Source organism: Sphingopyxis sp. BSN-002, from assembly GCF_022024275.1.
In the GTDB taxonomy this organism is placed as follows: Bacteria; Pseudomonadota; Alphaproteobacteria; order Sphingomonadales; family Sphingomonadaceae; genus Sphingopyxis.
Genome location: NZ_CP091804.1, coordinates 1 through 112,068, shown reverse-complemented (window position 1 = coordinate 112,068; position 112,068 = coordinate 1). Strand labels below are relative to the sequence as shown.

Here is a 112,068-nt window from a genome sequence, read left to right as displayed (position 1 = left end):
CGCGCAAGTGTTGCACCGCACCAAAGAAAAACGGGCCGCGCGGCGGATGCTGCACGGCCCAGTTCGGCATGAAAGCCGTTAGGGAGAAGGACACACATCAGTGCGTCGTGCCACCCGTATAGCGAAGAATGGTTAACAACCGGTTAGGAGCCGGATGTCAGGAACAGGCCCCTGCCCGTCGCGCCTCGATCGCCTGCGAGAAGGGCCGCCCCTCGGCGATCCCCTGCGTGTCGATCTGGACGAGCCGGTTGGTTTCGCTGCGGATCGTCGTGCGGCCATGGCCCGCGCCGGGGCAGGTGTAATGCACCGTCACCGAGCTCGGCGTGTCTTCGATCACGTAGCGCGAGCAACTCGCACGCGGATGCTCGATCTGGATCAGCCGCCGCGCATCGCCAAGGCAGACGGTCTGCAACACGGCATCCTTGCCGCGTTCGCGCAGCTGCCAGCTGCCCTTTTCCAGCCGGTCGAGCATTGCAAGCGACGGCGCCTGCGCCGGCACGGCGGTGGCGCCGGCAAGGCCGAGCGCGAACAATCCGGTCCGGATGATGGTAGAGAAGATCGCCATTTTACCTTCCACTTGGCCGCTCGCACGCGAGCAAAATGCGACCCCTGTGCAAGGGAGGTAGCAAGCCGGGTCCGGATATTCAACCGCTTGGCGCTATTTCGCCTCGCTTCGTCGGCAGGACGCTCAACCGTGCGCGGCGATCTCTTCGAGAGGGATCGGGAAGACGCGCGAACAAAAGGCGCAATCGACCTGCACCAGCCCCGCCTCGTCGGCCATTTCGCGCTGCTCGCTTTCGGGAAATTTCGAAAGGACGCCGGCGAAATAATCGACGCTGCACCGGCAACCGCGCGAGATGCCGGCGCCCTGTTCGACGCGAACCTCGTCCTCGTGGAAAAGCCGCCAGGCAAGCGTCTCGAGCGACGTTGCGGGATCGGTCAGCTCTTCGTCCTTCAGCGTCGCCGCGATCGTCTTCGCATGCTCCCATTCGGGATGATCGTGGCGGACGTGCAGACGGTCGCGCCCGACCTCGCCCTCCGGCAGATGCTGGAGCAACAGGCCGCCCGCGACGCAGCCCGCTTCGTGATCGTGGCGCGCGGCCAGTTTGATCAGGCTCGGGATCTGCTCGGATTGCTCGAAATAATGCTCGGCCGCATCGCCGATCGACGAACCTTCGAGCGGAACGATCCCCTGATAACGCTCGCCGGTCGCCGCCTGGTCGAAGGTAATTGCAAGGAAGCCCTCGCCGAACAGGGCGAAGAGCGTCGGATCGGGCCCGACCTCGACCAGCCGTTCGGCGTCGAATTTCAGATAGCCGCGAAGCTCGCCGCCGCGATAGTCGCAGACGAGCAGTTCGACAGGACCACCGCCGGTTTGCGCCTGCAGCGTCAGCTGGCTCCCCTCGTCCTTCAGCGTCGAGCCGAGCAGCACGGTCAGCGCCAGCGCCTCGGCCAGCAGCTTTTCGGCTACTGGCGGATAGCTGTGCGCTGCCATGATCGTGTTCAGCACGGGCCCGAGGCGCACAAGGCGGCCGCGGACGTGGCGGTCGCTGATCGTGAACAGCAGGGGCTGGTCGAACCAGGTTTCGATAATCTCGCTCATAATTTCCCGAGCGCCCAAAGCAGCACCGATTTCTGCGCGTGGACGCGGTTTTCCGCCTCATCCCAGACGCGCGATTGCGATCCGTCGATCACCGCGTCGACCACTTCCTCGCCGCGGTGGGCGGGCAGGCAATGGAGGAACAGCGCGTCGTTCTTCGCTTCGCCCATCAGCCGCTCATCGACCTGATAGGGCGCCATCGCGGCGAGCTTGTTGTGCGCATGATCCTGCCCCATCGACACCCAGGTGTCGGTGACGACCAGATCGGCGCCGGATACGGCTTCGCGCGCGTCGCGCACGATCTCGATCTTCGCTCCCTTTGCGCGCGCCGCCTCGACGAAGCGAGCTTCGGGTTCATAGCCTTGCGGCACGCCCGCACGGACGTTGAAACCGAACAGCCCCGCCGCCTCGATCAGCGATGCCAGCACATTGTTGCCGTCGCCGAGCCAGGCCAGTTCGAGCCCCGGCAGCGCCTTGCCGCTCTCGACGATGGTCAACAGGTCGGCGACGATCTGGCACGGGTGCGACAGGTCGGTCAGCCCGTTGATGACGGGGACGCTGGCAAAATGCGCCAGCTCCTCGATCTTGGCATGATCGTCGGTGCGGATCATGATTGCGTCGGCATATCGCGACAGCACGCGCGCCGTGTCGGCGATCGTCTCTCCGCGGCCGAGCTGGCTGGTCCCCGCATCGAGGATCATCGGCACGCCACCGAGCTGGCGGATCGCGATATCGAACGAGCAGCGCGTGCGCGTCGAGTTCTTCTCGAACACCATCGCGAGCACATGATCGGCGAGCGGCGCGTCGGCATCGGGCTTCGCCTTCGGCCAATTCGTACGCGCCGCCTTGCGATCGATCGCGTCGGCAAGCATCGCCGCGATCGCATCCCCGCCCGCGTCGGACAGGTTCAGGAAATTCGGCATCATGCCCTCCGTTCTAAAGGAACGGAAAACATCAGGACTCGGGCGGCGTATAGCTCGCCGCGCCCGCCGACAATTTCTCGATGCACTCGTCGATATGCGCCTGCTCGATGTTGAGCGGCGGCAGGATGCGCACGACATTGTCGCCCGCCGCCACCGTCAGCAGCCCGTGATTGTCGCGCAGATGCGCGACGAAGGCGCGGCTGTCGCTCTTGAGCTTGATGCCGAGCATCAGCCCCATGCCGCGGGTGCTTTCGAACAGGGTGTCGTGGTTCGGGATCAGCTGCTCGAGCGCGCCGCGCAGGCGTTCGCCGGTCGTCTTCACCTGATCGAGGAAGCCGTCTTCGAGGATCACGTCGAAAACAGCCTGCCCCGCCGCCATCGCCAGCGGGTTGCCGCCATAGGTCGAACCGTGGGTGCCGATCACCATGCCGCGCGCGGCCTTTTCGGTGGCGAGGCACGCGCCCATCGGGAAGCCGCCGCCGATGCCCTTCGCACTCGCGAGGATGTCGGGTTCGACCCCGAACTGCACATAGGCATAGAGGCTGCCGGTGCGCGCAACGCCGCACTGCACTTCGTCGAACACCAGCATCAGGTCGCGCTCGTTGCAGATGTCGCGCAGGCCCTGCAGGAAGGGCTGCGACGCGGGGCGGATACCGCCCTCGCCCTGCACCGGCTCGACAAGGAAGCCCGCAGTGTTGTCGTCGACCAGATCGAGCGCCGCGTTCAGATCGTCGAACGGCGCGTAGGCAAAGCCGGGCAGCAGCGGATCGAAGCCCTTGCGCAGCTTTTCCTGATTGGTCGCCGAGATCGTGCCCAGCGTGCGGCCGTGGAAGGCGTTATTGAAGGTGATCAGCGTGTGCTTCTGCGCATTGCCCGCGCTCGAGTGATAGGCGCGGGCAGTCTTGATCGCGCACTCGACCGCCTCGGCGCCCGAGTTGGTGAAGAAGACGGTGTCGGCGAACGTATTGTCGACCAGACGCTGCGCAAAGGCTTCACCCTGCGGGCTGCCATAGAGGTTCGACACATGGATCAGCGTCGCGGCCTGTTCGGCGATCGCCTTGGTCAGATGCGGGTGACCGTGGCCGAGCAGGTTGACCGCAATGCCGCTCGCAAAGTCCAGATAACGCTCGCCGCGCTCGCCGATCAGATAGGCGCCTTCGCCTCGCACCGGACGCACACCGCACCGGGGGTAAACGGGCATCAGCGGCGTGATCGACATGTCAGGCACCTTTCAACAAAGACAAAAGTAAAAAGGCGACCCCGACGGGCCGCCCTTGGTGGGACCGCCCCTATACCGCCGCGCCCCGAGCCGCGTCAACACGGGCGTCAGAGCGACTTTGCCGCCTCCATCGCGAGTGCGACCGAATGCTTGCGCGCGCCGTGATCGTACATCGAGGACGCAACGATGATCTCGTCGGCCCCGGTGCGCGCCTGGAATGCCTTCAGCCCCGCCGCCACATCGTCGACCGTACCCACTACCGAGCACTGCAGCACATGATCGAGGATCGCGCGCGCATTCGGCGGCAGGCTGTCCTTATAGCCTTCGAGCGGCGGTTTCATCTTGCCGGGATTGCCGGTGCGCAGCGCGACAAAGGCCTGCTGCTGCGACGAGGCAAGCAGCTCGGCCTCTTCGCGCGTGTCGGCGGCGAAGACGTTGAAGGCGGCGGCGGCATAGGGCTCCGCCAGTTGCTCCGACGGCTTGAACTGTCGGCGATAGATCTCGAGCGCCTCGTCGAGCGCGTCGGGCGCAAAGTGGCTGGCAAAGGCATAGGGCAGCCCCAGCATTGCCGCGAGTTGCGCGCCGAACAGGCTCGATCCCAATATCCACAGCGGGACATGCGTGCCCTCGCCCGGCACTGCCCGGATACCCAGCCGGTCGTCGCCGGCAAGAAAGGCCTGCAGCTCGACGACGTCCTGCGGAAACTGCCGCTCGTCGCTCGCGAGGTTGCGGCGCAGCGCCCGCGCCACGACACTGTCCGAACCCGGAGCACGCCCGAGCCCCAGATCGACCCGGCCGGGAAACAGCGCTTCGAGCGTACCGAACTGTTCGGCAATCACCATCGGGGCGTGGTTCGGGAGCATGATCCCGCCAGCGCCGATCCGGATGCTCGACGTCGCCTGCCCGATATGCGCGAGCACGACCGACGTCGCGGCGCTCGCGATCCCCGCCATGCCGTGATGCTCGGCAACCCAGTAGCGTCCGTAGCCGAGGGCTTCGGCGTGGCGCGCAAGGTCGGCGGCGTTGGCAAGCGACTGCGCGATCGTACCGGTATCGGTCACGGGTACGAGGTCGAGGAAAGATAGTTTCACCATGCAACCGATATGCGGTCGCGATCGCGTTGCGACAACCCCTCCCCGTCAGAACGGGAAGCAGATCATGATCATTGCGCCTTGATCCAGCTTTTCGCGGCCGAGTTATAGACCCAGGTCCCGAACGCGATTTCGTCCAGCAGCATCCGGTTTTGCAGGAAGCGATCCTGCTGCGGATAGGTCGGGCCGAACAACTCGACCGCATGCCGGTCGATCAGTTCGAACTGCCGTTCCTGCCACGCCACCATATCGGCGATAAAGCCGATGTTGCGATTCATCTGCTCGAACGCGGGCGCGATCTCCTCGGGCGCCAGGCTGTCGGGATAAACGAACCGCACGGAATCGCCATGCATCTCCAGCACGACCGCCAGCGGCGGCGCCCGCCGCTCTTCACCGTTCGGCGATGTCCAGCTGGTCGTCTTGCCCTTCTTGCTCCGGAACAGCCCGGACAGCACATCCTTCAGCTTCTGGTAGCCGTCCTTGCCCATTTCCCCGAAAAGGCCGTCGGCGGCCGCTTTGACGGGTGCCGACACGACGATCGCCAGAAAGACCGGCAACGCCCACTCGAGGGCATTTTGTGGCCCGGCGTCCGGCGCCTCCGATATCGAGATATCCGCGTCGAATGTACCGAGCACATCGCCGAGTTCGGCAATCTCGTCCGGCGAAAGCGATGCCTGATGCACCAGCCTGATCGTCATGTCTCTGCCCCTCGATATCCCGTATACCGGATATTGCGGAAACGGCGCCGTGGCCAGCGTCGATGCCCGATCACCACCGATATGGAAGAGGTTTCGGGGCGGCTAGCATTACGCTCGCTCGTCTTTCGGCGAGTCCATCAGCACATAGGTGGTGATCGAGTGCACCTGCGGCAGCACGCCGAGCACTTCGGTGTGGAAATGCTTGTACGAGGCCAGATCCTCGGTCTCGACGCGCAGCAGATATTCGATCGTGCCGGTGATGTTGTGGCACTCGCGCACCTCGGGAGCGAGCGCCATCGCCGCCTCGAAATCGGCCTGCGACTTCTTGGTGTGCGACGACAGCCCCACGGTCACATAGGCGAGGAAGGTCAGCCCCAGCTTCGCGGGATCGATCACCGCGCGATAGCCCTTGATCACGCCGCTCCGCTCAAGTTCCTGCACGCGGCGCAGGCACGCCGAGGGAGACAGCCCGACACGCTCGGCGAGCTCGAGATTGGAGATTCGCCCGTCGCGCGACAGTTCTTGCAATATCTTGCGGCCAATGGCGTCGATTCTGATCATAGATTGCATAATCTAGCCGATGACTACGTATCTTTGCAATCCATCGCAGATCGAAGCGCATTATGTTGCGCACCATGGAACAAACCACTCTCGCCGCCCTCTCCGCCTTTGCGCTCGTCTCGTCGATCACGCCGGGGCCGAACAATATGATGCTGATGGCATCTGGCGCGAATTTCGGCCTGCGCCGGACCGTACCGCATGCCCTTGGCGTCGGGATCGGCTTCACGTTGATGATCGTCCTCGTCGGCGTCGGGCTGATGGGATTGTTCGACATGTTTCCGGTGCTGAACGTCGTCCTCAAGGTGGTGAGCGTCGTCTATCTGCTATGGCTCGCGTGGAAGATCGCCAATGCCGGTGCGCCCGATACCGAAGGCGGCGCTCGCGCCAAGCCGATGAGTTTCCTCCAGGCGGTGATGTTCCAGTGGGTCAATCCGAAAGCCTGGTCGATGGCGCTGTCGGCAATCGCACTCTACGCTCCCGATCGCAATTTCGCCGCGGTGCTGCTCGTCGCGGTGATCTTCGGGATCATCAACCTGCCCTCGACCAGCCTCTGGGCGGTGATGGGCGTCTCGCTCCGCGGCTGGCTGTCGAGCCCGGCGCGCCTGCGCGCCTTCAACTGGACGATGGCGGCCTTGCTCGTCGGATCGCTCGCGCTCCTCATCTGACCCGATTGCAAGGTTGCTGCTTGCAACCTAAGGACGGCGCTCCCTTCCCCTGACCGGAGAACAGAGCATGCAAAGCCGCCGCCTCGGAAAAAGCGCCATCCACGTCTCCGATATCTGCATGGGAACGATGACGTTCGGCAGCCAGACCGACGAGGCCGAGGCATTTCGCGTCCTCGACCGCTGTTTCGACGAGGGGATCAACTTCTACGACACCGCCGAAGGCTATCCGGTGCCGCCCGACATCAAATGGGTCGGCCGCACCGAAGAGATCGTCGGCCGCTGGCTCAAAACCAAGAACCGCGACGCGATCATCCTCGCTACCAAGGTGTCGGGCCCGAGCCACGTCTGGTTCAAGTCGCCGTGCCGCGGCGGCATGACCGCGCTCGACCGCAAGAATATCATGCAGGCGATCGACGACAGCCTGACGCGGCTCCAGACCGACTATGTCGACCTCTACCAGACGCACTGGCCCGATCACGACGCGCCCTATGACGAGATGATGGACGCGCTCGACGAACTCGTCCGCGCCGGCAAGGTGCGCATTCTAGGCTGCTCGAACGAAACGAGCTGGGGCCTGATGAAGTCGATCGCCGCGTCCGAACGTCTCGGCATTGCGCGCTATCATACGATCCAGAATAATTTCAGCCTCAACAACCGCCGCTTCGAGGACGAACTCGCGCAGGTGTGCCGGCAGGAAGGCGTCAGCCTGATCCCCTATTCGCCGCTCGCGGGCGGCGTACTGTCGGGCAAATATCAGGGTGGCGCGCGGCCCGAAGGCGCGCGCTTCTCCCGCTATCTCGGCATAGAAGGCCGGCAGGCCGCGATGGGCCGCCGCTTCGTCAACGACAAGAGTCTCGCCGCGACCGAACGCTATCTGCAGATCGCCGAAGAGAATGGGCTGCACCCGGTGACGATGGCGACCGCCTGGTCGAAGCAGCACGACTTCGTCGCCTCGACGATCGTCGGGGTCAGCGCCTACGATCAGGTCGACCCGATCCTCGCGGCGAAGGAACTGGTACTGAGCGACGAGCTGATGAAGACGCTGAACGCGGTCGGCAAGGACATCCTCTACCCGATGGGCTGATGCCCTTGCACATGGCTTGCGCGCGGCTATCCTGATCGCCGCCGGTATTTCCAGAGGAGCCCATGATGACCCCCGTCCGCCGAGCCCTGATCGCTTCCGCCGCGCTGTTCGCCGCTGTCGGCGCCGCGCACGCCGCCGACCCGACGATGTTTCGCGACGCGGGCTGCGGCTGCTGCCTCAAATGGCTGGCGCAGGTGAAGAGCACGCTCGGCGGGACCGCAAAGGTGATCAACGCCGCGAACATGGAGGCCGTAAAGAATCAGCAGGGCGTCCCGCCCGCGCTGCGCAGTTGCCACACCGTCATCGTCAATGGCTATGTCATCGAGGGCCATGTTCCGGCGCGCGAGATCGCGCGGCTGCTCAAGGAGAAGCCCAAGGGCGTGAAGGGCCTTGCCGTCGCGGGGATGCCGACCGGATCTCCGGGCATGGAATATGGCACCGTCCGCGACGCCTATAAGGTCATGACCTTCGGCCCCGGCGGGCAGCGCGTCTATGCGAGCTACGCCGCGAGCCGCTGATCAGCCGAACCGTTCGCGCAGCTCGAACTTCAGCACCTTGCCCGTCGCGTTGCGCGGTAGCGCATCGACAATTTCGAGCCGCGCGGGGTGCTTGTAGCGCGCGAGCCGCTCGCCGCAGTGCGCCTTGATCTCCTCGATCGTCACGCTCGCGCCGGGGCGCGGCACGACGACCGCGCAGCCGCACTCGCCCCATTTGGGGTCGGCGAGCCCGATCACCGCGACCTCGTGGATCGCCGGCATCTCGTAGAGCGCATTCTCGACCTCGGCGGGATACACATTCTCGCCGCCGGTGATGTACATGTCCTTCACCCGGTCCTCGATGTAGAAATAGCCCTCTTCGTCCTGCCGCCCGACGTCGCCCGAGCGAAACCAGCCGTCGACGAAGCTCGACGCATTGGCGTCGGGCCGGTTCCAGTAACCCGGCGTGATGTTCAGCCCGCGCATCCAGATTTCGCCCAGCTCGCCGACCGGCGCCTCGGTGCCGTCGCCGCGCATGATCTTCGCCTCGCAGTGGCGCACCGTCTTGCCCGCCGCGCCGATCTTGCCCGGAATGTCGCGCGCCTCCTGCATCAGCGCCGCGGCGCAGGTCTCGGTCATGCCATAGCCCTCGCGGATCGGCACGCCGCGCGCGAACCAGGTGCGGAGCAAAGTCTCGGGCACGCTCTCGGCGCCGCAGCTCATCGTCTGGGTGCGCGAGAAGTCGGTCGTCGCGAAATCGGGGTGCGCCTGCATCGCGTTATACATCGCGGGCACGCCCAGGAAGTGCGTCACACCCATGTCGGGATCGCCGAACAGGCGCAGCATAGCCCCGGGTTCGAACGCGCGCACGACTATGACGGTACCGCCGAAACCGAAGCTGATCGTCGTGTAGGCGACGAGCCCGCCGATATGGAACAGCGGCAGCGCGACGAGGCCGACCATGCGGTTCGATGCGTTCGAGATGCCGCCCGATCCCGCGTTGATGAAGAGGAACTGGGCGTGGTTGAACATCACCCCCTTCGGCGTGCCCGTCGTCCCCGACGAATACATGATCATGCAAAGGTCGCTGCCGAGCTGCGGAAGCTGGCCGTATACCGGCGTTGCCGCAGCAATCGCCGCCTCCAGATCGCCGCCCTTCCCCGCCGGGTCCATCGTGATCCAGTGCGCGACATCGGTCTTTTCCCTGAGCGCCGGAATGACGGCCTCGAGGTCGGTGTCATAGAACACCGCGCTCGCGCCGCTGTCGCTCACCATGAACGCCAGTTCGTGCGCGGTCAGCCGGAAGTTCAGCATCGTCAGCACCGCGCCGATCCGCCAGCAGGCGAACATGATGTCGAGCATGTCGCTGCTGTTCATCGAGAGCAGCCCGACGCGGTCGCCCTTCACGATGCCGATCGCGTTCAGATGCCCCGCGATCCGCGCGACGCGTTCGTGCATCGCCGCATAGCTGTGGTTTCGACCGCTGTGGATATCGACCGTCGCGATCTTGTCCGGAAAACGGCGCGCGTTCTCGGCGATCCAGTCATAGACCAGCATATCGTTCATCATGTCTCTCCCGGGTCAAATCTACGGTTTCCGGGGAGGAAAGCGAATCGAATCTAGAGGCTCGCCTTGAACAGTTCGAGCATGCGGCCCCACGCCTTTTCGGCGGCCGCTTCGTTGTAGGCGCGGCCATCGGGCGGACACCAGCCGTGCATCGCGCCGGCATAGACCTCGACCTCGTGCCATTGCTTGCGCGGGGTCAGGACGGCGTTCAGCCGGTTCTTCTCTTCGGGGTCCTGCTTGTCGTCGTTGTCGGCGATCGCGAACAGATAGCCCGCCTTCGTCTCGGGGATCAGCAGGTGCGGGCTGTCGGGCTTGTCGGTGCCGACCCCGCCGCCGTGGAAGCTCGCCGCAGCGCCGACGCGCTCGGGCCGCAGCGCCGCAGTATAGACCGTCATCGCACCGCCCATGCAATAGCCGGTCGTGCCAAGCTTGCGCCGGGTATCGACCTCCTTCTGCGCGTCGAGAAACGCCAGATGCGCGGTCGCGTCGGTCGTCACCAGCGGCTTCGTCAGTTGCTTCAGATAGCCGAACAATTTGTCGCGGATCGCGGGGTCGTTGAAGTCGTTCGTGGCATCGACGACGGGTGACTTCTGCCAGCGGTAGAAGGGGTTCACGGTCAGCACCGCATAGCCCTCTCCCGCCAGCCGGTCGGCCATCTGGCGAAACGCCGGACGCAGGCCGCGAATGTCGGGCCACACGAGCACGCCCGGATGCCTGCCTTCGGATGGCGCGACGAAATAGGCGTCGGCAACGCCTTCGGCGGTCCGTATCTCGACATCGCGGCCTTTCACCGGTCCGGCGGCGCCGGCGGAGACCGGCAGCATCGAAGCAAGCGCTCCTGCACCGACGAGCGTACCAAAGCTCCGCCGGTTTACGGGGACGCCTGCGCGATCGAGATCGGCTTCGGTGATTTCATTGCACATCGCTCTCTCCTCTTCCCCCGCCCCGCTGTCAAAGATCGCCGCGGCAGCGATTCGCGCAAAGCCGCAGGAAATTGCGCAACTTCACTCGCAAATCGCATTGCATCGACCGATGGTTACAGAGGCAGCTAAGCACGGCCGTATATAATAGGAAAGCCCGGCTCAGCGGCGCCCTTCGAGATTCTTGATATCGTCGACATGCTCCGCATCGCGCGACGCCTTGGCCAGCACAGGATCATAAGCCTGCGCCCGGCCATAGTTCAGACCGTCGCCCGAGGTGGTGGTCTCTTCCCATGCGGCTTCACCCCGCGCCGGCTCGTCGTCGAGCGCTTCGCGCGCGGCCTGCTGGACCGACTTCATCCGCCGCCACAGCCACATCGGCAAAACTACGACCGAGAAAATCAGCATCAGCGGCCAGAGGATATTCCAGACCATTTCTTCTCCCCCGAAAAATGGATCAGGCGGCGATGCTAATCTCGTCGAAGGCAAAGGCAAGACGATGCACGCCGGTGCTGCGCAGCATTTCGCCATGCGCGGCGCGGTCGACGATATGGCTTGCTCCGCAGAAGCCGACGACGGTCATTCCTGCCGCGAGGGCTGCCTGCGCACCGGTCGGAGAGTCTTCGATGGCGAGGCAGGCCGCGGGATCCAGCCCCAGCCCCTTCGCTGCGGCGAGATAGATGTCGGGGTACGGCTTCCCGCGGTCCCAGCCGTCTGCGCTGTAGATATGCTCGCCGAAATGATGACGCAGGCCGAACAGCCCGAGCGCCCAGTCGATATACTCTGCGCGGCTCGAAGAAGCGATCGCGCGCGGCAGCGATCCCAGCGTATCGAGGAAAGCCGGCGCGCCGGGAACCGCATCGAACCCCTCCATGAAACGGGCCCGCGCCCGGACGCGATGCGTCTCGCGGAAATCCGCGGGCAGCGCGCGCCCGAAGCGCGCCTCGATCCGCCGCTGCGTCTCCTGCCAGTTGTGGCCGTAATAGTCGCGCAGGCATTCGTCATAGGTCGTCGGCATGCCGACCGCGGTCAGGCTTTCGGCGAGCGACATATTCGCGCGGACCTCGCTGTCGGCGATCACGCCGTCGAAGTCGAAAATGATGGCGGCGGGCGTCATGCGAACCTCAATATCTTCATACTTCACACCTAGGGTCATCGGAGTCAGGAGACATAGCCATGAAGTTCATCACCCTGAAATCGCGCGGCGGCGATTATCTCGTCGTCGCCGAAAATGTCGCCTGGCTTCGCGACTATGAGAACGGCCAGACCCAGGTGGGCATGGTCGGCGGCGCCCCGCTGCTGGTTGCTGGCAAAATCGAGGACATTGCGGCGTCGATTCTGGCGCAGGCCAACGCGGCGGAGTGAGTCGCTCGCGTCAGGGCATGACCCCGGCGTCACGCGCATAGCCCCAAGGCCCTTCGCCCGACCAGTGACGCCCGTCGGGAAAGCTATGTCTGATCCCGCTGAGCTGCTCCGGCGCGAACAGGCGCATGTTGACGCCCATCAGGTCGACCTCGCCCCCCATCCGCTCGACCAGTCCTTCGGTCGCCGACCAGTGGGTCGAGCAGCCGCAGGTGGCACAGAAATGCAGGTCCGAATTGGGATTCGGCCGATCGGCGCGGTTATAGGTTTGGGTTGCGCCCTCGATCACGACATCGCGCGGCGAATAATAGGCCCAGAGGATGCCGTGCGAGAAGCAGAGCGAGCAATTGCACTCGGCGATTTCCTCGGGCGCCTTGGCGAGCCGCACCGAGACGGCGCCGCAGTGGCAGGTGGTGTCCCAGCTCATGAACCCCTCTGGCGATAGTGAGCGATAGCGGTCATCGCGTCCTCGAAACTGCCATCGGTACCGGTCAGGCTGACGGGAATGTCGCCTCCGGTAAGAGCGCGATTAGCGCCAGCCACTTTGCCGAGCAATTTGGTCGACGGAAACCGGTCGGGAGTGCGAAGGTGGAGAATAATCGATTTTTGGCGCTGAAATTCCCAGACACTTACGTCGACAATCTCTGACCACGGGATCGTCTGTTCCGACCATGATTTGAAATATATGCCGCTTGCGGAAATGCGAACGACGTCGCCTCCATCGAATATGCGCCGCACTGCCACGATGCCACCAAGACCGAAAAAGGCGACACATAGCCAGCCGATCCATTCACTACCCGGACGGATCGACGGGCCGAACATCCCTGCGATGAGCAGCCCTCCGAAGACGAACGCCGCAGCGCCCAGCGCGAGCAGCGCAAGGCGCCAGGGCGAGGATCGCGCGGCGAAAGTCCGTCCGGTCACTCCACTGTCACCGACTTCGCCAGATTGCGCGGCTGGTCGACATCGGTCCCCTTCGCCACCGCCACATGATAGGCTAGGAGCTGCACCGGCACCGCATAAACGAGCGGCGCGATCAGCGGGTGGACCTTGGGCATTTCGATCGTCGCCATGCAGCCATCGCCGGCTTCGGCGAGGCCCTCGGCGTCGCTGATCAGCACGACCTTGCCGCCGCGCGCCATGACTTCCTGCATGTTGCTGACGGTCTTTTCGAACAGCGGGCCCGACGGCGCGAGGACGATCACGGGGACCGCCTCGTCGATCAGCGCGATCGGGCCGTGCTTCATCTCGCCCGACGCGTAGCCCTCGGCGTGGATGTAGGAAATTTCCTTGAGCTTGAGCGCGCCTTCGAGGGCGAGCGGATAATCGGGGCCGCGGCCGAGATAGAGAACGTCGCGTGCCGGGGCGACGAGGTGCGCCATCTTCGAGATCTCTTCGTCGTGCGCGAGCGCGGCGTTGAGCGCGGCGGGGGCTTCGATCAGATGCTTGACGATCTCATGCTCGTCGGCCGCGCTGAGCTTGCCCTTCTTGAGCGCGAGATGTGCCGAGAGTGCCGCGAGCACCGCGAGCTGGCAGGTAAAGGCCTTGGTCGAAGCGACGCCGATTTCGGGACCGGCGTGCGTCGGGAGCAGCAGGTCGGCCTCGCGCGCCATGCTGCTGGTCGGGACGTTGACGACGACCGCGATCGTCTGCCCATTGGCCTTGCAATGGCGGAGCGCCGCGAGCGTGTCGGCGGTTTCACCCGACTGCGAGATGAAGAGGGCGAGCCCGCCGGGCTGAAGCACCGGATCGCGGTAGCGGAACTCCGACGCGACATCGATGTCGACCGGAACGCGCGCGAAGGTCTCGAACCAGTATTTGGCGACCATGCCGGCGTAGAAGCTGGTGCCGCACGCGACGATCGTGATGCGCTCGATCTTCGACAGGTCGAAATCCATCTGTGGCAGTGCGACGGTCTGTTCGAGCGGGCGGATGTAGGAGGAGAGCGTCTGCGCGACGACGGTCGGCTGCTCGAAAATCTCTTTCTGCATGAAGTGGCGGTAATTGCCCTTCTCGACCGCCGCGGCGGTGACGCCCGAGGTCGTGATCTCGCGCGTCACGGGATTATTCGCGGCGTCGTAGATCTGCGCGCCGTCGCGGGTGATCACGACCCAGTCGCCTTCGTCGAGATAGGCGATCTTCTGCGTCAGCGGCGCCAGCGCGAGCGCGTCGGAGCCGAGATAGGTCTCGCCCTCGCCATAGCCGACGACGAGCGGCGAGCCGAGGCGCGCGCCGATCAGCAGGTCGGGATGCTGGCGAAAGGCGATCGCGAGCGCAAAGGCACCCCGAAGCTGCGGCAGCACGGCCTTGACCGCATCCTGCGGCGACAGACCTGCCTCGACCTGCTCGCTGACCAGATGCGCGACGACTTCGGTATCGGTCTCGCTCTCGAAAGTGCGGCCGCGCGCCTGCAGTGCTTCACGCAGCGGCTTGAAATTCTCGATAATCCCGTTGTGCACGAGCGCGATCTCGCCCGTCGCATGCGGGTGCGCGTTGCTCGTCGTCGGCGCGCCGTGTGTCGCCCAGCGCGTGTGTGCGATGCCGACGGTGCCGGGCGCGGGGTTGCCCGCGAGCTCCTTGACGAGATTGTTCAGCTTGCCTTCGGCGCGGCGGCGGATCAGTTGGCCGCCCTCGACCGTGCAGACGCCCGCGGAATCATAGCCGCGATATTCCATACGCCGCAGCCCTTCGACGAGGCGGTCCGCGACCTGGGCCGTGCCGATGATTCCGATAATTCCGCACATGGGGGCTATGCTTTCTTCTAGAGCGTGTAGGGAATGCGAATACCCGGCATCGATGCCGGAAACACCTTGATATTGCGTGTCACGAGGATGCGGCCGCTGATCTGTGCGGTCGCCAGTACGAAAGCGTCGGCGAGGGTCAAGCCCTTGCGTTCGGCGCGCAAAGCGGCGGCGCGCCGCGCGACGGCATCGCCGATCTCCTCGACCTGAAAGCAGCCCAGAAAGGCTTCGACGGCTTTCAGGCTCTGAGCGTCGGCCGCCGACATGACTTCGGTCCAGCTCACCCGGCTGATGCTCTTGCGCCCCGCACGACGAATCTCCCCGCGCGCCGCCTCGACGCCGTTGAGCGCGTCGATCAGGATATCGCTATCGAACTGCGCGTCGATCATTCGCGCTTACCCCGCAGGCGCCGCTGATATTTCAGCCCGTCGCCGATGTCGTCGCGGCCCTTCCAGATGCCGAACGCATTGTCGACCGCATCGCCGGACACGTCGGCGCGATAGGCCGCGACGGCACGCCGCACGAGCTCGGCGCGCGACACGCCCTGCTCATTGGCAAGCGTGTCGAGCCATTCGACGTCGGAATCGGGAATGTCGGCGAGGAAACGCATGCGCCATTGATATCATATCATGATATCATGTCAATCGAGCAGCTTTCGATAGACGAGGAAGCCGGACTTCTCGGCGATCCGGTCATAGAGCTGCATCGCGGTGTCGTTCGTTTCGTGCGTCTGCCAGTAAACGCGCGCCAGCCCCAGCCCCCGCGCCGCGTCGTACACCGCCTCGATCAGCGCGCGCCCGACGCCTTTGCCCCGCGCATCTGCCGTCGTGAACAGATCCTGCAGATAGAGCGAGGGCAATAGCGAGGTCGTGCTGCGGTGGAGCAGATAGTGGGTCAGGCCGAGCAGCACGCCATCCTGTTCGGCGACGAGCGCGAACATCGGCTCATAGGGATCGAAGAAGCGTTCCCATGTCGCGGCTGTGATCTCCGGCGCCAGCGCCGTATCTCCGCTGCGGCCATAGAAAGCGTTGTAGCCGTCCCACAGGGGAAGCCAGCGGTCATGGTCGGAACGCTCTACGAGTCGAACGATCATGTCAGGCACGGCCGAAATTGCGGTCGACGAAGGTCATCGCGAATTGCACGGGATCGGCGGGACGCCCGTTACCTTGTTCAAAGCGGGCTTTGCCGTCTTCCCAGATCTTGCGAATCTGCCCGGCAAGGTCGGGCGCGAACTTCATCTGCTGCGCAACCATCTGCTTCCAGTTGCCGTTCAGGCGAAGGCTCTGGCGGATCGTCGGTTCCATCGCGACGCAATAGGCGCGCGTCGGCTCGTCGAGATGGCCGATCGCGTCGAGCACCCAGGCATCGACGTAACGCAGGAAGGGCTTGTCGGTATAGCGATCACTCATCTCGTCTTCTCCATCGCCCACTCGTCGCGGAGCAGGCCGTAAATCAGCGAATCGCGCACGCCGATATGCGTTTCCCACTCGCCGCGCAGCCGGCCCTCGCGCTGGAAGCCCAGCCGTTCGAGCAGGCCGATCGAGCCCGGGTTTTCGGGGTCGGTATCGGCAAAGATACGGCGCAGTTTCAGCTCGCCAAACCCGTAGTCGATCACCCGCGCCACCGCCTCGCGCACAATGCCTTTGCCCCATTGGTCGCGGTGGAGGATATAGCCGACCTCCTTCACGTCGGGCTTGCCATCGATCAGGATCACCCACCCGAGCGCGACGTCATCGCCCGCCGTGATCGCCCAGCACAGATAGCCCTGCCCTTCGCTGGCATTGCCTTTGACATAATCGGCCGTCTCGGCCGGCGATGTGTGCGGTCCGCTCGACCACCAGATCATCACCTCGGGATCGGACAGCACCGGAAACAGCGCGGCGGCATCATCCTCACGCAGCTGGCGCAGCACGAGGCGCGCGGTCGTCAGCGTCGGCGCGGGCATGCGCTTATTTTCCGGCCTTCTTCTTGCGCATCGCGTCGTGGAAGCGATCGGCCCAGCCAGGTTTGACCAGCTGTTCGCCGCGCACGAGCCGCAGTTCGCCGTCGGCAACGTCGCGCGTCACCGCGCTGCCCGCCGCGACGATCGCATCGCGGCCGATCTTCACCGGCGCGACGAGCGCGCTGTTCGATCCGATGAAGGCATTCTCGCCGATCTCGGTCTTATACTTAAAATAGCCGTCGTAATTGCATGTGATCGTCCCCGCGCCGATGTTCGCGCCGGCGCCGATCGTTGCATCGCCCAGATAGGTCAGATGGTTCGCCTTCGCGCCCTTACCGAGGGTCGCCTTCTTCACTTCGACGAAATTGCCGATCTTGGCCTTCTCGCCGAGGATCGTGCCGGGGCGGAGGCGCGCGAACGGACCGACCTCGCAGCCGGCGCCGATGATCGCGCCCTCGATATGGCTGTTCGCCCGGATCTTCACGCCGTCGGACACTTTGACCCCGGGGCCGAAAAAGACGTTGGGTTCGACCGTCACGTCGCGGCCGAGTTCGGTATCCCATGCGAACCAGACGGTGTCGGGCGCGATCAGGCTGGCGCCCTCGGCCATCGCCGATACGCGCCGCCGCGCCTGCCATTCGCCCTCCATCGCGGCGAGCTCGCCGCGGCTGTTGATGCCCGCGACATCATAGGGATCGGTCTTGACGACCGCGCAATGCCGCCTGTCGGCATTGGCGATATTGACGATATCGACGAGGTAATATTCCTTCGCCGCATTGTCGTCGGTCACGCGCGACAGCAGCGCGAACAGGTCGCGCGCCTTCGCCGCCATCAGCCCCGAATTGCAGAGCCTCACCGCGCGTTCGGCGTCGGTCGCATCCTTGTGCTCGACCATCTTGGTCACGCGGTCGCCTTCGGTGATCACGCGGCCATATTGCTGCGCATCGGCGGGCTCGAAGGCGAGCACGACCACCGCGGGCGCATCGGGCGCGTTCAGCCGGTCGATCATCGCCTGCATCGTCGCGGTCGGCACGAACGGCACGTCGCCATAGAGGATCAGAACGTCGCCATCGAAACCCGCGAGCGCCTGCTCCGCCTGCTGCACCGCATGGCCGGTGCCGAGCTGCGGATCCTGCACCGCCAGATCGGCGCTGCCCGCCAGCGCGGCTTCGAGTTGGTCGGCCTTGTCGCCAACGATCACGACCTTCTTCGTGGGGTTCAGCGCATCGACGCTCGCCATCAGGTGTAGCAGCATCGGGCGCCCGGCAATCGGGTGGAGCACCTTGTGGAGGTCGGACTTCATGCGGGTGCCCTTGCCCGCAGCGAGAATGACGGCAGCGATCGGATTGGTCATGCGCGCCCCATGCCAGCAAATCGTTGCAGATTCCAGCACATCGCGCCATGCGGACGGCCATGAGCGACTTTCCCTTCCGCATTATCGGCTTCGATCTCGACGGCACCTTGATCGACACCGCGGGCGACCTGACAGCCGCGGTGAACCATGCGCTGTCGCTGCTCGATCGCGCACCGCTGACCGTCGCCGAGGTGCAGCCGATGATCGGGCTCGGCGCGAAGCATATGCTCGAACAGGGGCTCGCTGCGACTGGCGGTGTCCCCGAAGGCGCGGTCGAGCGGCTCTATCCCGAACTGCTCCGCTATTATGGCGCGCATATCGCGGTGCACAGCCGCCCCTTCCCCGGGCTGATCAACGCTCTCGACCGGCTCGACGCGCTTGGCGTCCGGAGCGCCGTCGCGACCAACAAGGCCGAGGGTCTCGCGCGCCGGTTGCTGGCCGAACTCGATCTTGCCGACCGCTTCGCGGCGATCGTCGGCGGCGACACGGTGGGCGTCCGCAAGCCTTCGCCCGAGCCGATCCTCGCTATGATCGAACAAAGCGGCGGCGGACGGACGGCTTTCGTCGGCGACAGCATCTACGACATCATGGCAGCCCGGAATGCCGGCGTACCAAGCATCCTCGTCGGCTTCGGTTTCCTCGACCGTCCCGCGGCGGAGTTCGGCGCCGATCATGTGATCGGCCATTATGACGAACTGATCCCGCTGCTCGAACGCCTCTAACGCTTGCGCCACTTCGTCCAGAGATGCCTCGCGAGCATTTGTGGCGGCATGCGCAGCCAGTGCGAACGGATGTAGAAGGCCTGTTGCAGCGCAAAGTTCGTGGGCCGCCCCCAGTCGTCGCGCGCGAACAGGCGGCGGCGATACCAGATGTCGCCGGATTCTTGCCGGTCCCAGCCCGACGGCAGCTCTGCCGCATAGAGATCACGCGCCAGCCGCGCGGCCCGATGAACTGGCGCACGGAGGCCGTGCAGATCGGCGCGCGCGTCGAGCTTGCCCCAGAAGCCGGCGTCCGCCGCGGCGAAGTCGCGCGTCAGGCAATGAAAATCCCACAGATTGCGAAGCCCGCCCTGCAGATCGCCGTCGGCGAGCATATGCGCGGCGCAATGGCACGCCATATCTTCCGGGTTGAGAATGGCAAAGCCGCCTGCCGTCGTCACCGCATCGCTGACCAGCGAGAGCGCGTCGGGCGTGATGCGGTGCGTCCGGGGCAGGATCGTGTGGTGGACATCGATCATCCGGTCGCGCGCCTTGTGGATCAGCGGCGGCAGCTCGTGCATATGCTCGCGGTAATAATGGTCGTCATAGGGGTCCGACTTGACCCACTCCCACCCCGCCTCGAGCAGTTCGTTCTCGGCGCGGCGGATGTCGGACGCGAGGACAAGGATATCGAGATCGCCGATCTGGCGCCCCGCACTGCATGACAGCCCTGCCGCAGCATAGGCGGTGCCCTTCAGCAGCACAAACTCGATCCCCTCGGGCGCGAGCGCGCGGCGCGCCATTTCGGCTTCCCAAAGCGCCTGATCCTGCGCGACCTGCGCCGCCGCGCGTTGATCGGCGAAAAGCAGGGCAACGGTCGGGGGCAGGTCGGCAGCTTCGAGGCGGTGCGACAGGGTCGCCAACATCGCCTCGGTGCGCGCGACACCGATCACGCCCTCCCATTCTCCTGTTGCAAGCGTAGCGGCATCCCGCCGCCCCGCGAACAGGTCGACCAGCGTCTGCACCGCGCTCATCGCACTGCCTCCGCCCACAATTGCTCGACCAGCGCCATGCCGGTCGCGCTGTCGGGATAGGCGATGCCGAACGCGGGCGTCTCGCGAACGAGCCGCGTCAGTGCGGCGAAGCCAGGCTCACCCAGCGCGATATAATTGGTCGAGGCCTCGGTCAGCCGGACGAAAGCTTCACCCTCCCCCATCGGTTCGATCGCCGCTTCGCCGCCGAAGCGCGGGAAGAGAATCAGCGCCGGGCGCGCCGGTTCATGCATCGCCGCAATCGCGTCGGGCCGCGGGATCAGGTGCCGGATATCGCCCTTCGGCGTTCCCGCGAGCAACGGTCCCAGCCGTGCCGCATCGACGCGCGTAGCCATTTCGGCAATCGCCTCGTTCTTCAGGCTCACCGCGCGAGGAAAAGCCAGCGCGTCGCCGCTCGCCGGATCGAGCAGTGTGAACTCGTCGCCCATCAAGCGCCAGTCGCCCTCGCCAAGCAAAGCAGCAAGGGTCGATTTGCCCGACCCGGACTCACCCGACATGATGACCGCGCGGCCGCCCCGCGCGACCGCGCTCGCGTGCAGCAGCATATGCCGCCGCCAGCCGAGCGCGACCTGCAAATTCATCCCCATTTCGGCGGCGAGCAGCCCCATCGACAGCGGCAGCGGCAGCGCGTCGGGAACCACGAAATCGCCGCCGATATGCACCGACGGCCGCAGCCAGCGCCGCCACGGCCGCGCCGCGAAGAGCCTCACGGTCGCGTCGGCGGGCCGGGTGTCGTCTTGCGGATAGCCCGCGTAGAGCTTTTCCAACGCCGCGACCGGTTCACGCCAGTCGCTGCCGACGCGGAACTGGACCGGTCCTACGGCAATGCGCGTACTGTATCTCACGCCCCGGCCACCAGCCCCATCGCCGCCAGCTCGGCAAGCCGCTCGGCGATGACGAGCCCCGCATCGCCTTCGGCGTCGAGGTCGAAATCCGCCGCCAGCCGCCCTGCAATCGTCGCTGCGGTGTGGATGCCGTCGTCCATCGACGCCAGAATCTCCGGCATCGGCGATATGACGAGGTGCGTCTGCATCGACCGGCGATCGAAAATGGCGGTCAGCTCGCCGAGTGCCTCGATGCGCAGCGCGTCGGCGGGCGCGGCGCGATAGCCATGGTCAGCCATAGTCTTCGGCGGCGGCGGTCAGCTTGGCGAGGATCGCGAGCAGGGTTTCGCGCTCGGCGGCGGTGATGTTCGATTCGAGCCGCGCCTCGCTGGCCAGCGCCGCCGGCGCGATCGCCTCGTAAAGCGAGCGCCCGGTTTCGGTCAGCTCCAGATGGTGCGAACGGCCGTCGGCCTCGTGCGCCTGCCGCGCGATGAGCTGGCGGTCGGCCAGCGCCTTCGCCGCGCGGTTGACCGTCACCTTGTCCATGCGCGTCGCCGCGACCAGCTCACGCTGGGTCAGCGGCTTGCCCTCGCCGAGCACCGCCATCAGCCGCCATTCGGGAATCTTCAGCCCGAAGCGGTTCTGATATTCGGTCGCGATGCGCTCCGACAGCGCGTTCGAGGCGATCGACAGGCGATAGGGCAGGAAATTGTCGAGATTCAGTTTCTTCGCGGCCATGTTTTTCCCACTCTCAAGCGCCTTCCCGGGCGCCCTCACCCTATCGCCGAATCCGCCGCTGTGAAGGTCAGAATGTGACGCGCGCGCCCAGCCAGAGCGTGCGCGGGGTCGCGCGCTCGACGATCCCCGCCGAAGAGATGGCCGCGGGGACCAGCTCGTTGGTCAGATTTTCGCCCCGCGCCTCGACGGTGATGCCCTCGGAGAAGCGCCACGATAGTCCGGCATCGAGCGTCAGCGCATCGTCGAGTTCGAGGAGGCCGAGGTCGTCCTCATTCTGTTTGCCCATATAGCGCAGCGTCGCAAAGCCGCCCAGCGGTCCGCTGCTGTTGCTGCGCAGCGAGATGCTGCCGGCATGTTTGGCGATCTGCGCAGGGCGGCGGTCGTCGAGCGCCAGCGCCGCGCCCGAGGCATCGACCTTGGCATCGGTATAGGCATAAGTCGCGCGCAGCGTTGCAAAGCTCCATCGATGCTCGGCGCTCAGTTCGATCCCTTTGCTGTCGATCGCGTCGAGATTCTGCCGCTGGTTGAGGTTCGGCGCGAGCGTCACATTGGCGATCGCATTCGACAGATGGTTCGCGAACAGCGTCACCGACAGCTTGGTATCATCGGGTGCCCAGTCCGCTCCGATCTCTCCGCCCCATAGCCGCTCCGGTTCCAGCGCCTCGTTCGCGGTCGTGACCTCGGCACCGACACGGAAAGGGCGGTAAAGTTCGTTGAGCGTTGGCAGGCGCCAGCCGCGATAGGCGGCGGCGCGGAGCGAGAAGGCGTCCGATCTCCACCGTACACCCGCGCGGCCGCTTCCCTCCCAGCCGTCGCGCGAGGCGAAGCCAAGATTGGTGATCACCGACCCGCCGATATTGCGTTCGAGCCGATAGCCCTGCCCAAGCGACCAATGGTCAAGGCGGCCGCTCAGTGTCCAGAGGAAGTCATAATCCGCATCGCCCGACGTCCATTCGGCAAAGGCGCCGACGGTATCACTGCTACCGCCCGCGATACGGTGGCGGCCCGGGACAACGCCGGTGAACAGGAAATCCTCCTCGGTGCGGCCGACCGTTCGCCGCCAGTCGAGGCCAACGCGCAGCGGGTTTTCGCCATCGACTCTGGGGCGCACTTCGACGCGGGCTCCCAGCCCCGTCGCGGGGACACGCTGGAACAGGGCAGGCACGACGCTGTTCCGCCCCGCCGCGACGCTGGCGAAGCCGCTGTCGAAATCGCGAAGCTGGATATAGGCAAGCGCAAGCCACTGCGTCGCGCCATAGGGATCGTGGACAAAGCGGACGCTTGCGTCGGCGCCGTCGACCTTGCTCGTCGTGAAATCGGTGCCGCGGTCGCGCCGGTCCGAAAAGCCGCGCACGCTCGCTTCAACGCGGCTGTTGTCGCCGGCATCGAAGCGCAGGCGCAGCCCGAGCCCGCCCTGCTCATAAGGTGCCGGGCGATCGACGCTGCCACGCTGCCCTTCGGCAACCGGAACAAACCCGTCACCCCGGCTGTAGCGGCCGTCAACGGCGATCTGGCCGTCTCCAAGCATGCCGCCCGCCGACCCGGAAATGTCCCAGCTATCGCGGCTGCCATAGGCGGCGCTTGTTTCGACGCCATAAGTCATCGTCGAATAAAGCCCGATGGTTCCCGCCAGCGCGCCGGGGCCGTCGATGCCGCTCCCACCGCCGCGCGTCACGATGATGCCGCCGAGATTGATCGCGTCGTAAGCCGACCAGGCGACCCAGCCGCCGAACGGGTCGGCCTGCGGCACGCCGTCGAGCGTCACCAGCGCGCGGCTCGACGCATTGCCGCCAAGACCGCGGAGCGTGACGCCCTGGCTGGTCGGGTGAGCGCTGCGACCGTCGGAACGGCGGAACTGGACCAGCCCGGCTTCGTCGCGCAGGCGGTTTTCGACACGCGCACCAAGGCCGGGTTGCAAATCCGTCAGGATTGCGCTGCCCTGGACCAGGTCACCGTCATTGTGCTGAAGCAGGCCGCCGCGAACCACGATGTCATAGGGACTACGCAGGATGCCCGGATCGGCCGTCGTCCAGTCGATATCGCCCTCGTAATCGACCTGCGCCATCGCCGTTGCCGGCAATGCCAGCGCCGAAACCCCGACCAGCAGCCGGATCACGCGGGCTTCACCGCATCGGGATGCGCCTTTTTAAAGGCTTCCAGTTCCATGCACGCCGCATCGATTGCGACCAGACGCGGATAGCTGTCGAGCGGCACCTCGAAACGCCGCGCATTGTACATCTGCGGTACGAGGCAGCAGTCGGCGATCCCCGGCGCGTCGCCGCCGAGATATTGACCCTCGCCCGCCATCGCCTCGAGCGCGTCGAAGCCCTGCCATATCCATTCGTGGATCCAGCGATCCTTGGTGATCTCGTTGAGACCCAGATTGTTGGTGAGATATTTGAGCACGCGCAGATTGTTGAGCGGGTGGATATCGCTCGCGATCACCTGCGCCTGCGCCAGCGCGACCGCGCGCGGCATCGGCTCATCGGGAATCAGCCGCCGTTCGGGATAGGCGCGGTCGAGCCAGTCGATGATCGCCATACTCTGGATGATCGTCTCGCCGTCGGCGACGAGCATTGGCACGAAGCCTTGCGCGTTTTGCGCGAGATAGGCGTCGCTCTTCTGCTCGCCCGCGATCAGGCTGATCTCGACGCGCTCGTAATCGAGCCCTTTCAGATTGAGCGCGATGCGGACGCGGAAGCTGGCCGACGAGCGGAAATAATCGTGGAGAACGAGCGCGGTCATGAAGCAGGCTTCTGCCTGTCCTTCGGCATCTCCGCAATCCATTGCCGCAGCAGCGCGGCGCCTTCCTTGTGCACCGTCGAACGCCCGAGTTCGGGCATCGCGATACCCGGGTCGAGACTTTCGAGACGATAGATCAGGAAGCTGTGGTCGGGGTCGCCGGGCGCAATGGCGAAATCCATACCGCCGCTGCCCCTGCCCGCCGCGGTCGGCCGCTTTTCGATACCGTAATTGACCGTCACGGTATCGGTCCAGCGCAGGAACAGCCCGCTGTTCGATGCGCTGCCTTCGGGATTGTGGCAATGCGAACAATTGACCGCGAGATAGGCGCGCGCGCGATCCTGCAGCGATCCGCTCTTCGGATCGTCCCACTTCGGCATCGGCGCGATGCGCATGGCCGGGAAAGAGAAGAAGCGCGAGGAATCGGCGCCGAACTCCAGATTGTTCGCCTTGGGTCCGATCGGCACGATCTCGCCCTTCAGGCTGTGGCATTCCTTGCACTGGTTCTTGTTCGGCACCGCATAGTTGATGCTGTGCGACACGCCGTCGGGGCTCTTGAACGTCACCGGAATGCGCCGTCCCGCGATCGCCAGCGAAGCGTCCTTGCCGTCGGCGTCCCATATGTACGGTAGCGCGACCCAGCCGCTTGCACGGCGGATCAGCAGCCGCGTCTCGACGGGCTTTCCGCCGTTCCAGTCGGGCCAGCCGAAGCTTTTGACGATCACCGTTCCGACCGGAAAGCCCGGGACGCCGTCGCGGCCGATCGGGGCATTGGTTCCCGGCGGCATCCAGACTGCACGATGCTTTTCGGCATAGTCGCTGAATAGCGGCGTATGCAGGCTATAGGGCAGCAATGCCGAGAGCGGCTCGCTCGTCCCCGCGCGAAACAGCCCGAACGCCGACAGCTTCGCCGGCATCGTGGTGCCGTCGATCACCGACTGGTCGGGCATCGGCTCCGACACCGCCGAAGCGCCGCTGGCGCAGAGCAGCGCGGCGAGAAGCGCCGCGGCAAGCCGTCTCACTTGACCTTCGCCTCCATGCTCGCCGGAAGCCGGATTTCGGGCAGCGCCGCCGGCAGCGTCGCCTTCGACAGGTCCGCGGGCTGCGGCTTCGCTTCGCTGCGCGGCGTCTTCACGTCGGGCAGGCCGAGCGATAGCACGCCTACCTTGTCGAGCACCACCGCATCGCCCGCGCCGTCCCACAGCACCGGCGGCAGCGATCCGCCCAGCGCGGCGGCGATCTGGTCGCCCCCCTCGAACGCCGGGGCATAGCCCGCCTTGCCATGTTCGTTGTCGCGCACGACGATCGCCCTCGGCAGCGGCTGATATTTCGCATCCTCATAGGGATAGCGGTAGCCGACGATCATCACGTTGGCGGTGCCGTTGCTCTCCATCACATTGTCGAACACCTCGACATTGCGGTTCGCCATCACCAGCACGCCGGTGCCGGTCGGCACGCTCGCGACGATATTGCCCTTCGGCGCGAAATTCGGGGTGCTGTTGTCCCTGATCTCGTTGCTGAACACGCGGACATTGTGACCGCCCTGTTGCGGCAGGCTGGGCAGGTCGAAGACCAGGATGCCGCCGGTGTTGCGCGTCGCGATATTGTCGTGGACGTCGGCGTCGAAGCTGTTCTCGATCTCGATTCCGGCGACATTTTCCTGCGCAATCGAATCGCGCACGACGATGTTCTTCGACTGGCCGACGTAAATGCCGGCATCCGACGCCCCGCGCACGAAGACGCTGTCGATCAGCACGTCGGTGCTTTCGACCGGATAGACGCCGTAGGCACCGTTCGTCGCCTTCGGCCCCGCGGTCCATTCGACGCGCAGCTTGTGATAGACGATGCGGTCGGCGCCCTTCGACTTGATCCCGTCGCCCTTCGTGTTGATTACCGCGAAACCCGTCAGCAGCACATCGTCCGAGGTGACGAGCAGCCCCTCGCCTGCCCCTTGCTGGCCCGAGAAGTCGAGGATCGAGCCTTTCTCGTCGGTGCCTGCGCCGCGGACCGTGACGTTCGCCACATCGAGCGACAGCCCGTCGGTCAGCTTCCACGTCCCCGCGCCCAGTTCGACCGTGTCGCCGGGTTCGGCAAGGATCAGCGCTTCCTGCAGCTTTTCATTGGCGTCGGGCGTTCCTGCACTGACGCTGATCGTCTTCGCCGCCGCCGGATGGGCAGCACAGGCTGCGAGGATGCAAAGCGTTGCCGCGTGGCGAAGGCTGTGGAATCGCATAAGTCTCTCCCTTGTTTTCACGCCAGCATGCGGCAAGACTTGACGGATGCCAAGCGTGTTGCTGACATGCGTGTAGCTAATAAACCGGGGAGTGGTCGCAGTGTATATGAGAATGGGACTGGCGCTTGTCGCCATGATGGCCGTGTCGGCATCCGCCGCCGCGCCCGCGTCGATTACGGGTCGCTGGAAGACCGACGACGGCAAGGGAATCGTCGTCATGGCGCCGTGCGGAACGAAGATGTGCGGCAAGATCGAGCGATTGCTGATCAAGCAGCCGGCGGGCGGCCAGCGCGACGAGCGCAACCCCGACAAGGCGAAGCGCACCCGACAGGTTGCCGGGCTGCAGATCTACTGGGACCTCGCGCCGAACGGCGACGGCTGGAAGGGCGAAGGCTACAGCCCGGAGGACGGCCGCTATTACACGGCGCACCTCCGCGTGAAGGGCAACAAGCTGACGATGAAAGGCTGCGTCGCGGTCTTCTGCCGCACCGTCACCTGGACCCGGATGGCCTAGCGCCCATCAGGGCGCGTCGCCCAATATCCAGTCGACCCCCGCCGCGACATGAATGCGCGTCGTGTCATAGATCGGCAGGATGTTGGCGTCGGGGTCGACGATCATCACCAGTTCGGTGCAGGCGAGGACCAGCGCCTGCACGTCCTGCTTCGCGATGTCGGTGATGAAGGTGCGCATCGTGCGGCGCGAATTCTCGCTCGCCTTGCCCTGCATCAACTCGTCATAGATGATGTTGTCGATCGCCTCGGCGCGGCCGGCATCATAGGGCGCGAGCGTCAGGCCGTGGCGGACGAGGCGCTGACGGAACCAGGGTTCGGTCATCACATTGCGCGTGCCGATCACCGCCGCCGACTTGATCCCGTCGGCCTTCATCTTCTCGCCCGTTTCGTCGACGATGTGGAGCAGCGGGATCGAAATCGCCGCCGCGACATCCTCGGCAACCTTGTGCATCGAGTTCGCGGCGATCATCAGCGCGGTCGCGCCGGCATCCTCGAGCCGCCTGGCCGAAGCGATCAGCACCTCTTTCGCATGCGCCCATTGTTCGGGGGTCGAAATGCGCGACAGCTCGCAATAGTTCAGGCTCTCGAGCAGGATCGGCGCCGAACAGGACGTCCCGATCCGCTTCTGCACCCCCTTGTTGAGGTGCCGGTAATAAAGCTCGGTCGAGGCCCAGCTCATGCCTCCGATCAGGCCGATTTTACGCATATGATCACTTCCCCGGTTCAGGATTTTCATCGGCCTTACCGGCAAGAGGGAGCGCGGTCGAGGCACTGCTTGACCATAAGCGCCGAATATCGTTCATCTGTGTCCGGGAGCGGGCGACGTGCCCGCGGGAACAGGGAGAGTGGCCGATGGATCCGATACGCAGGTGGGGCTGGATCTATTTCGGCATACTCGTGCTGGTCGTGGTCGTCGGATATATTCCCGCATTCGAGGATGCCGACGGCAATCTCTTCGGCCTGTTCAAGCTCGACCTCTATGACGATGCGCTCCACCTCGCCTCCGGCCTGTGGGGCGGGATCGCGGCCTGGCATTCGCGCCGCGCCGCCGAGCAATATTTCCGGGTCTTCGGCCCGCTCTATTTCCTCGACGGCGTCCTCGGGCTCTTCACCGGCATGGGTTACCTTGATGGCGGCATCTTCCTTTACGGCCCGATCGACCTGCCGCTGACGACGCGCTTCTTTGCCAACCTGCCGCACCTGATCCTCGGCGGCTGGGCGGCCTATGTCGGCTATGCGATGGCGCGGAAGCCCGCGTGACCGACAAGAAGAAGCGGCGGTTCAAAAAGCGCTATGCGCTGACGCTGCTGACGTTCGCGCTGATCCTCTGCCCGATCCTGTATATCGAACTCGGCTGCAGCCCTTCGGCGCCGACGGCAGCAGGCTACAAGCCGCTGCTCGCCAGCAAGGCCGACCGGCGGCCGGAGGCGCGCACCTTGCTCACCTATCCCGAATGGCACATCGTCTATTCGGCCGAGAGCCTTGGCCGCCATCTTCGGGACAAGCCACCGAGCGGCTATCGCTATTTCCGCGACATCGGCAGCTTCTGGTCGAGCTATTGCGCGCTCAATCAGGCGGCGGATCCGGGCGACGCGGGTGATGCGAAGATCATGCTCTATACGATCGGGATCAGCTTCAGCGCCGAAATGGGCGTGAAGGCCGCATGGGAAAATACCATCGGCCGCCTGTTCGAGGCGATCGGCGGCTACAGGAGCCCCGAGGATCGCTACGCCGCCGGCGTGCAGCAGCGCTATGGCGCCTTCATGCACGAAACCCCCTGGTATCGCTTCCCCTTCGGACAGGCGTTCACCGGCCTCTGGAGCAGCGACTTCGGCGGCGTGCGCGGCATAGAGCGACGCGTTGCACTCAGCCTCGAATATGGCGTCAAGACGGGCTATGCGAAGCTCATCGGCTGGGCGAGCGGTACGACGCTGGGCGCCGACGAGGTGCGCATGCGCCTTGTTCTTGCGGCCACCCCGGCGCAGGTCGCCGCCATCGACCCGCGCCTGAAAATCCTGTCGAGCGGCGCGAACGGCACCGTCGTCGATGCGCCGCGCTATGCGCAATTCACCGACCTTGCACAGAAGATCGCCGCAGCAGGTATCGCGTTCCGCGAGATCGCCGGCAACGACGATATCTTCATCACTATCCTTGCCCCGGCTTCGACCCCGGCGGGCAAGCCGCTCCTGTCGATGAAGCTCGGCGATCGGCCGGGATGGGAGCGGCGCGGCTATATGGTGAAGGTTCCCGCCCTGTCCGCCACGCTCGCCGCGCTCCCCGCCGAGGGGGCGACGCTCGAACATATCTACGACTATTGATGAAGCGGACGCTGTCCGGCGCGATCATCGCCCTGCTCGCATGGACAGCGATCATGCTCGCCATGCCGTTCGTCGGACCGGCGGGGCGGCAGGTCGCCGTCGTCGGCAACACCGGCCGCGCGCTGACGACGATCGCCGACGCGGGCGGGCGCGTCGTCGCAGTGCGCAAAAATGCCGTGATCGCGGTCGCAGGCAATGGCCATGGCTTCGTCTGGCGACTCTACCGCAAGGGCGCTCCGCTCGTGATCGAGGGGCGGATCGCCGCCGCCTGCTTCCCGCTCGCCAGGGTCAGGACCCATTAATTCCACGTTCGAGGCGTCGAAATGGCGAAGATATCGGGCCTGGGCGGGTGCAGCGGGTAGCCTCGCTACCCGCAAGACCGCGCGGGCCCGAGATCGAAGCCATTTCGGCGTCCCTTCGGGATTTGCCCGATTTTGCCCATGGCTTCGTCGGAAAGGTTTGAAATATATTCATATTCCTTCACCTCTCCTCCTCGCCCTGAGCAAAATCGCCCCAAACCTCGAACGCGGAATTAATGGGTCCTGACCCTAGGCCTTAGGCGCGTAGCGGTCGTACCAGCTGTTGCGGAACAGTCCCTCGGGATCCCATTTCCTTTTTTCGGCAACGAAAGCGCCGAACTCGGGATAGGAACGGCGAAGCTGCGCGCCGCTATAATGAAGCTGGTACGGCAGGAAAAATCGCCCGCCGTGCTTCGCGGTCAGGTCGATCAGTTCGCGCGTCAGGCTTTCCATTTCGGCATTGCCCGCCGCATCGGTCGGCTGGTTGATGTAGAGCACGACCGAAAACGCCCGCTCGGGCGCATAGCTCAGCGCATTATCCTCCTTCTCGACCGCCCGGATCGACGCGTTGAGAAGGTTCGTCTTGTGCCGTTTGAACACCCCCCGCATGTCCTCGACGAACGGCAGCAACGCGGCGCGCGGCACGAAATATTCGTGCAATATGTCGGTTTCGTCGCGGAGGTTGTTGTACAGATAGGGTACCGAGTCATGCATCGGATCGTTGCGCGATACCAGGCACGCCTCACCGTCCTGCATCGCCTGCGCTCGCGTCACGGTGCAGCTTTCGATGCGATGCTCGATATTCTTCTCGCTCCACCATTTCAGCGATTTGAGCCAGTTCGCGCGCTTCGACATGTTGACCGTCAGACGGCGGAGCTTCACCGATCCGACCTCCGCCAGCGGCGCGCGCTCCATCCCGCTTTCGTCGGGTACCTTTGAATAGCTGTAGACGAGTGCCTCATCGAGCAGATTGCCCGGTGCGGTCGACAGGTGCGTATAGGTCAGCCCGACATCAGGATCGGCCTCCAGCGCGGCGAAGGTCTTCGGGAAATCCTTCGTCGCAATCACCGCCCGCGCCGAACGGTAGATGTCGTTCGGAACGACGTCGAGCGTCGCTTCGGTGACGATCCCGAACAGCCCGTATCCGCCCACGACATGGCGGAACAGCTCCGGATTCTCTTCGCGCGACGCGGTGACGACGCGGCCGTCGGCCAGCATGACGCGCAGCGAGCGGATCGACCCCATCAGCGCACCCGCACGGTGATCCATGCCATGCGCATTGACCGCGATCGAGCCGCCGACGGTGAAGACGTCGGTCGACTGCATCGCCTTGACGGCGAATTCGGGATGAATCCTGTTCTGGATATCGTGCCAGCGCGCGCCCGCGCCGACGGTGATCGTCCGCGCCGCGCGGTCGAGCCGGATCGCATTCATCCGCCGCATGTCGATGACGACACCGCCCCTGGCGAACGCCTGCCCGCCCATGCTGTGTTTCGCGCCCGCAGGCGTTACCGGCAGCCTGTTCGCGCGTGCATAGTCCAGTGCGTCGGCCAGCCCGGCCTCGTCCGTCGGCGCGACGATCCCGCGGATCGCGGTGCGGTTGAGGCAGCTTTCGTCGTTGATCGTGCCGCCCGCCTGCGTCCATTCGGGCGCCTTCGTGGTCGGCACGGCGTCCGCGCCGCCGCGGTAGATCGTGGCCGATACCGGCCCGCAGTCCTTGTCGCCCTCCGGATCGGCGGCAAGCGGCGCGGCCCAGATCACGCCGCCGGTCACCGAAGCGGCTGCGACGCCGCCGACCACCCAACGCTTTTTGACCACGGGCCGCGCGTTCCTGCCGGGACCGTTAGTGCCCGCTGCCGCTCAGCGCCTTGACGATGTCGTCGGCCATCTTCTTCGCATCGCCGAGCAGCATCATCGTATTGTCCATATAGAAGACGTCGTTGTCGACGCCGGCATAGCCGACCCCGCCCATCGAACGCTTCACGAACAGCACGGTCTTGGCGTTGGCGACGTCGAGAATCGGCATGCCATAAATCGGCGAACTCTTGTCGGTCTTCGCCGCAGGGTTGGTCACGTCGTTCGCGCCGATGACGAACGCGACGTCGGCCTGCGAAAATTCGCCGTTGATGTCTTCCAGCTCGAACACCTCGTCATAGGGAACGTTCGCCTCGGCGAGCAGCACGTTCATATGACCAGGCATACGGCCCGCGACCGGATGGATCGCATATTTGACGTTCACGCCTTCCTTCTTCAGCTGGTCGGCCATTTCGCGCAGCGCGTGCTGCGCCTGTGCGACCGCCATGCCATAGCCGGGGACGATGATGACATTCTCGGCCTGGCTCATCAGGAACGCCGCGTCGTCGGCGCTGCCGGGTTTCCACGGCCGCTGTTCCTTGGCGCCGCCGCCGGCACCCGCTTCGGCATCGGCGCCGAACCCGCCCGCGATCACGCTGATGAAGCTGCGGTTCATGGCGCGGCACATGATGTACGACAGGATCGCACCCGACGAGCCGACGAGCGCGCCGGTGATGATCATCGCGGTGTTGTGCAGCGTGAAGCCCATCGCCGCCGCCGCCCAGCCCGAATAGCTGTTCAGCATCGACACGACAACCGGCATGTCGGCACCGCCGATCGGGATGATCAGCAGGAAGCCGATCGCGAAGCTGAGGCCCGTGATCGTCCAGAACACCCACGGCGACTGGTCCTGGGTAAAATAGGCGGTCAGGCCGATGATCGCCGCGAGCGTGCCGAGATTGATGATGTGCCGCCCGGGCAGCATGATCGGCGAGCCCGACATGTTGCCGTTGAGCTTCAGGAAAGCGATGACTGAGCCCGAGAAGGTGATCGCACCGATCGCGATCCCCAGACCCATTTCGACGCGGCTGACCACGTGAATCTGCCCCGCAGCGTCGGCAATCCCGAAAGCGCCGGGGTTGAGATAGGCAGCCGCCGCCACGGCAACCGCGGCGAGGCCGACGAGGCTGTGAAAGGCCGCGACAAGCTGCGGCATCGCGGTCATGGCGATCCTGCGCGCCATCACGATGCCGATCACGGCACCGATCCCGATCGCGACGAGAATCTCGACAAGACTGACCGTGTCGAGCACGCCGTCGGCGCCCATGGGCGCATGGGTCAGCAGCGTGGTGACGACCGCGATCGTCATGCCGATCATGCCGAAGCGGTTGCCGCTTTGCGCCGTCGCCGGGCTCGACAGGCCGCGCAGGGCAAGGATGAAGAGGATGCCGGACACCAGATAGGCGACCGCAGCGAAGGGATTTACCGCGCCTTCGCCGCCGGTGGCGGCGGAGAGAATGGCCTGGATATCCATCTCAGCGCTCCTTCTTCTTGTACATCGCGAGCATGCGCGACGTCACGGCAAAGCCGCCGAAGATATTGATGCTGGCCATGACGACGGCCGCGAGCCCGAGCCATTTCGAGGTGGCCGAACCCGCCGCGGCGCTGGCGATCAGCGCGCCGACGATGATGACCGACGAAATCGCGTTGGTGACGCTCATCAGCGGCGTGTGCAGCGCCGGGGTCACCGACCAGACGACGAAATAGCCGACGAAACAGGCCAGAAGGAAAATCGAGAAAATCGAGATAAAGTCCACGGTCGGCTCCCCTGCTGATTCCGCTTGGCGCACCTCTTGCCGTGCGCAAGGGGGCGTGTCGACTCCAAAGCTGCAAGGGAAAAGGGCGCGGACATCCGAAACGCCGGAAATCCACGCCCTTCGCGAAACTATATTGCGTACGCCCTCACATTTTGGGGAGCAGCACCGCATCGACGACATGGATCACGCCGTTCGACTGGTTGACGTCGGCCTGCGTCACGACCGCCTTGTTGCCGCTCGCGCTGGTCAGCAGGATATCGCCGCCGCTCTTCGTGACGGTCAAATCCTGCCCGTCGGCCGTCTTGAGCACAGCGGCGCCCTTGCCCTCGGCGATCTTCGCCTCGAGGTCGGCTGCGGTGAGCTTGCCCGGAACGACATGATATTTGAGGACGCCGGCCAGCACCTCTTTCTGCGCCGGACGCATCCAGCCGTCGCGTGTGACCGCCGGAACCTGTGCGAAGGCCTCGTCGGTGGGGGCAAAGACGGTGAAGGGACCGGTACCCGACAGCGTCGCGACCAGATCGGCCTGCCGGATTGCGGCGACGAGCTGCTTGTGAATCGGCGAGGCAGAGGCGTTTTCGACGATGGTCTTTGTCGGCAGCATGTCGGCGCCACCAACCTGCGGATTGCTGCTCGCGGTGATGACATCCCCCGTCGATGTCGCGCCGGTTTCGGTCTTCGGCGGCTCGGGAGCCTTGTTGCAGCCGGCGAGCGCGAGGCCCGCGACAAGCGCGGTGGTGAGCAGCATTTTCTTCATGATCGATTCTCCGTGGGCGAATGGCATTGCCGCGGACTCATCGAACCCGCGGGGCACCCGCTTCGGAACGCGCCCTGCGACGCGAAAGTTTCAGAAGAAAGACAGCGGCGGCCGGGCTCAGCCCAGCAGCCGCTCGTTCACGACCTTGCCGCCCTGAGTCAGGCGCACGGCATTGCCGATTTCCTCGTCGAGCACCGGCTTGCCCGCTTCCTTGTCCCAGAAGGCGGACAGGAAGTTGAACAGGTTACGGCTGAACAGCGCGCTCGTGTCGGCGGGCATCAGCGCGGCGATATTCTTCGCGCCGATCACAGTGACGCCGTGAATCCGCTTCGCTTCGCCCGAAACCGAACCCTCGACATTGCCGCCGCTTTCGGCCGCCATGTCGACGATCACGCTGCCGCTGCGCATCGTCGCGAGCTGTGCGTCCGAAATGAGCCGCGGCGCGGGGCGTCCCGGGATCAGCGCGGTGGTGATGACGATATCCTGCTTGGCGATATGCCCCGATACCAGCTCGGCCTGCGCCTTCTGATATTCCTCGGACATTTCGGTGGCATAGCCGCCCGCGCCTTCGCCCTCGATCCCAGCGACACTCTCGACGAAGATCGGCTTGGCGCCGAGCGACATGATCTGTTCCTTGGTCGCGGCACGCACGTCGGTCGCGCTGACCTGCGCGCCGAGACGGCGGGCCGTCGCGATCGCCTGCAGCCCCGCGACGCCGACGCCCATCACGAACGCCTTGGCGGCGCTGACGGTGCCCGCGGCGGTCATCATCATCGGGAAAGCGCGGCCATAGGCGTTCGCCGCCATCAGCACCGCCTTGTAGCCCGCGAGATTCGCCTGGCTCGACAGGATGTCCATCGACTGCGCGCGCGTGATGCGCGGCATGAATTCCATTGCCAGCGCCTCGAGTCCCAGCTTCGCATAGTCGTCGACACGCGCGCGTTCGCCGAACGGGTTGAGCCCGGCGGCCAGCCAGGCGCCGTCGGCAAAGCCCTTCAGGCTCTTGGGATCGGGGCCCTGGATGCCGAGGATGATGTTCGCACCCTTCAGCACATCGGCGCGGCTGGCGACACTCGCCCCCGCAGCGGCATAGTCGGCGTCGGCGATCGAAGCCGATTCCCCTGCCCCCGATTCAATGGCAACTTCGGCGCCCAGCCCGATGAATTTCTTCACGGTTTCCGGGGTCGCGGCGACGCGGGTCTCGCCAGCGGCGAGCTCCTTCAGGACGGCGATGCGCATGCCGGAGGGCCGGTCAGGAGATCAGAAGGACGACGATGGCCGCTACGATCACGGTGATGATCGTACCGACCTTGAAGAGGCTGATGAAACCTGCATAGGTTTCGTTCGCTGCCTTCATTTCCTGTTCCGCCATGACCTGTCCCCTTTGCCTGTGCCCCGAAGCGCGCGCCCGCGCGCCCAGAATCGGGCTTCGGGGAGGTCTTAGACACGCCTTGCGCCATGCTCAAGTGCCGCTTTGGTCAAAAGCGGCGCGGGGAGCCGCAAAAGTGGAATGGCCTTAATCGCCCCTTTACCCCTTATCGGTACATCCATCCGATACCGCGGAACACGGCGACCAGAGCGCCGCCAGAGGGGCAGAATCGGGAAGATGGCGAACGCGCGCGACACGCGAACAGTGATGATCGTCGACAGCGAGCCGGCACAGCAGCGCTTTTTGTCGGCGCTGGTGTCGCGTGGCGGCTGGCGCAGCGTCGTCGCAGCCGATACCGATACCGCGCTTGCCAAGCTTGGCACGCAGGAAGGCATGGCGCTCGACGCGGTGCTCGTCGATCAGGGTACGCCCGGGATGGACATCGCCGAGTTCGTCGCCGAACTGCGCCGCTGGCGCCCCGCACTGCCGCTGATCGTCATCACGATGCGCAACGGGGTCGAGGTCGCGGTCGCCGCGATGCGCGCCGGCGCGAGCGATTTCGTCCAGAAACCGATCGCCCCGGACCGCCTGCTCGAAGCCCTCGACCGCATCGTCTCGCAGGGCGGCCCGCAGGGCGAGCTCCGCCCGCTCACCGAGAAGCTCCGTGCGCCGCTGGCGTTCGAGGAAATCATCGGGTCGAGCCCCAATTTCCGCAGCGCGCTCGCCATCGCCGCGAAGGCCGCGCGCGCGCGCGTGCCGGTGATGATCAACGGCAAGCCCGGCACCGGCAAGGAAGTCTTCGCCCGCGCGATCCACAGCGCCAGCCCGCGTGCCCGCGGCCAGCTCGTCATGGTCGACTGCTCGGCGGTATCGCCGGGGCTGATCGGCTCGGGCCTCTTCGGTCACGAACGCGGCGCCTTTCCCGGCGCCTTCGACCGTCAGGTCGGTCGTCTTGTCCAGGCCGACGGCGGCAGCATCATCATCGACCATGTCGAATGCATCCCGCTCGAGACGCAGGCCAAGCTCGTCGAATTCCTGAATTCGGGCGAAGTCCAGATGATCGGCGGTTCGATCCGCCAGAGCGTCGACGTCCGCATCATCGCGACCAGCGCCAGCCCGCTCGACAAGCTGATCGAGGCCGGCCATTTCCGCGAGGATCTCTATTACGCGCTCTCGACCGCGCAATTCACCCTGCCCTCGCTGTCCGAACGCCGCGGCGACGTCGGCCCGCTCGCGCGCCATTTGCTCGCGCGCATCGGCGGCCTGCCGGGCATGGGCCCGATCGGCGTCACCGACGATGCGCTGCGCCTGCTTGCGGCTTACGCGTGGCCGGGCAATGTCCGCCAGCTGCAGGACGTGCTGTTCCGCGCTGCGACCGCGAGCAAGACCGACGTGCTCACCAGCGCCGACTTCAAAGCGATCGAGGCCGCGCTCGGCGGCGGCACGCCCGGCGGCAGCGACGATGTCGCGATCAATGGCGAGGCGATCGGCGTCACGCTCTATCTGCCCGACGGCAATCTGCGTCCGCTCGAGGAAATCGAGGCCGACGTCATCCGCCTCGCGATCGGCCACTACCGCGGCCGCATGAGCGAAGTCGCCCGCCGCCTCGGCATCGGCCGTTCGACGCTCTACCGCAAATTGAGCGATCTCGGGATCGATACGGCCGCTTAAGCCGTCAGCGCGGCGTCCCGAAGGCCGCGCCACACCCGCAGCGCCTGCCGGTTCTCCGCAATGTCATGCACGCGCAGCAATTGCGCGCCTTGCGTCGCCGCCTGATAATGCAGCGCGACGCTGCCGCCCAGTCGCTGGTCGGCGGGCGCTTCATTGTCGAGTGCGCCGATCATCCGCTTGCGGCTCGCGCCGAACAGGATCGGGCAGCCGAGCGTGTGGAACAGCGCGAGGCCATTGATCAGCGCCAGATTGTCGGCAACGCCCTTGCCGAAACCGAGGCCCGGATCGACGATGATCTTCGCAGGATCGATTCCCGCCGCCGTGCATGCCGCGATCCGCTCTGCGAGCATGTCATAAACGTCGAACAGCGGATGCACATAGCCGCCGCCCTCGTGCGGATCGCTCTTCGCCGACGGCGCATGCATCAGGACGACCGGGCAGCCCGCGCGGACCACGACCTCCATCGCGCGCTCGTCATAACGAAGCGCCGAGATGTCGTTGACGATCGTCGCGCCCGCTGCGAGCGCGGCCTCCATGACGCCCGCCTTGCGCGTGTCGATCGACACCGCGACGCCGCCGCGTGCGAGCGAAGACACGACGCTTTCGATCCGGTCGATCTCGTCGCCTTCCCAGACGAGCGGTGCGCCGGGACGCGTCGATTCCCCGCCGACATCGACGATCGCCGCGCCCGCCGACGCGAGCGCGAAACCGGCCTCGCTGGCGGCTGCCCTGTCGACATGCTTGCCGCCGTCCGAAAAACTGTCGGGCGTGACGTTGAGGATGCCCATCAGCTGCGGCTCGTTCAGCCGCACGATACGCTCGCCGAGCTGCAAGCTGCCGCGCGGCCGCGCCACAGCCGCCCGCTGCGCCTTCGCCGCCTCGGCAAGCCCGTCGGGCATCGCCGCAATCCAGCTGTCCAGTTCGGGAACCGGTACGATCGCCGATTTGATGCTGTCGTTATCGCGCAGGCTGACGTGCCAGGCCGCGAACCAGACCATCGTGTCGGCGATGCGCAGGCAGTCGTCGTCGAGTTCATGCGGCCGGTCGACGAAGCACGCCGGGCGGCAATAGACGCGGGCGTCCTCCCACGTCTTGCCGAGATCAGACCTGGTCAGCGGCTGGAACATCAGGCCTCGTTCGCCAGCAGCCAGTCCTGTCGCACCGCGTCGATCACGCGCAATTCCTTGCCGGTGTCGACGTGCCAGAAGGTCCAGCCGTTGCAGCTCGGCGCGCCCTGTACGCCCGCGCCGACCTTGTGGATCGAGCCCGCGGGCTGGCCCTCGCATTCGAGGCTGCCGTCGACGCGCACCTTCGCCTTCCAGCGGCGCTTGCTGTCGGTCAGCACCGTTCCCGGCGCGATCAGTCCGCCCTCGACCAGCGTACCGAAGGCGACGCGCGTCGCGGCCTGCGGCGCCATCATCGTCTTTACCGCGCTTTCGTCGAGCGGCAGCGCCATCTCGATGCGCTCCAGCGCGGCTTCGATATAGTCGTCCTCGCGTTCGATGCCGATGAAATGGCGGCCGAGCCGTTTCGCGACCGCGCCCGTCGTCCCGGTCCCGAAGAAGGGATCGAGCACGACGTCGCCGGGGTTCGAGCAGGCGAGCAGGATGCGATAGAGCAGGGCCTCGGGCTTCTGCGTCGGGTGAACCTTGGTCCCGCCCTTCTTAAGCCGCTCCTGACCGCCGCAGATCGGGATCAGCCAGTCACTGCGCATCTGAAGCTCGTCGTTCAGTGTCTTCATCGCGCGATAGTTGAACGTGTATTTCGCCTTCTCGCCCATCGACGCCCAGATCAGCGTCTCGTGCGCGTTGGTGAAGCGCGTGCCCTTGAAATTGGGCATCGGGTTCGCCTTGCGCCACACGATGTCGTTGAGGATCCAGTAGCCATTGTCCTGCAGCGCGGTGCCGACGCGGAAGATATTGTGATAGCTGCCGATCACCCAGATGCTGCCGCCCGGCTTCAGGATGCGCTTCGCTTCCTTGAGCCATGCATGGGTGAAGCGGTCATAGGTCGCGAGGCTGTCGAACTTGTCCCATTCGTCGTTGACCGCGTCGACCTGGCTGCCATCGGGGCGATGCAGGTCGCCGCCGAGCTGGAGGTTGTACGGCGGATCGGCGAAGATCATGTCGACCGACGCGGCGGGCAGCGAGCGCATCATTTCGACGCAATCGCCCTGCAGGATGCTGTCGAGCGGCAGGTCCGCCGGCGCCGCCTTGGGCGCACGCTGCTTCGCCGCGGGCGCCTTGACCCGTTCCATCACACCCATGTTTCGCCCCTGTCCAAATCCGAAAGAAGCCCCTGATGAGTCCGGCGGAGTCCGCCGTCAAGCCACGGATTCTAGGGATTCCCGGTGTCATAATGGTTAACGCGACGAGAACGAAACGAGTCTGCCACGACATATGGAGTCTGTGGCGAATCGGGGACTCAACCACTGGTGGTGTGGCCCGCAGGACTCACTTGCGAATTTTTTTCCTCTCCCGCCTGCGGGAGAGGGATGCGGAGACTTGCGAGCTTGCTCGCTAGTCGCAGCTGGGTGAGGGTGACAATCTTTCAGGCGAGCGGCGACGCCCCACCCTCATCCAACTTCACCTAGCGCCTTCGGCGCAAGGCTTCGTATCCTTCTCCCGCCAGCGGGAGAAGGATTACAGCCCCGGATCGACCCCGGTCAGGTCGATCGAACGCTTCCACAGCTCGCGCGCCGCCTTCGGATCGCGTGCCGCCATCGTCGAGCGCGCCGGACCCGACTTCCCCGATATCTCGCCCAGCCCCTGCGGCCCCAGATAGTCGCCGCCCTGCACGTTCGCGCCGGTCGCCGCCTGCAGGGTCGGCCAGGCGCCCTGCGCCGCGCTGTTGAAGAAAGGCGCCGCCAGCGGGGTCATCGTCCGGAACGGCAGCGGCAGGTGCCGCGTCAGTTCGGTGAGCGCGACGCCCGGATGACAGCCGATCGCCTGCGTCGCGCGGCCCGCCGCGCTCAACTGCCGGTCGAGTTCGTACATGAAGAGCAGGTTCGCCAGCTTGCTCGTCTGGTAGCGCGCCCAGTTGTGATAGCTGCGGCTGGCATCCAGATCGCTGTAGTCCATCGTCCCGCTCTTGTGCGCGATGCTGGCGGTGACGACGATGCGGTCGTCGACATGCGGATGGATCAGGCCGGTAAAGGCGAAGGTCCCCAGATGATTGACCCCGAACTGCAGCTCATATCCTTGCTTGGTCAGCGTCTTCGGCGGAATCATGACACCGGCATTGTTGATCAGCACATCGATCCGCGGCCCCTCGATCACCGCCTTCGCGGCCTCGCGCACCTGATCGATATCGGCAAGGTCGAGCGACTGGAACGACAGCTCGGCATTCGGCACGTCGACGCGGATGCGGTTTGCCGCCGCTTCGGCGCGGCTTTCGTCGCGGCAGGCCAGCACGACATGCGCCCCGCGTGCCGCCAGCACCTTCGCCGTTTCGAAGCCCAGCCCCGCGTTGGCGCCGGTGACGAGGAAGCGTCGTCCGGTCTGCTGCGCAACGTCATCGGCCGTGAATCCGCTGCGCATCGCCTTCTCCTGTCGTCAGATCAGTGCCAGCTGCGCGACGGGTGCGAAGCTGGTGCGGTGATGCGGCGTCGGTCCATGCTTGCGCAGCGCCGCGAGATGTCGGGCCGTCCCATAGCCCATATTCGTCTCCCAGCCAAAGCCGGGATAATCGCGCGCCGCGCCGACCATGAATCGGTCGCGATGCTCCTTCGCAAGAATGCTCGCCGCCGAGATGCACGGATGCAGCGCATCGCCGCCGACGATCGCGCGCGCCGTGTAGCGCCATTTGGGCAGGCGGTTGCCATCGACCAGCACCTCGTGCGGATCGAAACCCAGCGCCTCGACCGCGCGTGTCATCGCGAGGAAGGTCGCCTGCAGGATGTTGATGCTGTCGATCTCGGCGACACTCGCCTCGCCGACGCCCCAGCGGCAGCGTGCCTTGATCTCGATCTCCAGCTCGCCGCGACGCTTCGCCGTCAATTTCTTGCTGTCATCGAGCCCGGCGATGCCGCCCTCGCACAGCAGCACGGCTGCGGCGACCACCGGCCCCGCGAGCGGTCCGCGACCGGCTTCGTCGACCCCGACGGTCAGATACGCCACGGCGGATACCTTCGATACTCGCCAGCCTGATAGAGACACAGGCGATTGCCCGCGGGATCGGCAAGCCGCGCCTCGCGCCAGCCCCACCCCTCGTCCTTCGGCATTTGTTCGAACTGCACCCCGCGCCGCGCAAGATAGGCGACCCACGCGTCGAGCGCGCCGCTCTCCAGATAGGTCGTCGCGCCGCCCGCCGTCCCGTCGCCAACATGGATCGACAGCGTCACGCCGTTCGCTGCCTCGAAGCGCGCATAGCCGTTGTCGGGGCTGTCGACGATCTGCGTCAGGCCGAGCTGCTTGTAGAAGGCCACCGACACCGCATAATCGTTCGCGGGCAGCGTGATCTGGTTGAGCGCCGGGCCGGTGAACAGCCCGTCGTTGCGCACCATCTGCTGCCCCATCGGGCCGTGCCCGCTGCCCAGTCCCGGTGCATCGAGCAGCGCCAGCCGCACGAAATCGCGCGCGCGCGCCGCCGCGGGTTCGAGCGGCATGCCCTGCGCCAGCCCCGTCGCGATCGCGCTCGCGAGCGTGCAGCCGGTGCCGTGGGTGCTCGTCGTGTCGATCCGGGGTGCTTCCCAGCGCGCGACTTCGCCCTCGCCCGTTTCGTACAGGCGGTCGATCACCGTCTCGCCCTCGGCATGACCGCCCTTTACGAGCAACGAACAGCCGTGCGCGAGCACCGCCTCTTCGCCGCCCAGCGCCTCGAGTTCGGGCAGGTTCGGGGTCGCGACCATCGCGCGATCGAGCAGCGCCTTGAACGCCGCGATCGTCGCGTCATCGGCAAGGACCGACCCGCTCGTCGCGACCATTACCGGGTCGAACACCACCGCCGCCTGCGCAAGGTCGGGCTGCGTCAGCCGCTCGGCGACCGCCGCAGCGGTTTCCGCGCTGCCGATCATCCCGATCTTCACCGCATCGACGCCGATATCGGCAACGACGCTGTCGATCTGGGCGATCACCATGTCGGTCGGGATCGGGTGAACGCCCTGCACCCCCGTCGTGTTCTGCGCCGTGATCGCCGTAATTGCGGTCATCGCATGGCCGCCGAGCATCGTCACCGCCTTGATGTCGGCCTGGATACCCGCACCGCCCCCGCTGTCGGAGCCGGCGATAATCAGGACGCGTGCAATCAACGCTTGAACTTTCGCTCCGTCGACGCGGGGAATTTATGCAGCGCCGCGCCTTCGCGCAGCGGCCGGTCGAGCAGGTCGCCGCCGCAATTCGGGCAGCGCTCGTCGAGCTTGTCGGCGCAATCGGCGCAGAAGGTGCACTCGAACGAGCAGATGAAGGCGCCGTGGATGTCCGCGGGCAGATCGCGGCCGCATTTTTCGCAATCGGGACGCATCTCAAGCATATCTATTCTCCTGCCGCGACGCGCACTGCGTCGCAGATCATGTCGACAATCTGGTTTACCTGTCCGGCATCATCGCCCTCGGCCATGACGCGGATCACGGGTTCGGTGCCCGACGCGCGGATGACCAGGCGCCCGCGCCCGGCGAGCGCGGCTTCGCCCTCGGCGATCGCGGCCTGGACATTTGCGTTTTCGAGCGGCTTGCCGCCCGCGAAACGGACATTCTTCAAAAGCTGCGGCACCGGATCGAACTGGTGCAGCAATTCGCTCGCCGGCTTCCCCGCGGTCACCAGCTCGGCAAGCACCTGCAGCGCCGCGAGCGTGCCGTCGCCGGTCGTCGCATGGTCCGACAGGATCATGTGCCCCGACTGTTCGCCGCCGACATTGAAGCCGCCGCTCTTCATCCGTTCGAGAACATAACGGTCGCCGACCTTGGTGCGTTCGAGTCGCAACCCCTCGCCTTCGAGGAAGCGTTCGAGCCCCAGGTTCGACATCACCGTCGCGACGACGCCGCCGCCTTTCAGCAGGCCCTGCCGCGCCCAGCTCGCACCAATCAGCCCCATGATCTGGTCGCCGTCGACGATCGCGCCCTTTTCATCGACTACGATCAGCCGGTCGGCGTCGCCGTCGAGCGCAATGCCGATGTCGGCGCCGCTCGCGACGACGGTTTCCTGCAACAGCGCGGGCGCGGTCGATCCGCATTTGTCGTTGATATTGGTGCCGTTCGGGGTGACCCCGACCGCGACGACGTCGGCGCCCAGCTCCCAGAACACCGTCGGCGCGCTGTTGTACGCAGCACCATTGGCGCAATCGAGCACGATCTTGAGGCCGTCGAGGCGAACGGACTCGGGCAGGCTCTGCTTCACCGCGTGGATATAGCGGCCGCGCGCATCCTCGATACGCTTGGCGCGGCCGATCAGCGCGGGCTCGGCAAGCCGCGGCGCCTGGTCGAGCAGGCTTTCGATCTGCAGCTCGTCCTCGTCGGACAGCTTGTACCCGTCGGGACCGAACAGCTTGATGCCATTGTCGAGAAACGGATTGTGGCTCGCCGAGATCATGACGCCGAGGTCGGCGCGCATCGAGCGCGTCAGCATCGCGACCGCGGGGGTCGGCATCGGCCCGACCTGCACGACGTCCATCCCGACGCTGGTGAATCCGGCGACGAGTGCGTTTTCAAGCATATAGCCTGACAATCGCGTGTCCTTGCCGATGACGACACGGTGCTTGTGATCGCCGCGCAGGAAATGCGCCCCCGCCGCCATGCCGACCCGCATCGCCGTCTCCGCGGTCATCGGAGCCTTGTTGGTCAGCCCGCGAATCCCGTCGGTTCCGAAAAACTTGCGCATATGCCCTCTGCTACCTAATCCGGGGGGCAGGACAAGAGCCCACCCCGCACATCGGACGGCCCTAGGTCACCCATTTTTGCTTGGCAAGCTGGGCCATATTCCTTCGAGGGGATTTGAACTTGAAATCGGCATGGATCATCCTTTCGGCGCTCGTCGTCGGCATGCTGCTCGGGATCGGGGTCGAGATGGTCTCGGTCGACTGGGGAACGGCCTCGCTCCCCTATATCGAGACCGTCGGCATCCTCTGGCTCAACGCGCTCAAGATGACGATCATTCCGCTGATCGTTGCGTTGCTGATCACGGGCATCACCGCGACCGCCGACGCGGCGCGCGCCGGCAAGCTCGCCGGGCGCGCCGTCGCGATCTTCATCGGCGCGAACATTCTCGCCGGGCTGATGACGTTGCTCGTGCTCCCCATGCTGCTCAGTGCCTTTCCGATGTCCGCCGCCGCGGCCGAGGGACTGCGCCACGGGCTTGGCGGCCCGACCGAGACCGTTCCGTCGCCAAGCTTCGCCGATTTCATCCTCGGCCTGATCCCGACCAACCCGATTTCGGCCGCGGCCAACACCTCGATCCTGCCGCTGATCGTCTTCACCACCATTTTCGCGTTCGCGATCGGCCGGATCGGCACAGCCGAGCGCGCGACGCTATCGGGCTTCTTCAAGGCGCTGGGCGACGCGATGCTCGTCGTGATCGGCTGGGTGCTCGCGCTCGCGCCGATCGGGGTCTTCGCCCTCGGCTATGCGCTTGCGGTCAAGGCGGGCGTCGCGGCGTTCGGCGGCCTTCTCCACTATGTGCTGATGCTCTCGGCGATCGGGGTCTGCACGATCATCCTCGGGCTGCTCCTTGCGACCTTCGTCGTCGGCGTCCCGCTGCCGCGCTTCGTCCGCGCGATGGTGCCGACCTTCGCGGTTGCGCTTAGCACGCAAAGCTCGCTCGCCAGCCTGCCCGCGATGCTCCGCGCCTCGGCCGATCTCGGCGTCGACCCGAAAAAGGCCGATATCGTCCTGCCGCTCGCGGTCGCGCTCTTCCGCTTCACCAGCCCAGCGATGAACCTTGCGGTCGTCGTCTATGTCGCCTGGCTGTTCAACATCGAACTCACGCCGTGGGAGATGGCGATCGGCCTTGCCGTCGCGCTCGCCGCCGCGCTCTCGTCGGTCAGCCTGCCCGGTTCGATCAGCTTCGTGACCTCGATCGCCCCGATCGCGGTGTCGATGGGCGTGCCGGTCGCACCGCTCGGCCTGCTCGTCGCGGTCGAGACCTTCCCCGATATCTTCCGCACCCTCGGCAATGTCGTCGGCGATGTCGCCGCGACGAAATACGCCGCCGATGGTATAGAGGACAACGCACCCCCTGCAGGAGAGACGCCATGAAATATCGCAAGCTCGGCCACGGCCTCGAAGTGTCCGCGATCGGCATCGGCTGCATGCCGATGATCAAGGGCGGCAACATCCTCTATGGCGAAGCCGCCGATCTCGATGAGTCCACCCGGACGATCCACCGCGCGATCGACCTTGGCGTCACCTTTTTCGACACCGCGCAAATCTATGGCCCGTTCACCAACGAGGAACTCGTCGGCGAGGCGATCAGGGGCAAACGCGACGGCCTCGTCATCGCGACCAAATTCGGCTTCAAGTTCGACGGCAACCAGATCGTCGGCGTCGATGGTTCGCCCGAAAATGCCCGCCGTTCGTGCGAAGGCTCGCTCCAGCGGCTCGGCATCGACACGATCGACCTTTTCTATCAGCACCGCGTCGACCCGTCGGTGCCGATCGAGGAAACCGTCGGCGGAATGATGGAGCTGGTGAAGGAGGGCAAGGTCCGCCACATCGCACTCTCCGAAGCCGGCCCCGAAACGATCCGCCGCGCCGCGAAAGCCGCGCCGATCACCGCGCTGCAGAGCGAATATTCGATCTGGGAACGCGATGTGGAGGAAGAAATCCTGACCGCGTGCCGCGAGAACGGCATCGGGTTTATCCCCTATTCGCCGCTGGGGCGCGGCTTCCTCGCCGGCACGATCCGCAGCCGCGACGAGCTGCCCGAGAATGACTGGCGCCGCAACGACCCGCGCTATTCGGAGGAGAACCTCCCCGCCAACCTCGCGATCGTCGATGCCATCGCCGGGGTCGCGGCAAAGCACGGCGTCTCGAACGCACAAGTCGCGCTCGCATGGCTGCTCGCGCAAGGCGACGATATCGTCCCGATCCCCGGCACCAAACGTCGCGTGACGATGGAGGACAGCGTCGGAGCGGCCGACGTGACGCTGACCACCGACGACCTTGCGGTTATCGACGCCGCCGCCCCGATGGGCGGCACCAGCGGACCGCGCTATGGAGAAATGGGCATGCGGATGGTGCGGTTGTAAGTCAGCTTCCCGGCCGGAGGCTGCCCTACCCTTTATCGTCACCCCGGACTTGATCCGGGGCCTGCCTTCTTGAAGGAATAGGCGGATCCCGGGTCAAGCCCGGGATGACGGAAGTGGGTACCGAACGGCAGCTTCCCACCCCGAAGCCGACCTCTCGCCTACTCCTTGCGGTCCAACCGCTCACACAGCTCGTCGACCTTCTCGCGCAGTTCGTGAAAGCGCAGCTGGTCCAGCTTCTCGTGCAGCCGCATGATCTCCAGTTCCGCCCGCAGGTTAATTTCGTAATCCAGCTTCTCGGTCAGCCGGTCCTTCGCCGCCTGCCGGTTCTGGCTCATCATGATCACCGGCGCCTGGATCGCCGCGAGCATCGACAGCATCAGGTTGAGGAAGATGAAGGGATAGGGGTCGAAGGTCAGCCCGAAATGGTCGAAGGTCTTCGAGTTGACGACCATCCACACGAACAGCACGACCGCAAAACCGATGATGAAGCCCCACGATCCGCCGACTGCGGCAACCCGGTCGGCCAGCCGGTCGCCGAAGCTCCCCTGCCCGATATCGTCGTCGTCATCGTCGTCGGGCGCGCGGCTCGTCGGCTGGCGTTCGGCGATCGCGCGGACGACGCGCTGTTCGGCTTCATCGAGCTGGTCATAGGCGCGGCCGAGCAGCCGCAGCGACAGGTCGGAGATTTTTTCTTCGTGGTTCATCCGCGCTCTATCCCACCCAGCGCCATATCCCCGCAACCATAAAGCCGAGCGCGCCATGTGCCCAGGTCGCGGCTAGCCAGAGGACGATCCCGCCGAACAGCGCATGCCCGCGCGGGATCGTGTCGCCCCATGGCGTGACACCCGCGACCTGTCGTCCGAAGGGCACGAAACTCGTCCGCGCGGCCCAGTGCCGCCAGCTATCGCCCATCAGCCGCGCCTTTTTCGCGTCCTGCCCCGCCGACCCGACGAGCGCGAGAAAGGCGATCGTCGCCGACAGGACGATCTGCCCCGGCGTCGGCATCACCAGTGCGTGCGCCAACGCCCACAGGGTAAAGCCCCACATCATCGGATGCCGTGTGATCGCGAAAACCCCGCGCGGCGCCGCCTGCGCGGCCGCGGCGGCGTTCGGCGCCGGCATTGCAGGATTGCCGATCAGCGACCCCATGAAGAGGATGCTTGCGAACAGCACGAGCAGCGTAGCGAGCATCCACAGCGGATCGTCGACGACCCACAGCGGCGGCTCGGGGGGCATCCCGCGCCACGCCTGCACGATCATGACGAAGGTCGCGATCGCGACGATCGAATAGACGATCATGAACCCGCGCTCACCGAGCCGCCCCGCAAGCCCGGGGCGCAGCGGATGCGACAAGGCAAGATGCGAGCCGACGAACAGCGCGCAAGTCGTGATCAAAAGCGACATGGGTTGCATTGGAGCCCTCTCCCTCTCCTTCCCCGTCGGCCGCTTTCGATCTCAGGCGCGGCCCTTACCTGTCATATGCCTTGGGCAGCGCCCCTTCGGTCGGCGTCAGATAGCGGTCGCGCAAGCGATCCTGCCGTGTGACGAGCGACTGGCGCTTGCCGTCGATCCAGACGGCCGTGGGGCGGCTGCCCAGCTCGAGCGGATCATTGTCCCAGATCACGACGTCACCGACGCGGCCCGCCTTCAGCGAACCGATCGCGGCGTCCATGCCGATCGCGCGCGCCGGAACGCTGGTGATCGCGGCGAACGCCTGATCCCACGTCAGCCCGCTGGCGCCCGGCAGCTTCGACAGGCCGACCAGATTGCCCGCATATTGCGTGGTATAGCCCATCTTGTGCGCATCGTCGTCGTCGAACACGCCGACCGAGATGTCGACCCCGGCGGCCTTCAGGCGCCCGGCGTTCGACTGGGTCGCGCCCAGCCGTTCGAAACTGTCGGGCAGGTCGCTCAGCGGCGAGACGAGCACCGGTACCTTTGCCGCGGCAATCTCGCGCGCGACCAGCCAACCCTCGGTCGCACCGACCAGCACGAGCTTCAGCCCCGGGAACTCGCCCTTCAGCTTCAGCACGTTCAGGATGTCGGCGGCCCGGTCGACGCGAACGAACAGCGGCGTCGTTCCGTCGATCACGCGCACCAGCGCTTCCGCATCGGCGCGCTGGATCATCGCATCATTGCCCCATTCGGCAAGCGACGCGGGGTTGCGGGCATAGCTGCGCGCCGCCAGCAATTGTTCGCGGAACAGCAGGAAGGTCGCGGCGCGGCTGCCGCCCGCCTTTGCCGAGCCATCCTCGCCGAACGCGACATATTGCAGCGCGCGCGGCTTGGTCACCATGTCCATGTCGTCGCCTAGGTCGACGACCGCGCCCTGCCCTGCGAACAGGTTGCTGCTGCTCCCCGGCGCGACGATCGCGCGCGTTACGCCCGCGGCGCGGTTGACCGCGATCGGCGAGCCCATCGGATTGAGCGCGGGCGCGATGTCGAGACCCGCCGAGAAGCGCGACCGGTTGGCCGAACGGTCGTTGGTGCCGTCGACGGCGTCGACCTCGACCAGCCCGACGCGGCTGAACGCGGCGACGATACCCGGCGTCACATATTTGCCCTGCGCATCGACGCGCTCGATTCCGGCGGGCACGGCGACCCCGGCGCCCGCAGCCACCACCTTGCCGCCGCGCACGACGACGGTGCCGCCTTCGATCGGCGCGCTGCCATCGCCGATGACGAGCTTCGCGTTGGTGATTGCGACGTCCTGCGCCGCGACGGGAAGCGCGACCAGTGCGGCCGCCGACAGAAGGAGCGCGCGCATCATTTCACGTCTCCTTCGCCCGGCTGGCCCAGCTCGAAGTCGGTCACCGGCCGCCGTTTCGGATCATTGGCGTCGAACATCAGCGCGCCGTCGATCCAGACCTTGTCGGGCCGCGTATAGACGCTGAACGGGTTGCCGTTCCACAGCACGACGTCGGCCATCTTGCCGGGCTTGAGGCTGCCGATCTTGTCCTGCAGGCCGATCGCCTTCGCCGGGTTGATCCCCAGCCAGGTCCATGCCTGTTCGTCGCTGATCTGCATCCCCATGCGGCGGCCGGCAGCAAGCGCCTTGGCGGCTTCCTGATTGAGGCGCTGGATCTGGTTCGCGTCATCCGAATGGACGATCGTGCACGCGCCTTCCTTGTACATCAGCGCGATATTCTCGGGCACGCTGTCATAGGCTTCCATCTTGAAGCCCCACCAGTCGGCCCACATCGCGGCGCAAATGCCTTCCTTCTTCAAGAGGTCGGCGATCTTGTACGCCTCGACCGCGTGGTGGAAGGCCGAAACCTTGTACCCGAACTCGTGGCTCATATCGATGACCTGCGCCATTTCGTCGGCGCGGTAGCAATGGTTCTGGATCAGGATTTCGCCCGACAACACGCCCGCGAGCGTCTCCATCGCCAGGTCGCGGTCGACGGGTTTGCCCTCGTCGAGTTTCTTCTTGTACGCCGCGGCCTTCGCCCAGGTCTGGCGGTCGACCGCCATATTGCCCATGCGGGTCGAGGGCATCCGCCCCTTGCTGCCGTAAACGCGCTTTGGATTCTCGCCGCACGCCATCTTCAGCCCATAGGGCGCGCCGGGGAACTTCATCCCCTGCACCGTGCGCGCGGGCACATTCTTGAGCACGACCGAACGGCCGCCCATCAGGTTCGCGCTGCCCGGCAGGATCTCGAGCGTCGTGACGCCGCCATTGGCCAGCGCGCGCGTGAAGCCGGGGTCCTGCGGCCAGACGCTATGTTCGGCCCATACCTCGGCGGTCACCGGGCCCGTCGCCTCGTTGCCGTCCGAATTGGCCTCGACGCTCGGGCTCGCATAGTCGCCGAGGTGGCTGTGGATGTCGATCACACCCGGCGTCAGATATTTGCCGGTGCCGTCATAGACGTCGGCGTCGGTCGGCAATTCCATGTCGGGGCCGCCGATACGATCGACCTTGCCGCTCGACAACACGATCGAGCCATTGTCGATGCGCCCGCCCTCGCCGTCGAATATGGTGACATTCTTCACCACCGTCAGCCGCGTCGGATATCCCTTGTACGTCGACGGATAGGGATCCTTGTCGAACTTCACCGGCTTGTCGGCCGAGGCGGTTGCCGCGGGCTTGTCGCCCGCCGACTTCGGTGCCTCCCCGGTGGAAGCGCAGGCGGCGAGCGCGAGCAGCGGCAATGCCGCAATCGAAAGACGCATGTCGGGACCCCTTATTTTACGCCGTGCATCAGATATTTGAGCGGCCACGCCAGCAGCAGCAGGACGCCGCCGATCAGGATCGAGATCAGCCCGATCGTCTGGAAGACCCCGATATAGGTGTCGAGGCTGACCTTCAGGTTCGTCACCTGCCCACCGACCGTCTCGACGCTCGCGAACTGCGCGACGATCCCCGCGACATATTGCGCGGTCGCGATCGAGAGGAACCACACGCCCATCATCAGGCCGACGATGCGCGCGATCGACAATTTGGTGATCATCGACAGCCCGACCGGCGAAATGCAAAGCTCGGCGATCGAGTGGATCAGATACAGGCCCGCGAGCCAGACCAGACCGACCTGCGCGCGGCTGTCGGCGAACTGCGATCCCCAGACGAGGAAAAGGAAGCCTGCGCCGACGCCCATCAGCGCGATGCCGAACTTGACCGGGATGTTGGGTTCGAGCCCGCGCGCCGCGAGCGCGTTCCACAGCATGCTGAACAGCGGCGCGAGCAGAACGATGAACAGCGCGTTGAAGATCTGCGTCTGCCCCGCGGGCATGACATAGACGCGCTCGCTGCCGAAGCCGTTCATACGCGCGATGTGCATGCCGATCATCGCGGCGACCACAACCACGATCCACGCGATCCCCATCGTGCGCTTCACGGCCGCGTCTTCTCCATTCGAGAAGAACCACCAGGCGAGCCACGCGACCCCGCCGAACACCGCGGCAAAGAAGAGATAATAGGTATAGGGCATCGCGCGGAACATCGCGAAGAGCGGCTGGGTCCAGCCGATCTCGAGCATCGTGTTGCGCTCGGCGAACAGCGTGAGCGACGATCCCGCCTGTTCGAACAGCGTCCAGAAAACGACGTTGAAGACGATAAGGACCATCGCCGCGAGCATCATCTGGAATTCGGTGCGGCTGCCCTTGAAATACGCCCAGGCCAGAATGCCGGGGATCGCGAGGATGAAGGTACCGAACATGACTTTGCCCATAATCGGCAGCGTCGAAAGATAGCCGATCAGGCCGGTGCCGGCCTCGGGCTTCACATAGCCCATCAGGTTCGAGAAGAGGAAATAGACCAGCGGGATCGCAAGCAGTGCGCCGCCATAGATATACCAGTCCTTGCTGGCATCGGCGCCCTCGGGACGCTCGCCATAGCCCTTGAGCCGCCCGCCATCGAACTGGAAGAGCAGCCACGAGCAGGTCATGCCGATCGCGGCGAGGCCGAAGCCCGCCCACCAGCCGACCGCCTCGGCGAGGATCGGGCAGAAGAATTGCGAGATCAGCGAACCGAGGTTGATCCCCATGTAGAAGATGGTGAAGCCCGCGTCGCGGCGGCGGTCGCCGTCCTCGTAGAGCGTGCCGACAATCGTCGAGATATTGGGCTTGAAAAAGCCGTTGCCGATCGTGACGAGCGCCAGACCGACGAGCAGGATCGCGACGAACATCGGCGAGCGCTCGGCATCCGACTTGAAGTTCGCGGCCTCGACCTTGCGCGCTTCGCTGCCGTCGGGCGCGAGCAGCGAAACCGACTTGTCTTCGTTGCCGCGGATTTCGAGCTTCTGCCCGTCGACCGTGACGAAGCGGGCCTCGCCGCCGCCATCGGCTTTCGCCTCGATCGTGACGTCATAACGCTGCGCGTCGATCGTCGCGAAGGGCTTCGCCGTATCGCCGCCGAAACAGAGGGTGAAGTAACCGAGCGCCATCAGGATCGCGCCGAATTTCACCGATCGCTTCGACCCCAGATAGCGGTCGGCGATCAGCCCGCCGATCAGCGGGGTCAGGTAAACGAGCGCGGTGAAACCGCCATAGACGCCGGCCGTCGTGGTATCACTGAACAGGAAGTGGTTCGCGAGATACAGCGTCAGGATCGCGCGCATCCCGTAATAGCCGAAGCGTTCCCACATCTCGGTGGTGAACAGGCGCTTCAGCTGGCGCGGGTGGCCGAACCAGCCATTATGGTCGCCCGGATGGATCATGGTGACGTCGGCAGGCGGCGCCCCCGGCTCCAGCGACGCATTCTGGTCCACTTCATTCGTCATTCGTCGGGCTCCCCGGTATATTTTGATTGCGGGGGCGCCGTTCCGCCAAGCGGACTCCCCACCCCCTTTTTGAATTGATCGCGCAACCTAGCGCGAAAATTGCGCAAGGGAAGAATCTAATTGCGCGTGAAACCATGTCGCCCCGCTAGGAAAATTTATTGCGAATCGTTCGCAACACTTGCGCAAACGGGTCAAGGCGCCCAAATGGCCGTCATGTTCAACGACACCAGCTCGCTCCGCTCGCATCTCGCCACCCGCCGCTCGGGCAAGGCGCGCGACATGATCGCCCCCGGCCCCGATGCCGCCCAGCTCAAGGACATCATCGGCCTCGCGCTGCGCACCCCCGATCATGGCAAGCTCGCGCCGTGGCGGATCGTCACGATCGCCGACGACCAGCGCGATGCCTTCGCGAAGCTGCTCAAGGACGCGTGGGTGGCCGAAAATCCGGGCGCTGCGGGCATGGACCTGTCGGCGCTCGACCAGTTCGCGCATCAGGCCCCTTCGCTTGTCGTGCTGATTTCGACCCCGGTAGCGGGCGTAAAGATCCCTGTGTGGGAACAGCAGATGTCGGCCGGCGCGGTCGGCATGAACCTGCTCCACGCCGCGCATGCGCACGGATTCGTCGGCAGCTGGCTGACCGGCTGGGCCGCCTATAGCCCTGATGTTGCAAAGGCTTTCGGAGTCGGCGACGGCGACGCCATCGTCGGCTACTTCTTCTTCGGCACCCCGGCCGCCGACCTCTCGGAACGCCCGCGGCCCGAATATGACGACACCGTCAACGCGTGGGACATTTAATTACATCAACCGCTCAAATTTTCTAATTTTCGCGATTTGACTGTGCTGCTGTCTTATGGCATTAAGGCGGCATGCTCGATCAGTCCAAACCCGTGTACCAGCGTCTGCGCGACGTCATCGCCAACGCCATCCTCGACGGCAGCTTCCGCGACGGCGACATGCTCCCGTCGGTGCGCTCGCTCGCAGCCGAGGAAGGCGCAAACCCGCTGACCGTCGCCAAGGCTTACCAGACCTTTCAGGACGAAGGTCTCGTGACGGTGAAGCGCGGCGTCGGCATGTTCGTCGCCGAAGGCGCGACCGACCGGCTGCGCGAGCTGATGCGGCAGGACTTCCTTGCCAACGTCTGGCCGCCGGTGGCGCAGCAGATGCGCCGCATCGGGCTCGATGCACGGACGCTGCTCGACCTCACCGACGCCTGATCAACGCCCGATCTGCGCGGCCTTGTCGCGTAAATCTTCGGCCGCCTGCCTGTCGCCCTGCTTTTCGAGCAGGTCGGCATAGAAGAGCATGATCTCCGAATTCAGCGGTTGCAGCCGATAGGCGAGCGCGATCAGCGGCCGCGCCCGTTTGTCGTCGCCCTTCGCCGCCCAGGCCCGCGCGAGTTCGCGCAGCACCACGACGTCGCGGTTGCCGATCCGTTGCCGTACACGCTCGAAATGCTCGATCGCCTGATCCCAATGTTCGATATCCATCGCAAGGTGCCCGGCGAGCCGGTCGGCCGCGATGCTCGATGGCTGGCTGTCGCGCAGCGCGAGGATCGCAGCGCCCGATCCCGCCGAATCGCCCGAGGCGAACAGCGCATTGGCCAGCCGCAGGGTCGTGCGCTCGCCGGCGTCGAGGTCGCGCGCGGCACGGAACGACTGGATCGCCAGATCGTAGCGCCCGCCCGCCATCGCCGCATCGCCGAGCAGGATATGCGCGTCGGCAACCCCGCGGTTCGCGTCGCGCAGCCGGGTCGCGCGCGCGATCGCGCTCGCATAATTGCCCGCCGCGATGTCCGCCGACATCGCCGGAATCGCCTTGGCCGGATTGAGCGGTTCGGCATCGGCGCCCATCGCGAGCAGGCCATAACTGTTGCTCGCGGCGAAAGGCGCAGCATCGCCGCGGTTCAGTGACGCCGCGCGGGCGAGGAACCCCGCCGAGGCATCGCGGTCCCCCGTCTCGGCGGCGACCCGCGCTGCAAGCAGCAACGACCAGCTGTCCGCGTCGGCGCGGTCCACGATCGGCGCCAGTACCTCGGCCGCGCCATCGGCGTCGCCGTCGGCCCAGTCGGAAACCGCCAGGATACGGCGCGCGGTGAAATTGTCCGGCTGTTCGGCAAGCAGCCGGTCCGCCCACGTCGCCGCCACGGCCTGCCCGCCAAGTTCGAGTTCGACGACGGCGCTCAGCAGCATGAACCCGGGATCGTCGTCCAGTTCGCCGCGCGTCCGCTGGAGCAGGCTCCGGGCGAGCGCATAATTGCCGGCGCGCGCGGCGAGCACGGCCTGCAGATAATAGATACGCGGATTGCTCGGGACCAGCGCGGCGGCGTGGCGCAGCGAAACCAGCATATCGGTATAGCGGCCAAGGTCGCCGAAGGTCGCGGCCTGCTCGATCAGTGCTCCGGCGTTGTCCGGATCTGCGGCGAGTGCCTTCTCGTACCATTCCAGCGAGGCGGTCAGCCCCTGCTGCGTGCGGACGATATTCGCCTTGTACGCCAGCGCGGCGCTGTTGTTCCTGTCGAGCTCGATCGCGAAATCGACCGCGTCGCGTGCGCCGAGCGTGTCGGCATTGGCGTCGCGAAAGCGCGCGACGTCGACCCACAGCATCGATTCGCGCGGTAGCTCCTGGACCGCCCGGTCATAGGCATCGCGCGCCGCGTCGAGATCGCCGTTATCGAGATGGACGTCGCCGGCAACCCACGCCGCCTCGCCTATCATGTCGGGCGCGATGGGCCCGCTGTCGAGCGCCTCGAACGCGCGGCCGCCGTCGCCCTGCAGCGCGTAGGCGCGCGCGAGCAGCGGGCGCAGATAATCGCCCTTGCCTCCGGCGGCGAGCGCCGCCCGTACCGTTGCCTCGGCGCCGACACCGTCGCCAAGCCTGATCTGCACCCGGGCCAGCTTGACGCGCGCCGCGATTTCGTCCGGGTTGTTCGCGATCGCCGCCTGCAGTTCGGCCATCTGCTGCCGCCACCCGTCACGCGGGTTTGCAGGGCGCGGCCCGTCACAACCGGCCAGCGCCGCTGCCGCGATCAGCGCGGCAAGCAGAGGCCGTGCTTTGCCCATTCAGGCGTGCATCCGATACTGCTTGAGCAGGTCGTAGAGCGTCGGGCGGCTGATCCCCAGCAGCTTCGCCGCGAGCGAGATATTGCCCTCGCTCTGTGTCATTGCGCGGCGGATCGCAACGCGGTCGGCCGCCTCGCGTGCGCTGCGCAGATTCAGATAATCCTCGCCCGCCTCGCTCTCGTTTGCCGCCAGATCGAGGTCGCCCGACATGACGAGCTTGCCGTCGGCCATGATCACGGCCCGCTTGATCCGGTTCTCCAGCTCGCGGACATTGCCGGGCCAGCGTCCCTCGTCGATCGCCTGCAACGCGTCGGGCGCGAAGCCGCGAACCGCAGGGTTCATCGTCGGCGCATATTGATGGAGGAAATGCCGCGCGAGCAGCACGGCATCGCCCGGCCGTTCGGCGAGCGCCGGGATCCTCACGACCATCTCGGCCAGCCGGTAATACAGGTCGTCGCGAAAGCTCTGCTCCACGATCATCGCGTCGAGGTCGCGATGCGTCGCGCAGACGATGCGCGTGTCGACGGCGATCGGCTTGCGGCCGCCGATCCGCTCGATCGTACGCTCCTGCAGAAAGCGCAACAGCTTGACCTGCAGCGGCAGCGGGATGTCGCCGACCTCGTCTAGGAACAGCGTGCCGCCATGCGCCAGCTCGATCTTGCCCTCGGTCGTCTTCACCGCACCTGTGAAAGCGCCCTTCTCGTGCCCGAACAACTCGCTTTCGAGCAGATTCTCGGGGATCGCGGCGCAGTTGATCGCGACGAACGCGCCGTCGCGCCGCCCGCTCGCCTCGTGCAGCCCGCGCGCGAGCAGCTCCTTGCCCGTCCCGCTGGCGCCAAGCAGCATGACCGAAACGTCGAGGTTCGCGACACGCTCGATCGTGCGCGCAACCTTCAGCATTTCGGGCGCGCCGGTGATCATCCCGCCGAGGACACGGTTGTCGCTGCTGCCCTGTTCGGCGAGCCGGCTGTTCTCGACCTCCAGCTCGCGGACGTGAAACGCGCGGCGGACGATCAGCCCCAACTCGTCGATGTCGATGGGCTTCTGATAGAAGTCCCATGCGCCGCTGGCGATCGCCGCCAGCGCACTGGCGCGTTCGCCATGGCCCGAAACGACGATGACCTTGGTGTCGGGTTTCGCCTCGAGGATCGACTTCAGCACGCGAAAACCCTCGCGCGTCCCGTCGGGATCGGGCGGCAGGCCCAGGTCGAGCGTCACCACCGCAGGCTCCTCGGCGCGCAGCATCTCGATCGCACTGTCGTGGTCGCCCGCGATCAGCACCTCATAGCCGTCATACGCCCATTTCAGTTGCGCCTGCAGGCCGGGATCGTCCTCGACGACCAGCAGCTTGCGCATTTCGGCCCCGCCGCTCATCTGTTCGCCACCTTCATGATCCGGTTGTCGGCCGCGCCGTCCGCATGCGCATCGGCAAGCGGCAGCCACAGCGTGAAATTGCTGCCCTTGCCGGGTTCGCTCGCCACCTCGATCGACCCGCCCATCGCCTGCGCGAGTTGCAGCGCCTCGAAGGCGCCCAGTCCGAAGCCGCCGTCCTTCGTCGAAACGAACGGTTTGAACAGCTCGTCCCGGATGAAGGCGCGCGTCATGCCGCTTCCCTGATCGATTACGTCGATCCGCGCGCGTCCATGCTCGGCAACGGCGATCACCTGCACCGCGGTGTCGCCGGGCGAAGCGTCGATGGCGTTGGCGACCAGATGCTGGACGATCTGCCGGATCGATCCGGCATCGCCCCACGCCGCCAGCCCCGCCTGACACCCGACAAACAGCGCGCGGCGCGCTTTCGCCTCGGCCGCGATCGCATTCAGCACGGGCTCGACCAGCGTCCGTTCGGCCTCGGCCGCCCTGCCCCGCTCGCGCGGCGACAGGCGGACGAGCAGGTCCGACAGGCGACCCGACGAAATTTTCAGCGTCTCGACCATGTCGGCGCGGAACGCCGGCTTGTCGGCATGGCGTTCGGCGTTGCTGGCAAGCAGGCTGAGCTGGCTCGCCAGATTCTTGATGTCGTGCATGATGAAGGCGAAGCGGCGATTGAACTCGTCGAAGCGCTTGGCTTCGGACAGCGCCGCCTGGCTCTGCGATTCGGCCAGATAGCTCGCCGCCTGCTGCCCCGCGATGCGCAGCACGTCGAGGTCTTCCCAGTCCAGCGCACGCGATACCGGCGGACGATGCAGGACGACCACCGCGATCATCCGGTGAAAGTGCAGGACGGGCACGACAACCCATGCGCGCGCATCAGCGAGCAGCCAGTCGGGGATCGCCAGATCCTGCTCGTCGGCCGGTCGCCCGCGCCGTTCGGCATCCAGATCGACGATGTGGCGCGTCTCCTGAAGCATGAAGGACGACCGCAGCGACAGCGTCGCCTCCTCGTCGCCGATCCCCGCCGGCCAGTGCCATTGCTCCGCGACGCGGAACGCGCCGAGGGCGTCGGGCAGCATCAGCAGCGCGCCCGGACTGCCGGTCAGTTCGGCGAGCGCCTTGGCGACGCGGCGGTGAAGGTTGCGGTCGTCTTCGCCGTCTCCCTGCGCAAGCGTCGCGGTGAAACGCATCCACTCGGCGCGGTAATCGTACCGGTGCTCGAAGAAATGCTTCGAGATCATCACCGACAGCCAGGCGCGCGCGCGCGCCGACAGCAGCAGCAACCCGCCGCACCCGAGCGCGAAGATCAGGAACGTGCCCTGCGCCAGTTCGCCATAATCGCCGCCGATCAGCCGCGCGACCGCGCCGACGAGCCCGATCAGCACCAGATAGGTGGCGGCGCCGATCAGGATCAGCGTCCGCATCGCGGCGGTGCGCGACAGACGGATCCGCTCGCGCCCGACATCCATCGCGGCAACGACGAAGGTCGGGAGGATCAGCAGCGCGACGCCGGGGAGCAGATGGATCAGGGTCGAGGCCGGCTTGTCGGTCAGCGCGCCGATCAGCTGTACATTGAGCTCATAGGCCCAGAGCATCGCAAAGCCGCCCGCGACCGCCATCACCGGCATCCGCAAACCCGCGCTCGCGCGCCGGACGGCTCCATCGACGAGCAGCAGCCCGCCGGTCGCGACGATCATCGCCGAAATGGTGAGCGCCGATCCCAGCCATTCGGCCGCGCCGGCGCCGCGCTCCCAGTGCGCCGCGCCGCCGATCAGAAGCATCGCCGCGCTGATCGTGACTAGCAGCCGCAGGATCAGCCGCAGCGGACGCGACATCGGCGCCGCCGGCGACCAGAAGGTCGCGCGCAGCCAGCCCAGCATCGCCAGATCGCGCAGCGCCTGCACCGCCAGCGCCTGCGACGATCCGGGTGCCCAGACATAGAGCGCCGCGCACCAGATCGCCGTGCCGGCGGCGGCCGCCGCCAGCCATCGCGGCGCCGGCATCAGCGCAACCATCCGCGCCCGCGGCCGCGCGAGCAGCCACAGGCCGACCCCCGCAAACGCGACGAGCGCGAGCGCCGAGAGAATTTCGGACAGGCCGGCGAGCGCCACGGTCAGCGCGCTCCCTCCGGCCACAGCACCACCCGCACCGTCTGGAGCAGGATCAGCAGGTCCAGGAAGGGCGAATAATTCTTGGCATAGTAGAGATCATATTCGAGCTTCGCGCGCGCATCCTCGACCGACGCGCCATAGGGATAGTTGATCTGCGCCCAGCCGGTCAGCCCGGGCTTCACCATATGCCGCTCGGCATAATAGGGCAGCTGCTGCTCCAGTTCCTCGACGAAGCTCGGCCGTTCGGGACGCGGGCCGACGAAGCTCATATGGCCTTTCAGCACGCACCAGAGCTGCGGCAGTTCGTCGACGCGCAGCTTGCGGATGATGTTGCCGACCCGGGTGATGCGGGGGTCGTTCTCGCTCGCCCAGATCGCCTTGCCCGCCGCCTCCGCATCGGTCCGCATCGAACGGATCTTCACGATCTCGTACGGCTCGCCGTAAAGGCCGACGCGCGATTGGCGGTAAAAGACGGGGCCCTTGCTGTCGAGCTTCACCGCGATCGCGGCGATGATCACCAGCGGCAACCCGATGACGAGCACCGCGACGCTGGCGAGGATATCGAACACGCGCTTCGCGACGCGCGATATCCGCTGCCCGGCGGAAAAGCCGTCGGAAAAGATCAGCGCGCTGGGGTTCGTCGTCGCCAAGTCGACGCGCCCGGTCTCGCGCTCGATGAAGCTCGCGATATCGTTGACATGGACCCCGGTCGTCTTGACGCGCAGCAGGTCGTTCAGCGGCAGCGAGTTGCGCCGCTCCTCCATCGCCAGCACCACCTCGCCCGCGCCCAGCGCGACAACATGGTCGGACAGGTTTGGGATCTGCTCGCGCGGGACCGCATCTTTCATGGTCTTTTCGCTGCCCGACATCGCGACGAAGCCGGCGACCGCGATCCCGCTTCCGGGCGTATCGGCCAGCGCCTGCAGCCGCGCCGCGCGCGATCCGGCGCCCAGCACCAGAATGCGCCGCTTGAACGCTTCGGCGCCCGCGGTCTGGGTCAGGATCAGGCGGATGACGAACAGCGCCGCGATCGCAAGCACCATCGCATAGAGGCTGTTGACGCGCCACAGCGTCGCGGTCGGCAACAGGAAGCCGATGATCGACAGGAAGATGACGCCCAGCGAGATCGCAGCGAGCAGGCGCGCGGTCGCGAACTTCATCGACCGCAGCGCCTCGTTCCCGTACATTCCCGTCGCCATCATCGCGAGCGAATTGGATACGGCAAAGGTCGTCAGCGGCAGCCAGCGCGCGCCGAGGGTACCGGCGTCGAATCCGGCAAAGCTGGCGTAGATGTGCCACGCCGCCTCCGCCGAACCGAGCAGCGCGAGAAACTCGATCAGCGCCAGCCAAACCACTGCGTGGGGGACATAATGTTTGAACAGTCGGAACATCTGAACGTCTGGCCCTTTCGGGGGTTGATCCTAGCGGGGAGGCGTCAACTGTCGGTTAATTTTACACTCACTTATTGCCCCTATTGGGGGGATGACCGGCATCCAGCAAGGCGATAGACCAGACCCATGAGCGCGACGATCCAACCCGTCATCCTGTGCGGAGGCGCCGGAACCCGGCTGTGGCCGGAATCGCGGGGCACGCGCGCGAAACAGTTCCTGCCGCTGCACGGCGGCGAAAGCCTGTTTCGGCAGACCGTGCGGCGAACGCCTGCAGGCGCGCAGTTCACCCCGCCGCTCGTCGTCTGCGGCGACGCGCATGTGGCGGCGGTTCTCGACCAGATGGAAGGACGCGACGTCAGCCTGCTGGTCGAGCCGATGCCGCGCAACACCGCCGCCGCGATCGCGCTCGCCGTCGCGCGCGCCGACGCCGGCATGCTGCTGCTCGTGATGCCCAGCGATCATGTCATCGCCGACGTTCCGGCCTTTCACGCCGCGATCGCCAGGGGAGCGATCCTCGCGCAGCAGGACTGGCTCGTCACCTTCGGCATCGCCCCCGACCGCCCCGACACCGGCTTCGGCTATATCGCGAGCGGCGACCCCCTCGAGGGCGGCTTCGCGGTCGACCGTTTCGTCGAGAAGCCCCCTCTCGATGCGGCGGAGCGCATGCTCGCCGCCGGCGGCTACAGCTGGAACGCGGGGATATTTCTCTTCCGCGCCGGCCGGATGCGCGACGCGATGCTCGAACATTGCCGCGACATCTTCGAGGCGGCCGAGCGCGCCGTCGCAGCGGGCATGCACGATGGCGAGGCCTTTTATGCCGACGCCCCCGCGTTCGAGCACGCGCCGTCGGACTCGATCGACTATGCCGTCATGGAAAAAGATGATCGCGTCGCGGTCGTCCCCGTGGCGATGGGCTGGTCCGACCTTGGCAGCTGGCACACTGTCCATGCGCTCGCCGAGGGCAAGGACGGCGACGACAACGCCCTTTCCGGCGACGTCTTCGTCCACGACAGCCGCGGCAACCTGATCCGCGCCGGCGGCAAGCGCGTCTCGATCATCGGGATGGAGGATGTCGCAGTGATCGTCGACGGGGACGATATCCTCGTGATGCCGCTCACCCGCTGTCAGGATGTCCGCGCGGCGGCAAAGGCCCGCGAATAGCCGCCTTTCCCGCTTGACCCTGTAGTCGCTACAGGGTGTAGCCGCTCCCGCATCGATCCTCGAAACGGGAGATTTCCGATGCTTTCCACCCTTCCCCTCGCGCTTTTCGCGCTCGTCGTCTTCGCCACCCTGCTGCGCGGCCGCTCGGTCCGGACCCGGTCGGGAACGAGCGCGTGGGCCTTTGCCGATGCGCGCGGCATCCAGCGCCTGTCGGGTGTCGCCTTCGCCCTGTCGTCCGCGGCCCTCGGCGTCGCAGCCGCCCTGCTGGCACTGGGCCATATCGCGCCCGCGTTTCCCTTGGGCGGCACCCTCGTCGTCGCCATCGGCGCGGCGATCGTGATCGTTGCGCAGGTCCAGATGGGCAACGCCTGGCGCGTCGGCGTGCGCGACGGCGATGCGTCGCTGTTCGTCACCGCCGGATTGTTCCGCTTCAGCCGCAACCCGATCTTCGTCGGCATGATCCTGATGGCGCTCGGCATCGCACTCGCCGCCGACACTCTCTGGTGCTGGGCCGCTGCCGCGGCTTTCGCCATCGCGTACCACATCCAGGCGCGGATCGAGGAAGCGCATCTGTCGCGCGAATTCGGTCCGGCCTATGACGATTTCCGGCGGCGCGTACCCCGCTGGCTGCTCGTCTGAAAATCAGAGCCGCGCGATCTCGACCCGGTCGCGCCCGCCCTGCTTCGCCTGATACAGCGCCCGGTCGCACGCGGCGAGCAGGTCGAGCGGGGCGACGTCGGCCAGTTCGGACGCGATGACGCAGCCACAGCTGACCGTCAGATGCGGCGCGACCGGCGACAGCGGGTGCGGAATGCGCAGCGCGCCCAGCTCCTCTGCGATCCGCTGCAGGATCGGCTCGGGCTCGTCGACGCCGGGGAGCAACAGCAGGAATTCCTCGCCACCATAACGCGCCGCAAGATCATAGGGGCGCCGCGTCACCGACTGCAGGATGCCGGCCAGCGCCTTCAGTGCCGCATCGCCGCGCACATGCCCTTCACCGTCGTTATAGAGCTTGAAATGATCGACATCGATCATCGCGAGCGACAGCGGTTCGCCGGTGCGCGTTGCGTGCAGGCACGCCTTCACCAGCTCGTCGTCGAGCCGGCGGCGGTTGGCGAGCCCGGTCAGCGGATCCTCCAATGCCCTTTGCTCGAGGCTCTGCTCGGCAAGGCGCGATTCGGTTACATCGACGACAAAACCCACCGCCCGCGCCGGCTTTCCCTCGCCGTCCTCGACCAGCCGCGCCGACGACCGGACCCAGCGCATGGAACCGTCCGGCCGGAAGATGCGAAAGAGCATTCCATAGTCGCGCTCCTCGGCGGCCAGACGCGCCACGGTCAGGTCGACTTCGGTCACTTCGGCGGCGTCGTCGGGATGAACGAATTCGCGAAACTCGGCGATCCGTCGCACCCGCTCGGCGGGATCGCGGCCCATGATCCGGTACCATTGGTCGTCGCAATCGAGCACATCGTTCGCAATGTCATAGTCCCAGATGCCCAGCCCGCCGACGCGCGCCGCCATCGACAGCCGGTCATTCGCCTCTCTCAGCGCGACATCGCCCTCGCTGACGTCGCGTGCCAGCCCGAAGAACAGCTTGCGGCCGTCGATCGCCTGACATGTCAGGCTGATCTCTACCGGAAAGCTCGACCCGTCCTTGCGAACGGCAATTTCGCGAAAGCGCGTCGCCATCCCCACCGGCGTGTCGGCCCAGCGCTTCGCATTCGCGGCCCGATCGGCGCCGCGCGAGATGTCGCTTATCGACAGCCCCAGCAATTCCTCGCGCGAATAGCCGAGATCGGCGCACGACTGCGCGTTCACGTCCAGAAACCGGCCGCTTTCGTCATGGACGAAAAAGCCGTCGGGCACAGTTTCCAACAGGGTGCGAAAGGCGTCGGTGTTGATGGTCGTCACGCGGGCTCACTCGGTTGAATATCCCCGCCTATTTGCAGAATTTTGCGCGCGCGGCGAGTCCTATGCCGCGACATCCGCCGCCATGATCTCCAGCCGCATCATGGGCCAGTCCGGAAAGCGCCAGAAGGTCGGGCTGTCGCGGCCGACGATGCGGGGATTTTCCGCCGACGGCGCGATCGCGCGATCGAAGGGTTCGCATTCGCCCAGCGTCTCGCAGTCGAAGAAGACGCGCACCACGACATCCTCATAGGCTTCGCCGTCGCTGCCCATCACGATACCCAGCTCGCCCGTCGACAGGCGGACGAGCGTACCGACCGGATAGATGCCCAGGCTATCGGCGAAGCGATCGAGCAGCGCCGCGTCGAAATGCCCTTCCCAGCTTTTCATCTCGGTCAGCGCCTCGCACGGCGTCCACGGGCTCTTGTACGGCCGGTCGGAGGTCACCGCGTCATAGACGTCGCAGATCGCGCCCATCCGCGCGAACAGCGACAGCGCTTCGCCGCGCAGACCGTCGGGATAGCCGCCGCCGTCGATCTTCTCGTGATGGCGCAGACAGACCTCCAAAGCCGCCTCGGGTACGCCCGACGAATTTTCGAGGAGGGCATGACCGGCAAGCGGATGCGCGCGCACCGAATGCCATTCGACGTCCGACAGGCCGCCCTTCTTGTTCAGCACGTCGTCGGCGATCGCGACCTTGCCAAGATCGTGGAGCAGCCCGGCCACGCCCAGGTCCTGGACCACCGGCTCCTCCAGCCCCAGATGGCGGCCGAAATTCATCATCAGCGCGCAGACCGCGACCGAGTGGAGATAGGTATATTCGTCCTTGTTCTTCAGGCGGACGAGATTGATCAGCGCGCGGGCGTCGCGTTCGATCGAATTGCCGATCGCCCGCGCCAGCGGCACCATCCGCCGTGCCTCGACCGCCCGGCCGAGGCGCGCGGTCTCGAACATGGTGGCGACCGCGTCGCGCGACCGGTCGATCGCCGGCCGCGCGCGGCTGCGCTCGCCCTTGTAGCCCGGCCGGACGCGCGGCTCGTCGCGCGGCGGCCCCGACGGCTTCCCGAAACTGACCGGCTCGCGGCGGCGTACCGGGGGCGCGTCCGTTCGAGGCGAAGGCTCGCCCGCGCCCGGCTCCGCTGCGGCGGATTTCGCGGGATCCTCGCCGGGGGTCGGGCGGCTGCGGCTCCGGTCGATGACCAGCCCCTCGATCGCCGAACTGCGGATGCGCAGCAACTGCTCGGCCGTCTCGACCCGGAAATGCTTCGTCCAGAACGGGTGATCGAACCACGACCCTTCAAAGGCGTGGATGAACATGCCGATCTCGACATCCTCCGGTTTGATCCGAACCAGCATTCCTCAAAACGGTCCCAAAAATCCGACAGCGCCCACCGCCATCGTCAAACTACGGCATTTGAACGCGATTCTTAAATGGGCGCGATGCCAGTTTGCGACCGGTTGCGGACAATTGACGGCCTCGCTAGCCTTCTCAAATGGAAATACCCTCCCAACCATTGCCTTGGCTGGTCGCCGCGGTCGTCACGGCGATTATCGCCATCTTCTTTTGGCTGTCTGGATCGGCCGTCGTCGTCGATGAAACAGGCGGCGTTGAGAGCGCAGTGGTGACGGACGGTCATGGGCGGGAACAGGCGCTCCATAAGCTTTGGAACGGCAGATTTTACGCCATGCCCAACGTCGAGGGATCGATTGAAGTCGGATGCTCAAATGGGGTTCGCAAGCGATCGGGTTACGTCACACGCCACTGGCATACGAAGATAAGGGTGGACGGAGATACACCCTGCGCACGACTGGTTGATGTCGGCTAACCACCCCGTTTCAGCCGCGCAGTTCCGGTCTTGCAATGATGACAGGAGACGACCGGTTGCGGCCGTCACGAAATATTGCAATCACTCGAACATGCGTTGGCCATACCCACGAACGCCGGAACTGGGCAAAGGACTGCCCACCACTTACAAGGAAGGTGAGAGGGAGTTTGATAGGCGGGTAAAATTGCAGTTCCCGATTGGTAGCAGCGAAGATGATCTAATCTCTCAGGTTGCCTCTGAGGGATTTCGGCTACATCGGGGTAGCGGGCCTGTTCGTTCGGCGACACTCACGCGAGGGCTAATCATCAAGACGCTCTGGTCAGTTCGCTGGCGCTCCAAAGATGGTCAAATTGAAGATGTCTGGGGCGTTTTTGGGGCCATTGCGCCATGATAGCGTAGGTCGGCTCTCCACCCCAAAGACGCCTTCAGCGATACCCTCTAATCCCCCGCAAAATCGAACGCGCTCACACCGCGCTCGCCCTCGCGGAACCGCAGCGGACGGCCCAGCGGCGGCGTGGAGCGCTGGATGCAGCCGCTGCGCGTGCAGCGGCGGCAGCCAAGGCCGATCGGGGTTGAGGGCGAGCGCATCAGGTCGAGACCGCGTGCCGCGACCAGCGGCGCCGCAACCTTGGCATCGACGCCGACACAGACGGCAAAGCGTGCGGGCGTGCCGCTGCCCGTCGCACCCGGAGCCGCGACGCTGCGCGACTGGGTGAACCAGCGCGAGCCGTCTTCCAGTTCGACCAGATCGGCGACCACTTCGCCGGGGCGTGCGAAGGCCTCGTGGATACCCCACAGGGGGCAGCGCGCGTCGCCGTCGACCAGCGGCGACTGGCTCGCCCCGGCGTAGCGCTTGCTCCCCTGCCCCGCGCGGTCCACGCGCAGCATGAAGAAGGGCAGCCCGCGCGCGCCGACGCGCTGCAACGTCGTCAGCCGGTGCGCGACCTGCTCATAGCCCGCGCCGAAGCGCCGCTGGAGCAACAGCAGGTCGTATCCCGTCGCATCGCAGGCGCGCAGGAAGCGGCCGTACGGCATCATCAGCGCCGCCGCGAAATAATGGATCAGATGCCGCTCGAACATCCGCGCCGCCGCCGCCTCGGCGAATTCGGCGCCGGCGACGAGCGCGTCGATCTCGGCCTTCGCCTCGATCTGGGCCAGCGTCGCCGCGGCCTGAAAGGTACGCGAGGCCGGGCGCAGCAGCTCGTTCAGCATCAACTGCCGCGCATGCCAGTCGAGCCAGCGCAGCCGATCGGGCATCACATCCGAGGGCAGGATACGGATGCCGAGCTGGTGCCGCGTGCGGAGCCTCTCTGATATCGTCCCATAGAGGTCGCCTCCCGCAAGCCGCAGCTCGTCGGCGAGTTCCTCGGCGCGGGCATCGAGATCGGGAAAATGGTTGCGCCATTTTTCGATCGCGCGGCGCACCGCGGCAACTTCGGGCGCATCGCCTTCGCCTTCCGCGCGGCCCTCGGGTGCCGCATCGAACAGCCGGGCGAAGGCGGCGGCCGTCGCGGGCGCCGTCTGCAGCCACTCCTCGACCTCGTGCGCACCGATCCCCAGATCGGCGAAGCGCGGATCGGCGAGCCGCCGCCGCAGGCCCGCGAGCCCGCCCGGCAGCTCCTCCGCGCCCAGCTTCGCCGCGTCGAAGCCGAAACGCTCGGCCAGCCGCACGATCACCGTTGCGGACAATGGCCGCTGGCCATGCTCGATCAGGTTGAGATAGCTCGGCGAGATATCGAGCGCCTCGGCCATCGCCGCCTGCGTCATCGCCGCCTCGCGCCGCACCTTGCGCACCGCCGGCCCCGCAAACACCCGCCGCTCCGCCATGGATTGTAACTTTCTTTACTGATTTACACGCTGATTTACACCTTATCGGCATATTTCACAAATATTATTGACAAAGCTTTTCACTTTGTGCGGCACCTTCGCCAACATCCACCCATCACCTCCTCACAAGGATACGACGATGGGTTATCAGGAAGACATGGCACAGGCAGGTCGCCTCATCCGCGACTATGACGGCACGTGGGACGGCATCAGCGGCGAAAGCATCGCCCGCATGCGCGCCCAGAACAAGTTCCGTACCGGCCTCGACGTCGCCCGCTACACCGCACGGATCATGCGCGCCGACATGGCCGCCTATGACGCCGACCCCGCGAATTACACCCAGTCGCTCGGCTGCTGGCACGGCTTCATCGCGCAGCAGAAGATGATCTCGATCAAGAAGCATTTCGGCACGGTGAAGGGCCGCTACATCTACCTCTCGGGCTGGATGATCGCCGCGCTGCGCAGCGAATTCGGCCCTCTGCCCGACCAGTCGATGCACGAAAAGACCAGCGTTCCCGCGCTGATCGAGGAAATCTACACCTTCCTGCGTCAGGCCGACGCCCGCGAACTCGGCATGCTGTTCCGCGACCTCGACGCCGCACGCGCCGAGGGCGACGAGCTCAAGGCCAAGCAGATCCAGTCGGCGATCGACAATCATGAAACGCATGTCGTGCCGATCATCGCCGACATCGACGCGGGCTTCGGCAATGCCGAGGCGACCTATCTGCTCGCCAAGAAGATGATCGAGGCCGGCGCCTGCGCGCTCCAGATCGAGAACCAGGTCTCGGATGAAAAGCAGTGCGGCCATCAGGACGGCAAGGTCACCGTGCCGCACGAGGATTTCATCGCGAAGATCCGCGCCTGCCGCTACGCCTTCATGGAACTCGGCGTCGAGGACGGCATCATCGTGACGCGCACCGACAGCCTCGGCGCGGGCCTGACCAAGCAGATCGCCTTCTCGAAACAGCCCGGCGACCTTGGCGACCAGTATAACAGCTTCCTCGACTGCGAAGAGGTCGAAGGCGCGGGCAACCCCGGCGACGTCCTGATCAACCGCGACGGCAAGCTGATGCGCCCGAAGCGCCTGCCCTCGAACCTTTATCAGTTCCGTTCAGGAACCGGCGAAGACCGCTGCGTGATGGACTGCATCGCCAGCCTTCAGAACGGCGCCGACCTCCTCTGGATCGAGACCGAAAAGCCGCATATCGAACAGATCGCCGGCATGGTCGACCGCATCCGCGAAGTCGTCCCCAACGCGAAGCTCGCGTACAATAATTCGCCCAGCTTCAACTGGACGTTGAACTTCCGCCAACAGGTGTTCGACGCGTGGAGCGCCGAGGGCAAGGACGTCGGCGCCTATGACCGCGCCAAGCTGATGAGCGCCGACTATGACGCAACGCCGCTGGGTGAAGAGGCCGACAACCGTATCCGCACCTTCCAGCGCGACGCGGCGAAGCGGGCGGGTATCTTCCACCACCTGATCACGCTGCCGACCTATCACACCGCGGCGCTGTCGACCGACAATCTCGCCAAGGAATATTTCGGCGACGAAGCGATGCTCGGCTACGTCAAGGGCGTCCAGCGTGCCGAGATCCGTCAGGGCATCGCCTGCGTGAAGCACCAGAACATGTCGGGCAGCGACATCGGTGACGACCACAAGGAATATTTCGCCGGCGAAGCGGCCCTGAAGGCCGCGGGCAAGGACAATACGATGAACCAGTTCGCCGCCTGATACGAGTTCGGCGCGAGGGGCCCGTTGCACCCCCTCGCGTCACCCTTCTTGGCGCGGGGCCCTTGCGACCTAAGCCCCGCGCCTCCCGAGCTTTCCTGGGGAGGAAAGCCTGTCCGTCGGAAGCCGAAAGGCCTCCGGCGGACATTTTTACTGGGCGCGGGGCAAGGAAAGCTGTGTTTATGACAACGTTTTCCACTTGCCCGCCAAGGGCGGAATGTGCATCTTGCTGCAACGCACAAAATCCTCCCCAAGGTAATTTCAATGGACGAAACACGGTTGAAGGTGATGGAAGCCATCGCGCGCCGTCGGCGGGTCACCGCCCAGTATAACGGCACGCGCATGACGCTGGCCCCGCACCAGATGTTCGAACGCCACGGTTCGCTGTTCATCAGCGCGCTCAATCTCGACAAGGCCTGGCGCTCCGACGACGAACGCCGGCTCGGTCATTTCAAGCTCGACGGGCTTGGCGCCGCGCAGGTCGAGGACGAAGAGTTCGAGCCCCTGCCCTCGTTCGAGGCCGCGGCTCCGCGCGACGACGATGTCCTGCTGATGGCGGTGTAAGAGGCGGGCGTTTCCGCCCGCCCCTCGCATCACATTGCCGCAGGCTCCTCGCTCTTCGTCTTGACGAGCGACCAGATCACGCCGCCCGCAATCAGCGCGACCGTCACGCCGAGGCTGACCAGCGGCGGGAACTTGTCGCCGCCAAGGACGAAGTCGGCGACGAAGATCTTCGAGCCGATGAACACCAGTACCAGCGCCAGCGCATATTTCAGATAGTGGAAGCGGTGCACCATCGCCGCGAGCGCGAAATAGAGCGCGCGCAGGCCGAGGATCGCCATGATGTTCGACGTATAGACGATGAAGGTATCGGTCGTGATCGCGAAGATCGCGGGTACGCTGTCGACCGCGAACACCAGGTCGGCGAGGTTGATCACGACAAGCGCGAGGAACAACGGCGTCGCCGCAAGCGCGAGCTTGCCTGTCTTCGTATCGGGCACGCGCACGAAGAATTTCTCGCCGTGCAGCTCGTGCGTGATCGGAATGTGACGCGACAGCCATTTGACGACCGGGTTGCCCGCAACGTCCATCGGCTTATCGCCTGCGAACAGCATCTTGATGCCCGTGAACACGAGGAACGCCGCGAAGACATACAGCAGCCAGCCATATTCGGTGACCAGCGCCGCGCCGCCCGCGATCATGATCCCGCGCAGCACGATCACCGCGACGATCCCCCAGAGGAGCGCGCGATACTGATAGCGCGGCGGGATCGCGAAGGTCGCGAAGATCAACGAAATGACGAAGATATTGTCGATCGACAGCGCCTTCTCGATGAAGAAGCCGGTGTAATATTGCAGGCCGGCCTCGCCGCCCTTTTCGATCCAGATCCACGCACCGAACGCTAGCGCGATCGTGATGTAGAGCACCGAGAGCTTCAGGCTCTCGCCGATTCCCATCTCCTTATTCTCTTTGTTGAGGATCCCGAGATCGAAGGCGGTCAATGCGACGACGAGGCTGATAAAGGCAAGCCAGAACCAGGCCGGGGTGCCCAGCCAGTCGGCAAACAGAAATTCCATGATGATGATCCCTGGCATGCGCCAAAGGCGCCGCCCTGTTCGGGCAGCGTCTCTGGCTTTGTCTTATGGTGGGTTAGATCGCGAGCGCGGGCTGGCGCGACAGGCTCGCAAGCCGTTTGCGCACCGCGAGCTTCAGCGTCTTCAGCCGCAGCAGCCGGAACGGATCGGCGCCGCGGCGTCGGTTCTCGCGGCGCAGCGCATCGTCGATCTGACGGTGCAGTTCGGTCAGCCGGTAAAAACGCGATTTGAAAGTCATAGGGGCCTCCTGATTGATGAAATCAAGCAGGTGACGCCGACGCCGGACCCGGGATTGAGGGGGGAGGTAGGCCAAGCATCGGTGTCACCCGATGCGGTCCGACATCACGTGGCGGAATTTCTTCCGCCGACGCCAGAGGGGCCCGGCCCGCATGACCTCTATGTAGGGTAGCGCGGGGCGCGTTGCAAGGCTTTGCCCCTCCCCCTCCGGTCGTGCTAGCCCGTCAGGGCATCGGATCGCCGAGCGTTGGGAGGGGAAACCATGACCGTACGGATCGACCATGATGGCCCGGTGACGACCGTCACCATCGACCGGCCCGCCAAGCGCAACGCCGTCGATCCGCTGACCGCGCTGGCGCTCCGCGAGGCGTTCACGGCCTTTGCGAAGGACGATAACGCGCGTGTCGCGATCCTGACCGGCAGTTCCGGCCAATTCTGCGCAGGTTTCGATCTCGGCGCGGTCGGCACCTCTCGCTACGACCCCGATGGTCCCGGTCCGATGGGGTCGACACGAATGCTGCTCGGGAAACCGGTGATCGCTGCGGTCGAGGGCCATGCCGTCGCCGGCGGACTCGAACTCGCGCTCTGGTGCGACATGCGCGTTGCGGCAGAAAGCGCCATATTCGGCGTCTATTGCCGCCGCTGGGGCGTGCCGCTGATCGATGGCGGCACCGTTCGCCTGCCACGCATCGTCGGACAGGGCCGCGCGATGGATATGATCCTGACCGGCCGCCCCGTCGCGGCCGACGAAGCGCTTCGCATCGGCCTCGCCGACCGATTGGTCGCCGATGGCACGGCCCTTACCGCCGCCATCGAACTCGCCAAGCAGATCTCCGCCTTCCCGCAGCCGTGCATGAACAGCGACCGCCTCAGCGCCTACCGCCAATGGGATTTTGATATCGAGGGGGCGCTTTCATACGAAGCCCATGCGGGTGTCGCCCCGCTACGCGAAGGCGCCGCGGCGGGAGCCAGACGCTTTATCGAAGGTGTGAGATGGGGTGGAGCATCGATCAGCTAGTCCCTCGCAAGCACAAAGAAATTTAGAGAAAGGACGCCAGTTGATAGCACGGATAAACCTCTGGAAAATGACCGCTGCCTTAATGTTTACTGTGCCTTGGTCCGGCATGGCGGCAGCACAGCAATCTTATAGAGTCCTAGACAGCATGAGCCTTATGTCTTGGCCGTTAGTCGATAAATATCACGATGAGGAGGCCCCCGATATCGACGAATATGATTTGCTCGTCGACGGCAACCTTCGCCGCAATGGAGATCGAATCTCTGCTGCAGATTTTCTGACAGTCATCCAAAACAAGCCCGACGGGCGTATCCGGATATCGGCCGACGGCCTCGTACGATTTTCCGATTTTCTAGAGCTTTACAAGGCGGCCAACGTGTCGCTCGGTCGCAAACTTGGTCTTGGTGGCAATCTACGCTTCGCTCGTTTTGACATAACTGATAATCCGCTGATCGCTGGCGACGACATATACGATATAGCCGCACTCGGGAGCCCCGACATGTTTGTCTACGTCGATTCCCGAAACGAAAAGGATCGCCTCCAATGCGATGTTCATTTCGGTGAGAATCGTGTTGATTCCGTCCAGCTCTTAATTTTTGCACGATCCTATCGCGAGATGAAGGACGGAGAAGGACAGCCGATCAAATCGTTGAACATCTTTGTGACACCTCGAACGCATTATGAGTGTTTTGGCGGAGTTGTCTTCACGTTGAATGTGGCTGGTTACCTAGATTTCAACATTAGAATGGTGGAAAAACAGGAGTAGCGAGCGGTCGCGGCGCAGCTTCGAAATCAACGGGGAAAAACGATGAAGACCTGGATCGCCGCGCTGCTCGCCCTGCCTCCAATGCTGACCGGCGGCGCATTCGCGCAGCCGCCCGAACTCCCCGCCGTCATCTACACCGATCCGCCCGTCGACAAGGCCAATCCCGCCGCGATGGAGGTCGTCCACATCCCCAGCGGCGGGGTCGAGATCAACGGCGTCGTCTATGTCGCCGCGGGCGCCGGGCCGCATCCGACCGTTATCCTCTGCCACGGCTTGCCGGGGAACGAGAAGAATCTCGACCTCGCGCAGGCGATGCGCCGCGCGGGCTGGACGGTGATCACCTTCAACTATCGCGGCTCGTGGGGCAGCCCCGGCGATTACCGCTTCGCGGGCAATCTGGAGGACGCGAACGCCGTGCTCGCCTTCGCGCGCGATCCCGCCAACGCCGCGAAACTCCGGATCGACCCGAAACGCCTCGTCATCATCGGCCACAGCATGGGCGGCTGGGTCGCCGCCCTCACCGCCGCGCACGACAGGGACCTGCTCGGCGCGACGATGATTTCGGCGGGCAATATGGGCCTGATCGGCTCCCTCCCGCGCGATCAGGCCGCGGCGCTGCTTGCTCGTAACGGCATGGAAGCGCTGGCGGGAGCGACGCCCGAAGCGATGGCCGACGAGATTATCGCCAACAAGGACCGCTTCGACTTCGCGAAAGCAGCACCGGACCTGATGCAGACGAATCTGTTCGTGCTGACCTCCGACGACGGTCTTGCCGGGATGAGCGACGGGCTGACCAAGGCGATCGCTGCCGGCGGCGGAACGAAACTGAAAACGCTGCACGTTGCGACCGACCATAGCTGGTCCGATGCACGCATACGGTTGCAGGCGGAGGTTCTGGGATGGCTCAAAACCCTGGAAGCCGGGAAATAGTCACCACCCCTCCGCTGCAATCCGCGCGCGTTCAGGTCGCGATCAATCGATGCGATTGAAGTGCGTCGTTTCCAGTTTTTGACGATTGTCGCCGGACCAGACGATCGTTTCGGTCATGGTTTTCCGGTCCTTGGCCACGGTATAGACCCGCGTCGACACCCGGGCGCCCGCCTTTCCCAAGGTCATGACCAGCGTGTTCGGAGCCGGCTGGCGCAGCGCAACGCTGTCGATGAAGTCCATATTTCCGGTGATCGGCACCGCGACGCCATCGAGAGCGGCGGTCGATTCCGAATGCTTGCTGGAACCGTCGGGTGCGACGATTTCGACGCGCGTCGTCCATTTTCCGTCAGGCGATGCGCGGAAGGTCATCGTCACCCGTCGGGGGCGCTCTTCCTCCGGCATCTGCGACGCATCCAGCGACCAGCTTCCGGCCAGCGGCGGTTGCTGCGATGCCGTGCTGTAAACGGTATCCCGCTTTGCGGCGGGATCGGCGGACGGCGCGACCGCGATCATCAATCCGGCTGCAGCCATGGGTAGTGCGATAAGCATGACGATCATTCCTTTCGACCCGCGAACCCCGATGGTCGCGGTGTGTGCCAAGTCCTCCACGGAGGAGCGCTGCGCCGAAAGATCGATATTTTTGTCACAATTTTTCTGGGCATCCACAAGACGCGCCAGTTCGCGGCTGCTGCCGACACCCGTTTTGCGGCGGGCTGTACGCAAACGCTCGTTGATCGAGGTTTCCGAACGATCGAGACGCGCGGCGATCGTCTTCACGGTATGCCCTGCAGCCAGCAGGCGCAGAATTTCCAGCTCCCGGTCGGTAAGGCACGCGGACAAGCTGGATACAGGGTCTTTGGCAGGCATATCCTCGCTCACCACAGCCTCACGGACAGGTCTATCCCAATTTATTTGGGAAACGATAGCATGGCCCGATCGGCCCCGGTCCGTTTCGACGAGCCGTTCCGCGTCCGCAAATGACGGCTTTCTGCCTTTCCCCCTACCCCTTCGGCATCAACTTCATCGCCATCGCCGTCAGCGCCTCGGTCGCGGTCGAAATGACGACGGGGGCATCGGGCGCCCAGAAGGGCGAGTGAAGGCTCGGCAGGGTCCGGCCTTCCTTCTTCGCCGCATCGAACTCGGCCTGCGGCACACCGCCGACCCAGATGATCAGGCTCTTGATGTCCTTGTTCTCTTCGCGCGAGAAGCGGCTGAAATCCTCGCCACCCATCACCGGCGGCAACTGCATGACGCGCTTCTCGCCGAAGCGGGTCTTGAGGAAGCCCGCCATTTCGTTCGTGAAGTCGACCGTGTTGAACATCGCCGGGGTGAACTCGTCCTTTTCGACGGTCACGACGGGCATCCTGTCCTCGGGAATGCCCGCCGCGATCGCCTCGCCCTTCGCGATCCGTGCGATCCCGTCGAGCAGCTTTGCCCGCACCTCGTCGGTGTAGCTCCGCACGGTCAGCTGCAGCCGCGCCTCGTCCGGGATGATATTATGCTTGGCGCCGGCGTGAAAGCTGCCGACCGTCACCACCGCGCTGTCGAGCGGGCTGATCTCGCGCGAAACGAGCGTCTGCAGCGAGGTCACGATCCGGCTGGCGAGCACGATCGGATCCTTCGTCGCCTGCGGATAGGCGCCATGCCCGCCGAGTCCCTTTACGAGGATATCGACGCTGTCGACATTGGCGAGCGCATAGCCCGGCGTATAGCCGATCATCCCCGCCGGAAAGCCCGCGGCATCGTGGAAGGCGATCGCATATTGCGGCCGGGGGAAGCGCGTATAGAGCCCGTCGGCGAGCATCATCCGCGCACCCGCGCCGCGCTCCTCGGCGGGCTGGCCGATCATCACCAGTGTGCCCGACCATTTGTCCTTGTTCGCCGCCATCAGCCGCGCGACGCCCACCCAGGCGGTCATATGCGTATCGTGGCCGCACGCGTGCATCACGCCGGTTTCGACGCCTTCCTTGGTGGTAACGCGTACCTTCGACGCTCCGGGAAGCCCGGTCTGTTCGACCACCGGCAGCCCGTCCATGTCGGCGCGGACGAGGACCACCGGCCCCGCGCCATTCTTCAGCACCGCGACGACGCCCGTTCCGCCTACTTTTTCGGTTACCTCGAACCCCAGCTTGCGCGCCTCGGCCGCCAGAATGCCGGCCGAGCGCACTTCCATGAAGCTGAGTTCGGGATTGGCATGCAGATCCTTGTAGATGTTCATCAGCGACGGCATCTGCTTCTGGACTTCGCCGTCCAGATCCTGAGCCGATACAGGCATTGCGAGAGCAAGGGCGGCAACGCCCGTCCACAAGATCCGCATGTCGATTTCCCCCGTCTAGTTTGCCGGAACGAGCTCGATCACGTCGAGCAAGGATTCATAGGCCGGCGACGGCAGCACCAGCCGCCAGCGATTGTCGCCGATACGCTCGACCAGCCCCGCCATGTCGCGCATCCGGTCGCTGCCATAGCTGACCGCCATCGACTCGTCGCCGAGCACCAGCGTGCCAAGGAAGACCTGCCGCGTCAGATTGTCGGGAAAGACCAGCCCCACCGGGCGCTGCGACCCGGTCAGCTTGGTCATGCTCGTCAGCCCTTGCTCGGGCGCGACGCGGCAACGGAACCAGTCATAGGCGATATAGCCGATCGTCCCGCGCCCCTGCGTGCCGACCTTGACCGTGCGGCAGCGATAGTCGCCGGGGGGAAGATGCGGATTCGGTAGCGCGGCCCGGGGCTGGAGCAGGACGCCTTCGCGATCGATGCTCGCGCCATAGCCCTTGGCACGCGCATCGGCGAGCGCAGCGGTCCAGCTCGAATACCAGTTGCGGATACGGTCCTTGTCCTGTGCCGTCGCCGTTGCGCGCCACGTACCGGCATCGCTCGCCTCGACGGGCGGTTTGTCGGCGGCAGACGTCGGCATCGACGGCACCGTCTGGCAGGCGCCGAGGGCAAGCCCCAGCGCCAGCGTTGAAATCATTGGGATGCGACCCCGCATGCTCCGTCCCTCCTGGTCGGTCTTTGGTTAACCTTAGGAGGGGAAAGGAAAATGCTCAAGGCCGCACCCGAATGCGACCGGATCAGGCGGCGGTCCAGCCGCCGTCGACGCTGAGATTGGCCCCGGTGATGTTCGCCGCCTCGTCGCGCGTCAGGAAGCTCGCGATCGCCGCGACCTGCTCGACGGTGACGAATTGCTTGGTCGGCTGACCCGCGAGCAGGACGTCGTTGATCACCTGCTCGCGCGTCATCTTGCGCGCCTTCATCGTGTCGGGAATCTGGTTCTCGACCAGCGGCGTCCAGACATAGCCCGGGCTGATGCAGTTCACGGTGATCCCGGCCTCGGCAACCTCAAGCGCGACCGTCTTGGTCAGGCCGGCGAGCCCGTGCTTCGCGGTGACATAGGCCGACTTGAACGGCGAGGCGACGAGCGAATGCGCCGACGCGGTCGCGATGATCCGTCCCCATCCCTTCTTCCGCATCCCCGGTACGGCATGGCGGATCGTGTGGAACGAGGCCGTCAGGTTGAGCGCGATGATCATGTCCCATTTCTCGGGCGGGAAATCCTCGACCGGCGAAACGAACTGCATGCCCGCATTGTTCACGAGGATATCGACCCCGCCCAGATCCTTGTCGGCGCGCTGGAACATCGCCTCGATCTCGTCAGGCTTGGTGAGGTCGGCGCCGTCATAGACCGCCTTGCCGCCGTTCAGCACCTCGAGCGCGGCGCGCTCGGCCTCGATCGCCGCGGCCTCGCCGAAACCGTTGATGATGATGTTCGCGCCTTCTGCGGCAAGCGCCTTGGCGATGCCAAGCCCGATGCCCGAGGTCGATCCGGTGACGAGAGCCGTCTTGCCTGAGAGTCGCATATTCAATCCTTTCAGCGGGGGGAGATTATTGGCCGGCCTTCGGGCGGAGGTCGCCCGACCGGACCGCGAAACTGTCGGAGCGCCCTTCGACGATGCTTTCGGCGAGCAATTTTCCGTCTTTCATTGCCGCCTCGACGGCTGCCTTGCCCAGCGCCCAGTTCACTTCCATCGTCGAGCGCGAGAATTCGAAATCGCGCGCGCCCGTTTGCCAGGCCGGCGGCTCGTGGATCAGCTGGACGACGTTCAGCGCCCTGCAGTCGACCATATTGCGCACCGCCTTCACCTCGGGAAGATCGGCATACTCCGCCGGCAATTTCGCCAGCATGCGGTCGATCAGCCGGTGCTCCTTGCGGCGACGGACGAGGCCGTCGGAGATGCGCCGTGTGCGGCTGGAATAACGGATATCCTTCTCGCGCGACCACGCTTCCTCCAGATCGTGCGGCCGCTCGCCGCGCGCGGGGAACAGATCGACCTGAAAGACCAGCATATCCTCGTCCGCGCTCTCGACGACATGCTCGAGCGGCGTGTTCGAGACGAGCCCCCCGTCCCAGTACCAGACCCCGTCGATCTCGACCGGCGGCAGGCCAGGCGGCAGCGCGCCCGATGCGAGGATGTGCCGCGCGTCGATGCGATCGGTCGTCGTGTCGAAGTAGCGGAAATTGCCCGTCTCGACCGCGACCGCGCCAACCGACAGCCGGACCTTGCCGTCGTTGAGCCGGTCCCAGTCGACCAGCCGGTCGAGCGTCGCGATCAGCGGCGTCGTGTCATAGAAGCTGACCGCCGCGGGCGTCTGTCGCTCGGCGAACATCGGCGGAGGTATCCGCGGCACGAAAAAGCCCGGCACCCCGAACGTCGTGACCTGCGCTGCCGCGCCAAGGTGGGTCCATTCGCGGACGAGATCATTGTCGATCAGCGGCAGCGACGGCAGCGCAGACGACACGATGTCCCAGAATTCACGCATCTTCGCGACGGCCTCGTCGCGGGGATTCCCGGCGATGATCGCGGCGTTGACCGCGCCGATCGAAATTCCGGCCACCCAGTCGAGCTCGATGCCGAGATCGATCAGCGCCTCGTAAACCCCCGCCTGAAAGGCGCCGAGCGCACCGCCTCCCTGCAGGACCAGCACGACGATATCGGGAAGCGGCAAGGCTGCACGCGCGGCACGGCGAGGCATGGACTCGGATGATCCTTCTCTGCGGTCGGCACCCGCACGCCATTTGTGCACCGCAACAGGAAAGATTGCAAGCCAACCAAAGGTATGACGTGCGCGCGAACCCCCTTCCAATTGCCCCGCCCTGCTGTCACTATCGGGCAGAGACAGGCACTTAGCGCTGGAGGGACCCTGATGCGCCTCGACGATTATGATCCCGGAGACGATATCCAGGACCTCGGGCGCGGAGGCGGCGGTTTCGGGGGCGGCGGTGGCGGCGGAATGGGCGGCTTGCTCATCGGCCTCTTGCCGATGCTTCTGGGGCGCAAGATGGGCTGCGGAACCATCCTGATCCTTGGCGTTCTGGCGTTCCTGTTCTTCGGCGGGGGCCTGCAGAGCCTGACCGGCGGCAGCACTGCCGATCCGGCGGCCGACAGCCGCGGCTCGCAGCAGGCCGGCGCGGCGGCGTGCGATACGCAGGCAGAGCGTTTCGCCTGTCAGGTGTTCAGCTCCACCAACCGCTTCTGGGGCAGCCAGATCAACAACTATCCCGAACCCGGCCTGCGCTTCTTCACCGACCAGAACACGTCGGGATGCGGCGCGGCACAATCGGCGATGGGCCCCTTCTACTGCCCCGCCGATCACGGGATTTACCTCGACACGGCCTTCTTCAACGAATTGGCGGGTCGTTTCGGTGCGGCAGGCGATGCCGCGCAAGCCTATGTCGTTGCGCACGAGGTCGGGCACCACATCCAGACGATAACCGGCGTTTCGGATCAGGTGCGCCGCGCGCAGCAGCGGTCGTCGCAGGCGGAAGGCAATGCCTATCAGGTCCGTATGGAACTGCAGGCGGATTGCTACGCCGGGGTCTGGGCGAACCGGGCGCGGAACAAGGACGGTCAGCCCGTCATGGAGCCGGGCGACATGGAAGAAGCGATGCGCGCCGCGAACGCGATCGGCGACGACACGCTGATGCGCTCTGCGGGGCAGCGGCCGGTGCCCGAAAGCTTCACGCACGGGACGAGCGAACAGCGCATGACATGGCTGCGCCGCGGCCTGCAGACGGGGGATCCGAAACAGTGCGACACCTTCAACGCGTCGCTCTGATCGCGGCGGCTGCACTCGCCGCCGTCCCCGCCACCGCCGAAACCGTCTATGTCCAGACCGGACGGCTGATCGACGGCCTGTCGAACGAGGTGCGCACCGGCCAGTGCGTCACGATCGTCGATGAACATATCAAGGCGGTCGGCCCCTGCGGCAAGGCGCCCGACGGCGCGACAATCGTCGACTGGTCGGCCTATACGGTCCTGCCGGGGCTGATCGACCTCCACACGCATCTCGCCGACCTCGGCCAGAGCGCCGATCTGGCCGCGCCGATGAAGGCCTCGCCCGCCGAGACCGCGCTCGTCGGCGCCCGCAACGCGCGCGTGACGCTCGACGCGGGCTTCACCAGCGTCCGCGACGTCGGCACCTATCGCGGGCTGACCGACGTGGCGCTGCGCAACGCGATCGACCGCGGCGACGTGCCCGGCCCGCGCATGTGGGTCGCCGGCGCCTATCTGACCATCCCCGGCGGCGGCGGCGAACTCAACGGGGTCGTGCCCAACGACCAGCTTCCGCCCGACATGCGCCTCGGCGTCGCCGCGACGCCCGAGGAAGCCGCGGCAAAGACGACCTGGCTGCTCGATCACGGCGCCGACTTCATCAAGACGATCGCGACCGGCGCGGTCCTCGCGATCGGCACCGAGCCCGGCGCGCCCGAACTGACGGTCGACCAGCTGCGCGCGATCGTGCAGGTTGCGCATGCCCGCGGCAAGCGCGTCACCGCGCATGCGCATGGGGCGATCGGAATCCGGAATGCGATCAATGCCGGCGTCGACAGCATCGAGCACGCCAGCCTTGCCGACGAAGAGACGCTGCAGCTTGCGAAGAAGCACGGCACCTGGCTCGCGATGGATATCTACAACGGCGACTACATCAACGACGTCGGAACGAAGGAAGGCTGGCCCGAGGAGTATCTCCGCAAGAATCGCGAGACGACCGACACCCAGCGGGCGGCGTTCAAGCGCGCGGTCGAGCTGGGCGTGAACATCGGCTTTGCAACCGACGCCGGCGTCTATCCGCACGGCCTCAACGCCAGACAGTTCGCCTATATGGTCAGATACGGCATGACCCCGATGCAGGCCATTCAGGCAGCCACCGGCCGCGCGTCCGAAGAAATGGGCCGCGGCGACATCGGCGCGATCGTTCCCGGCCGCTATGCCGATATGATCGCCGTAAAGGCCGACCCGCTGCAGGACATCCGGTCGCTCGAAAAGATCGACCATGTGATGAAGGGCGGCGCGATCGTCCGATGATCGTCTCGCTTATGGCCCTGCTGCTGCAAGCGGGGCAGCCCGCGGTGGAAGACGACGCCGCGCGGATCTGTACCGCCAGCGCGACAGGGCAACGCCACGCGCGTGTGGATGTCAGTGTCGAGCCGGGCAGCGATGGCGACATATCGCTTTTGAGTGTCGGTTGGTCGCCACCCAGATCGTCGCGCCCCGAAACGTCGCGGCCCGACATAGGGGCGCCGCTGCTGAGGCTCTATTACGAATATGCCGAAGCCGACAATATCGACGAGATCAGCGATGCGTTGGGCACTGCGTCGAGCATCGACGCGCCCGAGGGTACGTTCGACGATATGGCGCTCGCGGTCCGGATCGACCAGGGCGACACATGGTATGTCGCGCTCGAATCGATCGAACTCGACGCCGATCAGCGGTTCGGCGAGCCCCTGAAAACCATCCCGCCCCGCGATACCCGCTCGGCATGGCTCGGCAACGGCGACACCGACATCGATGTCTTGGGAACGTTGCAGTCGGCACATATGGTCACGCTCTCGGTCGTCAACCGCAAGGGCCATCCCATAACACAGATCGACTACGACCTCTCGGCGACCGCCGAGCGCGACCGCCTCTTCCGGACGGCGTGGAAAAAGGCCCACTCGCTGGCGCGGCAACCCCGACGATGCCCAAGGGCTCCCGAAGAATAAGAGGCCTTGCGGACCAGCGGCCGCGTCAGGCGCCCTTGCCCCTCGCCTCGGCATGAAGCTCTGCCCGATCCAGAAGCAGCGCGAGATCCTCTCGGCTGATGTCGAACGTCTCGCCCAGATCGTCGAGCGCCGCGTCGATGTCTGCCATCAGAAGCCCGGAAGCGGCCGGCACGACGGCCTTCCCCTCCACCGGCTTGGCGCGGTGCGGATAGCTGTGGCCCGAAAAGCGGTGAAACAGCCAGCCGGCGCCGACGAGAAGCAGCGAATTGGCCAGTATCGGCAGCAGCAGATGCGCGGCGTGACCGGACTGCAACGAATGACCACCGATCACCGCGCTGAGCGCGGCGGCTCCGCCGGGTGGATGAAGACAACGGAGCAGCGACATGATCAGGATCGCGCCGCCGACGGCGAGTGCGGCGGCCAGTTCGGGCTGCGGGACGAAGCCGGTGACGAGGATCCCGAAGATCGCCGACACACCATTTCCCCCGATAATCGACCAAGGCTGCGCCAGCGGGCTCGCGGGAACCGCGAACAGGAGCACCGCCGACGCCCCGATCGGAGCGACGATCCACGGCGTCGCGGCGGGAAAGAGCGCAAGGCAGACGGCGCCGGCGGCCGCGATGCCGATCAGGGCGCCGATGCTGCCGATCGCACGGTCGCGCAGGCTCGCCCCCGCGAGCAGCGGCACGAAAATACGGTAGGTCGTCGTCGACAGCGCCTGAAACACGCGATTCTCCTTATCGGTCCGCGCCGATGGACGATCGCGGCGAGGCGATCCAGACAGCTTTGGTTTGGGCATGCGAAGCTCGATTGACGATCGCGCTTGAATGCCCGCGCAGCAGCGTTAAACCCCCGCCATGCGTAACATGCTCCTCACCAGCGCGATCGCGCTCACCGCCGCCCTTTCCTCCCCCGCACTCGCCCGACCGATGACCGAGGTCGACCTTGCCACGCTGAAGCGCGTCGCCGCGCCGACCGCGTCGCCCGACGGACGCTGGGTCGTCTTCCAGCAGACCGACACCGAGAAGGAGAGCTACAAGCGCTCGACCGGCCTGTGGCTGATCGACCGCAACGCAAAGGATGCCAAGCCGGTCCGGATCGCCGACGTCGCGGGCAAGAATGAAACCTCGCCCGCCTTCGCGCCCGACGGCAGCCTCTATTTCCTCTCGAACGCGTCAGGCAAGGACCAGATCTGGCGCGTCGACCTTGCGGCCGGCACCCCGGCGACACAGGTCACCGACACCCAGGCCGACGTTTCCGGTTTCAAGATTTCGCCCGACGGCAAGAAACTGCTCGCGTGGGGCGACATTCCGAAGGAATGCACCGACTTCGGCTGCGAAGCCAAGGACAAGGGCGCGCTCGTCGGCCCCGGCAGCGGGCGCCTTTACAAGGACGGTGCCGGCTTCGTGCGCCACTGGGACCAGTGGGAAACCCCGGGCACCTATAGCCGCCCCTTCGTCTTCAATCTCGACGGCGGCAAGGCGAGCGTCGCACGTCCGGTCGACGCGGGCCTGATCGGCGACAGCCCGTCGAAGCCGATGGGCGGCGGCGAGGAACTCGCGTGGGGCGCCGACAGCCGCACGGTCTTCTTCACGCTGCGCAAGGCCGACCGCCACGAGCCGACCTCGACCAATCTCGACATTTACAGCTGGCTGGTCGACAGCCGGATGATGCCGATCAACCTGACCGAGGACAATCAGGCAACCGACACGCTGCCCACCCCGTCGCCCGACGGCAAGTGGCTCGCCTATGTCGCGATGGCGCGCCCCGGCTACGAAGCCGACCGGCAGGTGCTGATGCTCCGCAACCTTGAAAGCGGCGAGACGAAGAAGCTGACCGACGCGTGGGATCGCTCGGTCGACTCGATCAGCTGGGCGGCCGACGGCAAGGCGCTGTTCGTTACCGCGCAGGACGTGCTCGACCATCCGGTGTTCAGGGTCGATGCGGCGACCGGCAAGGTCGAGAAGCTCAAGGCCTCGACCGAGGCGTTCGACGGCACGATCGGCGATGTCACGGTGCTGCCCGGCGGCGCGCTGCTCTACACGCGCAACAGCGCACTCGCCCCGACCGATCTCTACACCCGCGACGCCAAGGGCAAGGTCAGCCAGCTGACCGCGGTCAACGCCGCGACGCTCGCCGAGTTCGACCCGGTCAAATTCGACCGCATGCAGTTCGCCGGCGCGAACGGCGACAAGGTCTGGGGCATCATCCTGAAACCGGCGAATGCGACGGCCAAGCTGCCGGTCGCCTTCATCGTCCATGGCGGCCCACAGGGCAGCTTCGGCAACGGCTGGTCGACCCGTTGGAACCCGCGCCTGTTCGCGCAGCAGGGCTATGGCGTCGTCAGCGTCGATTTCCACGGCTCGACCGGTTACGGCCAGGCCTTCACCGACGCGATCAACAAGGACTGGGGCGGCAAACCGCTCGAGGATCTGAAGCTCGGCCTTGCCGCCGCGGGCAAACAGGATGCCCAGCTCGACATCGCCAACGCCTGCGCGCTCGGCGCGTCATACGGCGGCTATATGATGAACTGGATCGCCGGCCAGTGGACCGACGGCTTCAAATGCCTCGTCCAGCACGACGGCGTCTTCGACGCGCGCGCAATGGCCTATGAGACCGAAGAACTGTGGTTCGACGAATGGGAGCATGGCGGCCCCTATTACGAGGTTCCCGAAGAGTTCGAGAAATGGAACCCCGTCAATCATGTGGCCAAGTGGAAGACTCCCATGCTGGTGATCACCAGCGAGAAGGACTTCCGCATCCCCTATACGCAGGGGCTCGCGGCCTTCACGGCGCTCCAGCGTCGCGGCATCGAAAGCCAGCTCCTCGTCTTTCCCGACGAGAACCACTGGGTGCTGAAGGGCGCGAACAGCGTGCAGTGGCATCGCACCGTGTTCGACTGGCTCGGCAGCCACCTCCGGAAATAGGCCGCAGGCCTATTGGTCGAACAGCGACAGCAGCGCGCGATAGACTTCGACGCGCTGCTTCGCTGGCGCGGCATTGATCGTCTCGATGACATGAAGGCCGTCGCGACAGTCGGCATCAAAGTCAGCTGAATCCTCCGTCTCGTCGTAGATATCGGGAAGATTCGCCCCCGAAAATCTGGCGACGATACGCGTCGCCTTTTTGATTTCGAGCGGCTTCTGCAGCTTCGGAAGCAACAGCATCTCGGTGAGAGCTGCTTCCTCTTCCGCCCGCATGAAATGTTCGTCGCCCGTTTCGTCCGCCATCGTTTCGGCCGTCAGGCGGCATGACCGATAACCGCCCTCACGGATCTTCGCAGCCTGCGCGGCGTGGATCGTCAGCAGGCGACTGACCAGCGCGTCGGGGGCACGCGCCACGTCGGACGCAAGGTCGGTCGAGATGTTCAGATGCACGCTCAGCGCCGCTTCGCTTGCCGGAACACCGGCATTGCGATCGCGCCACACATTGTCGACGATACGGTTCCAGAGCAACGGCCGCTTCGCCTCGAGCGCGGTCCACAACGGACCGGCCAACAAGGCGCGGGCGCTCGCGCGATCAACAGCCCACGAGGGGCCGTTTGCGGCAGCCGCGTCGTCAAGGCGCGTCACGACGTGCGCGGCAAGCAGCTCATCCCGCGCGGGATACCACATGTCGGCCGACGGGGTCGCGAGCGCGCGCTCGGTGAAATCGCCGTCGACGCCCGCCTTCTCCATCGCCCAGCGGAAGGTCCGGTCGCCATAGCGCTCGACGCGTCCGGCTTCAGCCGAGCTGGACCGGCGGGATGTCGTGCGAACCTCTTCCGCCCCGTCCTTGCCATTGTCCGTCTTGGCCGCTTCGGGAGGCGCTCCGCCCTCTTCGTCCGGCGTCTCTTCGGGGATCCAATAGCTTTTGTGAAAGCCGATCTTCGCGTCCGGCCCTATCGATCGCTCGTTCGCCGACATCAGCACCAGCGTGCAGGCCGACGCGCAAAGATGTTCGACGTGGACGGACAGCTTTCGCATTCCGACCGACGCGGCCATCAGCTGCCCGGCGCGCACCTCGCCGCCCTGCGATGCGATGACCAGGCGCTTGACGCCCGGATACTTGCCGAGCGCCTTTGAAAAGGCGAGGAAAGCCGGGAAATCGAGCTTGCCGGCAAAATAGAGCGTCGCGCCGTCGGCCGAAACCTCAACCAGTTTCGGCTCTTCGTTCGTTGCGGGCGCAGCGAGCGCCGCAGATGTCCACAGGAGGGCGGCCGCCCCGATCCACCACCGCATGCACCCGATTGAGCATAAGCGGCGCGCCTTCGCAAGCGCGGCTCGCGCCGAAAGGGACTTGCTGGCCCGCCGCCCCGCTGGCAAAGGCGCGCCACTATGCCGATGGAAAAAACCTTCGATCCCGCCGCTATCGAGGCGAAATGGGCCCATGAATGGGAAAGCCGCGGGCTGTTCCGCCCCGAACGTCCCGACGCGACACCCTTCACGATCGTCAACCCGCCGCCGAACGTTACCGGCGCGCTGCACATCGGCCATGCGCTCGACAACACCCTGCAGGACGTCCTCGTCCGCTACGAACGACTGCGCGGCAAGGATGCGCTGTGGGTGGTCGGCATGGACCACGCCGGGATCGCGACGCAGATGGTCGTCGAACGCCAGCTCGAGGAGCGACAGGACAAGCGCACCAACTACACGCGCGACGAATTCGTCGAGAAGGTCTGGCAGTGGAAGGGCGAAAGCGGCGGTCAGATCACCGGTCAGCTTCGCCGCCTCGGCTGCTCGATGGACTGGTCGCGCGAGCAGTTCACGATGGACCCGCATTTCACGCAGGCGGTGGTCAAGGTCTTCGTCGACCTGCACAAGAAGGGCCTGATCTACCGCGACAAGCGGCTGGTGAACTGGGATCCCAAGCTCAAGACGGCGATCTCGGACCTTGAGGTCGAGACGCACGAGGTTCAGGGCGGCTTCTGGCACTTCAAATATCCGCTCGCCGACGGCGTGACGCTCGATGACGGTCGTGATTATATCGAAGTCGCGACAACGCGCCCCGAAACGATGCTCGCCGACATGGCGGTCGCGGTGCACCCCGACGATGCGCGCTACAGGAGTGTGATCGGCAAGGACATCCTGCAGCCGATCACCGGGCGCCGCTTCAAGGTCGTCGCCGACGAACATGCCGACCCCGAACTCGGCAGCGGCGCGGTGAAGATCACCCCGGGGCATGATTTCAACGACTTCGACGTCGGCAAGCGCGCGGGCTTCAAGCCCGGCGAGATGCTCAACATGCTCGACGGCGACGCGAACGTCATCCAGACCGCCGACGGGCTGATCCCCGCCGAATATCTCGGCCTCCACCGCTTCAGGCGAGACGGCAAGGACGGCGCGCGCGAGCTGGTCGTGATGCGGATGAAGGAACTCGGCTTCCTCATTCCTCATGTCGACAAGGACGGCGGCGAGCACGACGCCGAACCGCGCACGATCCAGACGCCCTTCGGCGACCGCGGCGGCGTGGTGATCGAGCCATGGCTTACCGACCAATGGTATGTCGACGCCGAAACGCTGGCGCAGCCGCCGATGGCAGCGGTCCGCGACGGCCGCATCAACATCGTGCCCAAGACGTGGGAAAAGACTTTCTTCAACTGGATGGAGAATATCCAGCCCTGGTGCGTCTCGCGCCAGCTGTGGTGGGGCCACCGGATTCCGGCGTGGTATGCCGAAGACGGCAGCATCTTCGTCGCCGAGACCGAAGAGGAAGCACAGGCTCAGGCCGGCGCCGGCGTCGCCCTGACCCGCGACGAGGACGTCCTCGACACCTGGTTCTCCTCCGCGCTCTGGCCCTTCGCGACGCTCGGCTGGCCCGAGAATAGCGAGCTGCTGAAGCGCCACTACCCTAACGACGTCCTCATCTCGGGCTTCGACATCCTCTTCTTCTGGGATGCGCGCATGGCGATGCAGGGGATGGAGTTCATGGGCGACGTCCCGTGGAAGACGCTCTATCTCCACGGCCTCGTCCGCGCGCCCGATGGCGCGAAGATGTCGAAGTCGAAGGGCAATGTCGTCGACCCGCTCGGGCTGATCGATCAGTATGGCGCCGACGCGCTGCGCTTCTTCATGGCAGCAATGGAAAGCCAGGGCCGCGACATCAAGATGGATGACGCACGCCTCGCGGGCTATCGCAATTTCGCGACCAAGCTGTGGAACGCCGCGCGCTTCTGCGAAGCCAATGGCATTTCGGCCTCGACCAGCTTCGAGGCCCCCGCCGCGACGCTGCCGGTCAACCGCTGGATCATCGGCGAGGTCGCCGCGACCGTCGCCGCGATGGAAAGCGCCTTCGCCGCCTATCGTTTCGACGAGGCCGCGAATGCGATCTACAGCTTCGCGTGGGATCGTTTCTGCGACTGGTACCTCGAACTGATCAAGGGCGCGATCGACGACGAGACCAAGGCCGTCGCCGGCTGGGTACTCGACCAGATCCTCGTCATGCTCCATCCTTTCATGCCCTTCATCACCGAAGAGCTGTGGACCGGGCTCGGCGACCGCGCCGGCTATCCGCTGATCACTGCGAAGTGGCCCGCGCCGGCAGCCGAGAATGACGCCGCCGCGAGCGCCGACATCGACTGGCTGATCAAGCTGGTCAGCGAGCTCCGTACCGCCAAGGCCGAACTTGGCCTGCCCCCAGGCGCCCGCCTGACCGCGCATTTCCCGGCGTCACTCAAGGCCCGCACCGACAAGCTTGCAGCGCAGCTCGACCGCCTCGCGCGCCTCGAGAGCGTCAGCTTCGATCCGGCGCCCGCGGGCGCTTCGGCGCAGCTCGTCGTCGAGGGCGAGACGATCACCGTCCCGCTCGAAGGCGTGATCGACATCGCCGCCGAACGCGACCGCCTGACCAAGGCGCTCGCCGCCGCCGCGAAGGAACGCGACGGCCTCGCCGGCCGCCTGAACAATCCGTCGTTCGTCGAACGCGCCAAGCCCGAAGCGGTCGACAAGGCTCGCGCCGACCATGCCGCGAAGGAAGCCGAAGCCGATCGCCTGACCGCCGCGCTGGCGCGGCTGGGGTGATGCGCGGGTGGCGGGCTCCGCTTCTGGCAACGGCGCTGCTGTTCGCGGCGGCGCTGGCTGCAAGCGAAGCCGCCCCGCATACCCCCGCCGTCGGCAGCGCCGAACGCAACGCGATCCTCGATGTGCTGCGCTCGCACCCGGATTTCCGCTTCACCTTTAGCCATCTTCGCGTCTGGAACGACGGCGATCGCGCGATCGCCTATGCCGAGGGCGACAATGGCGTCATCGGCGGCTTCAAGACCATCCTGACTCGCGACGGCACGGCGGACTGGCATGTGGTGTGGGGCGAAGGCGACGGCGGCAGCGATAGCTGCGCCGCCGGTGCGCGCCATTACGCATGGGCCATGACGCTGATCGCATCCTATCATGTCGCGCCCGACCGGCTCTTTCCCGGCATCAGCAAGCAGACCGGCGAATTCGAACGCATGGCGAAGGATGATCCCGAACTTCAGTGCACCGGCGACCTCGAAGGCGGCCCCGAATGACCACCGACCTGAACGACGACGCCCCCCTCACCCCGACCCCGGTCGCTACGGCTGCCGATCCGGCGGCGAGCCCGGTCCCGCCGCGTCAGACCGCGCGCGGCGGCGGGCGGATGGATCTGACGACCGGCCCGATCGCAAAAACGCTGATCCTCTTCGCGTTGCCGACGCTCGCGTCGAACATTCTCCAGACGCTCTCGGGCTCGGTGAATTCCGTATGGGTCGGGCAATTTCTCGGCGAAAGCGCGCTCGCCGCGACCGCCAACGCCAACATCATCATGTTCCTGATGTTCGGCGCCTTCTTCGGCTTCGGCATGGCGGCAACGGTGCTGATCGGCCAGTCGATGGGGCGCGGCGACATCGACGCGGCGCGCCGCGCGACCGGCGGCGTGATCGGCCTGGCGCTGATGTTCTCGGTCGTGATCGCGATCCTTGGCTGGTTTGCATCGGATCGCATATTGCGCTGGCTCGAAACCCCGCCCGAGGCCTTCGCGCTTGCACATGATTATCTGCGCGTCACCTTTCTCGCCGTTCCAGCCTCGATGCTCTCCGTTACGCTGATGATGGCCTCGCGCGGCGCGGGCGACGCCGTGACGCCGCTACGCTTCATGATCCTCGCGGTCGTGCTCGATATCGCCTTCAATCCGGTCCTAATCCTCGGCATCGGCCCCTTCCCGCGTCTTGGCATCGCCGGAAGCGCGCTGGCAACCGCGGTGGCCGGGACCATCAGCCTGACCGGGATGATCATCTGGTTCTATGCAAAGAACCATGTGCTGCGGCTGCGCGGGCATGAACTCCGCTACCTGATCCCCAACTGGAACGAGCTTCGCTTCATCATCGGGCGCGGGCTGCCGATGGGGGCGCAGATGCTCGTGATCTCGGGCGCAGGGCTGGTGATGGTCGGGCTCGTCAATCGCGAGGGGCTTGTCACCGCCGCCGCCTATGGCGCGACGCTTCAACTCTGGAACTATATCCAGATGCCCGCGCTTGCGGTCGGTGCGGCGGTCAGCTCGATGGCGGCGCAGAATATCGGCGCGCAGCGCTGGGACCGCGTCGCGGGGGTGACCAACAGCGGCATCGCGATCAACCTCGCGATGACCGGCGTACTGATCGTGCTGCTCCTGCTCTTCGACCGCGCCGCCCTCGCGCTGTTCCTCGGCAGCGGCAGCGACGCGATCGATGTCGCGCGCAACATCCAGTTTATCGCGACCTGGACCTTCCTGCCTTTCGGCACGACGATCGTCCTGATCAGTACGCTGCGCGCCAATGGTTCGGTCGTTCCGCCGCTCGTCATCCTGTTCCTGTCGATGTTCCCGATCCGCCTCGGCATCTATTATTTCGGCTATCCGGTCATCGGCAGCGACATATTGTGGTGGAGCTTTCCGCTCTCCTCGCTCGCATCGCTGGCCATGGCCTGGGCAGTCTACAAGCGCGGAAACTGGCGCCGGTCGCTTCCTCAACCGACGGCATCCTGACCTTTTTCTTCGACCAAAGCGTCCACCCCTTCGACTGGCGGCCCGGCGTCTGCTAGCCTTCGTCGCATGTCGGACGCTAAAGCAGCCCCAATGAACATGAATCTCCGTAAAGAGGCGCTGCGTGACCAGCGGGCAAGGATGCTGGCCGCGGCGCCCGACTGGCGGGCTTCCGATGCCCGCGTCAATCCGCGCGTCGCGATCGGTTCGATCCTCGTCATGTGGCTGCTCTATTTTCTGATCACGACCGGCCTCGGCATGCTCGCGGGCGCCGAGCAGTGGGAATATGCCGGACGCCGCGCCATCGTGGTCGTCGCCGGGATCCTTTGCACCTTCGTGCTGTATCAGCTGATCCAGCGGGTCCAGCCGCGCAGCTTCGGCGCGCGCCTCGCGGTCGCGCTCGGCGCCGCCGTACCGCTGGTCATCCTCTACGCCTCGATCAACCTGTTCGTCTTTTTCTACTGGTTCCCCGCCTCCGACTCCGCGCAGATCGTGAAGGAGGTCCAGTCCAAATTCCCCGTCGCCTGGGAAACGATGCTGATCCTCGACAGCTCGATCCGCTGGTATTTCTTCTTTGCCGTGTGGGCGGCGCTCTACGTCGCCTTCGGCTATGCGAACGAGATGCGCGCGGTCGAGCGGCGCGCCAACCATTTCCGGATAGAGGCCCAGACCGCGCAGCTTCGCGCCCTCCACTACCAGGTCAATCCGCACTTCCTGTTCAACACGCTGAACTCGCTTTCGACGCTGGTGCTCCGGGGATCGAAGGCGGAGGCAGAGACGATGATCATGAATCTCTCGTCCTTCCTGCGGTCGAGCCTCGCGATCGACCCCGAACAGCTCGTCAGCCTCGACGAGGAAATCGCGCTGCAGCGCCTCTATCTCGACATCGAACAGACGCGCTTCCCCGATCGCCTGCAGGTCGAGGTCATGATCCCCGGCGAACTCGAAAATGCCTGCGTCCCGGTCCTGATCCTGCAACCGATCATCGAGAATGCGATCAAATATGGCGTCGCGCCCAGCAAGGGAAAGATCGCGATCCGGCTGACCGCCAGCAACGAATATGGCCTGCTGGTCATGCGCGTCGAAAATGACATCGACCCCAAGGCGCCGGTACCGCCGCCGGGAACCGGGCTCGGCCTCGGCAATGTCCGGGAAAGGCTGCTGACGCGCTATGGCCCCACCGCGGGCTGCGAGTGGGGCGCATCCGATACGGGTGGTTTCTTTGTTTCGCTTTGGTTACCCTTGGCGCGGGAGGGCTGCTGACCATGATGCAGACGCTTCGGACCCTGATCGTCGACGATGAGCCGCTGGCCATCGAACGCCTCCAGATTCTGGCAGGGCAGCAGGACGGCGTATCGCTCGTCGGCACGGCAAGCGACGGCGCTTCGGCCCTGCGCATGGTCGATGCGCTGGCGCCCGACCTCGTGCTCTGCGACATCGCAATGCCCGATCTCAACGGGCTCGCGGTCGCCGCGGCGATCGACAAGCTGGACAATCCGCCCGCGGTGGTCTTCGTGACCGCCTTCGATCAATATGCCGTCGCCGCCTTTGACGTTGCCGCGGTCGACTATCTGCTGAAACCCGTATCCCCCGACCGGCTGGCGCGCGCGCTCACCCGCGTGCGCGAATGGCGCGCGACCGACCGGGCGCCGAAACAGAAAAGCAAATGGATCAGCGAATTCTGGGTCCAGAACCGCGGCGAGATGCTGCGTATCGATGCCGGCCAGGTCGACCTGATCGAGGCCGAGCGCGACTATATGCGCCTGCACGTCGGCGGGCGCAGCTGGCTGATCCACCAGACCATCAAATCATTGGAAGCCCGGATGGACCCCGACCAGTTCATGCGCATCCACCGGTCGAAGATGATCCGCCGCGGCGGCATCGTCGGGCTCAAACATCATGGAGACGGCGCGTGGAGCGTCGATCTAGGCGAAGGCGGCATCCACCGGATCGGCCGCACCTATCTGCACGACGTCAAGGCGATCATGCACGCCTGAGCGTGAAAAGGCGGCCGTGCTCCAATGAGCGCGACCGCCTTCGCAGCGCCGATTGCCGTCAGGGAGCGGCGACGACCGGCGGTTTTTCACTTGCGAACCGGGCGCTGCTGCCGTTGTAGAGCGACGCCAGCTGCGGTTCGACGCTGCGTTTCGCGGCGGCTTCGCATTCGAGGCTGGCCGCCCGCTCGCTCAACGTCGCACGCGAATCGCTCGCGCACATCGATTTGATCGCCATGCGAACGCGCGTGTCGAGCCGGGCGCGGCCCGAAGCGGTCGACAGGTTGAGGTCGTCATAGCGGATCGTTGCACTGGGGCGGTTGTCGGCATCCTGCGCGAAGGCAGGAGCCACAGCGCCACTACTCGCGAGCGCGGCAATCAGGATCAGGGAAAGTTTCGACATGGGGAGTGTCCTCTCATCTGGGGGATGATGATGCGGGACACGAAAGGAGTTGGAACCGGGGAAGACCAAGACCCTCCCGCATCCCGCATGTCGGGGATGGCGCATTTCCGCGGCTTTCGCATGCAAGGTTCGACCGGCCCCGAAGCATGGTCGATTGGACGGACGAAGCGCATCCGCGCATCGACCAGTGGCCGAAAGCTTGTAATCCGGCGTTCATCATGGCCTTGTTGGCGCATGGCAAGGGAGCGTAAACCGGCCGCGAGTCGCGGCACTGCGCGGCGCGCGGCGCTGATTGCCGCGCTGATCGCGGTCGGGCTTGCCGCCGGCGGAGCGCTGGGAATGCTGGCTGTGGGCGGAGGATTGCGCGGCGATGCTGCCGATCCGCCTTCCTTTGCGGGGCTCAGTTCCAATCCCGATGCGCTGGTAGCCGACGATGGCGTGTCCGCCGTGCCCTGTCCGGGCTGCGCCGACAGCTACGGGGTGGGCGCCAGGCTGCGCGCCGCGCGCGAACAGCGGGCAAGCGAGGCGTTTCGCGAGCTTGGCACCGTCGACGTCGAAGATCGGACGGCCGACGAGCCCGAGGACGGCTATCGCTACGGCGGACGGTTTCCCGACACAGCGCCGACCGCGCCGGCAGTTCCGGCGATGGTTCTCCCCGTCGCCTTGCCGGAGCCGCCTGCACCGGCGCCTCCCGAACAGCAGCAAGGCTCCGGCACTCCGCCGGATCCCCCGCTGCCGCCCGAATAGGGTCAGTTCTTCGGTTCGGCCGCCGGATGCGCGCAGCGGCTCGTGTCGCCGCCCTTGCAGGCCGCGACATCGGCCTCCCACTTCATCCGTTCCTCGGCAGCCACTGCAGCGATGCGTGCCTTCTCAGCTTCGTAGGCCGCCGTCTCTTCGGCATATTTGGCCTGCGCTGCGGCTTCCGCCTGCGCGGTGGCCGCGACCTGCGCGTTATAGGCGTCGATCTCGGCCTTCGCCTTCGCCTGCTGCTCCGCATTCAACCGGGCCGTATTGGCGCGTTCCTCGGCTGTCGTGCCGTCGGGCGATTTCTGCATCGCGCCGGCCTGTGCACCGACAAGCAGCGAGGCCGCTGCGGCCGCCATGAAAATCGTCCTGATCATCGAAGCTCTCCTTCTATCGAGGCACCTGCCCGGTCCAACGTCCTGCCCCGCGTTGCGTTCCCGTCCGGCGCCCGTCCTCCCGTTTGACGTCGCGCGTCGCAGTCGCCATGCTGGCGGCACCTTCTTGTCCGAACGGCGGGTCCTTTGCCAGCACCAACGCATCACCCGATCAATCGCCCCGTCTTTTTCATTCCTCTCGCGATCCTGACCGCGGCGCTGATCCTCAGCGTCTGGTTCGGTGCCGATTTTGTGGCGGCAGAAACCGCGGCGAACGACTGGATCCTTCGCGAGTTCGGATCGGTTTTCGCGGGGGCGGGACTCGGCTTTATCGGGCTGCTCGGCATCGTCGCCCTTTCGCCGCTCGGCAAGACCGTCATCGGCGGCCGCGACGCGAAGCCGCTGCTCGGCCGCGGGAAATGGTTTGCCGTGATGCTCTGCACCACGATCGCGACCGGGATCCTCTTCTGGGGCGCCGCCGAGCCGCTCTTTCACCTCAACACGCCGCCCCCGATGCTCGGGCTCGAACCCGGGAGCGACGCCGCCGCGACCTTCGCCATGTCGACGATGTTCCTGCACTGGACGCTCACGCCCTATGCGATCTACACCGTCGCCGCGCTCGCCTTCGCGCTCGTCTATTACAACCGCGGCGAGCCGTTCAGCCTGTCGTCGCTCTTCGTGCCGCTGCTCGGCAAGCGCGCGCATGGCCCGGTGGGCACGGGCATCGACGTCGTCTGCCTCTATGCGCTGGTCGCCGGCATGGCAGCCTCGATGGGTGCCGGTATCCTCGCACTCGCGGGCGGAGTCGAGAATCTCGGCCATTTCAGCGGAGGCATGCCGCTCAAATGGGGCATCGCCGCACTGATCGTCGCGAGCTTCCTGATCTCGGCCGCAACGGGGCTTCAGAAAGGGATCGCCGGCCTGTCGGTGCTCAACACCTGGCTGTTCTTCGCGATCATCGCCTTCGCGCTTCTCGCCGGACCGACCGCGGACATGTTCGGCCTCTCGCTCCGCGCCACGGGCGAATATGTCACCACCTTCGTACCCCGCAATCTCGGGCTCGACGTCGACGCCGACTGGAGCCGCCAGTGGACGATCTTCTATTGGGGCAACTGGTTCGCGTGGGCGCCGGTCACCGCCCTGTTCCTCGGCCGCCTCGCGATCGGCTACAGCGTGCGCGAATTCATCGTGATGAACCTCGTCCTGCCTTCGCTGTTCGGGGCGCTCTGGATGACGGCGATCGCGGGATCCGCCATCGTCATCGACCAGCAGACCGGCGCGAGCCTCTATTCGGTGATCGCCGCAAAGGGGCCGGATTCGGTCCTCTTCCGCCTGTTCGACGCCCTCGGTGGCGGTCCGGCCGCGACGGGGCTCATCCTCTTCACCATCTTCCTGTCCTATGTCGCGGGCGCCGATGCCAATGTCTCGGCGATGAGCGCGCTCTCGACGCGCGGCATTACGCCCGACGCACCCGAAGCACCGATGATGGTGCAAAGCGTCTGGGGGATTGCGGTGGGTCTGTGCGCAGTCGTGCTGGTCGCGGGATCGGGGCTCGACGGCATCCGGATGATGTCCGTGCTCGGCGGCTTCCCCGCGCTGTTCGTCATCATCGGCGCGGCGCTGTCGCTCGCGGTGATGATGGTGCGGGGGCGACCCACGGCCGCCCCCGCCCAATCCAACTGACCAGCGCCCGACCGATTACCAGATGCGCGTGCGCGCTTCGGGCTTGATGTAATATTTGCTGTCGGGGGTGACGTTGAACGCCTTGTACCAGGCGTCGACGTTGCGGACCGGACCGATGATCCGCCAGCGTGCGGGGCTGTGCGGATCGCTCGCCACCTGCTGCTTGGTCGAATCCTCGCGCGCCTTGTCGCGCCATGCCTGCGCGAACGCGAGGAAGAAGCGCTGGTCGCCGGTCAGCCCGTCGATCACGGGCGCTTCCTTGCCGTTCAGCGAGCGATGATATGCATCATAGGCGACCTCCAGACCCGCGAGATCGGCGATATTCTCGCCCATCGTCAGGTCGGGGTTGATGAAGGCGCCGGGCGCGGCTTCATAGGTCGCATATTGCGCGCCGAAGCCCTTGGCCTGTTCCTCGAAGCGCGCCGCATCGGCAGGCGTCCACCAGTCGCGCACCGCACCATTGGCGTCGATCTTGCGCCCCTGATCGTCGAAGCCGTGCGTGATTTCGTGACCGATCACCGCGCCGATCGCGCCATAGTTGACCGCATCGTCGACGCTCTCGCTGAAATAGGGCGCCTGCAGGATGCCCGCCGGGAACACGATCTTGTTCTCCAGCCCGCCGTTATAGGCGTTCACTTCCTGCGGGTTCATCGACCATTTCTTGCGGTCGACGGGCTTGTTCAGGTCGGACAGCGAATAGGCATATTCGAACGCCGCGCTGCGCTTCACATTGCCGTACAGGTCGGACGGGTCGATCTTCAGCCCCGAATAGTCGCGCCATTTGTCGGGATAGCCGACCATGACATCCATCTTCGAAAGCTTGTCGAGCGCTGCGGCCTTCGTCTCGGGCGCCATCCAGCTGTTGTTGCGGATGCGGTCACCCATCGCGAGCTTCAGGTTCGCGACGAGCGTTTCCATCTTCGCTTTCGCGCTCGCGGGGAAATATTCCTTCGAATAGGTTTCGCCGACCAGCTCGCCGAGGCTGCCGTCGACCAACGTCAGGCCGCGCTTCCAGCGCGGGCGCAGTTCGCCGACGCCGCTCAGCACCTTGGTATATTCGAAGCGGCTGTCGACGAACGGCTTCGACAGATAGGGCGCGGCGTTGTCGGCGATATGGAATTGCTGCCACAGCTTGATCGTGTCGAGCGGGGTCTTGGCATAGAGTGCCACGATGTCGCGGATCGCCGTATTCTCGTTGACGATAATCCGCTTCTGCGGCGCGATGCCGGCACCTTCGAACCAGGCCTTCCAGTCGAGGCCGGGGGCATAGGCGGCGAGTTCGTCCGACGACATCGGATTGTTGATCTTGCCGATGTCGCGGCGATCGGCGATCGCCCAGCTGACCTTCGCGATCTCGGTCTCGAACGCCATGATCGCGTCCGCGGCCTTTTCGGGCGCGGCGTTGCCGACGAGCTTCATCGTGCGCGCGATATAGCTGCGATAGGCATCGCGCTGCGGCTTGAAGCTGTCGTTCAGATAATAGTCGCGTTCGGGCATGCCGAGCCCACCCTGGCCCAGCCACAGAACGTTCATCGTCGGATCGTTGGTGTCGGCATAGGGGCCGCCGCCGACGATCGTCGCGCCGAACGTTCCCTGCGTCGTTCCCATGAAGCGCGCCATCGCGCTCTTGTCGCTGATCGCGGCGACGGCGTTGACGTCGGCCATCACGGGCGCCGCGCCAAGCGCATCGACGCGCTTCTCGTCGAGGAAGCTCTGGTACAGTCCGCCCACCTGGCTCGTCGCCGGCGCGCCGGTGACGAGCTGGCGAAGCTGGCGCTGGGTCAGGTTATAGACGTCGTAGTCGACGCCGGCCGACGCCTGATCGGCGGGAATTTCGGTCCGGGCGAACCAGCCGCCATTGGCATATTTGTCGAAATCGTCGCCGGGCTTCACGCTCGTGTCGCGCGCGCCAAGATCGACGCCCCATTTGCCGAAGGTCAGCGCTTTCAGCGATCCTTCGTCGTTCGCGGGCGCACTCCCGTCGCCGTTACCGTCGGCAACCAGCGTCGCATTCACGCCCTTCTCGTTCGCCATGGCCGGTGCGGTGGCCAGCGATACGGCGATCGCCAGTCCGGCGACGCCCGCAAAAAACTTCGTCATTCCCCAGTCTCCTAACGTCCCGCACCGCCGGGTCGGGGCGATGCACATGGCCAGCCTTGTCCGCCTGCGACACGAACCGGTCAAGCAAGCCACCGGACGCTGGTCGAAGCCTTTGGGATGTTGGTGGAAAGCCCGGCCCTTTTTATGCTGCCAGCCGCCCTTTTCGCACAGCGAGCGTCAGGCAGATCGCGCTGCCCGCAAGCGAGACGACGAGCGCTGCGACCGACGCCTCGGGACCGAAGCCGCCGCCGCTGAGCAAGGTCGCGACGCCTTCCGCCGGATGGGTCCGCAACGGGCCGCTGGCGAAGCTGTCCAGTCCGGAAACCGCGCTTCCGAAGACCCAGCCGAGCGCGAAGTTCCAGCCGGCGTGCATCCCGATCGACATCCATACCCGTCCGGTCAGCAGGTACAGGCCGGCGCCGATCCCCTCGCCCGCGATCAGGCAGATCGCGCCGAACAGGCTGGCGTCGGGATTGGACAGGTGAAGGCCTCCGAAAAGAAGCGCGGTCGCAACCAGCGCCGGCCACACGCCGAACGCGCGCCACAGCGTGCGGAAGATGACGAGGCGCATCAGCGTTTCCTCGATCGCCGCCGACTGGACCGCCTGTTTCGCCGCCTCGGCAACCCCTGTGACCGGTCCAGCCTCGATGACAGCCCAGCCGGCACTCCACAGGATCGCCATGATGATCGCCATGATCGCGCCGCCGATCGCGATACCGGCGGACAGTTCTTTCGCCATCGGCTTCAGGCCGATTTCGGCGGCAACGCGCGCCTCCCCCCACCGGACGGCGAGGCTATAGACCCCCAGCATGGCGATGGACCCGACGAGGACCGCCGCCAGCCTCGCGCCCGATGGCGCCGCCGCCCGCGTGGTGAAGGGCTCGCCGGACAACAGGCCCGCGGCGCGAAGCGTCGTGTCGGCGGCGATGTTGAAGGTCAGGACGCACAGGACCGCCAGCACGGCCAGCCACGCCAGCGCGCGAACCCGGCGATAACGGCCCGGCTTCAGCCAGCGTTCGGACCCCAGTTCGACCAATTGCGTCATTCGCACTCCTCGGTGGCCCGGATAGCATCACTGTATTATATTGGCAATACACACTGGGGCGCCGCTTACCCTTGCGCGCGACATCGTCCCGCCCCATGTTCGTGACCAATTCGCGCCTCTTGCGCGTCAAGAACAAATCTGGAACATACCCCTCCCATGAGTCTCACCCACATCAAGGTGCGCGGCGCGCGCGAGCATAATCTCAAGGGCGTCGACGTCGACCTGCCGCGCGACAGCCTGGTCGTCATCACGGGCCTTTCGGGTTCCGGCAAGTCGAGCCTCGCATTCGACACCATCTATGCCGAGGGGCAGCGCCGCTACGTCGAGTCGCTCTCCGCCTATGCGCGCCAGTTCCTCGAGATGATGCAAAAGCCCGACGTCGAGCATATCGACGGGCTGTCGCCGGCGATCAGCATCGAGCAGAAGACGACGAGCCGCAACCCGCGCTCGACCGTCGCGACCGTCACCGAGATTTACGACTATATGCGCCTGCTGTGGGCGCGCGTCGGCATTCCCTATTCGCCCGCGACGGGCGAGCCGATTTCGGCGCAGAACGTCAGCCAGATGGTCGACCGCGTGATGGAATTGCCCGAAGGCACGCGCGCCTATCTGCTCGCGCCCGTCGTGCGCGGCCGCAAGGGCGAGTATCGCAAGGAACTTGCGCAGTGGCAGAAGGAAGGCTTCACCCGCGTCCGCATCGACGGCGAGTTTCATGAAATCGGCGACGCGCCCGCGCTCGACAAGAAATACAAGCACGACATCGAGGTCGTCGTCGACCGTATTGCGGTGCGTGAGGGCCTCGAAACCCGCCTCGCCGACAGCTTCGAGACCGCACTGAAGCTCGCCGAGGGCCTCGCCTATGTCGACCTTGCCGACGGTCCCTTACCGGGCCGCGAAGAGGAAGACACCGGCGGCGCGATGAAGGGCGCGGGCATCCCCGCGAACCGTATCGTCTTTTCGGAGAAATTCGCCTGCCCGGTCTCGGGCTTCACGATCGCCGAGATCGAGCCACGACTGTTCAGCTTTAACGCGCCGCAGGGTGCCTGCCCGGCGTGCGACGGCCTTGGCGAGCGGCTCGAATTCGATCCCGAGCTCGTCGTCCCCAACCATGCGCTCAGCCTGAAGAAGGGCGCGGTGGTGCCGTGGGCGAAGTCGAACCCGCCCTCGCCTTACTATATGCAGGTGCTCGAAAGCCTGGGCAAAGCCTATGATTTCAGCCTCGAGACGCCCTGGCAGGATCTGCCCGGCGGGGTGCAGGAGATCATCCTGCACGGCACCGGCGGCATGCCGGTCGAGCTGACCTTCAAGGACGGCAAGCGCACCTACACGACGCACAAGGCGTTCGAGGGCGTCATCGGCAACCTCAACCGCCGCATGCTCCAGACCGAGAGCGCGTGGATGCGCGAGGAGCTGGGCAAGTACCAGACCGCGCAGCCGTGCGAGACGTGCCACGGCGCGCGCCTGCGTCCCGAACCGCTGGCGGTGAAGATCGCGGGCGAGAATATCAGCATGTCGGCGCAGCGCTCGGTCGCCGACGCGCTCGCATGGTTCAGCACCCTCGACGAAAAGCTGAACGAGACGCAGCGCCAGATCGCCAAGGCGATCCTGAAGGAGATCAACGAGCGGCTCGGCTTCCTCAACAATGTCGGGCTCGATTATCTCAACCTCAACCGCACATCGGGCACGCTCAGCGGCGGCGAAAGCCAGCGCATCCGCCTCGCCTCGCAGATCGGCAGCGGGCTATCGGGCGTCCTGTACGTGCTCGACGAGCCGAGCATCGGTCTGCACCAGCGCGACAACGACCGGCTGCTCGCGACGCTGAAGCGCCTCCGCGATCTCGGCAATACGGTGATCGTCGTCGAGCATGACGAGGATGCGATCCGCCACGCCGACTATGTCGTCGACATGGGCCCCGGCGCAGGGCTCCACGGCGGCGAGATCGTCGCCGAAGGCACGCTCGACGAGGTCCTGAAGAACAAGAAGAGCCTGACCGCGGCGTATCTCACCGGCGCGAAGCGGATCGAGGTGCCCAAGCATCGCCGCCCCGGCAACGGCTTCGACCTCGTGCTCAAGGGCGCGCGCGCGAACAATCTGCAGAATGTCACGGCAAAGATCCCGCTCGGCACCTTCACCTGTGTCACCGGCCTGTCGGGAAGCGGCAAGTCGAGCCTGATCATCGACACGCTCTATGCCAGCGCGGCGCGCGTGCTCAACGGCGCGCGGATGGTCGCGGGACCGCACGACAGCCTGAAGGGGCTGGAGCATTGCGACAAGGTGATCGACATCGACCAGTCGCCGATCGGGCGCACCCCGCGGTCGAACCCCGCGACCTACACGGGCGCTTTCACGATCATCCGCGACTGGTTCGCGGGGCTGCCCGAAAGCCAGGCGCGCGGCTATAAGCCCGGGCGCTTCAGCTTCAACGTCAAGGGCGGACGTTGCGAGACCTGCACCGGCGACGGGCTGATCAAGATCGAGATGCACTTCCTGCCCGACGTCTATGTGACGTGTGAGACGTGCCACGGCAAACGCTACAACCGCGAAACGCTCGAGGTGAAGTTCAAGGGGATGAGCATCGCCGACGTGCTCGACATGACGGTCGAGGATGCGGCGGAGTTCTTCAAGGCGGTGCCGTCGATCCGCGAGAAGATGGCGATGCTCGTTCGCGTCGGGCTCGGCTATATCAAGGTCGGGCAGCAGGCGACGACGCTGTCGGGGGGCGAGGCGCAGCGGGTGAAGCTGGCGAAGGAGCTGTCGCGGCGTTCGACCGGGCAGACGCTCTATATCCTCGACGAGCCGACGACCGGCCTGCATTTCGAGGATGTCCGCAAGCTGCTCGAAGTGCTGCAGGCGCTCGTCGATCAGGGCAACAGCGTCGTCGTGATCGAGCATAATCTGGATGTCATCAAGACCGCCGACTATATCCTCGACCTCGGCCCCGAGGGCGGGGTCAAGGGCGGCGAGATCGTCGCCGCGGGTACCCCCGAACAGGTGGTGAAGGAACCGCGGAGTTTCACCGGGCAGTATCTGAAGCCGTTGCTGGGGAAATGACGAAAGCCCCTCCCTTCAGGGAGGGGTTTGGGGAGGGCCTGTAGCCTCCCGCGCGATATCGACATCCCCTCCCCCGACCCCTCCCATAAATGGGAGGGGAATCAGATCAATGCCACACCGCCGACAGCGGATAGGTGGCGATCAGCCAGATCAGGCAGGCACACACGACGCGCCGGTCCTTTGCCCAGATCGCCAGCGCCGCGACCGGAAAGAAGCTCCACGTCACGACGATCGTGCGCAGGCCGCCGATCCATGCGGTGCCGACAAGCGCGATCGTCGTCACGATCAGCGCGACGTTGCACAGCAGGATTCCGCCGAGCACCAGCCGCCTTTGCTTGTCGAAATGCGCGTTCAGGTCGGCCCATGCCTCGGGATCGTCGGGAAAGACCAGGCTGGCCGCGACGAAATAGATGGCGGTGACGATGAACCCGCCGAACAGGACCGGCCAGCTCAGCGGCAGCAGATCGCGCAGCGACCAGCCGTACATCCAGAAGGTCACGACGTCGCACGACACGAACAGCCCGAGCAGCGCGGTCGGCCAGCCGATGCGCACCCTGTGGCTCGCCTTCAGCGCGCGGCTCAATCCGCCCAGCCCCTCGGCCAGCGCAAGGCCGAGGATCAGCCCGAACAGTGAAAAGATGAATTCGAACCCGCTCATATGTCCCCCGGCTTGCCGCCGCCGCTGTGCCAAAACCGGGCGCGCCGCGCAATGGATCGACATTGGCAATGTCCCCGATTGACAAGAAATTTCCGCCCCAGCATGACGTCATGGCCGCGTCCTGCGGCAAGGGGGAGCCGCACGCTGCGGCAATGGGGGAATGTCTATGAAATCGTTACGGGTCGCTACCGCTTTGGCGGGTTCTTTTGCGATGCTCGCCGCCACCGCACAGGCTCAGGAAGCCGCCGCACCCGCGGCCGCCGCCGAACCCGCCGCCGCGGCCGAGGTCGCCACCGAAAGCGCCGCCGCTCCGGCCGCGATCGCCGCGGTCGCGCCGGGCCTGATGCTGCCGTCCTATACCGAGGTCGTGCTGACGCCCGACGCCGAGGCATCGAGCAAGCAGCTTCGCGAGGGCGACGTCGTGCTGATGCACAGCGTGTTCGACGTGATGCACAATGGCGTGATCGTGATCCCGAAGGGCACCCCGGCGCGCGGCACCGTGACATGGCGCACCGGCAAGGGCGCATTCGGCAAGTCGGCGAAGATGGAAATCACCTTCAACGACCTGACGATGCCGAACGGGCAAAAGCTGAACCTGGCGGGCAAGCACCGGCAGGAAGGCCAGGGCAACACCGGCGCCGCCGTCGGCGCGGCGGTCGCGGTCGGCGTGTTCGGTGCGTTCGTCACCGGCAAGTCGGCGATCATCCCGGTCGGTCAGCAACTGAGCGCGCGCACCGCCGACGCGCTGCCCTATGTCATCCCCGCCGGCGCGAAGATCGTGCCGACGGCGACGCTGGCGCCCGCCGTGACGCCCGCCGCGGCGCCGGCAGCGCCCGCGGCCGAACCCGCCGCCGCGACGACGCCGACCGGCGGCTGAGCTTTCGCGAGGAATTGGAGAAGCGCCCCGGATGCGAGTCCGGGGCGTTTTTCGTTGCGGCGCGCGCGCATCCCGCGTCCATCTTCGTCACCCCGGACTTGATCCGGGGCCTGCCTTGTCTTTCAGAAGGGAGGCGGGTGCCGGGTCAAGCCCGGCATGACGGAATAAGAACCGCTGCGACCGCGGCCACCCCTACCCCATCAGCTTCGCCGTAATATCCTCGGCGGCGTAAATGCGGATCACCGGCGGCCGCGGCGAGAGCGCGCGCATTTCGGCGACGAAGGCGCCCGACGCGGGCACCGCGAAATGGGTGCGCACCGCGTCGATGCTCTCCCACTCCTCGACGAAGACGAGCCGCAGCGCGTCCTCGACATCGACATGGCAATGATGCGCGAGACACCCCGGCTCCGCCCGCGACCGCGCGCTATGCTCGGCGCCGAGCGCAATCATGCGCTCGCGATGCTCGGGGGTGAGGATGACGTGGCCGGTGATGAGGATCATTTATGCAAGCGCCGCCAAACATGCATTATCGTAATTCACAAGGCCGTTTCTGATGGTAGTAATATCTCCCTCAATCTCGCTCAGAGTATGACTCTTAGCAATCTTGAACGTGTGGGCGATTGCTCCCCGTTTTCCTCCAAAAGAATCCAAAGCGGCCATCGTGACTGGGTCTTCCGTTCCAGGATCTATGCCCACTGGCAGAAGCATTTTCATTTGATCAGTTACGCGAATCCCATTGTTATCGCCAATCAACGATTTAAATCTGCCAAAAGCATGGCTAGAGAACAAAGATATATTCTCAAACGGTTCTTTCTTTATCTTTTTGTTGAGCCCCGACTCCTCAACTCTTCCAATGAGTCCACTTGAAATCAAGCCGACCAACGCTCTCGTTATCCGATTTTCTCCATCATATATTCCCACAGCCTTCTGAGCGGTATCTAGAGCTATAGTTTCCAAATACTCTTCTATAATTGCGTGACTTAGAAACATAAGAGATTTAATTTTTAGCTCTTGAACCACCGTATTGCACTGATAGAGCGGCACCTTGTAGGCTATTTTTCTAGCCTCAAGCAGGTCAGCTACCATTTTTTGATAGAGGGCGCTCGGCATAGGCCCGCCTATTTGATGCTAGGCTGCGGCAGCTTAATCCCCGACAAAGCGGAGACGGCATCAATCCACTTCGAGAACCTAGCAGAAGTCGATTCAATGGACTTTGTCGTAGTCTCAATAGACCGAGAAAAATCGACATCGCTGGCCGACAAACGTTTAAACTCATCGACAAGAGCCGAACCATTCGATAACGCCCATTTCCTAAATTCAACAATAGATAGAGTGAATGACATTATATCGAATATCGCCCTGTTAAATCTACTTTCAAAATTACCCTTAATATATTTCCTACAAAAACCACTTTCTCCAAATATATTTATCCCAGCTTCAATTGCGGCATCAAGCTGAGCTAGACGATCTTCGACCGATCTCACGAAGTCGCGATCATCGAATTTTATGTTATATGATTCACAAGTGCTATCGAGAAATTTCTTTAGGTCGCCCGTATATTCTATATCCAAATCGGTAAATGCAAGATACCTAACGGCTAACTCCACATCTCCCATCCTTGGGTCTGGGGAGCGTTTTTTTAGCAGATGGTGAACCGGACCAATGTTTTCGGTCCACCTAAGGATAAATTTGAGAAACTCTCCAGGATAGAGCGACATCCTCAATTCCATCGGCGATAGCTTAACTGAGCCAGAATTGAGGCGATAGAATATCTCATAGAGAACAGACTCGTCAGTCCACCCCCTCAACACGGTCGTGCGCTGCGTCTCATTGAGAAGCTTGCCTGCAACATCTCGATCGGCTGACATCTGCTCCCATGTTTTGCCTTCAAAAACCTTCAAAACCCGCAAATCCTTCAATCGAAATTTGCGACCGTTTGGCAGCTTTCCGTCGATGAACTCTTTGATGGTAAGCAAGCGCTGCTTCCCATCGAGAACAAGAAAAGAGCTTTTCACCCCCGGTTTTGAAGATAGAAGTATCTGCGGAATAGGAATTCCTAAGAGCAGCGACTCGATAAATCTTGATTTTGCCTTCGCATTCCAAACATTCCGCCTTTGAAAATCTGGATCGAGATCTATCTGCTTCCCAATCTGAGTATAAAGCGTCTCAATCGTCCAGTCTGCGGGCGCAACCACTAAACCATCAAATTTTGCTTCGGTCAAAGTTAGGTCAGCGGAAGATTCCTCAGCTTCATCGTCGTCGAACTCTTCGTCGCGATCAACCCAATCAATTTGCGGATCGTTCATTTTTACTGCCTTGCCCCTTGTCTGACCGATTGGTCTATCAAGCACCTCGTGTAGCGTAGTCTTTAGCCTTCCTCCAGTCGATCTCAATTCTCGACTTCTCATGACACTTCCATGACACTCCCTGTCACAAACGCGTCACACAAATCCATCAGAGGGCAGTCAGCGAGTCGCCGCAGGGGTGGTGGCTTGGTTCGGTAACGACCCCCTCTACAGGATTTATTCCATGGCCAAGAAATTTGCCCTCATCGCCTGCGCCGCGACTGCCGCGCTGGCGCTTTCCGCCTGTCAGGACCAGGCTTCGTCGGGTGGCGGCGCGCGCGACTATATCAGCGCCGTCGGCTCCTCGACCGTCTATCCCTTTGCGACCGCAGTCGGTGAGAAGTTCGCCGAAGCGACCGGCAACAAGGTTCCGAAGATCGACAGCACCGGCACCGGTGGCGGTTTCGAGCGTTTCTGTGCCGGCGTCGGCGGCGACACGCCCGACATCGCGAACGCCTCGCGCCGCATGAAGAAGAAGGAATTCGACACCTGCGCCAAGAACGGCGTCAAGGACATCGTCGAAATCCAGGTCGGCATCGACGGCATCGCGCTCGGCGAAGCGCAGCGCGGCCCCGGCTTCAAGCTGAGCGAGGAAGACGTCTACAAGGCGCTCGCGGCGAACCCCTATGGCAAGCCGAACACCGCCAAGACGTGGAAGGACGTCAACCCGGCGCTTCCCGCGGTCGCGATCTCGGTCTTCGGCCCGCCGTCGACCAGCGGCACCTATGACGCGTTCAAGGAGCTGATCATGGGCAAGGGCTGCGACGCCAATGCCGAGATGAAGGCGCTGAAGGACAGCGACAAGGACAAGCATGAGGCGACCTGCACCACGCTGCGCGGCGCGCCCTTCTATGTCGAACAGGGCGAGAATGATAACCTCATCATCTCGAAGCTCGACAAGAACCCCGATAGCCTCGGCATCTTCGGCTTCAGCTATCTCGATGCCAACAAGGACAAGATCAAGGCCGTGCCGGTGCAGGGCGTCGCCCCCACCTATGCCGCGATCGCCGATGGCAGCTATCCGGGTTCGCGCCCGCTGTTCATCTATGTCAAGAAAGCGCATGTCGGCGTAATCCCCGGCCTCGCCGAATATATCGCCGAGTTCCTGAAGGGCGCGGCCGAGGGCGGCTATCTGGCCCCCAAGGGTCTGGTCGTCTCGCCGAAGGCCGTTGCCGACAAGGCCGCGGCGAACGCCAAGGGCATGACCGCCCTCGACGGCGCCGAGCTCAAGTAACCCTCCCGCCGGTGGCCGGACCGGAGGGGCCACATCCCCTTCCCCGGCCACCGCTTTTTTGCATATCCTGCCCGGGCAATCCCTTCTCCGTTCGCATCGAGCGAAGTCGAGATGCCCCACAGGATTGCGCAAGACTGATGGGTGTCTCGACTTCGCTCGACACGAGCGGAATTAAGGCGCTCCATGCGGCTGTAAATTGTGACAAGAGTCATCAAACTGCCACGCCGACCGGCTTTGGGTCGGACGCGATGATGTCGATGCGATAACGGGGACGATGTGACTTTCAACGCCGCCGCCTTACTGCTGCTGATCGGAGGGCTTGCCCTGATCGGCTGGCTCGCCGGCCGGGCGCGCTCGCTGATGCTGGCGGGCCGCGCGGGCAGCAAGCTGCACTCGCGCCCGCAATATCATGGCTGGTATGTCGCGCTGTGGCTGTTCGCCCCCGCCGCGATCTTCCTCGCCGTCTGGTCGGCGGTGTCGCCCGCACTGATCACCAATTCGGTGCTGTCGAGCGACGCGGCGCAGAGCCTGCCCGCCTTCGGCTTCGAACGCGGCGCGATCCTGTCCGACGCACGGAGCGTCGCGCAGGGCGCACAAGCCGCAGTGCGGCTGCCCGCCGCGGCGCCGCTGGTCAGGCCCTATGCCGACGCGACGCATTTCTATGCATGGATCGGCATCGCCGCGATGCTGGCGCTCGCGCTGGCGGGCGGCCTCTATGCCTTCACGCGGATCAAGCCCGACTTCCGCGCCCGGACAAGGGTCGAGAAGATCGTCATGGGGCTGCTGCTTCTCGCCTCGCTCGTCGCGATCCTGACGACCTTCGGCATCGTATTGTCGTTGCTGTTCGAATCGATCCGCTTCTTCCGCCTCGTCTCGCCCGCCGAGCTGCTGTTCGGGACCGAGTGGGCGCCGACGAGCGGCGCGCCGCAGCCCGACACCTTCGGCGGCATCCCGCTGTTCTGGGGCACGGTGCTGATCGGCGCAATCATCGCGATGATCGTCGCGATCCCGATCGGGATGATGACCGCGGTGTACCTTACCCAATATGCCGCGCCGCGCGTGCGCCGCTGGGTCAAGCCCTTGCTCGAGATCCTCGCGGGCGTCCCGACCGTCGTCTACGGCTATTTCGCCGCGCTGACCGTCGCGCCGGCGCTGCGCGAATTCGCGGTGATGCTCGGCATTCCGAACGCCTCGACCGAAAGCGCGCTCGCCGCGGGTATCGTGATGGGCGTGATGATCATCCCCTTCGTCTCGTCGATGGCCGACGACAGCATCAACGCGGTGCCGCAGGCGATGCGCGACGGCTCGCTTGCGCTCGGCGCGACGCCGAACGAGACGATCCGTCAGGTGCTGATCCCCGCCGCGCTGCCCGGCGTGATGGGCGGCATCCTGCTCGCGGTCAGCCGCGCGATCGGCGAGACGATGATCGTGGTGATGGCCGCGGGCCTCTCCGCCAACCTCACCGCCAACCCCTTCGCCAGCGTCACCACGGTGACCGCGCAGATCGTCAAGCTGCTCACGGGCGACCAGGAATTCGACAGCGCCAAGACGCTCGCCGCCTTCGCGCTCGGCCTCGTGCTGTTCATCGTGACCTTGCTGCTCAACATCGTCGCGCTGCGCATCGTCAAAAAGTATCGCGAAGCATATGAATAGAGAGACCGCCCCGACCGACTGGAAAGGCGCGACGATGCAGAAACGCATCGCGGGCCGCTACGCCGCCGAGCGCCGCTTCAAGCTGTTCGGGCTGGGCGCGGTCCTGCTCTCCGGCTTTTTCCTCGCCTTCCTGCTGTTCGTGATGGTCGGCAACGGCCTGCGCGGTTTCACTTACACGAATGTGGAAGTTCCGATCGACTTCAAGGCGATGCCGCTGACCGTCGATGCGTCGCGGCTCGGCGATGCCGACGCCGATCAGGTGATCGCGAACGCGGGCCTCGCCGACATCGTCGCCTTCGCCGCCGACGAGGCGCTCGGCCCCGACGGGTCGAAGATGATCAGCGAGAATGCGTGGAAGGAAGTCCGTACCGCGATCAAGGACGACCCGGAGCTTTTGAAGGGCAAGACGACCTTCCACCTCCCCGCTTCGTCCGAGGTCGACATCGCCGCCAAGGAAGGCGCGAAGGGAGCGATCGGCGCGAAGGTCGATGCGCTGGAGAAGGACGGCAAGCTGTCGACCGGGCTGCACACGCCCTTCTTCAGGAATGCCGACGCCACCGATCCCGCGGTCGCGGGCATCTGGGGCGCGCTCAAGGGGTCGTTGCTGACGATCTTCATCGCCTTCCTGATCGCTTTCCCGACCGGCGTCCTCGCGGCGCTGTATCTTGAGGAATATGCGCCGAAGAACCGCTGGACCGACCTGATCGAGGTGTCGATCAACAATCTGGCCGCAGTGCCCTCGATCATCTTCGGCCTGCTTGCGCTTGCGGTGTTCATCAACTGGTTCGGTATCTGTCAGGCAAGCCCGCTCGTCGGCGGCCTGACGCTGGCGCTGATGACGATGCCCGTGATCGTCATCGCCAGTCGCAACGCGATCAAGGCGGTCCCGCCGTCGATCCGCGACGCCGCATTGGGCGTCGGCGCCAGCCCGGTGCAGGTCGTGTTTCACCACGTCCTGCCGCTCGCGCTCCCCGGCATCCTGACCGGGACGATCATCGGCATGGCGCGCGCGCTGGGCGAGACCGCCCCGCTGCTCCTCGTCGGCATGCGCGCCTTTATCGGCGACGTGCCCAGCGGCATCTGCTCGCCGGCGACGGTGCTACCGATGCAGATCTTCCTCTGGTCGGACGAAGTCGACCGGGGCTTTGTCGAGAAAACCTCCGCCGCGATCATCGTGCTGCTTATCGTGCTGCTGTCGATGAACGCCCTCGCGATCTATCTTCGCAACAAGTTCGAAAAACGCTGGTGAACATGACCCAAGACGATCTCATCATCGCCGACCCCAAGATGAAGGCGCACGGCGTCAACGTCTTCTATGGCGAGAAACAGGCGATCCACGACGTGTCGATCGACGTCGGCACCGACCTGGTCACCGCCTTCATCGGCCCGTCGGGCTGCGGCAAGTCGACCTTTCTGCGCTCGCTCAACCGCATGAACGACACTGTCGCGAGCGCCCGCGTGATCGGCAGGATCGAGCTCGACGGCGAGGACATCTATGCCCCGTCGATGGACGTGGTGCAGCTCCGCGCCCGCGTCGGCATGGTGTTCCAGAAGCCGAACCCCTTCCCCAAGTCGATCTATGACAATGTCGCCTATGGCCCGCGCATCCATGGCCTCGCGCCGGGCAAGGCCGACCTCGACGTCATCGTCGAACGCGCGCTGGTTCGCGCCGGCCTTTGGGACGAGGTCAAGGACCGTCTCGGCGAAAGCGGCACCGCGCTGTCGGGCGGCCAGCAACAGCGCCTGTGCATCGCGCGCGCGATCGCGGTCGATCCCGAAGTCATCCTGATGGACGAGCCCTGCTCGGCGCTCGACCCGATCGCGACCGCGAAGATCGAGGAGCTGATCCACGAACTGCGCGGCAAATATGCGATCGTGATCGTCACCCACAATATGCAGCAGGCGGCCCGCGTGTCGCAGCGCACCGCCTTTTTCCACCTCGGGACGCTGGTCGAGTACGGCAAGACCACCGACATCTTCACCAACCCGAAGCAGGAACGCACCAAGGACTATATCACCGGCCGCTACGGTTAAGCCCGGCCGAAGAAGGACGAAGCAGATGGCAGTTACCAACGATCATACCGTCAAGGCTTTCGACGAGGATCTGAACCGCCTCCGCGGCCTGATCAGCGAGATGGGCGGCCGCGCCGAGCAGGCGCTGCTGCAGGCGATGAACGCGCTCAACAACGGCGACCTCGACCTCGCCGCGCAGGTCGTGCGCGACGACAAGAAGATCGACGCGCTCGAAGCCGAGGTCGAACAGCTCGCGGTCCAGACGATCGCGCTGCGTGCCCCGATGGCCGATGATCTGCGCGAGATGATCGCGGCGCTGAAGATCGTGTCGGTCGTCGAACGTATCGGCGACTATGCGAAGAATATCGCCAAGCGCGTCGCGCTGATGGACCAGACGCGGCAGATCGAGGCGATCCCGGTGCTGATGTCGATGTCGGCGGCGGTCGCCGAGCTGATCCACGACGCGCTCGACAGCTTCGCCGCGCGCGATCCCGAGCTCGCGGTGCGGGTGACGGTGCGCGACAAGAATGTCGACGATTTCTACAACAGCATCTTCCGCACGCTCGTGACCTTCATGATGGAAAATCCGAAGCACATCACCGAAAGCGCACACCTGCTGTTCGTCGCCAAGAACCTCGAACGCATGGGCGACCATGCGACGAACATCGCCGAGATGGTCTATTATGTCGTCACCGGCGAACATATGGAGGAACGCGAGCGCGGCCAGACGCCCGAAGGCGCAGCCTCGGGGCAGGAGCAGGCCTGATGCCGCAGCCCGACCTGCTTCTCATCGAGGATGACGAAGCGATCGCCGAGCTGATCGTCTGGCACTTCGCACGCGAAGGCTTTTCGGTCCGCCAGACCCCCGACGGCGAGCAGGCGCTCGTCCTCGTCGAGGAACGCGTTCCCGACATCGTCCTGCTCGACTGGATGATCGAGAGCCTGCCCGGCATCGAAGTGTGCCGGCGCCTCCGCCGCAATCCGAAGTCGGCGAACGTCCCGATCATCATGCTGACCGCGCGCGGCGAGGAAGAGGATCGCATCCGCGGCCTCGAAACCGGCGCCGACGACTATGTCACCAAGCCGTTCAGCCCGCGCGAACTTGTCGCACGCGTCTCGGCGGTGCTGCGGCGCCTCCGCCCCGCGCTGGCCGGCGAACTCCTCGCCTATGCCGATATCGAGCTCGATTCGGTCGCGCACAAGGTTGTGCGCAACGGCCAGATCGTCGCGATGGGGCCGACCGAATTCCGCCTGCTGCGCCATTTCATGGAGCATCCGGGCCGTGTCTTCTCACGCGGGCAGCTGCTCGACAGCGTGTGGGGCCAGGACAGCGACATCGAACTGCGCACGGTCGACGTCCATATCCGCCGCCTGCGCAAGGCGATCAACCTGCCCGGCACTGCGGATATCATCCGCACGGTACGCTCGGCAGGCTATGCACTCGACGCGGGCAAGAGCATCTAGACGACCGGTTTCGACCGATTGCTGACGATAGAGATGTGCACCCCGGCGAAAGCCGGGGCCCATGATTTCACCAGCGGACTGGGCCC

The 112,068-nt window shown here is 65.2% G+C and carries 112 protein-coding genes; 41 read left to right on the top strand and 71 right to left on the bottom strand.

All coding sequences use genetic code 11. The features are described 5' to 3' along the window. Positions 1-157: 157 nt before the first annotated feature. The 7 genes from L7H23_RS00560 to L7H23_RS00530 all read right to left on the bottom strand — a co-directional run bounded on the left by L7H23_RS00560 (position 158) and on the right by L7H23_RS00530 (position 6,092). A complete protein-coding gene (locus tag L7H23_RS00560) occupies positions 158-565 on the bottom strand; it encodes a hypothetical protein (RefSeq protein ID WP_237837431.1) in 408 nt (135 codons plus the stop codon). A gap of 123 nt (positions 566-688) precedes the next feature. Continuing rightward, a complete protein-coding gene (locus L7H23_RS00555) occupies positions 689-1,603 on the bottom strand; it encodes an Hsp33 family molecular chaperone HslO (protein ID WP_237837430.1) in 915 nt (304 codons plus the stop codon). Beyond that, positions 1,600-2,526, bottom strand: a complete 927-nt coding sequence (gene argF / locus L7H23_RS00550) for an ornithine carbamoyltransferase (RefSeq protein WP_237837429.1) — start codon at positions 2,524-2,526, stop codon at positions 1,600-1,602. Before argF ends, L7H23_RS00555 begins: the two co-directional genes overlap by 4 nt. A 28-nt stretch (positions 2,527-2,554) precedes the next feature. Continuing rightward, on the bottom strand, positions 2,555-3,742 hold the full coding sequence (locus tag L7H23_RS00545; protein ID WP_237837428.1) for an aspartate aminotransferase family protein: 1,188 nt from the start codon (positions 3,740-3,742) through the stop codon (positions 2,555-2,557). A 107-nt stretch (positions 3,743-3,849) separates the two neighbouring features. Further along, positions 3,850-4,836, bottom strand: coding sequence for an LLM class flavin-dependent oxidoreductase (locus tag L7H23_RS00540; RefSeq protein ID WP_237837427.1), 987 nt, complete (start codon positions 4,834-4,836; stop codon positions 3,850-3,852). Between the two features lie 68 nt (positions 4,837-4,904). Further along, on the bottom strand, positions 4,905-5,531 hold the full coding sequence (locus L7H23_RS00535; protein ID WP_237837426.1) for a hypothetical protein: 627 nt from the start codon (positions 5,529-5,531) through the stop codon (positions 4,905-4,907). A gap of 108 nt (positions 5,532-5,639) precedes the next feature. Then, positions 5,640-6,092, bottom strand: coding sequence for an Lrp/AsnC family transcriptional regulator (locus L7H23_RS00530; protein ID WP_237837425.1), 453 nt, complete (start codon positions 6,090-6,092; stop codon positions 5,640-5,642). Positions 6,093-6,166: 74 nt separating this feature from the next. Here L7H23_RS00530 and L7H23_RS00525 point away from each other — a divergent pair, with 74 nt between their 5' ends. The 3 genes from L7H23_RS00525 to L7H23_RS00515 all read left to right on the top strand — a co-directional run bounded on the left by L7H23_RS00525 (position 6,167) and on the right by L7H23_RS00515 (position 8,359). Continuing rightward, positions 6,167-6,757, top strand: coding sequence for a LysE family translocator (locus tag L7H23_RS00525; protein WP_237837424.1), 591 nt, complete (start codon positions 6,167-6,169; stop codon positions 6,755-6,757). A 67-nt stretch (positions 6,758-6,824) separates the two neighbouring features. After that, a complete protein-coding gene (locus L7H23_RS00520; protein WP_237837423.1) occupies positions 6,825-7,841 on the top strand; it encodes an aldo/keto reductase in 1,017 nt (338 codons plus the stop codon). A gap of 62 nt (positions 7,842-7,903) precedes the next feature. Further along, positions 7,904-8,359 carry a DUF411 domain-containing protein gene (locus L7H23_RS00515; protein WP_237837422.1) on the top strand — a complete coding sequence of 152 codons (456 nt, stop codon included), beginning with the start codon at positions 7,904-7,906 and terminating at the stop codon, positions 8,357-8,359. Here the strand turns inward: L7H23_RS00515 and L7H23_RS00510 are convergent, their stop codons facing one another. The 4 genes from L7H23_RS00510 to L7H23_RS00495 form a co-directional block, all read right to left on the bottom strand. Further along, on the bottom strand, positions 8,360-9,886 hold the full coding sequence (locus L7H23_RS00510) for a long-chain fatty acid--CoA ligase (RefSeq protein ID WP_237837421.1): 1,527 nt from the start codon (positions 9,884-9,886) through the stop codon (positions 8,360-8,362). It lies immediately after the preceding gene. 50 nt (positions 9,887-9,936) lie between these two features. Beyond that, on the bottom strand, positions 9,937-10,806 hold the full coding sequence (locus L7H23_RS00505) for a dienelactone hydrolase family protein (protein ID WP_237837420.1): 870 nt from the start codon (positions 10,804-10,806) through the stop codon (positions 9,937-9,939). 159 nt (positions 10,807-10,965) lie between these two features. Then, a complete protein-coding gene (locus L7H23_RS00500) occupies positions 10,966-11,238 on the bottom strand; it encodes a hypothetical protein (RefSeq protein ID WP_237837419.1) in 273 nt (90 codons plus the stop codon). 22 nt (positions 11,239-11,260) lie between these two features. After that, the gene (locus tag L7H23_RS00495) at positions 11,261-11,920 is read right to left on the bottom strand and encodes an HAD family phosphatase (RefSeq protein WP_237837418.1); all 660 of its coding nucleotides are present in this window, start codon (positions 11,918-11,920) and stop codon (positions 11,261-11,263) included. Positions 11,921-11,979: 59 nt separating this feature from the next. Between L7H23_RS00495 and L7H23_RS00490 the strand changes: the two genes are divergently transcribed. After that, positions 11,980-12,168: a hypothetical protein gene (locus tag L7H23_RS00490; protein WP_237837417.1), complete on the top strand. Its 189-nt coding sequence runs from the start codon at positions 11,980-11,982 to the stop codon at positions 12,166-12,168. Positions 12,169-12,178: 10 nt separating this feature from the next. Here the strand turns inward: L7H23_RS00490 and L7H23_RS00485 are convergent, their stop codons facing one another. Genes L7H23_RS00485 through glmU form a run of 9 tightly spaced genes read right to left on the bottom strand, consistent with a single transcriptional unit; the run spans position 12,179 to position 18,202 of the window. Then, positions 12,179-12,592, bottom strand: coding sequence for an aldehyde-activating protein (locus tag L7H23_RS00485; protein ID WP_237837416.1), 414 nt, complete (start codon positions 12,590-12,592; stop codon positions 12,179-12,181). Continuing rightward, positions 12,589-13,089 carry an STM3941 family protein gene (locus tag L7H23_RS00480; protein WP_237837415.1) on the bottom strand — a complete coding sequence of 167 codons (501 nt, stop codon included), beginning with the start codon at positions 13,087-13,089 and terminating at the stop codon, positions 12,589-12,591. Before L7H23_RS00480 ends, L7H23_RS00485 begins: the two co-directional genes overlap by 4 nt. Further along, positions 13,086-14,909, bottom strand: a complete 1,824-nt coding sequence (gene glmS, locus L7H23_RS00475; protein WP_237837414.1) for a glutamine--fructose-6-phosphate transaminase (isomerizing) — start codon at positions 14,907-14,909, stop codon at positions 13,086-13,088. Before glmS ends, L7H23_RS00480 begins: the two co-directional genes overlap by 4 nt. A gap of 17 nt (positions 14,910-14,926) precedes the next feature. Beyond that, positions 14,927-15,295 (bottom strand): PIN domain-containing protein, encoded by a 369-nt coding sequence (locus L7H23_RS00470; RefSeq protein WP_237837413.1) that lies wholly within the window; start codon positions 15,293-15,295, stop codon positions 14,927-14,929. Next, on the bottom strand, positions 15,292-15,516 hold the full coding sequence (locus tag L7H23_RS00465) for a CopG family transcriptional regulator (protein WP_237837412.1): 225 nt from the start codon (positions 15,514-15,516) through the stop codon (positions 15,292-15,294). The genes L7H23_RS00470 and L7H23_RS00465 overlap by 4 nt, the downstream gene beginning before the upstream one ends. 30 nt (positions 15,517-15,546) lie before the next feature. Further along, the gene (locus tag L7H23_RS00460; protein WP_237839296.1) at positions 15,547-15,999 is read right to left on the bottom strand and encodes a GNAT family N-acetyltransferase; all 453 of its coding nucleotides are present in this window, start codon (positions 15,997-15,999) and stop codon (positions 15,547-15,549) included. A 1-nt stretch (position 16,000) separates the two neighbouring features. Further along, positions 16,001-16,315: a hypothetical protein gene (locus L7H23_RS00455; protein WP_237837411.1), complete on the bottom strand. Its 315-nt coding sequence runs from the start codon at positions 16,313-16,315 to the stop codon at positions 16,001-16,003. Continuing rightward, positions 16,312-16,851, bottom strand: a complete 540-nt coding sequence (locus tag L7H23_RS00450) for a GNAT family protein (RefSeq protein ID WP_237837410.1) — start codon at positions 16,849-16,851, stop codon at positions 16,312-16,314. Before L7H23_RS00450 ends, L7H23_RS00455 begins: the two co-directional genes overlap by 4 nt. A gap of 4 nt (positions 16,852-16,855) precedes the next feature. Further along, positions 16,856-18,202: a bifunctional UDP-N-acetylglucosamine diphosphorylase/glucosamine-1-phosphate N-acetyltransferase GlmU gene (gene glmU / locus L7H23_RS00445; protein WP_237837409.1), complete on the bottom strand. Its 1,347-nt coding sequence runs from the start codon at positions 18,200-18,202 to the stop codon at positions 16,856-16,858. Between the two features lie 59 nt (positions 18,203-18,261). Between glmU and L7H23_RS00440 the strand changes: the two genes are divergently transcribed. Then, entirely contained in the window at positions 18,262-18,924 is a 663-nt protein-coding gene (locus tag L7H23_RS00440) for an HAD-IA family hydrolase (RefSeq protein ID WP_237837408.1), read from the top strand. Here L7H23_RS00440 and L7H23_RS00435 read toward each other — a convergent pair. From L7H23_RS00435 to L7H23_RS00400, 8 genes are all read right to left on the bottom strand, one after another. Next, the gene (locus tag L7H23_RS00435) at positions 18,921-19,934 is read right to left on the bottom strand and encodes a nucleotidyltransferase family protein (protein ID WP_237837407.1); all 1,014 of its coding nucleotides are present in this window, start codon (positions 19,932-19,934) and stop codon (positions 18,921-18,923) included. The two genes, L7H23_RS00440 and L7H23_RS00435, sit on opposite strands and share 4 nt — an antisense overlap. Continuing rightward, a complete protein-coding gene (locus L7H23_RS00430) occupies positions 19,931-20,797 on the bottom strand; it encodes an HprK-related kinase A (RefSeq protein WP_237837406.1) in 867 nt (288 codons plus the stop codon). The genes L7H23_RS00435 and L7H23_RS00430 overlap by 4 nt, the downstream gene beginning before the upstream one ends. Next, positions 20,794-21,075 carry an HPr-rel-A system PqqD family peptide chaperone gene (locus L7H23_RS00425; RefSeq protein ID WP_237837405.1) on the bottom strand — a complete coding sequence of 94 codons (282 nt, stop codon included), beginning with the start codon at positions 21,073-21,075 and terminating at the stop codon, positions 20,794-20,796. Before L7H23_RS00425 ends, L7H23_RS00430 begins: the two co-directional genes overlap by 4 nt. Further along, positions 21,068-21,514, bottom strand: a complete 447-nt coding sequence (locus tag L7H23_RS00420; RefSeq protein WP_237837404.1) for a MarR family transcriptional regulator — start codon at positions 21,512-21,514, stop codon at positions 21,068-21,070. Before L7H23_RS00420 ends, L7H23_RS00425 begins: the two co-directional genes overlap by 8 nt. 67 nt (positions 21,515-21,581) lie before the next feature. Further along, positions 21,582-23,630, bottom strand: a complete 2,049-nt coding sequence (locus tag L7H23_RS00415; protein WP_237837403.1) for a TonB-dependent receptor — start codon at positions 23,628-23,630, stop codon at positions 21,582-21,584. Continuing rightward, positions 23,627-24,259 (bottom strand): maleylacetoacetate isomerase, encoded by a 633-nt coding sequence (maiA, locus tag L7H23_RS00410; RefSeq protein WP_237837402.1) that lies wholly within the window; start codon positions 24,257-24,259, stop codon positions 23,627-23,629. The genes L7H23_RS00415 and maiA overlap by 4 nt, the downstream gene beginning before the upstream one ends. Next, entirely contained in the window at positions 24,256-25,278 is a 1,023-nt protein-coding gene (locus tag L7H23_RS00405) for an SO2930 family diheme c-type cytochrome (protein WP_237837401.1), read from the bottom strand. Before L7H23_RS00405 ends, maiA begins: the two co-directional genes overlap by 4 nt. Beyond that, complete coding sequence (locus L7H23_RS00400; protein WP_237837400.1) at positions 25,275-26,489, bottom strand: parallel beta-helix domain-containing protein; 1,215 nt, start codon at positions 26,487-26,489, stop codon at positions 25,275-25,277. The genes L7H23_RS00405 and L7H23_RS00400 overlap by 4 nt, the downstream gene beginning before the upstream one ends. Positions 26,490-26,595: 106 nt before the next feature. Between L7H23_RS00400 and L7H23_RS00395 the strand changes: the two genes are divergently transcribed. Further along, complete coding sequence (locus L7H23_RS00395; RefSeq protein WP_237837399.1) at positions 26,596-27,003, top strand: DUF2147 domain-containing protein; 408 nt, start codon at positions 26,596-26,598, stop codon at positions 27,001-27,003. Between the two features lie 6 nt (positions 27,004-27,009). Here the strand turns inward: L7H23_RS00395 and L7H23_RS00390 are convergent, their stop codons facing one another. Continuing rightward, positions 27,010-27,708, bottom strand: a complete 699-nt coding sequence (locus L7H23_RS00390) for an amino acid racemase (protein ID WP_237837398.1) — start codon at positions 27,706-27,708, stop codon at positions 27,010-27,012. 146 nt (positions 27,709-27,854) lie between these two features. Between L7H23_RS00390 and L7H23_RS00385 the strand changes: the two genes are divergently transcribed. The 3 genes from L7H23_RS00385 to L7H23_RS00375 are packed head-to-tail and all read left to right on the top strand — an operon-like array spanning position 27,855 to position 29,622. Continuing rightward, positions 27,855-28,262 carry a DUF4383 domain-containing protein gene (locus L7H23_RS00385; protein WP_237837397.1) on the top strand — a complete coding sequence of 136 codons (408 nt, stop codon included), beginning with the start codon at positions 27,855-27,857 and terminating at the stop codon, positions 28,260-28,262. Further along, complete coding sequence (locus tag L7H23_RS00380) at positions 28,259-29,320, top strand: hypothetical protein (RefSeq protein WP_237837396.1); 1,062 nt, start codon at positions 28,259-28,261, stop codon at positions 29,318-29,320. The genes L7H23_RS00385 and L7H23_RS00380 overlap by 4 nt, the downstream gene beginning before the upstream one ends. Beyond that, on the top strand, positions 29,320-29,622 hold the full coding sequence (locus tag L7H23_RS00375; protein WP_237837395.1) for a hypothetical protein: 303 nt from the start codon (positions 29,320-29,322) through the stop codon (positions 29,620-29,622). Before L7H23_RS00380 ends, L7H23_RS00375 begins: the two co-directional genes overlap by 1 nt. A 246-nt stretch (positions 29,623-29,868) precedes the next feature. Here the strand turns inward: L7H23_RS00375 and L7H23_RS00370 are convergent, their stop codons facing one another. From L7H23_RS00370 to L7H23_RS00345, 6 genes are all read right to left on the bottom strand, one after another. Continuing rightward, positions 29,869-31,437, bottom strand: a complete 1,569-nt coding sequence (locus L7H23_RS00370; protein WP_237837394.1) for an FAD-binding oxidoreductase — start codon at positions 31,435-31,437, stop codon at positions 29,869-29,871. 25 nt (positions 31,438-31,462) lie between these two features. Next, positions 31,463-32,947, bottom strand: coding sequence for an NAD(P)(+) transhydrogenase (Re/Si-specific) subunit beta (locus L7H23_RS00365; RefSeq protein WP_237837393.1), 1,485 nt, complete (start codon positions 32,945-32,947; stop codon positions 31,463-31,465). 1 nt (position 32,948) lies between these two features. Beyond that, the gene (locus tag L7H23_RS00360; RefSeq protein ID WP_237837392.1) at positions 32,949-33,230 is read right to left on the bottom strand and encodes a proton-translocating transhydrogenase family protein; all 282 of its coding nucleotides are present in this window, start codon (positions 33,228-33,230) and stop codon (positions 32,949-32,951) included. A 145-nt stretch (positions 33,231-33,375) separates the two neighbouring features. Then, positions 33,376-33,987, bottom strand: coding sequence for a fasciclin domain-containing protein (locus L7H23_RS00355; RefSeq protein ID WP_237837391.1), 612 nt, complete (start codon positions 33,985-33,987; stop codon positions 33,376-33,378). A gap of 117 nt (positions 33,988-34,104) precedes the next feature. Continuing rightward, positions 34,105-35,226 carry an NAD(P) transhydrogenase subunit alpha gene (locus L7H23_RS00350; protein ID WP_237837390.1) on the bottom strand — a complete coding sequence of 374 codons (1,122 nt, stop codon included), beginning with the start codon at positions 35,224-35,226 and terminating at the stop codon, positions 34,105-34,107. Between the two features lie 13 nt (positions 35,227-35,239). Beyond that, positions 35,240-35,359 carry an aa3-type cytochrome c oxidase subunit IV gene (locus L7H23_RS00345; RefSeq protein WP_237837389.1) on the bottom strand — a complete coding sequence of 40 codons (120 nt, stop codon included), beginning with the start codon at positions 35,357-35,359 and terminating at the stop codon, positions 35,240-35,242. Positions 35,360-35,593: 234 nt separating this feature from the next. On the opposite strand from L7H23_RS00345, the gene L7H23_RS00340 reads away from it, so the two are divergent. After that, a complete protein-coding gene (locus L7H23_RS00340; protein WP_237837388.1) occupies positions 35,594-37,027 on the top strand; it encodes a sigma-54 dependent transcriptional regulator in 1,434 nt (477 codons plus the stop codon). On the opposite strand, the gene folP is transcribed toward L7H23_RS00340, so the two are convergent. The 7 genes from folP to glmM all read right to left on the bottom strand — a co-directional run bounded on the left by folP (position 37,024) and on the right by glmM (position 43,839). After that, positions 37,024-38,154 carry a dihydropteroate synthase gene (gene folP, locus L7H23_RS00335; RefSeq protein ID WP_237837387.1) on the bottom strand — a complete coding sequence of 377 codons (1,131 nt, stop codon included), beginning with the start codon at positions 38,152-38,154 and terminating at the stop codon, positions 37,024-37,026. The genes L7H23_RS00340 and folP overlap by 4 nt on opposite strands. Continuing rightward, complete coding sequence (locus L7H23_RS00330; protein WP_275671215.1) at positions 38,154-39,293, bottom strand: site-specific DNA-methyltransferase; 1,140 nt, start codon at positions 39,291-39,293, stop codon at positions 38,154-38,156. Before L7H23_RS00330 ends, folP begins: the two co-directional genes overlap by 1 nt. 376 nt (positions 39,294-39,669) lie before the next feature. Next, complete coding sequence (locus L7H23_RS00325) at positions 39,670-40,566, bottom strand: oxidoreductase (protein WP_237837386.1); 897 nt, start codon at positions 40,564-40,566, stop codon at positions 39,670-39,672. 15 nt (positions 40,567-40,581) lie between these two features. After that, a complete protein-coding gene (locus L7H23_RS00320; RefSeq protein ID WP_237839294.1) occupies positions 40,582-41,136 on the bottom strand; it encodes a ribonuclease HII in 555 nt (184 codons plus the stop codon). Beyond that, positions 41,133-42,275: a bifunctional hydroxymethylpyrimidine kinase/phosphomethylpyrimidine kinase gene (thiD, locus tag L7H23_RS00315; protein ID WP_237837385.1), complete on the bottom strand. Its 1,143-nt coding sequence runs from the start codon at positions 42,273-42,275 to the stop codon at positions 41,133-41,135. The genes L7H23_RS00320 and thiD overlap by 4 nt, the downstream gene beginning before the upstream one ends. Continuing rightward, the gene (locus L7H23_RS00310) at positions 42,272-42,496 is read right to left on the bottom strand and encodes a DUF1272 domain-containing protein (protein ID WP_237837384.1); all 225 of its coding nucleotides are present in this window, start codon (positions 42,494-42,496) and stop codon (positions 42,272-42,274) included. The genes thiD and L7H23_RS00310 overlap by 4 nt, the downstream gene beginning before the upstream one ends. 2 nt (positions 42,497-42,498) lie before the next feature. Then, positions 42,499-43,839 (bottom strand): phosphoglucosamine mutase, encoded by a 1,341-nt coding sequence (gene glmM / locus L7H23_RS00305; RefSeq protein ID WP_237837383.1) that lies wholly within the window; start codon positions 43,837-43,839, stop codon positions 42,499-42,501. A 119-nt stretch (positions 43,840-43,958) separates the two neighbouring features. Between glmM and L7H23_RS00300 the strand changes: the two genes are divergently transcribed. Both L7H23_RS00300 and L7H23_RS00295 read left to right on the top strand, forming a co-directional pair. Next, a complete protein-coding gene (locus L7H23_RS00300; RefSeq protein ID WP_237837382.1) occupies positions 43,959-45,212 on the top strand; it encodes a cation:dicarboxylase symporter family transporter in 1,254 nt (417 codons plus the stop codon). After that, complete coding sequence (locus L7H23_RS00295) at positions 45,209-46,204, top strand: aldo/keto reductase (protein WP_237837381.1); 996 nt, start codon at positions 45,209-45,211, stop codon at positions 46,202-46,204. The genes L7H23_RS00300 and L7H23_RS00295 overlap by 4 nt, the downstream gene beginning before the upstream one ends. A gap of 158 nt (positions 46,205-46,362) precedes the next feature. On the opposite strand, the gene L7H23_RS00290 is transcribed toward L7H23_RS00295, so the two are convergent. From L7H23_RS00290 to L7H23_RS00270, 5 genes are all read right to left on the bottom strand, one after another. Next, positions 46,363-46,908: a DUF1003 domain-containing protein gene (locus tag L7H23_RS00290; protein ID WP_237837380.1), complete on the bottom strand. Its 546-nt coding sequence runs from the start codon at positions 46,906-46,908 to the stop codon at positions 46,363-46,365. Positions 46,909-46,915: 7 nt separating this feature from the next. Next, entirely contained in the window at positions 46,916-47,608 is a 693-nt protein-coding gene (locus L7H23_RS00285) for an NnrU family protein (protein ID WP_345790414.1), read from the bottom strand. 64 nt (positions 47,609-47,672) lie between these two features. Then, complete coding sequence (locus tag L7H23_RS00280; RefSeq protein ID WP_237837378.1) at positions 47,673-48,974, bottom strand: amidohydrolase family protein; 1,302 nt, start codon at positions 48,972-48,974, stop codon at positions 47,673-47,675. After that, positions 48,971-50,377 (bottom strand): amidohydrolase, encoded by a 1,407-nt coding sequence (locus tag L7H23_RS00275; RefSeq protein WP_237837377.1) that lies wholly within the window; start codon positions 50,375-50,377, stop codon positions 48,971-48,973. Before L7H23_RS00275 ends, L7H23_RS00280 begins: the two co-directional genes overlap by 4 nt. A gap of 11 nt (positions 50,378-50,388) precedes the next feature. Beyond that, on the bottom strand, positions 50,389-52,359 hold the full coding sequence (locus tag L7H23_RS00270; protein WP_237839293.1) for a peptide MFS transporter: 1,971 nt from the start codon (positions 52,357-52,359) through the stop codon (positions 50,389-50,391). Positions 52,360-52,635: 276 nt separating this feature from the next. Here L7H23_RS00270 and L7H23_RS00265 point away from each other — a divergent pair, with 276 nt between their 5' ends. After that, positions 52,636-53,217 (top strand): nitroreductase, encoded by a 582-nt coding sequence (locus tag L7H23_RS00265; RefSeq protein WP_237839292.1) that lies wholly within the window; start codon positions 52,636-52,638, stop codon positions 53,215-53,217. 71 nt (positions 53,218-53,288) lie between these two features. Continuing rightward, the gene (locus L7H23_RS00260; RefSeq protein ID WP_237837376.1) at positions 53,289-53,636 is read left to right on the top strand and encodes a GntR family transcriptional regulator; all 348 of its coding nucleotides are present in this window, start codon (positions 53,289-53,291) and stop codon (positions 53,634-53,636) included. Here L7H23_RS00260 and L7H23_RS00255 read toward each other — a convergent pair whose 3' ends face one another. Genes L7H23_RS00255 through L7H23_RS00240 form a run of 4 tightly spaced genes read right to left on the bottom strand, consistent with a single transcriptional unit; the run spans position 53,637 to position 60,357 of the window. Then, positions 53,637-55,481, bottom strand: coding sequence for a tetratricopeptide repeat protein (locus L7H23_RS00255; protein WP_237837375.1), 1,845 nt, complete (start codon positions 55,479-55,481; stop codon positions 53,637-53,639). Beyond that, complete coding sequence (gene prsR, locus L7H23_RS00250) at positions 55,482-56,855, bottom strand: PEP-CTERM-box response regulator transcription factor (RefSeq protein WP_237837374.1); 1,374 nt, start codon at positions 56,853-56,855, stop codon at positions 55,482-55,484. Next, positions 56,852-58,990: an XrtA/PEP-CTERM system histidine kinase PrsK gene (gene prsK / locus L7H23_RS00245; RefSeq protein ID WP_237837373.1), complete on the bottom strand. Its 2,139-nt coding sequence runs from the start codon at positions 58,988-58,990 to the stop codon at positions 56,852-56,854. The genes prsR and prsK overlap by 4 nt, the downstream gene beginning before the upstream one ends. Continuing rightward, positions 58,969-60,357 carry a TIGR03013 family XrtA/PEP-CTERM system glycosyltransferase gene (locus L7H23_RS00240; protein WP_237837372.1) on the bottom strand — a complete coding sequence of 463 codons (1,389 nt, stop codon included), beginning with the start codon at positions 60,355-60,357 and terminating at the stop codon, positions 58,969-58,971. Before L7H23_RS00240 ends, prsK begins: the two co-directional genes overlap by 22 nt. Positions 60,358-60,483: 126 nt before the next feature. Between L7H23_RS00240 and L7H23_RS00235 the strand changes: the two genes are divergently transcribed. After that, complete coding sequence (locus L7H23_RS00235) at positions 60,484-61,518, top strand: sugar phosphate nucleotidyltransferase (protein WP_237837371.1); 1,035 nt, start codon at positions 60,484-60,486, stop codon at positions 61,516-61,518. 78 nt (positions 61,519-61,596) lie between these two features. Continuing rightward, complete coding sequence (locus L7H23_RS00230; RefSeq protein ID WP_237837370.1) at positions 61,597-62,157, top strand: isoprenylcysteine carboxylmethyltransferase family protein; 561 nt, start codon at positions 61,597-61,599, stop codon at positions 62,155-62,157. A 3-nt stretch (positions 62,158-62,160) separates the two neighbouring features. On the opposite strand, the gene L7H23_RS00225 is transcribed toward L7H23_RS00230, so the two are convergent. Continuing rightward, positions 62,161-63,429, bottom strand: a complete 1,269-nt coding sequence (locus tag L7H23_RS00225; RefSeq protein WP_237837369.1) for a sensor domain-containing diguanylate cyclase — start codon at positions 63,427-63,429, stop codon at positions 62,161-62,163. A 60-nt stretch (positions 63,430-63,489) separates the two neighbouring features. Further along, a complete protein-coding gene (locus L7H23_RS00220) occupies positions 63,490-64,782 on the bottom strand; it encodes an HD-GYP domain-containing protein (RefSeq protein WP_237837368.1) in 1,293 nt (430 codons plus the stop codon). 137 nt (positions 64,783-64,919) lie between these two features. Here L7H23_RS00220 and L7H23_RS00215 point away from each other — a divergent pair, with 137 nt between their 5' ends. Next, positions 64,920-65,252, top strand: coding sequence for a hypothetical protein (locus L7H23_RS00215; protein WP_237837367.1), 333 nt, complete (start codon positions 64,920-64,922; stop codon positions 65,250-65,252). A gap of 438 nt (positions 65,253-65,690) precedes the next feature. On the opposite strand, the gene L7H23_RS00210 is transcribed toward L7H23_RS00215, so the two are convergent. Continuing rightward, a complete protein-coding gene (locus L7H23_RS00210; RefSeq protein ID WP_237837366.1) occupies positions 65,691-67,079 on the bottom strand; it encodes a short-chain fatty acyl-CoA regulator family protein in 1,389 nt (462 codons plus the stop codon). A gap of 139 nt (positions 67,080-67,218) precedes the next feature. On the opposite strand from L7H23_RS00210, the gene L7H23_RS00205 reads away from it, so the two are divergent. Together L7H23_RS00205 and L7H23_RS00200 are read left to right on the top strand one after the other, a co-directional pair. Beyond that, entirely contained in the window at positions 67,219-68,811 is a 1,593-nt protein-coding gene (locus L7H23_RS00205) for an isocitrate lyase (RefSeq protein ID WP_237837365.1), read from the top strand. A gap of 261 nt (positions 68,812-69,072) precedes the next feature. Beyond that, positions 69,073-69,372: a WYL domain-containing protein gene (locus tag L7H23_RS00200; protein WP_237837364.1), complete on the top strand. Its 300-nt coding sequence runs from the start codon at positions 69,073-69,075 to the stop codon at positions 69,370-69,372. A 29-nt stretch (positions 69,373-69,401) separates the two neighbouring features. On the opposite strand, the gene L7H23_RS00195 is transcribed toward L7H23_RS00200, so the two are convergent. After that, on the bottom strand, positions 69,402-70,385 hold the full coding sequence (locus tag L7H23_RS00195) for a TerC family protein (RefSeq protein WP_237837363.1): 984 nt from the start codon (positions 70,383-70,385) through the stop codon (positions 69,402-69,404). Positions 70,386-70,458: 73 nt separating this feature from the next. Next, complete coding sequence (locus L7H23_RS00190; protein ID WP_237837362.1) at positions 70,459-70,641, bottom strand: DUF465 domain-containing protein; 183 nt, start codon at positions 70,639-70,641, stop codon at positions 70,459-70,461. A gap of 261 nt (positions 70,642-70,902) precedes the next feature. Here L7H23_RS00190 and L7H23_RS00185 point away from each other — a divergent pair, with 261 nt between their 5' ends. The 3 genes from L7H23_RS00185 (at position 70,903) to L7H23_RS00175 (ending at position 73,351) form a co-directional block, all read left to right on the top strand. Then, positions 70,903-71,658: a crotonase/enoyl-CoA hydratase family protein gene (locus tag L7H23_RS00185; RefSeq protein ID WP_237837361.1), complete on the top strand. Its 756-nt coding sequence runs from the start codon at positions 70,903-70,905 to the stop codon at positions 71,656-71,658. 67 nt (positions 71,659-71,725) lie between these two features. Further along, entirely contained in the window at positions 71,726-72,421 is a 696-nt protein-coding gene (locus L7H23_RS00180; protein ID WP_215353017.1) for a hypothetical protein, read from the top strand. Positions 72,422-72,463: 42 nt separating this feature from the next. Then, positions 72,464-73,351 (top strand): alpha/beta fold hydrolase, encoded by an 888-nt coding sequence (locus L7H23_RS00175; protein WP_237837360.1) that lies wholly within the window; start codon positions 72,464-72,466, stop codon positions 73,349-73,351. A gap of 42 nt (positions 73,352-73,393) precedes the next feature. On the opposite strand, the gene L7H23_RS00170 is transcribed toward L7H23_RS00175, so the two are convergent. From L7H23_RS00170 to L7H23_RS00150, 5 genes are all read right to left on the bottom strand, one after another. Further along, positions 73,394-74,218: a helix-turn-helix transcriptional regulator gene (locus tag L7H23_RS00170; RefSeq protein ID WP_237837359.1), complete on the bottom strand. Its 825-nt coding sequence runs from the start codon at positions 74,216-74,218 to the stop codon at positions 73,394-73,396. A gap of 133 nt (positions 74,219-74,351) precedes the next feature. Beyond that, the gene (locus L7H23_RS00165; protein WP_345790413.1) at positions 74,352-75,626 is read right to left on the bottom strand and encodes an amidohydrolase; all 1,275 of its coding nucleotides are present in this window, start codon (positions 75,624-75,626) and stop codon (positions 74,352-74,354) included. 57 nt (positions 75,627-75,683) lie between these two features. After that, entirely contained in the window at positions 75,684-76,322 is a 639-nt protein-coding gene (locus L7H23_RS00160; protein WP_237837357.1) for a DUF4893 domain-containing protein, read from the bottom strand. A gap of 100 nt (positions 76,323-76,422) precedes the next feature. Continuing rightward, positions 76,423-77,208, bottom strand: a complete 786-nt coding sequence (locus L7H23_RS00155) for a 3-hydroxybutyrate dehydrogenase (RefSeq protein WP_237837356.1) — start codon at positions 77,206-77,208, stop codon at positions 76,423-76,425. Positions 77,209-77,233: 25 nt separating this feature from the next. Then, positions 77,234-78,382 (bottom strand): patatin-like phospholipase family protein, encoded by a 1,149-nt coding sequence (locus tag L7H23_RS00150; RefSeq protein ID WP_237837355.1) that lies wholly within the window; start codon positions 78,380-78,382, stop codon positions 77,234-77,236. Between the two features lie 171 nt (positions 78,383-78,553). Between L7H23_RS00150 and L7H23_RS00145 the strand changes: the two genes are divergently transcribed. From L7H23_RS00145 to L7H23_RS00135, 3 genes are read left to right on the top strand one after another with little or no spacing between them, the layout of a single operon-like run. Beyond that, entirely contained in the window at positions 78,554-79,465 is a 912-nt protein-coding gene (locus L7H23_RS00145; RefSeq protein WP_237837354.1) for a neutral zinc metallopeptidase, read from the top strand. Further along, positions 79,438-80,715, top strand: a complete 1,278-nt coding sequence (locus L7H23_RS00140; RefSeq protein ID WP_237837353.1) for an amidohydrolase family protein — start codon at positions 79,438-79,440, stop codon at positions 80,713-80,715. The genes L7H23_RS00145 and L7H23_RS00140 overlap by 28 nt, the downstream gene beginning before the upstream one ends. Beyond that, entirely contained in the window at positions 80,712-81,392 is a 681-nt protein-coding gene (locus L7H23_RS00135; protein ID WP_237837352.1) for a hypothetical protein, read from the top strand. The genes L7H23_RS00140 and L7H23_RS00135 overlap by 4 nt, the downstream gene beginning before the upstream one ends. Before the next feature lie 25 nt (positions 81,393-81,417). On the opposite strand, the gene L7H23_RS00130 is transcribed toward L7H23_RS00135, so the two are convergent. Next, positions 81,418-82,119 carry an HPP family protein gene (locus tag L7H23_RS00130; protein ID WP_237837351.1) on the bottom strand — a complete coding sequence of 234 codons (702 nt, stop codon included), beginning with the start codon at positions 82,117-82,119 and terminating at the stop codon, positions 81,418-81,420. Between the two features lie 130 nt (positions 82,120-82,249). Here L7H23_RS00130 and L7H23_RS00125 point away from each other — a divergent pair, with 130 nt between their 5' ends. Next, positions 82,250-84,319, top strand: coding sequence for a S9 family peptidase (locus L7H23_RS00125; RefSeq protein WP_237837350.1), 2,070 nt, complete (start codon positions 82,250-82,252; stop codon positions 84,317-84,319). A 9-nt stretch (positions 84,320-84,328) separates the two neighbouring features. On the opposite strand, the gene L7H23_RS00120 is transcribed toward L7H23_RS00125, so the two are convergent. After that, the gene (locus tag L7H23_RS00120; RefSeq protein WP_237837349.1) at positions 84,329-85,762 is read right to left on the bottom strand and encodes a hypothetical protein; all 1,434 of its coding nucleotides are present in this window, start codon (positions 85,760-85,762) and stop codon (positions 84,329-84,331) included. Here L7H23_RS00120 and L7H23_RS00115 point away from each other — a divergent pair. The 5 genes from L7H23_RS00115 to L7H23_RS00095 all read left to right on the top strand — a co-directional run bounded on the left by L7H23_RS00115 (position 85,709) and on the right by L7H23_RS00095 (position 92,341). Further along, positions 85,709-88,390: a valine--tRNA ligase gene (locus L7H23_RS00115; RefSeq protein WP_237837348.1), complete on the top strand. Its 2,682-nt coding sequence runs from the start codon at positions 85,709-85,711 to the stop codon at positions 88,388-88,390. The two genes, L7H23_RS00120 and L7H23_RS00115, sit on opposite strands and share 54 nt — an antisense overlap. After that, entirely contained in the window at positions 88,390-88,875 is a 486-nt protein-coding gene (locus L7H23_RS00110; RefSeq protein ID WP_237837347.1) for a hypothetical protein, read from the top strand. Before L7H23_RS00115 ends, L7H23_RS00110 begins: the two co-directional genes overlap by 1 nt. Beyond that, the gene (locus tag L7H23_RS00105; RefSeq protein ID WP_237837346.1) at positions 88,872-90,347 is read left to right on the top strand and encodes an MATE family efflux transporter; all 1,476 of its coding nucleotides are present in this window, start codon (positions 88,872-88,874) and stop codon (positions 90,345-90,347) included. Before L7H23_RS00110 ends, L7H23_RS00105 begins: the two co-directional genes overlap by 4 nt. Positions 90,348-90,443: 96 nt before the next feature. Beyond that, positions 90,444-91,607, top strand: coding sequence for a histidine kinase (locus tag L7H23_RS00100; RefSeq protein ID WP_237837345.1), 1,164 nt, complete (start codon positions 90,444-90,446; stop codon positions 91,605-91,607). Between the two features lie 2 nt (positions 91,608-91,609). Further along, entirely contained in the window at positions 91,610-92,341 is a 732-nt protein-coding gene (locus L7H23_RS00095; protein WP_237837344.1) for a LytTR family DNA-binding domain-containing protein, read from the top strand. 58 nt (positions 92,342-92,399) lie between these two features. Here L7H23_RS00095 and L7H23_RS00090 read toward each other — a convergent pair whose 3' ends face one another. After that, positions 92,400-92,741, bottom strand: coding sequence for a UrcA family protein (locus tag L7H23_RS00090; RefSeq protein ID WP_237837343.1), 342 nt, complete (start codon positions 92,739-92,741; stop codon positions 92,400-92,402). Between the two features lie 234 nt (positions 92,742-92,975). Here L7H23_RS00090 and L7H23_RS00085 point away from each other — a divergent pair, with 234 nt between their 5' ends. Then, positions 92,976-93,488, top strand: a complete 513-nt coding sequence (locus L7H23_RS00085) for a hypothetical protein (protein ID WP_237837342.1) — start codon at positions 92,976-92,978, stop codon at positions 93,486-93,488. Between the two features lie 2 nt (positions 93,489-93,490). Here L7H23_RS00085 and L7H23_RS00080 read toward each other — a convergent pair whose 3' ends face one another. After that, complete coding sequence (locus L7H23_RS00080) at positions 93,491-93,862, bottom strand: hypothetical protein (protein WP_237837341.1); 372 nt, start codon at positions 93,860-93,862, stop codon at positions 93,491-93,493. A gap of 144 nt (positions 93,863-94,006) precedes the next feature. On the opposite strand from L7H23_RS00080, the gene L7H23_RS00075 reads away from it, so the two are divergent. Next, entirely contained in the window at positions 94,007-95,542 is a 1,536-nt protein-coding gene (locus L7H23_RS00075) for a BCCT family transporter (protein WP_237837340.1), read from the top strand. 15 nt (positions 95,543-95,557) lie between these two features. Here L7H23_RS00075 and L7H23_RS00070 read toward each other — a convergent pair whose 3' ends face one another. Both L7H23_RS00070 and L7H23_RS00065 read right to left on the bottom strand, forming a co-directional pair. Then, a complete protein-coding gene (locus L7H23_RS00070; protein WP_237837339.1) occupies positions 95,558-97,642 on the bottom strand; it encodes a M13 family metallopeptidase in 2,085 nt (694 codons plus the stop codon). Positions 97,643-97,784: 142 nt separating this feature from the next. Next, on the bottom strand, positions 97,785-98,687 hold the full coding sequence (locus L7H23_RS00065; protein WP_237837338.1) for a CPBP family intramembrane glutamic endopeptidase: 903 nt from the start codon (positions 98,685-98,687) through the stop codon (positions 97,785-97,787). A gap of 156 nt (positions 98,688-98,843) precedes the next feature. Between L7H23_RS00065 and uvrA the strand changes: the two genes are divergently transcribed. Further along, positions 98,844-101,738 (top strand): excinuclease ABC subunit UvrA, encoded by a 2,895-nt coding sequence (gene uvrA, locus L7H23_RS00060; RefSeq protein ID WP_237837337.1) that lies wholly within the window; start codon positions 98,844-98,846, stop codon positions 101,736-101,738. Between the two features lie 106 nt (positions 101,739-101,844). On the opposite strand, the gene L7H23_RS00055 is transcribed toward uvrA, so the two are convergent. Further along, entirely contained in the window at positions 101,845-102,396 is a 552-nt protein-coding gene (locus L7H23_RS00055) for a hypothetical protein (RefSeq protein WP_237837336.1), read from the bottom strand. A 211-nt stretch (positions 102,397-102,607) separates the two neighbouring features. On the opposite strand from L7H23_RS00055, the gene L7H23_RS00050 reads away from it, so the two are divergent. After that, entirely contained in the window at positions 102,608-103,273 is a 666-nt protein-coding gene (locus tag L7H23_RS00050; RefSeq protein ID WP_237837335.1) for a hypothetical protein, read from the top strand. A 192-nt stretch (positions 103,274-103,465) separates the two neighbouring features. Here the strand turns inward: L7H23_RS00050 and L7H23_RS00045 are convergent, their stop codons facing one another. The 3 genes from L7H23_RS00045 to L7H23_RS00035 are packed head-to-tail and all read right to left on the bottom strand — an operon-like array spanning position 103,466 to position 105,579. Beyond that, a complete protein-coding gene (locus L7H23_RS00045) occupies positions 103,466-103,774 on the bottom strand; it encodes a putative quinol monooxygenase (protein ID WP_237837334.1) in 309 nt (102 codons plus the stop codon). Further along, positions 103,775-104,383, bottom strand: coding sequence for a hypothetical protein (locus L7H23_RS00040; protein ID WP_237837333.1), 609 nt, complete (start codon positions 104,381-104,383; stop codon positions 103,775-103,777). 8 nt (positions 104,384-104,391) lie between these two features. Further along, positions 104,392-105,579 carry a DUF262 domain-containing protein gene (locus tag L7H23_RS00035; protein WP_237837332.1) on the bottom strand — a complete coding sequence of 396 codons (1,188 nt, stop codon included), beginning with the start codon at positions 105,577-105,579 and terminating at the stop codon, positions 104,392-104,394. A 223-nt stretch (positions 105,580-105,802) separates the two neighbouring features. Here L7H23_RS00035 and L7H23_RS00030 point away from each other — a divergent pair, with 223 nt between their 5' ends. The 6 genes from L7H23_RS00030 (at position 105,803) to phoB (ending at position 111,982) form a co-directional block, all read left to right on the top strand. Beyond that, positions 105,803-106,852 (top strand): substrate-binding domain-containing protein, encoded by a 1,050-nt coding sequence (locus tag L7H23_RS00030; protein WP_237837331.1) that lies wholly within the window; start codon positions 105,803-105,805, stop codon positions 106,850-106,852. 276 nt (positions 106,853-107,128) lie between these two features. After that, positions 107,129-108,505 carry a phosphate ABC transporter permease subunit PstC gene (gene pstC, locus L7H23_RS00025; protein WP_237837330.1) on the top strand — a complete coding sequence of 459 codons (1,377 nt, stop codon included), beginning with the start codon at positions 107,129-107,131 and terminating at the stop codon, positions 108,503-108,505. Continuing rightward, complete coding sequence (pstA, locus tag L7H23_RS00020; protein ID WP_237837329.1) at positions 108,498-109,754, top strand: phosphate ABC transporter permease PstA; 1,257 nt, start codon at positions 108,498-108,500, stop codon at positions 109,752-109,754. The genes pstC and pstA overlap by 8 nt, the downstream gene beginning before the upstream one ends. Before the next feature lie 2 nt (positions 109,755-109,756). Continuing rightward, on the top strand, positions 109,757-110,539 hold the full coding sequence (gene pstB, locus L7H23_RS00015; protein ID WP_237837328.1) for a phosphate ABC transporter ATP-binding protein PstB: 783 nt from the start codon (positions 109,757-109,759) through the stop codon (positions 110,537-110,539). Positions 110,540-110,564: 25 nt separating this feature from the next. After that, a complete protein-coding gene (gene phoU, locus L7H23_RS00010; RefSeq protein WP_237837327.1) occupies positions 110,565-111,284 on the top strand; it encodes a phosphate signaling complex protein PhoU in 720 nt (239 codons plus the stop codon). Continuing rightward, the gene (phoB, locus tag L7H23_RS00005) at positions 111,284-111,982 is read left to right on the top strand and encodes a phosphate regulon transcriptional regulator PhoB (protein ID WP_237837326.1); all 699 of its coding nucleotides are present in this window, start codon (positions 111,284-111,286) and stop codon (positions 111,980-111,982) included. The genes phoU and phoB overlap by 1 nt, the downstream gene beginning before the upstream one ends. Positions 111,983-112,068: the final 86 nt, after the last annotated feature.

Excerpts from the sequence above, each read along its gene's own strand:
- L7H23_RS00560 (WP_237837431.1), bottom strand. The coding sequence starts at position 565 with ATGGCGATCTTCTCTACCATCATCCGGACCGGATTGTTCGCGCTCGGC.
- L7H23_RS00555 (WP_237837430.1), bottom strand. The coding sequence starts at position 1,603 with ATGAGCGAGATTATCGAAACCTGGTTCGACCAGCCCCTGCTGTTCACG.
- argF (WP_237837429.1), bottom strand. The coding sequence starts at position 2,526 with ATGATGCCGAATTTCCTGAACCTGTCCGACGCGGGCGGGGATGCGATC.
- L7H23_RS00545 (WP_237837428.1), bottom strand. The coding sequence starts at position 3,742 with ATGTCGATCACGCCGCTGATGCCCGTTTACCCCCGGTGCGGTGTGCGT.
- L7H23_RS00540 (WP_237837427.1), bottom strand. The coding sequence starts at position 4,836 with ATGGTGAAACTATCTTTCCTCGACCTCGTACCCGTGACCGATACCGGT.
- L7H23_RS00535 (WP_237837426.1), bottom strand. The coding sequence starts at position 5,531 with ATGACGATCAGGCTGGTGCATCAGGCATCGCTTTCGCCGGACGAGATT.
- L7H23_RS00530 (WP_237837425.1), bottom strand. The coding sequence starts at position 6,092 with ATGATCAGAATCGACGCCATTGGCCGCAAGATATTGCAAGAACTGTCG.
- L7H23_RS00525 (WP_237837424.1), top strand. The coding sequence starts at position 6,167 with ATGGAACAAACCACTCTCGCCGCCCTCTCCGCCTTTGCGCTCGTCTCG.
- L7H23_RS00520 (WP_237837423.1), top strand. The coding sequence starts at position 6,825 with ATGCAAAGCCGCCGCCTCGGAAAAAGCGCCATCCACGTCTCCGATATC.
- L7H23_RS00515 (WP_237837422.1), top strand. The coding sequence starts at position 7,904 with ATGATGACCCCCGTCCGCCGAGCCCTGATCGCTTCCGCCGCGCTGTTC.
- L7H23_RS00510 (WP_237837421.1), bottom strand. The coding sequence starts at position 9,886 with ATGATGAACGATATGCTGGTCTATGACTGGATCGCCGAGAACGCGCGC.
- L7H23_RS00505 (WP_237837420.1), bottom strand. The coding sequence starts at position 10,806 with ATGTGCAATGAAATCACCGAAGCCGATCTCGATCGCGCAGGCGTCCCC.
- L7H23_RS00500 (WP_237837419.1), bottom strand. The coding sequence starts at position 11,238 with ATGGTCTGGAATATCCTCTGGCCGCTGATGCTGATTTTCTCGGTCGTA.
- L7H23_RS00495 (WP_237837418.1), bottom strand. The coding sequence starts at position 11,920 with ATGACGCCCGCCGCCATCATTTTCGACTTCGACGGCGTGATCGCCGAC.
- L7H23_RS00490 (WP_237837417.1), top strand. The coding sequence starts at position 11,980 with ATGAAGTTCATCACCCTGAAATCGCGCGGCGGCGATTATCTCGTCGTC.
- L7H23_RS00485 (WP_237837416.1), bottom strand. The coding sequence starts at position 12,592 with ATGAGCTGGGACACCACCTGCCACTGCGGCGCCGTCTCGGTGCGGCTC.
- glmS (WP_237837414.1), bottom strand. The coding sequence starts at position 14,909 with ATGTGCGGAATTATCGGAATCATCGGCACGGCCCAGGTCGCGGACCGC.
- L7H23_RS00470 (WP_237837413.1), bottom strand. The coding sequence starts at position 15,295 with ATGATCGACGCGCAGTTCGATAGCGATATCCTGATCGACGCGCTCAAC.
- L7H23_RS00465 (WP_237837412.1), bottom strand. The coding sequence starts at position 15,516 with ATGCGTTTCCTCGCCGACATTCCCGATTCCGACGTCGAATGGCTCGAC.
- L7H23_RS00460 (WP_237839296.1), bottom strand. The coding sequence starts at position 15,999 with ATGATCGTTCGACTCGTAGAGCGTTCCGACCATGACCGCTGGCTTCCC.
- L7H23_RS00455 (WP_237837411.1), bottom strand. The coding sequence starts at position 16,315 with ATGAGTGATCGCTATACCGACAAGCCCTTCCTGCGTTACGTCGATGCC.
- L7H23_RS00450 (WP_237837410.1), bottom strand. The coding sequence starts at position 16,851 with ATGCCCGCGCCGACGCTGACGACCGCGCGCCTCGTGCTGCGCCAGCTG.
- glmU (WP_237837409.1), bottom strand. The coding sequence starts at position 18,202 with ATGACCAATCCGATCGCTGCCGTCATTCTCGCTGCGGGCAAGGGCACC.
- L7H23_RS00440 (WP_237837408.1), top strand. The coding sequence starts at position 18,262 with ATGAGCGACTTTCCCTTCCGCATTATCGGCTTCGATCTCGACGGCACC.
- L7H23_RS00435 (WP_237837407.1), bottom strand. The coding sequence starts at position 19,934 with ATGAGCGCGGTGCAGACGCTGGTCGACCTGTTCGCGGGGCGGCGGGAT.
- L7H23_RS00425 (WP_237837405.1), bottom strand. The coding sequence starts at position 21,075 with ATGGCTGACCATGGCTATCGCGCCGCGCCCGCCGACGCGCTGCGCATC.
- L7H23_RS00420 (WP_237837404.1), bottom strand. The coding sequence starts at position 21,514 with ATGGCCGCGAAGAAACTGAATCTCGACAATTTCCTGCCCTATCGCCTG.
- maiA (WP_237837402.1), bottom strand. The coding sequence starts at position 24,259 with ATGACCGCGCTCGTTCTCCACGATTATTTCCGCTCGTCGGCCAGCTTC.
- L7H23_RS00400 (WP_237837400.1), bottom strand. The coding sequence starts at position 26,489 with ATGCGATTCCACAGCCTTCGCCACGCGGCAACGCTTTGCATCCTCGCA.
- L7H23_RS00395 (WP_237837399.1), top strand. The coding sequence starts at position 26,596 with ATGAGAATGGGACTGGCGCTTGTCGCCATGATGGCCGTGTCGGCATCC.
- L7H23_RS00390 (WP_237837398.1), bottom strand. The coding sequence starts at position 27,708 with ATGCGTAAAATCGGCCTGATCGGAGGCATGAGCTGGGCCTCGACCGAG.
- L7H23_RS00385 (WP_237837397.1), top strand. The coding sequence starts at position 27,855 with ATGGATCCGATACGCAGGTGGGGCTGGATCTATTTCGGCATACTCGTG.
- L7H23_RS00375 (WP_237837395.1), top strand. The coding sequence starts at position 29,320 with ATGAAGCGGACGCTGTCCGGCGCGATCATCGCCCTGCTCGCATGGACA.
- L7H23_RS00365 (WP_237837393.1), bottom strand. The coding sequence starts at position 32,947 with ATGGATATCCAGGCCATTCTCTCCGCCGCCACCGGCGGCGAAGGCGCG.
- L7H23_RS00355 (WP_237837391.1), bottom strand. The coding sequence starts at position 33,987 with ATGAAGAAAATGCTGCTCACCACCGCGCTTGTCGCGGGCCTCGCGCTC.
- L7H23_RS00350 (WP_237837390.1), bottom strand. The coding sequence starts at position 35,226 with ATGCGCATCGCCGTCCTGAAGGAGCTCGCCGCTGGCGAGACCCGCGTC.
- L7H23_RS00345 (WP_237837389.1), bottom strand. The coding sequence starts at position 35,359 with ATGGCGGAACAGGAAATGAAGGCAGCGAACGAAACCTATGCAGGTTTC.
- L7H23_RS00340 (WP_237837388.1), top strand. The coding sequence starts at position 35,594 with ATGGCGAACGCGCGCGACACGCGAACAGTGATGATCGTCGACAGCGAG.
- folP (WP_237837387.1), bottom strand. The coding sequence starts at position 38,154 with ATGTTCCAGCCGCTGACCAGGTCTGATCTCGGCAAGACGTGGGAGGAC.
- L7H23_RS00330 (WP_275671215.1), bottom strand. The coding sequence starts at position 39,293 with ATGGGTGTGATGGAACGGGTCAAGGCGCCCGCGGCGAAGCAGCGTGCG.
- L7H23_RS00325 (WP_237837386.1), bottom strand. The coding sequence starts at position 40,566 with ATGCGCAGCGGATTCACGGCCGATGACGTTGCGCAGCAGACCGGACGA.
- L7H23_RS00310 (WP_237837384.1), bottom strand. The coding sequence starts at position 42,496 with ATGCTTGAGATGCGTCCCGATTGCGAAAAATGCGGCCGCGATCTGCCC.
- glmM (WP_237837383.1), bottom strand. The coding sequence starts at position 43,839 with ATGCGCAAGTTTTTCGGAACCGACGGGATTCGCGGGCTGACCAACAAG.
- L7H23_RS00295 (WP_237837381.1), top strand. The coding sequence starts at position 45,209 with ATGAAATATCGCAAGCTCGGCCACGGCCTCGAAGTGTCCGCGATCGGC.
- L7H23_RS00290 (WP_237837380.1), bottom strand. The coding sequence starts at position 46,908 with ATGAACCACGAAGAAAAAATCTCCGACCTGTCGCTGCGGCTGCTCGGC.
- L7H23_RS00285 (WP_345790414.1), bottom strand. The coding sequence starts at position 47,608 with ATGTCGCTTTTGATCACGACTTGCGCGCTGTTCGTCGGCTCGCATCTT.
- L7H23_RS00280 (WP_237837378.1), bottom strand. The coding sequence starts at position 48,974 with ATGATGCGCGCGCTCCTTCTGTCGGCGGCCGCACTGGTCGCGCTTCCC.
- L7H23_RS00275 (WP_237837377.1), bottom strand. The coding sequence starts at position 50,377 with ATGCGTCTTTCGATTGCGGCATTGCCGCTGCTCGCGCTCGCCGCCTGC.
- L7H23_RS00270 (WP_237839293.1), bottom strand. The coding sequence starts at position 52,359 with ATGATCCATCCGGGCGACCATAATGGCTGGTTCGGCCACCCGCGCCAG.
- L7H23_RS00265 (WP_237839292.1), top strand. The coding sequence starts at position 52,636 with ATGTTCAACGACACCAGCTCGCTCCGCTCGCATCTCGCCACCCGCCGC.
- L7H23_RS00260 (WP_237837376.1), top strand. The coding sequence starts at position 53,289 with ATGCTCGATCAGTCCAAACCCGTGTACCAGCGTCTGCGCGACGTCATC.
- L7H23_RS00255 (WP_237837375.1), bottom strand. The coding sequence starts at position 55,481 with ATGGGCAAAGCACGGCCTCTGCTTGCCGCGCTGATCGCGGCAGCGGCG.
- prsR (WP_237837374.1), bottom strand. The coding sequence starts at position 56,855 with ATGAGCGGCGGGGCCGAAATGCGCAAGCTGCTGGTCGTCGAGGACGAT.
- L7H23_RS00240 (WP_237837372.1), bottom strand. The coding sequence starts at position 60,357 with ATGTTCCGACTGTTCAAACATTATGTCCCCCACGCAGTGGTTTGGCTG.
- L7H23_RS00235 (WP_237837371.1), top strand. The coding sequence starts at position 60,484 with ATGAGCGCGACGATCCAACCCGTCATCCTGTGCGGAGGCGCCGGAACC.
- L7H23_RS00230 (WP_237837370.1), top strand. The coding sequence starts at position 61,597 with ATGCTTTCCACCCTTCCCCTCGCGCTTTTCGCGCTCGTCGTCTTCGCC.
- L7H23_RS00220 (WP_237837368.1), bottom strand. The coding sequence starts at position 64,782 with ATGCTGGTTCGGATCAAACCGGAGGATGTCGAGATCGGCATGTTCATC.
- L7H23_RS00215 (WP_237837367.1), top strand. The coding sequence starts at position 64,920 with ATGGAAATACCCTCCCAACCATTGCCTTGGCTGGTCGCCGCGGTCGTC.
- L7H23_RS00210 (WP_237837366.1), bottom strand. The coding sequence starts at position 67,079 with ATGGCGGAGCGGCGGGTGTTTGCGGGGCCGGCGGTGCGCAAGGTGCGG.
- L7H23_RS00205 (WP_237837365.1), top strand. The coding sequence starts at position 67,219 with ATGGGTTATCAGGAAGACATGGCACAGGCAGGTCGCCTCATCCGCGAC.
- L7H23_RS00200 (WP_237837364.1), top strand. The coding sequence starts at position 69,073 with ATGGACGAAACACGGTTGAAGGTGATGGAAGCCATCGCGCGCCGTCGG.
- L7H23_RS00195 (WP_237837363.1), bottom strand. The coding sequence starts at position 70,385 with ATGGAATTTCTGTTTGCCGACTGGCTGGGCACCCCGGCCTGGTTCTGG.
- L7H23_RS00190 (WP_237837362.1), bottom strand. The coding sequence starts at position 70,641 with ATGACTTTCAAATCGCGTTTTTACCGGCTGACCGAACTGCACCGTCAG.
- L7H23_RS00185 (WP_237837361.1), top strand. The coding sequence starts at position 70,903 with ATGACCGTACGGATCGACCATGATGGCCCGGTGACGACCGTCACCATC.
- L7H23_RS00180 (WP_215353017.1), top strand. The coding sequence starts at position 71,726 with ATGACCGCTGCCTTAATGTTTACTGTGCCTTGGTCCGGCATGGCGGCA.
- L7H23_RS00175 (WP_237837360.1), top strand. The coding sequence starts at position 72,464 with ATGAAGACCTGGATCGCCGCGCTGCTCGCCCTGCCTCCAATGCTGACC.
- L7H23_RS00170 (WP_237837359.1), bottom strand. The coding sequence starts at position 74,218 with ATGCCTGCCAAAGACCCTGTATCCAGCTTGTCCGCGTGCCTTACCGAC.
- L7H23_RS00165 (WP_345790413.1), bottom strand. The coding sequence starts at position 75,626 with ATGCCTGTATCGGCTCAGGATCTGGACGGCGAAGTCCAGAAGCAGATG.
- L7H23_RS00160 (WP_237837357.1), bottom strand. The coding sequence starts at position 76,322 with ATGATTTCAACGCTGGCGCTGGGGCTTGCCCTCGGCGCCTGCCAGACG.
- L7H23_RS00155 (WP_237837356.1), bottom strand. The coding sequence starts at position 77,208 with ATGCGACTCTCAGGCAAGACGGCTCTCGTCACCGGATCGACCTCGGGC.
- L7H23_RS00150 (WP_237837355.1), bottom strand. The coding sequence starts at position 78,382 with ATGCCTCGCCGTGCCGCGCGTGCAGCCTTGCCGCTTCCCGATATCGTC.
- L7H23_RS00145 (WP_237837354.1), top strand. The coding sequence starts at position 78,554 with ATGCGCCTCGACGATTATGATCCCGGAGACGATATCCAGGACCTCGGG.
- L7H23_RS00135 (WP_237837352.1), top strand. The coding sequence starts at position 80,712 with ATGATCGTCTCGCTTATGGCCCTGCTGCTGCAAGCGGGGCAGCCCGCG.
- L7H23_RS00125 (WP_237837350.1), top strand. The coding sequence starts at position 82,250 with ATGCGTAACATGCTCCTCACCAGCGCGATCGCGCTCACCGCCGCCCTT.
- L7H23_RS00115 (WP_237837348.1), top strand. The coding sequence starts at position 85,709 with ATGCCGATGGAAAAAACCTTCGATCCCGCCGCTATCGAGGCGAAATGG.
- L7H23_RS00120 (WP_237837349.1), bottom strand. The coding sequence starts at position 85,762 with ATGGGCCCATTTCGCCTCGATAGCGGCGGGATCGAAGGTTTTTTCCAT.
- L7H23_RS00110 (WP_237837347.1), top strand. The coding sequence starts at position 88,390 with ATGCGCGGGTGGCGGGCTCCGCTTCTGGCAACGGCGCTGCTGTTCGCG.
- L7H23_RS00105 (WP_237837346.1), top strand. The coding sequence starts at position 88,872 with ATGACCACCGACCTGAACGACGACGCCCCCCTCACCCCGACCCCGGTC.
- L7H23_RS00100 (WP_237837345.1), top strand. The coding sequence starts at position 90,444 with ATGAATCTCCGTAAAGAGGCGCTGCGTGACCAGCGGGCAAGGATGCTG.
- L7H23_RS00095 (WP_237837344.1), top strand. The coding sequence starts at position 91,610 with ATGATGCAGACGCTTCGGACCCTGATCGTCGACGATGAGCCGCTGGCC.
- L7H23_RS00090 (WP_237837343.1), bottom strand. The coding sequence starts at position 92,741 with ATGTCGAAACTTTCCCTGATCCTGATTGCCGCGCTCGCGAGTAGTGGC.
- L7H23_RS00085 (WP_237837342.1), top strand. The coding sequence starts at position 92,976 with ATGGCAAGGGAGCGTAAACCGGCCGCGAGTCGCGGCACTGCGCGGCGC.
- L7H23_RS00080 (WP_237837341.1), bottom strand. The coding sequence starts at position 93,862 with ATGATCAGGACGATTTTCATGGCGGCCGCAGCGGCCTCGCTGCTTGTC.
- L7H23_RS00070 (WP_237837339.1), bottom strand. The coding sequence starts at position 97,642 with ATGACGAAGTTTTTTGCGGGCGTCGCCGGACTGGCGATCGCCGTATCG.
- L7H23_RS00065 (WP_237837338.1), bottom strand. The coding sequence starts at position 98,687 with ATGACGCAATTGGTCGAACTGGGGTCCGAACGCTGGCTGAAGCCGGGC.
- uvrA (WP_237837337.1), top strand. The coding sequence starts at position 98,844 with ATGAGTCTCACCCACATCAAGGTGCGCGGCGCGCGCGAGCATAATCTC.
- L7H23_RS00055 (WP_237837336.1), bottom strand. The coding sequence starts at position 102,396 with ATGAGCGGGTTCGAATTCATCTTTTCACTGTTCGGGCTGATCCTCGGC.
- L7H23_RS00050 (WP_237837335.1), top strand. The coding sequence starts at position 102,608 with ATGCTCGCCGCCACCGCACAGGCTCAGGAAGCCGCCGCACCCGCGGCC.
- L7H23_RS00045 (WP_237837334.1), bottom strand. The coding sequence starts at position 103,774 with ATGATCCTCATCACCGGCCACGTCATCCTCACCCCCGAGCATCGCGAG.
- L7H23_RS00040 (WP_237837333.1), bottom strand. The coding sequence starts at position 104,383 with ATGCCGAGCGCCCTCTATCAAAAAATGGTAGCTGACCTGCTTGAGGCT.
- L7H23_RS00035 (WP_237837332.1), bottom strand. The coding sequence starts at position 105,579 with ATGAACGATCCGCAAATTGATTGGGTTGATCGCGACGAAGAGTTCGAC.
- L7H23_RS00030 (WP_237837331.1), top strand. The coding sequence starts at position 105,803 with ATGGCCAAGAAATTTGCCCTCATCGCCTGCGCCGCGACTGCCGCGCTG.
- pstA (WP_237837329.1), top strand. The coding sequence starts at position 108,498 with ATGAATAGAGAGACCGCCCCGACCGACTGGAAAGGCGCGACGATGCAG.
- pstB (WP_237837328.1), top strand. The coding sequence starts at position 109,757 with ATGACCCAAGACGATCTCATCATCGCCGACCCCAAGATGAAGGCGCAC.
- phoU (WP_237837327.1), top strand. The coding sequence starts at position 110,565 with ATGGCAGTTACCAACGATCATACCGTCAAGGCTTTCGACGAGGATCTG.
- phoB (WP_237837326.1), top strand. The coding sequence starts at position 111,284 with ATGCCGCAGCCCGACCTGCTTCTCATCGAGGATGACGAAGCGATCGCC.